This is a genomic window from Umezawaea tangerina, from assembly GCF_003002815.1.
GTDB classification, from domain to species: Bacteria; Actinomycetota; Actinomycetes; order Mycobacteriales; family Pseudonocardiaceae; genus Umezawaea; species Umezawaea tangerina.
Genome location: NZ_PVTF01000010.1, coordinates 288357 through 403699, shown reverse-complemented (window position 1 = coordinate 403699; position 115343 = coordinate 288357). Strand labels below are relative to the sequence as shown.

Here is a 115343-nt window from a genome sequence, read left to right as displayed (position 1 = left end):
CGGCCTGCCCCTGCGCGACGGCGGCGCTGAGCACGAGGGGCGTCATCTGCTGGCCCAGGACGCGGGCCAGCCTGCGGACCGGCTCGTCGGGGTCGAGGTCCGCCGCCGCGTAGAGGTGTTCGAGACCGATCATCGGACCAGGCCTTTCGACGAGAAGTCGGTGAGGGGCATCGCCAGGGAGTCCTCGAGGTGCCACACGTCGTTCACCGCGGCGACCACGGCGTGCCCCTGGTGGAGGCCGATCCGGGTCACGCCGGTGAGGTCGACGCGGAAGAGCGTGCGCGCGGGGCCGCCCAGCAGGGCGCGGAGCACTTCGTTGACGACGCCGCCGTGGGTGACCACCAGCGTCCGGGAACCTTCCGGGCACTCGTGCAGCGCCCGGAGGACCCGGTCGCGGAAGTCGCCGCGGACCTCGCCGCCCGGCCACTCCCGCCAGTCGCCGTCGCGCCAGTGGCGCGCGTACTCCTCGTCGGAGGAGTCGACCCCCTCCAGGGGGCCTTTGAAGTACTCGGCCCAGACGGGGTCCTGCTCGGGGAGCAGGCCGCAGGCGGCGCCGATCCGCTCGGCGGTGGCGCTCGCCCGGAGCAGGTGCGAGCTGCGCAGGCGGTCCCAGCCGAAGGCGGAGAGCCGGGCGGCCAGCGCGTCGGCCTGCTGCCGCCCCTCCTCCGACAGCGGCGGGTCCCAGCGGCCGTCGGCCGACCGGCCGCGGTCGGTCGCGTCGTAGGCCGCGTGGCGCACGAGGCAGATCTCGGTGCGCATGTCAGCCACCCGCTTCCCGGAAGTCCGCCCACGAGTAGTGGTGGGCGACCTGCCAGCCGGTGCGCCGCAGCACCGCCAGCGTCCGCTCGGCGTGCTCCGGGGCGTCGGCGACGTGCACGACGTTCCCGATCAGCGTCATGCCGAGCCGTCCGGCGTGGGCCACGGCCGCGGCCACCAGCCGCCGCGAGGCCTCGCGGTCGTCCTGGGGGCGGACCAGGACGTCCAGCAGCTCGACGTACTCCGCGCCGGTGGGGTCGTCGGTGGCGCCGGTCAGCAGCGTGACGTGCCCGACGACGCGGGAGTCGCGTTCGGCGACGTAGGTGACGCGCGCGGGGTCGTCCAGGACCGAGGCGACGGCGGCGGTGACGGCGGCCGGGTCGGGCCGGTGGCCGTGCTGGCGGGTGGCGCGGTCGAAGGCCTCGTCGATCATGTCGGCGACCGCGTCCCGGTCGCCGGGCTCCTCGGCCCTGACCAGCGGGGAGCCGTCCGGCCCGCCGGGAGCGGGCGGGTCGGCGGCCGACCGCGGCTCCGGCGGGCGCACCAGGTAGGTCACGTGGGGGACGAACGGCGGCCCGAGCGGGGCGACGCTGCGCACCAGCGCCTCCTGGCAATCGGGCAGGCGTTCGCGCAGGAGGTCGAGCAGGGCGACGGGGTCGGGCGCCGGATCGGGTTCGGTCGGGTCGTCGTGCCCCGCCCTGGCGACGTGCTCCACCAGGCACTGCTTGCGCCCGGTCAACGGGTCCTGGGCCAGGTCGGCGACGACGACGAACCGGTCCGTGCGGTGCAGCAGGCCCGCTTCCGCCGCGGCGGTGAGGTACTCCCGGCTGGTGTTCACGCCCGCACCGTCACCGTCAGCGAGTCGGCGACGTGCGCCGCGGCGGCCCGCACCTGGTCGGGCGTGACGCGCCGCAGCGCGTCCCGCTCGGCCTCCGGGGACCACGGGTGGGCTCCGACGTCGCCGCGCACGGCGATGTCGACGGCCAGCTGCCAGGGGTCCTCGGCGTCGCGCTGGCACTGCCCCGCGGACTGCCGCACGGCGATGTCGTGCTCGGCGGCCGTCGGACCGCTGGTCGCGATCCGGTGCAGCAGGCCCTCCACGATGCCGACGGCCTTCGGGGCGTTGCCGGTCTCGACGCCCATCAGCACGCGCCAGGCACCGGCGTCGGAGTAGTGCGACGACCAGGCCTGGAAGGTGTACGCGAGCCCGGCGACGTCGCGCAGCTCGCGGTAGAGCGAGGACGCGGGGCTGGCGCCGAGCAGGGTGCCGAGCACGGCGTACGCGGCCTGGTCCGGGTGCTGCGCGGGGACCGCCCGACCGCCCACGACGACCCAGGCGAAGTCCTCGTCCTGCGGCCACCGCGTGCCGTCGGGGGCGGTGGAAAGGGGTGCCGGTGGGCTCGGGGTGCGCGGTGCGCCCGCGCAGACCAGGGCGCTGTCGGGGAGCGCGTCGCGGACGCGGTCCGGTTCGGCGCCGCCGACCATGATCACGCGGTGCCTCGGCAGACCGGCGGCCCGCTCGGCCTCCGCGTCCGCCAGGCCGAAGCGCCCGATGTCGTCGAGGTCGCCCGCCACGGGCAGGCCCAGGGGGTGGCCGCCGAACAGGTCGGCGAGGAAGGCGTCCTGCACCACGTCGCTGGCGTCGGCCCGTGCGGTGGCTATCTCCTGGACGACGACGCTCTTCTCGCGGGCGAGGTCGGCCTCGGTGACCAGCGGGTGCTCGACGGCGTCCCAGAGCGCCGCGGCGATCCGCGGCGCGTCGTCGTTGTCGACGCGGGCGTAGTACAGGGTCAGCTCGTTGCCGGAACTGGCGTTGGCCGTGCCGCCGCGTTCCTCCACGAGGTCCGTGAGCGCTGCCCCGCCGCCGCGCGCCGACATGACCAGGTGCTCGAACAGGTGCGCCGCGCCCGCCTTGCCGGGCAGGTCGTCCCGGCTTCCCCTGCCGAGCGCCACGCACAACGTGGTGGTCCGCAGCCACGGGCGGTGCTCCGCGAGGAACGCGTCGGCAGTCGTCGCACCCCTTCCCGGTGTGCGGTCCAAGGAAATCACCTCTCCACGTTGTCGTGACCGGTGCGTTGACCGGGTTGCGCGGCGGACCCGTGTCCGGCGCGCAACCCGGTCCGGCCGCACTTAGGCAGCCTTCTTCACGACGAGCTTGTTGATGCGCGGACGAAGTCCGGTCGAGTGGTTGCGGGTCATGGCTGGCCTCCTTTCGCGATGAGGAGAGGTGGGGATCGAGAAGCCCGCCTCCGGGGTGGTGCTCCCGGTCCGGCGCCGCTCTCGATGTCACCAAGCTAACCACGTTCATGACTCTAGTCAAGATCCTGAGTCATAGAGTTTTACAGATTGAGCGACTTGCCTTGACTAGCGACTTGACTACAGTCACGATTGTGTCGTCGAACCCATCCACCCAGAGATCGGGGCTCCCCTTGTCCACCGAAATCATTTCCTACTTCCACAAGAAGGCAGACCGGTACGACGAGGTGGACCAGCAGGTCTACTGGCGGCTGTCGGACGAGCTGCTGTGGGACACCCTCACCACGACCTGCCTCGACCGCCTCCCGCCGGACTTCACGTTCCTGGACGCGGGCGGCGGCACCGGCCGCTGGACCCAGCGCGTGCTGGACGCCTACCCGCGCTCCCGCGGCGTCCTGGTCGACCTGTCCCCCGACATGCTCGCGGTCGCCGAGACCAAGCGGACGGGCGACCGGGCCGACCGCCTCGACCTGGTCCAGGGCGACCTCGGCGACCTCCCCGCGCAGGTCCGCGACCGCAGGTTCGACGTCATCTGGAACTTCCACAACGTCATCGGGTTCGTGCCCGACCCCGGCGCCGTCATCGCCTCGCTGGCCGACCTGCTCACCGACACCGGCACCCTGGTGACGCTGGCCCCCAACCGCTACCACGCGGTCTACTTCAACCTGGCGATCGGCAGGCTGGAGGCCGCGCGCGAGGCGGCCACCACCGGCGTGTCCACGTTCACCGACGACATGCCGCCGCTGCGGCTGTTCAGCCCGGACGAGATCACCGAGCTCTACGCGGCGGCGGGCTGCCGGGTCGACCTGCTCACCGGCTTCCCGAGCGCGGTCTACCCCTCGCGCCAGGAGACGCAGCTGGACGGGTCCAGCCCCGCCGTGGTCGACCTGCTGGGCGACCCGGCGATCTTCGCGGACGTCCTGGCGATCGAGAAGCAGCTCGCGCTGGAGCCCGACCTCGCCGCGCGCGGCAACAACATCTTCGTCGCCGGACGCCGGAACCCCGCATGAGCACGGCGGACCCGCTGCACATCTGCAACGTCGAGGTCGCGCTGTGGCGCGGCGAGCGGTGGCTGCTGATCCGCCGCGGCGGCGGGGAGCGCCACTCCGCGGGACAGCTGGCCCTGGTCGGCGGCAAGGTCGAGCACGACGAGGCTCCGGGCGCCGTCCTGGAGAACGCGCTGCGCCGCGAGACCGCCGAGGAGGTCGGCCTGGAACCGGGCGGCACCCCGCACTACGTGACCAGCGCGCACTTCACCCTCGCCGACGGCACCAGCGTGGTCAACGTCGTGTTCTGCGCGCCCGCCCCGGACACCGAGCCGGTCGTCCAGGACGAGTGCGAGGTCGCGGGCACCACCTGGCTCACGGCCGCGGAGGTCGCGGCCTCCGACGCTCCCGAGTGGACGAAGCAGTACGTGGCCGAGGCCGAGCGGATCCGACGGCTGGTCACGTCCGGGAGCCGGGAGGCACCCGTCGCACCGGAAGGAGCGGTCCATGCCCGTGCGTGAGAAGCCGGTGTCCAAGGACTTCCTCAACCTCGACGACCGGGTGCTGGGGATCGTCGTCGACCGGTACGGCCTGCCCGACGCCGACTGCTTCCTGCCGATCCTCCTCGACGGCGACCGCTGCACCCTGCTGGACGTCCGCTCGGACACCAGCAAGAAGGCCGTGCTGGAGGCGGGTGACAAGCGGTACTTCCTCAAGCAGGTCCCCTGGTACTGCGACGAACCGCGGCAGATCGCCGCGTCCACCGGCATCCAGGAGGGACTGCGAAAGGCCGGTGTGCCGGTCGCCCGCCTGGTGCCCACCCGCGACGGCGACCTGTGGACCTCCTTCTCCGACGAGTCCTTCGTCCTCTTCGAGCACGTCGACGGGCTGCGCTACCGGGCGGACCCGGACCAGGACCGGTCCGCCGCACGGGTGCTCGCCCGGCTGCACGCCGCCGGGGTGAGCGCGGAGCAGGCCCTCGGCGAGGACGTGTTCACGCTGGCCGCCGACCACATCGCGTTGCTGGACAAGGTCCTCCCGGACACCGCCGACACGACGGCGGTCTTCGAGGAGCTCCTCGCGTCGGTGCGGCGGCGGGCCCTCGACGCCGGGTTCGGCGCGCTGCCCACCACGGCGGTGCACGGCGACTTCAACCCGTGGAACCTGCTGTTCACCGCGGACCGCCGGGTCGCCGCGGTGGTGGACTTCGACAACTGCGACGTCCAGTCGCGGCTGCACGACGTCGCGGAGGCGCTGCTGACGTTCTGCGTCCTGGGCTACGCCGAGGACTCCACCACCTTCGCGGCCGTGCAGCCCGTGGAGGTCGACCGGGCCGCCGTGCGGAGGTTCCTCGACGCCTACGAGGAGGTCCTGCCGCTCACCCCTGTCGAGCGGGAGTGCCTGCCGTTCGCGCTGGGGGCGGTCTGGATCGAGCTGACCTGCCTCGGCCTGCTGCGCCACGACTTCGACACCTCCCCCGCGTACCTGGACACCTGCGTGCGGACCTTCTCCGTGCTCACCGAGGACCTCCGGATCGGGGTGGGGCGATGAGCGCGCTGCTCCCCGGAGTCCGGGTCGTCATGGTGTGCGGCGGCAAGGGCGGCGTGGGCAAGTCCACCGTGGCGGCCAACCTCGCCACCGCGCTGGCCGCCCGCGGCACCCGCACCGGGCTGCTCGACGCGGACCTGCACGGGCCGAGCCTGCCCGTGCTGTTCGGGGTCCGGGAACGGCCCACCGTCCGGGACGGGCGCATCCGACCGGTGGTGCGCGAGGGCGTGCGGCTCATGTCCACCGGGCTGCTCGCCGACGCCTCCCGCGCACTGGCCTGGAAGGGCCCGGTGCTGCGCGGCGCGCTCCGCCAGATGGTGCGCGACGTGGACTGGGGGGACGTCGAGACCCTGGTCGTCGACACCCCGCCCGGCACCAGCGAGATCCACATGGCGCTGGCCGGGCTGCTGGACATCTCGGCGGCCGTCGTCGTGACCACACCGCAGAGGATGGCGCTGGAGGACACGCGCCGCTGCGTCGCGATGCTCACCCGGCTCGGCGTCGCCATCCCCGCCGTGGTCGAGAACATGGCCTACTTCCCGTGCCCGTGCTGCGGCGCGCGCACCGAACCGTTCCCCGACTCCGGTCTGGTCGGCGCCCTGCTGGCCGAGACCGGCGGCGCGGGCACGCGCCTGGTCGAGCTGCCGCTGCTGCCCGCGGTGGCGGCCGGAGCCGAGCAGGGCACCCCATTCGCGCAGCACGCCGGTGGCGACAGCTCCGCGGCAGGAGCGGCGTTCGCGTCGCTGCTGGACGCGCTGGACGACTCCCTGCACCCCGTGCCCTGAGCGCGCCGCACCCACCCCCCGTCCCCAGGAAGGCAGTGTTGTCATGAGCACCACCACAGACCCGCTCCCGTTCGCCGCCACGGCTCGCGTCGTGAACGACCTCGAGGCCACGCTGGACAGCCCCTGGTTCCGGCTCATCACCCGGATCAACGCCGAGCTGGTCCACGCCAGCGGGGACTTCTACCGGGCCCGCGACATCTCCCCGGTGCTGATGCCGATCACCGTCAACTCCGTCTCCAGCCCCATGGGCCTGGGCAGCGACAGCCTGCCCGTGCGGATCGACCTGTTCGGCGACCCGACCTACCTGGCCGACTCCATGCAGTTCCAGCTGGAGTTCATGCTGCGCATGGGGCTGCCGGGCGCGTACTACATCATGCCGACGTTCCGCGGCGAGGACCCCGACAGCAGCCACCTCAACCAGTTCTTCCACTCCGAGGCCGAGATCGCGGGCGGCCTGGACGACGTCATGCGCCTGGTCGAGGGCTACGTCACCGCGCTGTGCTCGCGGCTGCTCGACTCCCCGGTCGCGGACGACATCGCCGACGTCGCGGGCGGCCTGGACCACGTGGTCGACCTCGCGGGCCGCACCCGGTTCCCCGAGGTGACCTTCGACGAGGCGTGCGCGCTGGTGGACCCGGAGCACGTGGAGGACCGCGGCTCCGGCGTGCGGACCATCACCAGGGCGGGCGAGCTCCAGCTGATCGAGCGGTTCGGCGGCGTCGTGTGGCTCACCCGGATGCCCGAGAACGCGGTGCCGTTCTACCAGGCGGGCGGCGGCGACGGCACGGCCCTGTGCGCCGACCTGCTCCTCGGCCTGGGCGAGGTGGCGGGCTGCGGTGAGCGGCACACGACCCGCGCCGACACCGAGCGGGCGATCGTCGGGCACGACGTGGACCCCGCGGACTACGAGTGGTACCTGCGGATGAAGGAGCTGGCACCGCTGCGCAGCGCGGGCTTCGGCCTCGGCCTCGAGCGGTTCCTGGCGTGGGTGCTGCGCCACCACGACATCCGCGACATGCACCTCATGCCGCGGCTCAAGGGCGTGCCGACGTGGATGTGACCGCCCGGCCCCGTCGTGACGTCGTGACGCCGCCCCGGCTGCGCACGGGCGACGAGGTCGCGCTGCTCTCCCTGTCCGGCCCGCTGGCGGCCCGCTGCCCGCGCAGGCTGGCCCGCGCGGAACGCGAGCTGGGCCGCCGGGGGCTGATCCCGCGCACGGACCCGACCGCCCTGCTGGACACCGGGAGCACCGCGGGCCCCGCGGAGGTGCGGGCCGCGCACCTCACCGCCGCGATCCTGGACCCCGCGGTGCGGGCGGTGGTCTCCACCGTGGGCGGCGTCGGGACCAGGGACCTCCTGCCGCACCTCGACCCGGCCGCGCTCGCGGGCTCGCCCACGTCGGTGGTCGGCTACAGCGACACGACCTCGTTGCTGCTGTGGCTCTACCACCGCCTCGGCTGGACGACCTACTACGGACCGGCCGTGCTGCCCCAGTTCGGCGAGCACGGCGGCACGGCCGACTTCACCTGGAGGTCCTTCTGGGAGCAGCTGTCCGGCCCCGGCGGTGGCGGCGTGCTGCCGTCCACCGACGACATCGTGGTGGAGACGCTGTTCTGGGACACCCAGGACGACCGGCCGCGCGCGGTCGGCAAGGCCATCCGCGCCGTGTGGTCCCCCGGCCTGGCCACCGGCCCGCTCGTGGCCGCGAACATCGCGACCCTCGCCGACGACCTGCGGGCGGGCCTGCACGCGGGCATCGGGTGGGACGGCCACGTGGTCTGCCTGGAGGAGTCCGACTCCGCCTCGGAGACCGACCTGCGCGACGCGGTGGAGGTCCTGGCGGACAGCGGTCTGCTCGACGGCGCCGCGGCGCTGCTCGTCGGCCGCTTCGCCCAGGACCACCGGCACGAGTGGCCGCCGGGGCTGGGCCGCCGCCTGCTGGAACCGTTGGCGCGGCGGGTCTCGGGCCCGGTGGTGGCCGACTGCGAGTTCGGGCACACCGACCCCGTGCTGACCCTGCCGATCGGCGCCGTGGCGGAGGTCAGCGCGCCCGTGCCGGGTCGGGGCAGGCCGGAGTTCTCCTTGGTGTCCAGCCGGAGCAGGAGGTCGGGATGACACCGCCCACCAGGCTCACCAGCTGGGTCGGCAAGCGGCTGGGCACGACCGCGGACCCGGTCCTGGTCTCCACGTCCAACAGCCGGGTGTGGCGGGTGCGCGCCGAGGACGGACGCCGCTACGCGGTGAAGCACCTGCTCGACGGCTCCAGCCAGCCTGCCGCCGAACGCGCGGTCCGGCGGATCCTGGCCGAGCGCGGGAACCGCCGGGTGCGGCCGGTGCTCGACCTGCTGCGCAACTCCGACGGCACGCACTACGTGCTGGCCGAGTACGTCGAAGGGCGCGTGCTGGCCGACGTCCTCGGCGCGGCGGAGCCGGTCGCGGGATGGGCCGAGCAGTTCGCCGACCTGCTGGACGAGGTCGCCGCGGTCCCGGTGGCCGGCTTCGGCAAGCTCTCCGGGGACCTGCGGGCACCGTGGCCGACCTGGTCGTCGTTCCTGGCGGACTACCTCGCGGAACAGCGCCGCAAGGCACCCGGCCTGGCCATCTCCCGCCACACCGGGCTGGAGGCCGTCCTGGCGGAGGCCGCGCCGCTGCTGGACGCCCTCGTGCCCACGCCGCGGCTGGTGGCCGCGGACGTCAACAACCGCAACTTCGTCATCGGCCCCGACGGGCTGGTGAACGTCAACCTCCCGGTGCTCTGGGGAGGTGACCCCACCGCCGCCTACGGGCAGTCCCTGCTGCACTGGGCGGGCTCCGACGGCGAGGCGGTGCTGGCCCGGCGCAGCGGCGCGCCCTGGTGGCTCCTGCACCTGTACGCGGCCTTCCACGCCTACGTGGTCCTCGCGTACGCCGAGCGCTTCGCCCCCGAGCCGCTGCACGCGGTGGTGCCCTGGGGCCGCACGACCCCGCTGCTCGAACTCTTCGACCGGCACCTGGCAGCGGTCGACCTGCCGCACGCGTCAGCGAAGGACATGGCGTCATGACGATCCTCTTCTCGGCCCCGAGCACCCACGTCGTCTCCACGTCGAGCGGTCGGCACCACGTGGACGTGACGTGCGACGAGGCGACCCTCGCCGACCTCCTGCGGCTCGCGGAGCCGTTCTTCACCACCCGTCCCGCAGACAGCGGTGAGCACCGGCCGCGGCCGGGCGTGCTCGCCCTCGCCGAGCCCCCGGACGGTCCTGGCTGGACGCGGGTCGCCTACACCTCCCCCTACGAGCCGGACCGGGTGCTGTGGGCCCACCGGGCCAGCCGAACCATCGCCGTGTGCGGCGAGCCCTCCCCGTGGCGGACCCAGCAGCTCCTGCGCTGCGTCCGCAACCTGCTGCGCTGGGAGCACTTCGCCGACGGCGAGCTGTTCCTGCACGGCGGGCTCGTCCACGCCGGGGGCCGCGGCATCGCCTTCGTCGGCGGCAAGAGGTCGGGCAAGACGTCGAGCATCATGAGCGCGCTGCTCCACGCCGGCGCGGACTTCGTCTCCAACGACGACCTGGTCGTCACCGACGACGACGGCCGGGGACTGCGCGGGCTCGGCTTCCCGCGCAGCGTCAACGTGCGCACCGACTCCCTGCTCGCGCTGGCACGGCGGTGGCCCGCGCTGCGCGGCCTGCTGGGCAGCGCCACCCACCCGGCGAACAGCTTCCCCGGACTGCACCGCGCGCACGAGCGCCAGGTCCACGTCGGGCAGGAGGACACCGTCGCCCCCATGGTCTGGGTGCGCTGCCAGGAGCTCGCCGAGGTCACCGGCGGGCGGCTGCTGGCCTCGGGCGGACTGGACGCGGTCGTCTTCCCGGCCTTCAGCTCCTCAATCACCGCCCCGGTGGTCCGGCGGCTGTCCCCCGAGGAGGCCGCGGAGGCCCTCGCCGCCAACTCCGAGCCCGCCGCCCTGTCCTACGACCCGTTCCTCGCCGACTGGTACCCCGACACCCGGCTCGACCGCCGGGCCGGGATCACCGCCGAGCTGATCCGCTCCGTCCCCTGCTACCGGCTGACCCAGGACATGCACCACCTCGGGGAGGCCACCGCCGCACTCCTGGACGCCGTGGCGGACCAAGGTTGACCGACTTGTCAGCGACGGTGTCATCACACCAGTCAAGTCCAGAGTTGACAGTGGGAGAACTCCAGTCACAATTGGTGGAGCGGGGAGTCGACCCTCCTCGCTCACGATTGCCCTGGACGCAGCGGAAGAGTCGGCGTGCCCGTGTCCGGTGGCCCGAACACGGAGGTGCGCCCCATGTCGACAACCGAGTCGGTCGGCTCCCGGATCCGGCGCCTGCGCCGAGCCGCGGGGCTGTCCCAGGAGGCGCTGGCCCAGCCGGACCTCTCCGCCAGCTACATCTCGCTGCTGGAGGCGGGCAAGCGCCTGCCGTCCGGGGAAGTGCTCGCCCAGCTGGCCGAACGGCTCGGCTGCACACCCGCGTACCTGGTCGACGGTGTCGACAAGCCGGACACGGGAGCGCTCGAGGTCGAGCTCCGCTACGCCGAGCTGACCCTGCGCAACGGTGACGCCGCCACGGCGTTGACCGGCTTCGAACAGGTGCTGGAGAAGCTGTCGCCGACCGAGCACCGGTCCCTGTGGATCTCCGCGAGCCTGGGGGTCGCCCAGTGCCACGAGCACGAGGGTCGGCTGGAAGAGGCCACGACCCGGCTGGAGGAGCTGCGGCGGCGGACGCTCACCGCGGAGCCGGAACTCCCCCAGCGCCTGGCGCTGGTGATGTCGCTGTGCCGCTGCTACCGCGAACTGGGCGACCTCTCGCACGCGATCGAGGTCGCCGAGGGCACCGTCGCCGAGATCGAGGCGCTGGACCTGCCGCCGACCACCGCGTCCGTCGAGCTGCTCTCCACCCTGATCGGCATCTACGCCGAGCGCGGCGACCTGAACCGGGCCGGGTACCTGGCCTCGCGGGCGGTCGACCAGGCACAGCTCATCAGCGACCGCAAGGCGCTGGGCGCCGCGTACTGGAACGCCAGTGTGGTCCTGCACCGCCAGGGCCGGTCGGGCGAGGCGCTGTCGCTGATCACCAAGGCGGTGGCGATCTACTCCGAGGGCGACGACGAGCGCGCCCTGGCCCGCATCCGCAACGCCTACGCGGCCGTCCTGCTCCAGTCCGACCCGGACGACGCCCAGACGGCGACGGCGAGATCACTGCTGGAGCAGAGCGTCAGCGTGCTGACCGAGCTGGGCAGCACCACCGACGTCGCGCACGCCGAGACCGCGCTCGCCCGCGCGAACGTGATGCTGGGCGACAGCGAGGACGCCGTCCTGCACGCCGAACGGGCGTTGGAGGTCCTCGGCACGGAGCACCGCCTGGAGAGCGCTCGGGCGCACCTCGTGCTGGCGGCCGCCCACCTGCGCCGCGGCGACCGCGAGCGCGCCCAGGCCGCGTGCGAGCGCGCCGCACTGCTGCTCGAGGCCTCCGAGGCCACCCGGCAGGCGGCGTTCGCCTGGTCGGAGCTGGCCGAGGTGCTGGAGGAGAACGGGGAGAGCGAGCGCGCCGTGCGGGCCTACCGGGAGAGCATGCGGCTCATGGGACACCGGAGCCGCCTCACCGGCGGGGCGCACCGCTCGTCCACCACGGGCGGTGCGCCCCGGTGGTGAGGCGCACCGCCGTGCCGTCCTGAGGTTCGTCGGCTTCGTCCACCCGACATCCGCGCACCCGGCTCCCCCTCGCCGACGGTCGATCCCGGCCTGTCGCCGCGAGCCGCCTGCCGTCAGGAGGACCTCAGCAGCACAGCGGTACCTCCCTGGTGCCCGTCGTCCCTGCTTCGACGAAGGTCATCCCCGTCATCCCGCCACCGGACAGGTCCGCCACGGCGTCGGCGGCGCGACCACCGACCCCCGCGGCGACCGCGAGCAGGAGGGTGAACACCACCGCCCTGCTGAGGTCGGACTTGCGGGCCGTCGACGTCGACCGGAGCGCGGTCTGCCCTGCACACGTCATGGAATGGATCCTCTCGAGTCCCGAACCGAGGTGGACCGGCTGTCGCCGAGGCCACGTGACCGGGCCCGGCCTCCGCGCGGCCCACCGGCGACCAGTCGCCGCCTCGAACGACGATGTCTCCCGCTGTTCCCCACCTGTTCCCCCGTGGTTCCTCCGCGGGACCGCTCCCGCGACAGCGGCGCCCCCGGCTCCAGGCGGACAAGGCGGAACAGGGGCGACCGCTTCCCGGTCGGCCCCCGAGGCGCCCTCCACCGTCCCCCGGCTGTTCCCGCGCAGGCTCACCCGGCCTGCCGCAGGCAGGTCGTGAGCCTGCCGACCTCCTTGTACGCGTTCGAGAACGGGTACCGGAACCGGTAGGTGGGCAACCGGGTCGCCATCGCGCGGGTGGCGTCCACGACCTCCGGGTCCCGCGCGTAGCCGAAGAGGTTCAGGTTCTTGTTGGGCGCGTCCAGCTGGTGGGCGGCGAAGGCGGCGTCCCGTTCACCGGGCGGCACGACCTCGAAGCCGCCTCCGGAGTCGTCGCAGAGGCTCAGGTACACGACCGCGTCCACGGTCGCGGACCGGCGGATCCCGGTGCCGACGACCTCCGTGTACTCCCACGGGTAGAGCAGCGCCGTCCCGTGCTCCTCGACACCGGACTCCTTGAGGCTCAACAGGGTCCGGTTGGCCGGGTGGGTCAGCCCGGCCCGGATCGCGTCGGACCGCTCCGCGCCGAACAGCAGCCGCATGGTGTCCAGCCGCATCGAGATCGACCGGGGCCACCCGTGCCCCACCAGGCCGCCCGTCTCCGGGGCGCTCACCAGCCCGACGTCGTCGTTGGACACCATCACGCCCGCGCCGCTGAGCCCGCTCGCCGTGATGAACGACGTCTTGCCCGAACAGCTGCCGCCGACCAGGAGCACGCCCATCCCGTCGAGGTCGACGAGTCCGGCGTGCAGGAACACCACTCCCCGCCTGCTCGCGGCGCAGCGGTGCGCGGACCTGGTGGCGCGCAGCAGGGCCTGGGTCGCCCAGGCCTCGTCCCAGGGCGCGAGGTGGTGGAGGGTCCGCTTCGCGTGGTCGACCGCGTACCCGACCGCGTCCTCGCCCGGCATCCGCACGGACTCCGGTGTCGCGCCCGCGGGGGGCTCCTCACCGGACACCACCTGCCACTCCCCGTCCGCGACACGCCCCTCGGTCAAGCTCAGGTACGGGGTCAGCAGGCTCTCCACGCGTTCGGCGACGGCGGGTGGGCACCGCAGTCCCGTCTCGGCGAAACGCGAGCGAACCGTGTAGTCGACAGGTGTTCCGTTCGAGGCCAATCGTCTTCCCTCCAACGTTCGCAAAGGCCACCGGGCGAATGCCGCCCGACGCGACCGTCCGGCCGGGATCCGGGCTCGGAAAACCGTCCGACCGAATTCGTGCGGAACACCGGGGAATCGACCACGGGACAGTCCGACCGACAAGCGGACAACCGGTCGTCACGGCGGCGGCGGGAGCGGGATTCGGCTCCTCGGGCAACTATCGCGGACATGTGGCCGTTTATCAAGCGCGCGAAACCGGACCGGAAGGCGCCGAAGATCGCCGGGCGGGTTCCGCACCTCTCCTGGAATTGGTCGACCCGCACTCCGGAATTGCTGGTCAACGGTCCCGCCTCACCGCCGGACGGTGCACCGGCGACCGGCTTCCGCGACGCGGCATCCGGTCGTCGGGCCGCGTCCCAACGGGATGACCGGTTCCGCGAGACGAAATTTCCCGGCCGGGCGGAGTGCGGCCGGAATAGGCTTTCGGTATCCACACCGCCTCCTCTCCACCTGTCCGATCTCCTCTAGGAGAATCATGGATCTGCGCGAGTTGTTGCCCGATACCCCGATCGAGGCCGAGACCCGGTACCTCCGGGTCCGGGGCCGCGTGGTCGAGGTCGTCTCGGCCTCCGCGGAGGCGATCGTGCTGCTGGCCGACACGTTCCACCCGAGCGGCGTGTTCGACGTCCTCGACGTGACCGGGGAGGTCGACGGCACCGGGCCCGCACTGGCCGTGCACGACCGCGTCGTCCCGCTGCCCGAGGTCCGCGCGCTGCTCGACGCGGCGAGCAAGGCGGGTCGCGGCGGGAAGTTCGAGATCACCAGGAACCGCTTCCTGCCCCGGTACGACCTGGCCGGGGGCACCGTGTTCGAACTGCAGGACGCCAACTCCGACGAGCCGTCGGCGCTGGTCCGCACCGGCTCGCGGCTGACCCTCGTGCGGGCGCCGTCGAGGCTGGGGCACCGCTGGCTCACCCGTGTCATCCGGGACGTCGCCACCCGCTACGCCATCGCCGACGGGTCGTTCATCCTGCACTCGTCGGCGTTCACCTACGACGGCGGCGCCTACCTGGTGATCGGCGACTCCGGCGCGGGCAAGTCCACGACCGCCATCGCGCTCGCGCGGCTGCTGCGCGAGTCGGGCTGGATGGGCAACGACCGGATGCACCTCGACGGCGCGGGCGACGGGTACCGGGTCACCGCGTGCCCGGTCCCGCTGGGGATCAACAAGGGCTCGCTCGACGTCATGGGCGTGGACGACCACGCTTCCTGGGCCCTGCACGCGGGGCTGCCCGCGGCGGGCTCGGACTGGGACCAGCTGCACGGCGAGGACAAGCTGAAGATGAGCTCGCGGGAGGTCGAGCGGTACCTCGGCGTCGAGGTGGTGGCCGCCGCGCCGCTGGCCGGGGTGATCTTCCCCCGCGTCGCCCCCGGCGAGCCCTACGCCTTCGAGCGGGCCACGCCCGAGCACGCGCGCGAGGTCCTCACCCGCAACTGCTTCTCGGTGTACGACAACGTCTACGGCGAGGACTGGCTGGAGCTGCCGGTCGACCGCCACGTGCCGCCGCCGTCGGTGTCGGAGGTGCTGGAGCACCTGGGCGGGTTGCCCATGCTGCGCTGCAGCATGGGCAACGCCGAGGACGTCGCCTCGCTGGCCGCCGACCTCGTCGCCGTGCTGGGCGGTTGAGCAGTGGTCCGGCTCAACCGGGCAGGCGGTCGCCCCCGGCACGGGCCGGGACGGCCGCCAGCCACTCGACGACGCGGTCGGCCAGCTCCTCCACCGGGGTCTCGCTGTCCAGGCGCAGCACCGGGTGGGGCTGCGCCGTCAGCCACTGCTCGTGCTTCGCCCGGTTGCGGCCGGAGAACTCCGGGTCGTCGTAGCCCTGCGCCCAGTCGAGGAACGCCCGGTAGGCCTCCTCGTTCGCACCGCCCGGTCCGACCGCCTCGCCCTGCAGCACATGTTCACGGCTGGTCAGCCGTCGCATGCGCACCTCGGGGTCGATGGTCAGGAGCACCACCCCGTCGAACATCGGGATGAGCGAGTCGCCCCAGCCCATCAGGGATCCGGACAGCACCCAGGAGGCACGCGGGAGGAACACCTCCCGCATCAGCCGGAGCCTTTCCCCCTCGGGCCGCTTCTCGGCGAAAGGCGGATCGGTGGGCACCCAGAAGTAGTCGTCCAGATCGGCGTGGGGCACGTGCCACCGCGCCGCGAGCACCCGGCCGAGGGTGGTGGTGCCGGCGCCGCTGGCGCCGGTGACGAGCAATCGGTAGGCGGGCAACCGAATGGTCCTTTCATCGTCACAGCAGGGACTTCGCAACCCGAGCGCCATTCTAACGTGAATTCCAGCAGCGCCCCCATTCCCATCATCGGATGAGGGCCGAACGGAGGTCTGACGAATCATGCTGTCTGTCGAACGCCCACTGCGGGCGGCCGGGGAACGCTCCTACGAGGTCGTCGAGCGCAAAGGGGTCGGCCATCCGGACACCATGTGCGACGCCATGGCGGAACGGATGTCGCAGCGCTATTCGCAGTATTGCCTCGAGAACTTCGGCGGCGTCGCCCACCACTGGTTCGACAAAGTCGTGCTGTACGGCGGCGGCGCGGACGTGGACTTCGGTCGAGGTGAATTGACCGCGCCGTACCGGGTCACCGTCTACGGGAAGGCCGCCAGCCACGTCGGCGACACCGAGATCCCGTTGCGGGAAATCCTCTTCGCCGCCGCGGGCGAGGTGCTGACCGAGGTGACCACGGGGTTCGTCCCCGCCGAGCACCTGCGGCTCGAACTGGGGCTCGTCGACCACCGCGGCCCGAGCCGCAGCTCCGCGCGCTACGCCCCGCGCGACTCCGGGGACCTGATCCCGCTGCGCTCGGCGGGCCTGATCTCCAACGACACGAACATCCTGCACGGCTACGCGCCGCTCTCCCGGCTGGAGAACGCGGTGCTCGGGATCGAGCGGCTCGTCAACGGCCCGGAGTTCAAGCTCCGCCACCCCGAGACCGGGTGGGACGTCAAGGTGGTCGGCAGCCGTCGGGCGGAGAAGTTCCGGCTCGTGGTCAACCTGCCGTTCCTGGCCGGGCTGATCGGGTCCGTCGAGGAGTACCGCCACCACCGCGACCTGGCGACCGAGGAGATCGAGAAGTTCCTGGCCTCGTCGGGCATCGCCGACTTCGACGTGCTGGTCAACGCCAACGACAAGGCGTACCTGACGGTCTTCGGGTCCGTCGCCGACAGCGGCGACGTCGGGGTGGTCGGTCGCGGCAACCGGGTGAACGGCCTGATCACGCCGATGCGACCGATGAGCATCGAGGCCTCCGCGGGCAAGAACCCCCTCGACCACACCGGCAAGATCTACAACGTGCTGGCGATGCGCCTCGCCGAACGCGTGCACGAGCTCGGTGGCGACGAGTCCCAGGTGCACATCATCACCTCGAAGGGCGCGCCGCTGACCGACCCCGACGAGGTGATCGTGACGACCGACGCCCCGGACACGTCGGCGATCGAGGCGCTGGTGGGCGAGACGCTCGCGGGCACGGCCGACCTCACCGCCGAGTTCATCGAGAAGGGTGTCGTGCTCTGGTGATCGACGCGAACGCGGTCCGCGCGGTGGCCGAGGGCGCGAGCCTCGGCCGACAGCGGCGGGACACCGGGGCCGTCGCCACGCCCGCCGACGAGCGGACGCACTTCGTCACCCTGGTCAAGCCGGAGCTGTTGACCGCGGCCTCGGCGGCGGAGGTCCTGACCGGGATCCGGGAGGTGCTGGCGGGCGGCGGCGTCGAGATGACCCGCTGCGCGGTGATGCCCGCGGACGACTACCTCGCGCACGGGTACCTGCTGCGGCACTACCCGAGGCTGCACCGGGTGGCCGCGGACGGCACCGACGCGCTCACCTCCGACGCGCGCGTGCGGCTCGACCAGGTGCTGGCGGAGTGGGCCGTCGACGGCGCGCAGGGCGCGTACCCGGCGCTGGCGGCCCACCCGCACGTCGACCCGGCCGCCCTGGAGGCGATGGTCAGCGCCGCCGGGGTGCGCAAGCTGGGCTCGGGGTCCTACGTCTCGGCGCTCGACCTCGGCGCGGGGACGGTGGCCGTGCTCAACGGCTTCCTGCCCGCGCTCGTCCGCGGTTACGCCGACGCGACTCGGCTGGTGGCCTTCTTCGAGTGCCGCGGCGAACGGGCGATCGCGGACCTCCGGCAGAACCTGCTCGGCACCGTCGACCCCGCCACCGCGGCGCCGGGCACGTTGCGCGGCACCGCGGCGGAGCTGGCGGACCACGTCGGCGCGCGACTGTCCGCGAGCTACAACGGGGTGCACCTGTCCGCGGGCCACCTCGAGGGGATGTTCCAGGCCTGGGCGTACTTCGCCGCCCACGACGGCGACGGTCTCGGCGCGACGAGCCTCGGGCGGTCGCTCGCCGAACGCGAGGTGCCCGCGGCCCTGGTCCACCGGCTGGCGACCGACCAGAACCTCGTGGACGGGACCGGGACGTGCGCCCCGCACGGGGCGACCGAGAACCTGGCTCGCCACGAGGTGGTCGACCTGGTCGGGCGGTGGGCCGCCGGGGCGGCCGGGTGGTGAGCGTCCGGTAGTGGGGTGTCGGCGTGGACCGCGGTGTCGTCCGGGTCCACGCCGACACCGCCGTGTGTCCCCAGCGGCGGGACACACCTTTTCGGGGTTCACGATTCCTCGGCGCTTCGAAGCGCTATTTCCGACTCCGACGGGGATCGGTTACCGGATTCCACGCGAAAAGCACACGACAGGGCGTTCCACGAACCGACCCTGCTCGGCACCACGGTTCAGCGTCCGACATTCACCACCGCGCTCTCGCGGGTCAGCCGACGAGGTAGCCCAGTTCGGCGGCGCGGCGGATGAGCACGGCCCTGTTGTGCGCGTCGAGCTTTCCCCGGACGCGTTTGAGGTAGGTGTTCACCGTCTCCTCGGTCAGCCCCATCCGCCTGCCGACCTGCCGGTGCGTCAGCCCCTGGGCGACCCAGCGCAGCGCCTCGACCTCCCGCCTGCCCAGCGGCGGCCGCACCCGGCTCCGGCCGTCGGCGGGCCTCGCGGCGGCGTGCAGCACCGCGTCGACGAGCCGTTCCGGCACGGCCAGCCAGTCGACCGCCACAGCGGTCTCACCAGGGGCTTCAGCGCCCACGACCACGGTGTGCGGCCCTGTGGGGAAGCCCGGTCCGCAGACGACCACGGCGGCTTGGTCGGCCCGGCCCACGAGCCGCACCCTGGCGTCCGCGGCGAGCACGTGCTCCACACCGGACCGGATGAGCGACCGCGGCAGCGCGACCGCCACGTCGACGACGCCGGGCGGAAGCTCGGGTCCCGGTCGCCCGTTCGTGGTCCCGCTTCCCCAGCTCATAACTGAAAGGTAATGACTCCCGACGGACGCGTCAACGATTCAGAGGCCCGTCGAAGAATTATCCGGAATCCTCCGTGAACCCGTTGTGCGACAATTCTCCCGCCGACCTGCGAGAATTAGCGGACGATGGGAACTCGTTTAGCGTCGAGGTGGACGACTGTTGCTTGACGTCGAACTCGCGGGTTTCGTACCGTTGACGAAAGCGCCTTTCCGCCCCGTTCTCGCGGGGCGTACTCCAGAACAAACCCGGCACCGGTGGAAACGAGGCCCGCATGGCCGCCAGGCACCCCGACACGACCAGCACCGCGTCGGTCGCGCACGCCATGGCCGCCGTCGCCCGCGGCGAGGCGGAGGTGTTCGACGGCCGGGGCGTGAACACGTCCTACCGCGTCGGACGGCTTTCGGTGAAGGTGCACCACCCCGCCACCTCCTCGCGGCTGGTCGCCGACCGGATCCGGCTCGTGGACGCGGCCCTGCGCGGCGCGCCCTGGTACCCGCCGGTCCTCGACCTCGGCCCGCACGGCGACCGGCGGCCCGTCCTGGTCGTGGTCCGGCCGTTCGCCGACGGGCACCCGTCGGAGGACACCGGCAGGCAGGTCGGCGAGCTCGCGGGCGTCCTGGGCGATCTGAGGGCCCGCGCCGCGGGCGTGGAGGTCGCCGGTGCGCTCGTCGGCGACTACGCCTCGCCGTGGCTCGCCGCCGCCGACCAGGAGCTGTCCGGCACGGCCACCGTGCTCGCCGACCGCCCCGACCTCGTCCGCGCGCTCACGGCCCGCCTGGACGGCCTGCTGGCCTGCGCGCGACGGCTGACCGATGCGGACGTCGCCGTGCACCACGGCGACCTGCACGGGCAGAACCTGGTCTTCGGCCCGGACGGGTGCACCGTGATCGACTGGGACGAGGCGGGGTTCTCGCGCAGGCCCGCCGACGCGGCGAAGGCGCTGTGGCTGTCGAGCCGCCGCGCCCGCGGCGACTTCGAGCTGAGTCCGAGCGCGGTGCGGCGCTTCCTGCGCCTCGTGCCCACCACCGAACCACTCGACCTGGCCCGGCTGGGCGGTCTGTGGTTCCTCCCCACGCCGGGGCACGTCGCGTTGCTGGACCAACGCGACGTGTCCCGGACCCACGTGCCGTGGTACCTCGACTGGGTCTCGCGGTTCTGGTCCCGCTGGGACCGCAACCTGGACGTGATCGCCGAAGCGGCGGCCTCCACCGCCCGGTGCTGACCCGAAGCCCCGACGGCCACTGCCCCGGACTCGGCCCTATGGACAAGTCCGGGGCAGTGGCCGTGACCGCTAGGACAACGACAGCTCCAGGACCATCAGCCCCCACAGGAGGCGCGCGTGGTCCTCGACGCCCTCGGCGTGCTCGGCGAACACCCGCCGCACGGCGGAGTGGGCGAGGTAGCCCGCGGTCACCAGGCGCGGTCGGTGCAGCACGTCGGCGACGAAGTCCCACAGCGGTGTGCCCGCGGCCAACGAGACCCCCACCGGGAAGGTGAACGGCTGCTTCGGGCGCGACCGCACCGACGGCGGGATCAGACCGGTCGACGACTCCCACAGGATCTGCTTCGGGCCCGGCCCGGCGGCCTTGAGGACGTCCGGGGTGTGCCGGGCGAACCGGGTGACCTCCGGCTGGCAGTAGGGAACCCGTCCCTCCACCGAGTGCGCCATGGACAGGTGGTCGAGCTTGCGCAGGTTCAGGCTCGGCAGCTTGTGCAGCCGGTCGAAGGTGAGGATCTGCTCCAGCCGGGAGGTGGAGGGGCGGCGCAGCAGCTCCAGCTGGTGCTGCCTGCTGCTCACCCCGGCGTCGACCAGGTCGCGGTAGTCGGCGGTGTAGAGCCGCCGGTACTCCTGCTCGGGCACCAGGGACAGCCGGTCGAGGTACCGGTGCGGCCAGTCGTCCCCGGCCGCCAGCGCGGTGCTGTACCGCCGGTAGCCGCCGAACTGCTCGTCCGCGCCGTCACCCACGAAGCAGACCCGGAAGCCGTCGGCCGAGATCTCCCGGAACAGCACGTCGGCGCTGAGGGCGTGGGGCGTGGCGTTCGGCGACCCCAGGGCCGTCACCATCGACGTGATCAGCTCCGGGAGGTCGGCCTGCCGGATGTGCACGACCCGCAGCGGGATGCCCGCGTGGTCGGCCGCCGCCCGCGCGTACACCAGCTCGTCGGTCGCGTCGCCACCCTCGTGGGTCACGTGGAACCCGGTGACGTCGCCGCGGCGTTCGCGCAGCAACGTGGCGAGCAGGCTCGAGTCCAGGCCGCCCGACAGCTGGACGGCGATCGGGGCCGACTGCAACGACATCCGCCCGATCTCGTGCCCCAGCAACGCCCGCAGCCCTTCCGGCGTGCACGGCAGCGACGGCGGCGCGTCGTCGTCCGACGGGCGTCGGACGGTCAGCTCGGCTCCGTCGTAGACCAGGCTCCCGCCCGGATGGAGCGAGGAGACGCCGCGGTGCAACGAGGTCCCGGTCGGCATGCACTGCCAGTTGAGGTAGTGGTCGACGGCGGCCGGGTCCGTGTCGAGCGGCCGCTTCACCAGCGCCGCCAGGGCACGCGGTTCGGAGGCGAAGGCCAGGCCCTCGTCGGTGACGGTGTAGTACAGGCTCTTGACCGCCAGCCGGTCGCACCACAGCTTCAAGCGCGGCCGCTGCCTCAGGTCAGCCACGGCGATGGCGAACATGCCCTCCAGCCGGTCGACGAAGCTGTCGCCGTGCAGCTCGTAGTAGGGCAGCAGGACCGACCCGTCCGAGTCGCCGTCCACGTGCACGCCGTGCCCGGCGAGCTCGTCGCGGATCTGCCGGAAGTTGTAGATCTCGCCGTTGAACACCAGGTGCACCGAACCCCCGGCGTTCGCGAACGGCTGGAACCCCGTGTGCGGGTCCTGGATGGACAGCCGGTTGCAGCCTAGGCCCCAGCCCTGTCCCAGGACGTGCCGCTGGTGGTCGGGGCCGCCCGGCAGCTGGGCGTCCCGCGCGGCCTCCAGCAGCACCGGGTCGAACCCCTGCCCCCAGTACCCGTGGATCCGGCACATCAGGCGGACTTGTTGTTCTCGCCGGCGGGGGCGGTGCGACCCGCCGCCCACTCCCGCAGCGGCAGCCCGTGGTCGGCGGCGCCGCACTTCTCCATCGCGGCCAGCAGCTCCCGCAGCGACGGCACGTCGCCGGTGGCCTCCCTGGCGCGGAAGCAGTACTCGTTGGAGATCTCGGGGCTCCAGCTCATCGTCTCGTGCAGCTCGCCCTTGAGCAGGTCGAGGAAGTCGTCGCGGGAGACGAACGACGGCGCGTCGTCGCGCACCCGGCGGATCTCGGCGCAGGCGAGGTCGATGAGGTCGAGCCAGGTCAGGATGGCCTCGGGCGCGTCGGCGGGGTCCGCGACGCCGTAGGCGTAGAGCCCGCGGAACCGGGTCGTCAGGTCCGACAGGTGCTCCGGCAGCCGGTCCAGGAACCTGCCGAGGTACTTCGGGTTGCGGTTGGTGTTGCCGTGCGCGTGGGTCAGGCCGCGGAAGCAGTCCACCCCCAGCTTGCGCGCCGCGACCAGCGCGGTCTCGTAGTCTTGCTGGACCCACATCCCGGCCAGGTCGCGGAAGTCCGGGTAGCTGCCCACCGCCGTCCGGAACGCCGTGTAGCAGACCTCCCCCGGCACCAGGTCCGCGGTGATCTCGGCGAACGCCCCGGCGTTGAGCAGGGGCACGCCGTAGGTGAGGCGGGACAGCAGCCTGAAGTCGACCGCCGAGGAGGCGAAGCCCGACGACTTGCGGGCGCGCGTGGTCAGGTGCCGGTACAGCTTGCGGTGCGCGGCCAGCATGTCGCGGATCTCGTCCGCGGTCCGGTACTCGGCGTCCACGCCCAGCAGGCTGTCGGGCAGGTAGTCGAAGCTGGCCTTCACCCGGTCGCCGCTGGTGTAGAAGCGCATGTGCTCGGTCCGCGGGAAGGTCTCCCGGTGGAACCGCTCGTCCGCCTCGTCGACGATGACGCAGAAGTCGAAGTCGGAGGACGGGGTGCCGGAGCCGTCGACCAGGGACCCGGACAGCACCAGCACGTCGCCCTCGGCCAGGTGCACCTTGGCCAGGACCGCGTCCTCGTCGAAGTCGCCCACGCCGGGGATCCCGGTGGCGATGTGATGGCGGAAGGTGGGCATCACGGCTTGCTTCCTCTCTGTGTTCACGGGGTGGGGACGACGTTCACGCGGTGGGGCGGGCGCACCGCCCGCCGTGAGGCCGTCCGCGGCGTCGCCGGAGGGCGGCGGTGCGGGACGCGGCGGCTCACACCGCCAGGTAGCCGCCGTCCACCGGCAGGTCGACGCCGGTGATGAAGCTCGCGTCGCGGGAGAGCAGGAACGCGATCGGCGCCGCGACCTCGGCCGGGTCGGCGAACCGCCGCAGCAGGAACTTGCCGCCGTGCTCCGGCGCCGCCTCGGCGGCGGCCCGGTCCAGTCCCAGCACCTCGCGGTGGTAGCGCTCGTTGCCGTCGTTCCACACCGTGCCGGGGCTGACCGAGTTGACCCGGATGCCGCGGGGCGCCAGCTCCTGCGCCGCGCACCGGGTGAACCCGAGCACGGCCGCCTTGCTGGTGTTGTAGGTGAGGAACCCGTCCTGGGCGACGTGCGCGGAGATGGACGCGATGTTGACCACGGCCGCGTCGGCGTCGCGCTCGGGCAGCCCGGCCTGGAACGCCTGCGTCACCAGGGACAGGCCGATGATCGTCGGGTCCAGGACCGCGTGCCACTGGTCGGCGGTCGCGGCCAGCCCCTCGAACACGAACCCCGCGGCGCAGTTCACCAGCAGCGTCGGCGGCGCCCAGTCCGCGGGCACCGACGCGAACGCGGCCCGCACCGCCTCCTGGTCGCTCACGTCACCGGTCGCCACGACCACCGAGTACCCCTGCGCGCGCAGCCGGTCCCGCGTCGCCGCGGCGTGCTCGGGGCTCTTGTCGTAGATCAGCACACGGCAGCCCTCCGCGCACAACCGCCGCACGACCGCGGCACCGATCCCCTGCGCGCCACCGGTCACCACCGCGGTGCGACCCGTGAACCCCTCGGCTTCCCTGCCCATGCGCGGTCACCCTCCTCGCCTACGACCCGGCACCGGACGACGCCGTCCTGCCGGACTCCCGAATCCCCTTGCGGGGCAAGCACTTCCCACCCACCGGCGCGATGGCCCGCGGTCATCCCAGCGCGGCGACGAACTCCTGGAACCGACCCAGCCCGACCGGTTCGGTGGCGGGCCTGCGCGGGCTCTTGAACAGGAACGCGCACACCTCGTCGACCACACCCGCCATCCCGCCGTCACGCGCCGCCGCGGCCACCCGGATGGCGTTGGCCAGGACACCGGCCGCGTTCGGGCTGTCCTCCACCTCCATCCGGATCTCCAGCGACAGCTGGGAGTCCAGCACCGAGGTGGCCTCGATGCGCAGGAACCCGACCTTGTGGTCGCCCAGGAACGGGACGAACCCGTTGGGGCCCGCCGCCACCGTGCTCGCGTCGATGCCCGCGGCGGACAGCGCGCGCCGCTTGGACTTCTGCTTGGCGGCCGACCTCGCCGGGTCGGCCAGGTTGAGGAAGTCGGTGTTGCCGCCGACGTTGAGCTGGTAGGTGTTGACCACCCGCAGGCCGCGCGTGTGCAGCAGTTCCAGCAGCGCCGTGTGCAGCGTGGTGGCGCCCAGGTGGCTGCGCAGGTCGTCGCCGAGCAGCGGCACACCCCGCTCCTCGAACAGCGCGACCAGCTCCGGTTCGTGCGCCACCGGTTCCGGCGTGGCGTTGATGAACGCCGCGCCCGCGAGCGCCGCCGCGCGGGCGTACGCCTGGACCGCCTCGGTGGACCCGGTGGGCAGCAGGCACACCAGCACCTCGGCGCCGGTCTCCACCAGTCTGCGGCGCACCACGTCCGGCGACAGGTCCGCGCTGTCGGGGTGCACGGTGACGACCTCGGACAGCGGGCCGCGCAGGCCGTCGAGCAGCGGGCCCGGCTCCACCTGCACGCCGGTGGTCTCCACGGTGACGTGCTCGTCGGCGACGACCGGGGACTGGAGGATCGCCTTGCTCAGGTCCAGACCGACCTTGCCCGCGTCGACGTCGAACGCGGCGACGAACTCCACGTCGCCCATGCCGTAACCGCCGATCCGCTCGTGCATGATCCCGGCCAGCGGCGTGGTGCTCCACCGCGCCAGGCTCGCGACCTGGACCAGGCTGGACGAGCAGGAGCCGACCCCTGCGATGGCGACTCGGAGAGACTTCTTCATGGCGTGACAAACTCCTCACGGTGAGACGCGGTGTTGCTGCGGATCCAGGCCAGCAGTCCCGGACGACCGGGGATGCCGGTGCGGCTGTCGGGAAGGCCGGGTGTGCCGACGGGGTAGGGGCGGCGGGCGGGGACGCCCACGCGCAGGAGCGGGACCTGGCGGCCGGTGCCCGCGATCGCCTCGGCCACGGCGCGGCCCAGCCCCCCGATCACCGGGTGGTCCTCCACGACGATGATCGGCAGCCGGTCGGCGACCAGCGCGGCCACCGCCGCGGTGTCCAGGCGCCGGGCGTGCGGCACGCCCACCAGCCGCGCCGCCATCCCGAGGGCGGCGAGCCCGTCGACCCAGCCGTGCGCGACCGCGACCAGGTCGCCCGCGGCGATGATCGCGACGTCGTCCACGGGGACGGCGACGGGCGGGGTGGAGCGGTCCCGCCTGCCCGGCAGGTGGATCTCCGGGTAGTCCCAGGTCCGCGGATGCCACCAGGGCGTCCGCGGGTGGTCGAGCACGGCGGTCGCCAGGGCGCCCTCTGCTCTGGAAGCGCATGCGGGGTGCTGCTTCATCTCGTTCCTCCACAACAGATGGTCGAGTGCGCACGTCCACGGTGGACGCCGGTCCGGCTGTGACTTCGACTCCTGCCAACGAAAGACCGCACCGCCGCCGCACCGGGCAGGTTCCCGCGGGTGCGACGCCGGGTCAGAACCCGGCCACCGGTGGCCAGCGGACGCCGTCGCCCGCCGCGGACGTGACGAGCTGCCGCCACCACCTCTCCAGCACGGGCCGCGCGTCCAGCCCGTAGCGGTCGCGCAGCATGTCCTCCGTCTCGCGGAGCACCCTGCTCGCCTCGCCGATCTGCTGGTTGTCGGTCAGCGCCCGGACGAGCTGGTAGCGCAGGCGTTCGGCGGCGGGCCGCGCCGCGAGGGCGGTGCGCAGCTCGGGGATGACCCGGTGGGCCTGTCCCGCGGCGAGCTCGAGATCGGCCCAGCGGTCCAGGACCGCCGTGCGGTGGTCGTAGAGCAGGCGGATCTCCACCCGGTGCGCTCCGGGAGCCGTCACGTCGGGCAGGACCTCGTTCTGCCACAGGGACAACGCCCGGTGGAGCAGGTCGGCGGCCTCGCGGTCGCGACCGGCCGCCACCGCCTCGTCCGCGTCGGCCACGGCGCCGTCGAACCGGTGCAGGTCGAGCGCGCCGTGCGGAACGCGGAGCGAGTAGCCCTTGGCCCCGGTGACGATCGGCAGCGGCACACCACCCTTGGCCGGGTCGACCAGCGACCGGAGGCGGGACACGCAGTTCTGCAGCACCGCGCGCGCCGTCCTCGGCGGCCGGTCTCCCCACATCCGCTCCACCAGCACGTCGGCGGGGACCAGCGCGTTGGCGTTGAGCAGCAGGACGGCGAGCAGGTTCAGCGTGTTGCCGCCGGGGACCTCGACGCGCCTGCCGCGGAAGCGGACCTGCAGCTCACCGAGGATCCGGTAGGTGTGCGGGACACCGGCCGCGGCGGGGATCGCGCCGCGGCGGTCGCCCACTGCTCCTCGCATCCCGCCGGGAGGGTTCCGCACGTCCGTCATGGGGGAAGTCTGCGTCAGCGCCGCACGCCCACCGCGGCCGATTTCGCCCAGCGGAACCAATCCGGCACTTGTTCTGCGGCGCGAAACCGGCACCGTCCCGACCTGCGCGGGAAGCCGCGCACAGCAAGGGCACAGCAACCGCTCCTACCCTCCACGACCAGGCAGTCCCCGTGAACCACCCGCTAACGGAAGGACGGACGTGCGCTCGGCTCTCGGCAGTACCGCCGCCCTGGCGGTGATCATCGCCGCCCTCCTGTTCGCCCCGCCGTCGGCGCGCCCCGACACCCCGTTGGACAACGGTCTCGCGCTGACCCCCGTGCTGGGGTGGAACGACTGGAACGCGTTCGGGTGCGCGGTCGACGACGCGCTGATCCGGGAGACGGCGGACGCGATGGTGTCGAGCGGGATGGCGGCCGCCGGGTACGAGTACGTGACGATCGACGACTGCTGGTCGCTGCGCACCCGCGACGACGACGGCGACCTCGTGGCGGACCCGGTGCGGTTCCCGGCCGGGATGAAGGCGCTGGCCGACTACGTGCACGGCAAGGGCCTCAAGATCGGCATCTACTCCTCGGCCGGGCTCACGACGTGCGCGGGCTACCCGGCGAGCCTGGGCCACGAGGTGCGGGACGCGACCCTGTGGGCGTCGTGGGGCATCGACTACCTCAAGTACGACAACTGCGGGAACACCGGGGGCACGCCGGGCGAGGAGCGGTTCGCGGCGATGCGGGACGCGCTGGTGGCGACCGGGCGGCCGATCGTGTTCGCGGTGTGCAACTGGGGCGTCGACTCGGTGCGGGTGTGGGGCCCGTCGACCGGGAACTCCTGGCGCACCACCGGGGACATCACCGACGACTGGACGACCGTGATGGCGATCCTGGACGCGCAGCCCGCGTGGGCGGCGCGGTCGCGGCCGGGGGCGTGGAACGACCCGGACATGCTGGAGGTCGGCAACGGGCTGACCGACACCGAGGCGCGGGCCCACTTCAGCCTGTGGGCGCTGCTCAACGCTCCCCTGCTGGCGGGCAACGACCTGCGCTCGATGACCGAGGGGACGCGGACGACCCTGACCAACACCGAGGTCGTCGCGGTCGACCAGGACTGGGGCGGCAGGCAGGGCACCAGGATCGCCGACCACGGCGACCAGGAGGTCTGGGCCAAGCCGATGTCGGACGGGTCGACGGCGGTGGTCCTGCTCAACAGAGCGGACACCGCCGCCACCGTCTCCACCACGGCGGGCGCCCTCGGCCTGCCCGCCGCACCCGCCTACTCGGTGCGGGACCTCTGGGCGCACACCGCCGAACCCTCCGCGGGCGCGGTCACCGCCGAGGTCCCCGCGCACGGGGCCGCGATGGTGCGGGTGTCCACCTCGACGACCCGCCCCGGCGAGCTCTGAACGGGAAGGGCGCCACCGCCGCGGCGAGGGAACGGCGGCGGTGGCGCCGTGGTCACTCCTTGCAGGTCTTGCCGGAGTTGACGCAGTTCACGAGCCTGTTCATGATCTGGTCGGACATCACGTTGGCGAAGTCGTCGTGGTCGGTGAGCGGGTCGTGCTTCTCCGCGGGGAACGAGTCGACCTTGTACTGGGCGTTGCGCTGCACGTCGGCCGGGATGTCGTAGGTCAGCGTGATGCGCAGTTGCGGGATGGCCTTGAAGCCGTTGCCGCACCGGCCGTCGGCGTCGGCGAACGCCACGTGGTCGCGGTGGTTGGCGCTGTCGGTGTTCTTGCCGTCCCAGCAGCCGGGGAAGTCGTGGATCCGCTTCACCGCCGCACCGTTGGGGCAGATCGGGTACTTGGTGAGCAGCACCTTGTCCTCGAAGCCCGCGCAGGTCCAGGACGCCTTGGTGTTCTTGTCGCCGTTGATCGAGCGCTTGGCGTCGCCGTAGAGGATCTTCAGGAACTTCGGCATCGCCACGACCTTGCCCACGGGGCTGCCGCGGAAGGTGATGTCGGCGGCCTTGGGCTCCTGGACCTCGCCGTCGTTGCCCTCCAGCTCCTCGTCCTTGCCGGTCCCGGTGCCGTTCCCGGCCTCGGCACCCCCGCCGCTCGCGGCGAGCTTGCACGCCGCGAGCTTGTCCAGGCCCTGCGGTTTCGCGGCCACCCGGCCGATCGCGATGGCGATCCGCTCGATGGTCGCGGCCCGCTTCTCCTTCAGCGGCCCCAGGATCGCGTTGTCCACGAAACCCGGCGTCGTTCTTCTGCGCCGCCGCGGTGTCGGCCAGCCGCTTCTCGGCCTCGGCCTCCTGGGTGCCCAGCAGCGCCAGGTTGTTGTCGACCTCCGCCTTCGCCTGCTGGGGCACGTCCTTGAGCTGCGCGGCCACGTCCGGGCACTCGATCCCGCCGCCTCCGCCCGCTTCCTCCTCGCCCTTGTCGATCCGGATGACGGGCCAGAAGTAGGCGGACTTGTCACCGTTCTTGCAGGTGGTGCCGCCCGCGTCGAGGCTCTTGTCGTTCGAGTTCGCGTCCGTCGTCAGGTTGCCGACGTAGTCGTGCAGGTGCTGGGCACCGTTCTGCACGCCGGGCGCGGCGATGAAGTTGTCGGGGTTGAAGTGGCCATTCTCGTTGAGGCCGCAGTCGACCGTGAACGTGCCGGTGGTCGCGCCCTGCTGGGGCTTCGGCGCCTTCACGTTGGCCTTGACCTTCGTGATGTCGACGAACAGCGACGGGTCGGCGCCGTCGGCCCTGGCCGCGTCTTCGCTGCCCGCGTTCGTGACCACGACGGCCACGCCTGCCGCGAGCGCCAGACCGGCCATGGCCGCGGTGAGCTTCGTGCGCCGGGAGAAGTGGTGCCGCGCTGTGGAACGCGTCATGGTGTGCACCTCGGGGGGATGAACGCGCGAATCCGCACAAGGCGGTGGACATCCCGAAGTACGTACAACCGATCAGCCGCCGCCCGTCCGGGTCACCACCGTTATCGTTTCGTAATGCAGACCAACCGATCGGTCTCCACAGCTTCCGACCACAGGATGCCTTGCGCCGCTTGACGTCCTCAATAGACCGGATGAATCATAAGAGCGCTTCCACCTGCGGTTTCAGGTGGAGCGGAAGTCCATTCGAGACCCTCGCGCGGCTGCCGGGCGCCGCACCGACCGGCACCCGCGCGAGCCTTCCACCGCCAGGGCGCGTTCCCCATCGGACGAGATCCAGGGAACACGGCCTAACCCTCCTGCCGCGCCAGCGCGACCCACGACCGGCACAGCAGGTCGACGGCGTCGAGGACCACCTCGTCGGAGACGCCCTCCGGGGCGATCGCGCGCTGGATCAGCAGCCCGTCCTCCAGCGCGTGCGCGATGAGCGCGAGGAAACCGAGGTCGGCGGGCGGTCGGACACCCGCGCGGGTCAGCGCGTCGTCGATGCCGCCGGCGATCGCGCGGCGGGCGAAGAGCTCGCGGTCGGCCAGGCGGGCGCGGAGGCGGTCGTCGCGCAGGGCGTGCAGCCAGAGCTCGGTGCGCAGCGCGAGCCAGGTCGGGACGGTGGCGGCGCGGTCGCGGTGCCACGCCCGGAACGCCTCCTGGTCGCCGGACAGGGCGCGGACCTCGTCGAGCTCGGCCTCGGTCCGGCGCTCCAGCAGCGCGAGCACGAGGTCGTCCTTGTCCGCGAAGTTGCCGTAGAACGCCCCCCGGCTGTACCCGGCGCGCTCGGCGATCTGCTCCACCGAGGCGCCGTTGACACCCCGTTCGGCGAACAGCTCCGCCGCCGCGTCGATCAGCCGGGCACGGGTCAGCGCCCGGCTCTGGTCACGGGTCATCCGCTCGGTCGCCACATTCGGATACGTTACCGTATCCAGATACACACCTGTATCCGAAACCGTGGGGGGGAAGCATGCCGTGGGAAGCGAGCGCGGTCGAGACCGGGCGCCGGGTGCGCGCGGGCGAGGTGAGCGCGGTCGAGGTGGTGGAGGCGCACCTGGCGCGGATCGCCGAGGTGAACCCGGTGGTCAACGCGCTGGCCGAGGTGTTCGCCGACGACGCCCGCGAGCAGGCCCGACACGTGCGCGACGGCCCGTTGGCGGGTGTCCCGTTCTCGGTGAAGGACAACCTCGACGTGGCCGGGAAGGCCACCACGCACGGGGTCGCGCGGTTCCGCGACCTCGTCCGCCCGGTCGACGCGCCGCCGGTCGCGCGGCTGCGGGCGGCGGGCGCGATCCCGATCGGGCACGCGAACCTGCCGACGCTGACGGTGCGCGGCATGCACACGGCCAGCGAGCTGCACGGCCACACCGCGAACCCGTGGGACGGCGCGAAGACGCCGGGCGGGTCCAGTGGCGGCGACGCGGTCGCGGTGGCGACCGGCATGGCGCTGCTGGGGCTGGGCAACGACTCCGGTGGTTCGCTGCGCATCCCGGCCATGTTCACCGGGGTGTGCGGGCTCAAGCCGTCCACCGGCCGCTACGCCGCCGACCACCGGTTCGGCGCGGACGACCCTCCCCTCGCCTCCCAGGTGATCCCGGTCGACGGGCCGCTGGCGCGCTCGGTCGCCGACCTGCGCGTGGTGCACGAGGTGCTCTGCGGCGCGGACGTGCGCGACCCGCGCGCGGTCCCGGTGCCGGTGACCGGGCCGCCGGTGCCCCGCCGGGTCGGGCTGGTGGCCGACCCGAGCGCGCACCCGGACGTGCGGGCGGCGCTGGACGCGGCCGCGGGGACGTTGTCGGACAACGGTCACGACGTCGAGGAGGTGCTGCCGCCGAGGATGGCCGAGGCGCTGGACGCCTACTCGGGGCTGATCATGACCGAGTTCGCGCGGACCTGGCCCGTGGTGCGCGACCTGCTCGGGACGGGGGCGAGCCGGTACCTGGAGCTGTCGATGCGCAGGCGGGAACCGGCCGACCTGGCCGGGTACCTCGCGCTGACCGGTGTGCGGCAAGGGATCCGGCGCGCCTGGGGGGAGCTCCTCGACGACCGGCCGCTGCTGCTGGGACCGGTCAGCACCGTGCCGTCGTTCGCACCGGACCAGGAGTCCCGCGACGAGGAGGAGTTCGACCGGTACTCGCGGGCGATCGCGCTGTGCTCGGTGACCAGCCTGGTCGGCGTGCCCGCGGTCGCGGTGCCCACCGGACTGGTCGACGGGTTCCCGATGGGCGTGCAGGTGATCGGCCGCATGTACCGCGAGGACACCTGCCTGGACGCCGCGGAACTGGTGGAGCGCACCGTGGCCCCTGGTGGAGCGGGCGGCCCCTGGTAGCGCCGGCCGGAGGTCAGGGTCCTCCGGCCGGCGGTGCCGTGCCGGGTGGGGGACCACCCGGCAGCGGCGGTCACCGGGGCAGGTAAGCCCGGTTGGCCTTGGAGAACTCGAAACCGTTGAAGCGGTCCCAGTTGACCGACCACGTCATCAGGCCGCGCAGGTTCGGGTACACGCCCTTCGGCTTGTAGGAGCCGCAGTTCGCGCCCTTCATCAGGCAGTCCAGCGCGGTGTGCGTGTCGGCGACCGACGTGAACCCGTTGCCCGCGTTGATGCTCGCGGGCAGGCCGAAGGCGACCTGGTCCTGGCGCAGGCCGGTGAAGAACTTCGACGCGTCCCCGCGAACCGGGAACCCGGCCAGCACCATGTCCGTCATCGCGACGTGGAAGTCCGCGCCGCCCATGGTGTGGTACTGGTTGTCCAGCCCCGTGACGGGACCGGAGTTGTAGTCCTGCACGTGCAGCAGCGTCAGCGAGTCGCGCAGCGCGTGGATGACCGGCAGGTACGCGCCGGTGCGGCTGTCCGCGCCGCCCTGGCCGCCGTAGAACTGGTAGCCGACCTGGACGAAGAACGTCTCGGGCGCCATGGTGAGCACGAACTTGGCGCCGTAGCGGGACTTCAGCGTCTTCAGCGCGGAGATCAGGTTCACGATCACCGGTGTGGTGGGGCTGCGGAAGTCGGTGTCGCCGTCGTTGAGCGAGAGCGAGTGGCCCTCGAAGTCGATGTCGATGCCGTCCAGGCCGTACTTGTCGATGATCGCCGACGCCGAGCTGACGAACGCGTCGCGCGCGGCCGTCGTGGACAGCTGCACCTGGCCGTTGGCGCCGCCCACCGAGATGAGCACCTTCTTGCCCGCGGCCTGCTTGGCGCGGATGCCCGCGATGAACTCCGCCTCGGACTCGACGTTCGGGCACTCGGCGACCGGGCACAGGGTGAACCTCAGCTGGCCGGAGGTGGCGGAGGTCGGCTCGGCGAAGGACAGGTTGATGACGTCCCAGTCGTCGGAGACGTCCTTCATCCGGATGTACCCGGACCCGTTGGCGAAGCTGGCGTGCAGGTAGCCGACGAGCACCCGCTTGGGCAGCCCGGTCGCGGGCGGCGGTGTCGTGGTCGGCGGTGTGGTCGTGGTGGTCGTCGTCGTGGTGGTGGTCGTGGTCGTCGTGGTGGTGGGCGGCGTGGTGCCGCCGGTGCACGCGGCGCCGTTGATCTTGCAGTTGGCCGGGCTCGCCGTCCCGCTCGCGTTGAAGCCGAACGTCACGGTGGCGCCGGGCGCGATCGTGCCGTTGTAGTCGCGGTTGGTGAACGAGTAGTGCCCGGCGGAGTTGGTCTGCAGGGCGTCCCAGTACGCGCCGACGGCGGTGCCGGTGGGCAGGTCGAACTCGACCTTCCAGCTCGACACCGTCGAGCTGGTGTCGTTCTTGACCGCGAACTGGGCGGTGTAGCCGGTCTCCCAGCTCGACGTCTTGGTGAAGGTGGCGGTGACCCCGGCGGCGTAGGCGGGCGCGAGGCCCACCAGCACGGCGCCGACCACGAGCGTCACCACCGCCGCCACTCTCGCGAGCAGCACACGTGACATGCGTCCTCCTAGTGGTGGCGGCCTCCAGGTGGGTCTGTTTCCGAATTGGACTAGACCATCAACCCACTGTCAAGGTTCTCGGCGAAACACTCCCCGACCGGACATCCGACGTATAGCGTTCGCCCGTGCAGACCCCGTGGCGCGCCGCACCCCGCGCGGCCCTGTCGAGCCCGCTGACCCTGCTGGTCAGCGTGGTGACAGCGCTGCTGCTGAGCTTCGTCGTGGCCGCCGCCGTGCTGCACTCCTCGGCCTCCGGCAGCGCCGCGGTCGCCTACCAGCAGGACCGGCTGTGCGAGCAGCTGCTGCACCCCGGACTCGACGCCGACCGCGGCGTGCCCGCCGACCGGGTCGACGAGGTGGTCGCCGCCGCGCGCGAGACCGCCGGGTCGCTGCCCGTGCTCGCCGCGACCTACACCACCGAGGTCCGCACCGACTTCGGCGGCAGGCCGACGTTCGCGAAGTTCGGCTACCGCGAGGGCGCCGTGGACCACGTGACCGTGCTCGAGGGCGGGTCCCGCGACGGCATGTGGGTCCCCCGCAGCGTCGCCGACACGACCGACCTGCGGCTGGGCGAACGCGGCATGGGCGGCAGGCTGCCCCCGGTCACCGCGATCTACGCCGACCTCAACGACCCGATCGACCAGTGGTGGTGCGGCGAGCGCAAGCAGGTCGTGCCCAACAAGATCACCCGCAAGGACGTCACCAGCTCGGTGGTGTGGATGCCCAGCCAGGAGGCTTTCGACGCGCTGCCGCCGGAGCTCACCGGCGGAGGCGTCGCGCTGTCGCTGCGCTTCCCCGTCCCGGCGCCGCGCACCGCGACGCAGGCCGAGGTGCTGCTGGCGTCCGGGACCGCTCTGCTCGACCGGATCGACGACCGCACCGACGGGATCATCCCGAGGCTGCGCCACAACGTCGTGCTGCCCCTGCCGGTGGAGAACGCGCGCGCCACCGCGGCCAACGTCCGCGCCGCCGTCCTGCCGCTGACCCTGATCAGCCTGCTCATCGGGCTCGCGGGCGTCGGCACGGTCACCGCGGGCTGGGTGCAGCGCCGCCGGACCGAGCTGCGGATGCTGTGGTGCCGCGGCTCCGGGCCGTGGGCGCTCGGCGGCCGCGCGGTGCTGGAGCTCGGCGCACCGCTGGTGCTGGGCGGCGCGGCGGGTCTGGGCACGGCCCGGCTGCTGCTCGGCGTGTACGCGCCGTCCACCGACCTCGAACCCGACGCGCTGCCCACCGCCGTACTCGCGGTCGTCGCCGTCGTCCTGGCGAGCCTCGCCGTCACGCTGGTGGTGACCGCGTTCCACGCGCACCGGATGTTCCAGGCACCGACGGGCAGGGGGCTCGCCCGCCGGGTGCTCGCCGCCGTCCCGTGGGAACTGGCGACCGCGGCGCTGGCGTTCGCGGCCTGGCAGCGGCTGCGGGCGGGTGGGCTGTCCACGCCGCTCAAGATCGGCGGACTGCCCGGGATCGACGCGGCCGCGCTGGCGTTCCCGCTGCTGGTCGTGCTGACCACCGCGCTGCTCGCGGCCAGGGTGCTGCGGGTGCTGCTGCGCGCGTCGCACCGCGCGTCGCTGTGGCACCGGCCCGCCGCCCAGATCGCGATCCGCAGGCTCGCCGCGAGCGCCGGACCGGTGACCGGCGTGCTGCTGGTGGGGGTGCTGGCCATCGGCACGATCGCCGTCGGCACCAGCGTCGCCAACGCCCAGCGGACCGCGCTGGACGAGAAGTCCGGCCTCTACACCGGCGCCAACAGCGTCGTGCAGATCGGCACCGACCTGGTCACCGGCGAGCGCGAGCTGCCGGCCGAGCTGCGCGGGTCGACCACGGTCGTCGGCGTCAGCAGCCAGTACGACCGCACCGCGGTGGTGGTGGACCCGGCCACGTTCACCGACGGCGCCTACCTCGGCACCGCCGACCCCGACGAGCTGCGCGCGCTGCTCACCGAGCCGCTGCGGATCGGCCCACCCGCGCGCCGCGACGTCCAGCTGCCCGGACTGCCGCCGCTGAACCCCAGGACGACGCTGCCGTCGTTCCCGAAGGTCGGCGCGGACGGGTACGTCGTGCCGCGCGACCGGGTCACGGCCGCCGACGCCGTCGGCTCCTGGTACCTGTGGTCCACCAGGTCCGCCGCCGACCTCACCGGGCCGCTGCGCGCGGCGGGCATCGACTACACCGGCGTGCAGGAGCGGTCCAAGGCGATCGCCGGGCTGCCGTTCCTCACCATCGGGTGGGCGTTCGGGTTCGTCACCGCGATCGGCGGGGTGCTCGCGATCGTCGCGGCCATCGCGCTGCTGCTCGCGATCGAGGTGCGCAGGCGGCAGAACGCGGTCGCGGGCGCGCTGAGCACCAGGATGGGCATGAGCCCGGCCACGCTGCTGTCCAGCCACCTGGTGGAGCTCGGCGCGGTGGCGGCGTTCGCGGTCGTCGTCGGCAGCGCCGCGAGCGCGCTCAGCAGCGGGGTCGCCGTGCCGCGGCTGGACCCGGCGCCGCGGCTCACGCCGTCGCCGACGCTGCCGAACGTGCTGCCGCTGCTGGTGACCACGGCCGTCGGCAGCGCGCTGGTCGTGCTCGCGGCGGCGTGGATCGCGCTGCGCGCCGCCCGCGCGGCCCGGATCGGGGAGCTGATCCGTGGCTGACCACGTCCTGCGGCTGACCGGCGTCGGCGTCGACTACCGCACCCCCGGCGGCACGGTCACCGCCGTGTCCGACGTGGGCCTGGACGTCCCGTCGACCGGCATCACCGTGCTGGCCGGGCCGTCCGGGTCGGGCAAGTCGACGTTGCTGCGGGTGCTGGGCCTGGTCGAACGGCCGACGCTGGGCGCCGTCGAGCTGCACGGCCGCGGCACGACCCGGCTGTCGGACCGCGCGCGCCGGGCGTTGCGGCGCACCGACATCGCGCTGGTGTTCCAGAACCCCGGCGACAACCTGATCGGCCACCTGTCCGTCGGCGACAACCTGCGTGCCGCCGCCCAGTCCGCCGGGCGCCCGGAGCGGGTGGACGGGCTGCTCGACGACCTCGGCCTGCCCGGCACCGCGAGCTGGAAGGTGACCGCGCTGTCGGGCGGGCAGCAGCAGCGGCTCGCCTTCGGGTGCGCGCTGGCCCGCGGCGCCGCCGTGGTGCTCGCCGACGAACCCACCTCGCAGCTGGACACCGCGTCCGCCGACCTCGTCCTGGAGACCCTCGTGGACCTGTCCCGCCAAGGCGTCCCGGTCGTGGTCGCCTCGCACGACCCCCGGCTGATCGCGTTGGCGGACCAGCTGTTCACGCTGCGCGACGGGGCGTTGACGTGACGGCGTTGCGGGCGGACGGGGTGCACCGGTCGTTCGACCACCCCAGCGGCGCGGTGCACGTGCTGCGCGGCGTCGACCTGGAGGTGGCCGCCGGGGAGCTGGTCACGCTGTCCGGGCCGTCCGGGTCGGGCAAGAGCGCGCTGGTCACCCTGCTGTGCGGGTTCGACCAGCCCGACCGGGGCACGGTGGAGGTGTGCGGGCGGTCGCTCACCACTCCCCCGCCGTGGCAGCTGTGCGCCGTGCTGCCGCAGGCCCTCGGCCTGGCGGGCGAGCTGACGCTGGCCGAGAACATCGCCCTGCCGCTGCGCCTGGACCCGGCCCGCCGCGGCCACCCGGTGGGCGACGCCGTGGACGGGCTGATGGCCGAGCTGGGCATCGACGGCCTCGGCGACCGCTACCCGGCCGAGGTGTCGTTCGGCCAGCAGCAGCGCGCCGCGCTCGCCCGCGCCGTCATCACCGGCCCGAAGGTGCTGCTCGCCGACGAGCCGACCGCCCACCTCGACCGGCGCAGCGCCCCCGCCGCCGTCGCCGTGCTGCGCCGTGCGGCGGACACCGGTTCGGCCGTGCTCATCGCCACCCACCACGACCTCGTGCACCGCGCGGCGGACCGCACACTCGTCCTCGACAACGGGATCGTTTCCGTACACTGAGTCCCGATGCACCCGTTCGCTCGCCGCGTCCTGGCCCTCTTCGTCGTGGTCCCCCTCCTCGCCGTCCTGGTGGTCGTCAGCGACCACCGCTTCGCCGCGCCTCCCGGCCCCGCCCGCGACGCACCCGTCGCGATGGTCGCCATGGGCGACAGCACCATGTCCGGCGAGGGCGCGGGCGACTACGAGGCGGGGACCGACGGCGAGAACGGCGACTGGTGCCACCGCTCCGCCAACGCCACCATCAACCGGACCGTCGTCGCGGGCGTCGACAAGACGTTCAACCTCTCCTGCTCCGGCGCCAACTCCGAGCAGGTCGGTCTGACCGACAAGCTCCAGAACACCGAGCAGTCCCAGTCCAAGCGCCTCGCCGCCATCGCCCGCGTCAACCGCGTGGCCGTCATCGTCGTCGCCGTCGGCGCCAACGACGACCCCCGCTTCTCCGACGTCCTCAACCGCTGCGTCCAGGCCTGGTTCGAACGCAAGGCCGACTGCACCGCCACCCTCTCCGACGACTGGCGCGGCCGCGTCGACCGCATGGTCCCCAAGGTCGAGAGGGCGTTGCGCGACATCCGCACCGTCATGCACGACGAGGGCTACACCGAACGCTCCTACACCCTCGTCCTCCAGTCCTACGCCTCCCCCGTCGCCCCCGGCGTCCCCGGCGACCTGCAGAACCTCGCAGGCTGCCCCCTCCGCACCGGCGACATGACCTGGGTCCGCGACACCGGCGTCGGCGAACTCGCCAAGGGCCTCAACACCGCCGCCCGCCGCACCAACGCCCGCTTCCTCGACCTCACCCAGGCAGGCACCGACCACGAAGCCTGCACCGGCGGCCCCAACCCCGACGACGAGTGGTTCACCAGGCTCTCAGTCGACTTCGACGGCCTCCGCGACGAATCCCGCGCCTCCCACGCCCTCCAGGAATCCTTCCACCCCAACGCCAAGGGCCACGAACAGTTCGGCCGCTGCCTCACCGACTTCCTCAGCACCACCACCAAAACCGCCACCTGCGTAGCCGACCAACAGGGCAACCTCAAAGCAGTCTCCAGCACCAACACCGACTGACCCCCGTCCCCAGGCTGCTGGGTGGAGGGGGAGGGGACGCGTGGGAGGGGAGAGCGGGGGGTGGGTGGGGCAGGGCAGGCTGGGGTGGAGTGGAGTGGGCAGGAGGGGTAAAGGAAGGGCTGAGCGGTAGGGAAAAGGGCTGGGCGGGAAAGGACGGAGGGGAAGAGAAGAGCGGGAATGAGAAAGGCAAAGGACTAGAGCCAGGAGCCACCCCGACGGGCGCAGCCCGCCAACGCGCATCCGGCGCGGAGCGCCTGGGGCCCTGTCGGCGCCAGCCGATGCCTTGAAGTCAGGCGCAGCCTGATGTCTGGCGAAGCCAGATCCCCTCCCGCCCCCGATACACAGCGCCCTCCTGCCCCACCCCCGTTTGTCAAGACAGCTTTATCGTCTTGACAAACGGGGGTGGGGCATTGAGACAATCGCGCGCCGGGGGGCCGGGCTTCCCCAGGGGTGGGAGGGCCGGGGACAGGGCTTCGCACGATGAGAGGGCCAGGAGCCAGACTTCGCACGATGAGAGGGCCGGGAGCCAGACTTAGCACAGTGGGAGGACCAGGAACCAGACTTCGCACGATGGAAGGACCGAGAACCAGACTTCACGCAGTGGAACAACCAGGACCAGGCTTCACCAGAGGGCAGCACCCCACCCTCACCTCAACAACCCATCCAACAACCTCACCAACTCCCCCCCCCTCCCCCCACCCCCAGGCGCCCCCGGATACCTCCTCAACACCCCCACCACCACCCCCGAAGCAACCCCCACCACCCCCTCCACGTACCGCACCCCAGAATCACCCCCGACCTCCAGCTCCACCGCCCTCCCCGCATGCCCCGCCGCCCCCAGGATGTGCTTCACCTGCGTCGCCTTCTCCAACGGATGCAGGTACCCGGCCCCCGCCGCCGCAAGTGCGGCCCTCCCCGCCTCCCAAGCCGCCTCGAACCCCAGATCCCGCGCTTCCCCGGCCGCCCTCTGCGCCGCCCAAGCGCAGTCCCGCATGGCTTTCGTCCTCCTCCCGCCGCCCGCGAACTCCCGCGCGACCTCGATCGCCTCCCGCGGCCGCCCGTCCTCCGGCCGCGCCGTTTCGAAGATCCGCAGCACCGGCTCCGCGCACGCCACGGCGAACCCGGCGACGGCCCTCAGCTCCTCCAGGGTCAGTTCCACCCGGCACCGTCCACGACGTGCAGCACCCCCGCCGCCCCCTCCAGAACCCCTTGGTCCAACGGGAAGTAGCCCTGTTCCGGCCGCGTGTCCGTCCGCACGCTCCCGCTGTCCACCGACCCGGCCTCGACCAGCCCCCACCCCGACACCCGGTCCTGCAACCCGGCCTCGAACGTGCCCGCCGCGGGCTCCTCCAACCCCAACCGGGCACTCCGTCCCAGGCTCCCCGCCACGAACACGTACCCCTCCCCCACCAACGACCCCACGATCGCCCCCGCCGACACCCACTCCACGTCCATGTCGGCCAACCTCCACTCGCTGGGCGTCCACTTCAGGTGCATGTTGTGGGCGAACACGAACGTCTTGCCCCGCACCGCTTCCAGCTCACGGATGTCCAGCAGGTTGCGCGCCATCACCCCGTCGCGGACCCCGGACAACCGCGACACCCTCTGCGCCTGCTCCCCCGGCCGCGCCAGCTCCCGGTGGTAGCGCAGCAACCCGATCCCGGCGAACAGGTGCGTCCGCACCCGCCGCCACTGCGCCAACGACGACCCGGCGATGAGCTCCGGTGCCCGGACGTCCATGGCGACCACCATGTCGTCCGCGATCACCCTCAGCTCGCCCGCCTCGGCCGACGCGCCCACCGACTCCTCCCACCGCATCACGGCCTCGGTGCGGCTCCACCGCTCGTCCTCCCCGAGGAGCCCCGTGAGGTCGACGTCCCACCCCAGGTAGTCGCGCGCCCGCTCCAGGTAGGCCCGCGGACTGGGCGCGCTCATCATCTCCGTGGAGGCGTCGAACCCGTGGAACGCGACCCGCTCGTCGGGCGGCAGGTCCTCGTTGTGGTCCCGCATCCACGCGACCAGCCGCCGGTTCCCCTCCAGCTCCCCCAGCCCGTGCGAGAACCCGTCCCGCATCGCCGAGTCGAGCGTCCCCACGCCCTCCCGCACGTAGTCGTCCACGACGAGCGCCGCCGCCCGGTCGGACTCGACGGCGATCGACCGGAACCCGTGCTCGACCAGCCGGGGGAACAGCTCGTTGCGCACCCGCTGGAACGCCGGTTCGAGGTGGGTCGGCTCGCCGAAGGCCAGCAGGTCGCACGACGGGGTCACGAAGCCCAAGATGTCCTGACTCATGAGGTTCAAGCGTATCCTTGAAAGCACCGTTGAGACTTCCGCCGACACCAGCAGCGGGTCTCGCGGTAAAGTTTCAAACCAGTGAGAACCCTCCGGCCCACCGACCTCGCCCGCGCGCACGGCATCTCCACCCAGGCCGTCCGCAACTACGAGCGGAGCGGCTTCCTCCCGCCCGCCGAACGCACCCCGGCCGGCTACCGGGTCTACACCGAGGCGCACGCCGCCGCGCTGGACGCCTACCTCGCCCTGGTCCCGGCCTACGGGTACCCCGCGGCGGGCCGGATCATGACCGCGGTGAACGGCGACGAGGTCGAGGAGGCCCTGGGGGTCATCGACCGCGGCCACGCGCGGCTGCTGCGCGACCGCGAGACCCTGGACGCGGTGCGGGAGGCCGTCGACCACCTGACCGCGCACGCCGCCCCGGAGCCGTCCGCCGACACCCGCACGATCGGGGAGCTGGCCCGCGGGCTCGACGTCACCCCGGCGACCCTGCGCAACTGGGAGGAGGCGGGCATCGTCGTGCCCGCGCGCGACCCGGCCACCGGGTACCGCGTCTACCGCCCGAGCGACGTCCGCGACGCCGAGGTGGCCCACCTGCTCCGGCGCGGCCGCTACCCGCTGGACCTCATCTCCACCGTGGTGCACCAGATCCGCACGGCGGGCGGCACGGAGGCGTTGGCCACGGCGCTGGCCGACTGGCGGCGCAAGCTCACCGCGCAGGGCCGCGCGACGCTCACCGCGGCCACCCGGCTCGGCGCCTACCTGGACCTGCTCGGCCGGTAGTCAGCCCCGGTGCTGTTCGCGGTACGCGGTGGGCGAGAGGCCGAGCCGGTTGGTGAACACCCGGCGCAGGGTCTCGTCGCTGCCGAACCCGCTGCGGGCCGCGGCCACGGCGACGGTGTGCCCCTTCTGCAGCAGGTCCTGGGCGCACTCCAGGCGGACCAGCTCCACGTACCTGGCCGGGGTGGTGCCGATCTCGTCGTGGAACAGCCGGGAGAGCTGGCGGGCGCTGACCGACGCGGCGGCGGCCATGGCGGGCACGGAGTGGTCGGCGGCCGGGTCGGCGGCGACGGCGTCGAGGACCGCCCGCAGCGGACTGGTGCGGGACACGTGCCAGCGGGACGCCGCGGAGTGCTGGGACAGGCCTCCGGGGCGTTGCAGGAACACCACCATCGCACGGGCGACCTCGGCGGCGACCTCGGAGCCGTGGTCGTCCTCGACCAGCGACAGGGCGAGGTCGATGCCGGAGCTGACGCCCGCGGAGGTGATGAACGGGCCGTCGTGGACGTAGAGCGAGTCGGGCTGGACCAGCACGTCGGGGTAGCGCCGGGCGAACAGCGCGACCTGCCGCCAGTGGGTGGTGGCCGCGCGGCCGTCGAGCAGGCCCAGCTCGGCGAGCAGGAACGAGCCGGTGCACACCGCCGTCACGCGGTCGGCGCCCGCGGCCAGGACGCGGGCGGCCTCCAGCAGGTCGGGGTCCAGCGGGGTCTCGACCATGGCGTAGCCGCCGAGGACGACCGCGGTGCCGCCGGGTTCGGCGTCGCGGGCCGCGCCGTCGACGCTCACCCGGACGCCGTTGAACGTGCGGACGTCCGCGCCGCCGGGTGAGACCACGCCGACGCGGTAGTCGGCACCGAACCGGTTGGCCTGGCCGAAGACGTCGGCCGGGCCCGCTATGTCGATCATCGACACGTCGTCGTAGGCCAGGATCGTCACACGCCGCACCGCACCATCCTGTCAGCTCGCCTCCAGCAGCTCCCGGTAGCGCTTGGCGTGCAGGGCGAGGTCCTCGTCCCCGACGTTGCGGACGTCGTGCAGCACCAGCGGGGTGGCGAAGTCCATGCCGAGCTTGTGGGCGGTGCTCTCCAGCGGCAGCAGCAGCTCGGCCATCGGGTACCGGCGGGCGTAGCTCTCCGCGGTGCCGCCGGTGGAGGTCACCACCAGCAGCGTGCGGCCTCGCAGCAGCGACCCGCCCGTCGCGGGGACGAGGCAGCGGATCAGGACGTCGTCCATCCACCGCTTGAGCAGGGCGGGCACCGAGTACCAGTGGAACGGGACCTGGAACACGACCAGCTCGTGCTCCAGCAGCAGCCGCACCTCGGCGTCGACGTCGAAGTCCCCGGTCGTGGCCGCGAGGTCGTGCAGCACGACACCGGGCAGGTCGGCGACCGCGGCGGCGAGCGCGGCGTTGACCCTGGAGCGGGCGGGATCGGGGTGGGCGAGCAGCACGAGCGTCATGGTTTCGACGCTAGGCACGGGTCCGGGCGCCCGGAACCGCGGATCCTGCCGTCCACGCCACAGTCCGGGACAGGGCGCACTTCGCGAACACGAAGCGTCCCCCATCGGATACCGGTCCACACCCATTACGGAATGCCCTGTGCCGAACAGGTGTATTCACTACTCGTCCCGCGCGGGACCGATGCATCGGCGGGCGATCATCCGCGCGCGGCGTGAGCTGCCCGGATGAACCGCCATCCCGCGAAAAAATGGCGACCTCCGAACGAGACGGGAGGTCGACGGGCCACCATCACATTGACAGACGACTCCGCCTTTCGTCGCAATGTCCGAACAAGGGGGTGGTTGTCGGTTTTCGCGACCCGCCCTAGCGTGTGCAACCGTTCACACGAAATCACGAGTCTCGACCTCATCGTCGCGGTCACCACAGGTCAGGACCACCTTCACGGGTCGAGGTCATGATGCGCACCCTCCTGCTCTTCGACGGTCTCGGCGGCAACAACGACACCCTGGTCGCCGCCCTTCGCGAGCTTTACGCCCGTCCCGAGAACGCCGCCTACTTCCACACGGTCTTCACCGTTCTGGACGACGTCCGGAAATACATCGGAAACGAAACGCGCAGCGCCGTGTTACCCACGGACTTGCCCCTGAAACAATGGCTGGATTCTCCGTCCGGTTTTCCGCCGGACGCTCTGCGGAATTCGATCGTGGCGGGAATCTGCGTGCACGTGTGCCAGGTGGCCCACCTCCAGCCCACCGCCCGCGGCGCGGACGAGGACGTGGTGGCGGCCCTCGGGCACAGCATCGGGCTGCAGGCCGCGGTCGTGGCCGGGATGCGCACGCGCCGGGTGGACGAGTTCCTCGCGCTGGCCGCGAGCTCGCTCAAGCTCGTCGCGCTGAGCCTGGTGCGCGGCCACCAGCTCGACGAGGCGCGCGCCGTGAGCCCGGAGCTGGTGAGCCGGTACCTGGCCCGTGACGGCAAGGGCCGCGCGCCGACCCCCATGGCGTCGCTGACGGGCATGTCGCGGCACGACCTGAGCAGCGCGGTCAGCCGCTACGCCCAGGACGGCAGGCTGTCGGTGAGCCTGGTCAACTCCCCCACCGTGCAGGTGCTCAGCGGGTCGACCGCGGACCTGCTCGACTTCTACTTCGCCCACGAGTCCGTGTTCGCGGAGTCGCGGGTGAGCTGGGCGTTCCTGTCCAACTCGATCCCGTTCCACAGCTCCCGGCTGGCACCGGCCGCCCGCCGCGTCCGCGACGACCTCGCCTTCATCGGCCCGATGCCCGGCGCGGACGCGCTGCGGGTCCCGGTGTACGCCACCGACGCGCCGCGCAACCTCCAGCAGTCCACCGACCTGGTCCAGGAGTTCCTCGACCAGGTGCTGGTGCGGCCGATCGAGTGGGAGCTGGCGGCCGGTCACGCGATCGGCGACGCCGCGGTCGAACGGGTCGTGGACTGCGGTCCCGGTCCGGGCGCGCGCCGCTTCACCCGTGAATGCCTGCGCGCCGACGCCCGTCCCCTGCGCTTCGAGTCGGTCCAGCAGTTCTCGCGCCGAGCCCGTTAGGAGAATGCCGTGCGTTGTCTGCTCTTCCCAGGTCAGGGTGTGCAGCGGAAGGGGATGGGGGCGGAGCTGTTCGCCCGCTTCCCCGAGGCCACCGCTCTCGCCGACGAGGTGCTCGGCTACTCCGTCGAGGAGCTGTGCGTCCGCGATCCCGAGCGGCGGCTGCGCGACACCCGCTACGCGCAGCCCGCGGTGTTCTTCGTCAACGCCCTGATGGGGCTCTCCGAGATCGGCCACGACTACTACGCCGGGCACAGCCTCGGCGAGTACAACGCGCTGGTCGCGGGCGGCGTGCTGGAGCTGGCGGACGCCCTGCGCCTGGTGCGGCGGCGCGCCGAGCTGATGTCCGAGATCACCGGTGGCGGGATGTCGGCGGTGCAGGGCGTGCCGGTCGCGTTCGTGCGCCGCGCGCTGATCGAGACCGGCCTGACGGGCGTGTTCGTCGCGAACCTCAACGCCGACACCCAGACCACCATCGCGGGCGACCGCACCGAGGTCGCGGTGGCGGCCAAGGCGATCGCCCTGCTGCCCGGCGCACGGGTCGTCCCGATCAACGTCAGCGGTCCCTTCCACACCCCGCTCATGGCCCCGGCCGAGGCCCGCTTCCGCGAGGTGCTCGCCGAGTTCGACTTCCGGCCCGCCATCACCCCCGTCGTCTCCAGCGTCACCGGCGCCCTGTTCGACGGTCCGGACCTGCTGGCGCGCCAGCTGTCCTCGCCGGTCGAGTGGGTCCGCACCGTCACGACGCTGCGCGCGGCGGGCTTGACCGACTTCGACGAGGTCCACGGCAGGACCCTGAGCTCGCTCGTCCACAAGATCGCCTGAGGAAGGGTGCACATGAACACGGACATCGCGATCGTCGGCGTCTCGGTCGACGTGCCGGGCGCGGGGGACCTCGACGCGTTCTGGCGGGTCATCAGCACGGGCGGCAGCGCGGTGCGGCCGTTCCCACAGGACCGGCGGCGCAAGCTCGACGAGTACATCCACTACCTGCGGGCGACGAGCATCGACCCGTTGAACGAACCGGACATCGACTACCACAACGGGTCGTTCCTGGACGCGGTGGACACGTTCGACTACGCGGCGTTCGGGATGAACCCGCGGCAGGCCACGCTGACCGACCCGCACCACCGGATGGTGATGCGGGCGATGTTCCTGGCGTTCGAGGACGCCGGGTACTCGGTGGACCGGTTGCGCGGCAGCAGGACCGGGGTGTTCGTCGGGTTCGCGGTGAACCCCGGCTCGACGTACCTGGACTACATCTGCCGGATCGACCCGACGGTCGGCCAGCAGGCGATCACCGGGAACATCCCGACGATGCTGGCGAACCGGCTGTCGCACCTGCTGGACCTGCGCGGCCCCAGCCTCGTCGTGGACACGGCGTGCTCCGCGACGCTGGTCGCGGTGCACCAGGCCAAGAACGCGCTGCTGGTGGGCGACTGCGACATGGCCGTGGTCGGCGGCGCGCGGATCGTGTTCGCGCCGGTCAAGCACCCGCACTCCAACATCGGCATCGAGTCGTCCGACGGCGTGACGCGCACGTTCGACGAGGCGGCCGACGGCACCGGGTTCGGCGAGGGCTCCGGGGCGGTCGTGCTCAAGCGGATGGAGCGGGCGCTCGCCGACGGCGACCAGATCTACGCCGTCCTCAAGGGCAGCGCGGTCAACCACGACGGCAACACCGAGGGCATCACCAACCCCGACTCCGACTCGCAGGCCGAGCTGCTGCTGGCCGCGTGGCGCAACGCCGACGTGGACCCGCGCACCATCGGCTACTTCGAGGCGCACGGCACCGCGACCCGCGTGGGCGACCCGATCGAGCACGAGGGCATGAAGCGGGCGTTCGCCAAGCACACCGACGACCGCGGGTTCTGCGCGGTGGGCACGGTGAAGGCCAACGTCGGGCACCTGTTCGAGGGCTCGGGCGTGATCGGCCTGATCAAGGCGGTCGCGGTGCTGCGCAACAGGATGATCCCGCCGCAGGCCAACTTCCACACGCCCAACCCGAAGCTCGACTTCGCGTCCGGGCCGCTCTACATCCCCACCACCCTGAGCCCGTGGGAGTCCGAGGGCCCGCGCCGCTGCGGCGTGAGCGCGTTCGGGCTCGGCGGCACCAACGCGCACGCCGTGCTGGAGGAGTACACCTCCCCCGAACCGCAGGCGCCGTCACAGGGCGAGGTCCTGTTCACGCTGAGCGCCGCCACCCCGCGGTCGTTGACGTGGCTGGTGGAGCGGTACCTCCGGTTCATCGACGGCGGCGGCCTGGCCGGTGTCGACATCGCCGACATCGCCTACACCACCAGGGTCTCCCGCAGCTCGCACCGGCACCGGGTCGCGGTCGTCGTGTCCGATGTGGACGACTTGCGCCGCGGCCTGGCCGAGCTGCTGGTCACCGGGCAGCGCCCGATCACCGGCGCACTGGCCGCGGCGGCGAAGGCCTACCTGTCCGGCGGTCCGGTCGACAGCTCGCCACCGGCCGACCGGGCACCGCGGATCGTCCGGCTGCCCGGTTACGCCTTCGACGAAACCCTGGCCTGGATGGAGTTCCCGGACACGTGGCGCTCGCAGCTCTCGCTCGCGACCAGCGACGAGCGCCACCCGGTGACCCACGACGTCGAGTTCCAGCCCACCCCGGCGCTGCCGGTGACCGGTGTGCCCGCGGGCGCGAAGGTGGTGGCGCTGGTCGACCCGGACACCGACGCCGAGGCGTTCCTCGCCGCGGCCGACCTCGGCGACGCGCGGGTCCTGCGGCTGGGCGAGGACTTCGCCGCCGACTCGTTCGACGCCACCGCCCGGCTGGTCGCCGACGAGAACGTCACGCACGTCGTGCACGCGCTGGCGTTCGAGACCACCCCTGCGTCCGATGTGGACGAACTGGACCGGCGCACGACCAAGAACCTCACCAGCCTGTTCCACCTGTCCAAGGCGTTGATGGCGGCGGGGGTGAAGGTCGACCTGGCCGTGGTGACGCGGACCGCGGTGTGCGCCCAGGAGGGCGACACCACCGTCGTGGCCGAGAACTCCGCGCTGGTGGGCTTCGGCAAGGTGATCGGCCGCGAGTACCCCTACATCAGGGTCAAGCACCTCGACGTGGACGCGGCGGTGCCGGGGACTGCGCTGGCGGCGGAGGTGTTCTCCACCGAGTACGGCCTGTTCCTGCTGCGCGGCGACGAACGGTCGTGCGAGGTCTTCGTCGAGGTGCCCGAGGTCGACACCGACGGCCCGCGGACCTACCTCCGGCCCGGCGGCACCTACCTGGTCACCGGCGGCACCGGCGCGCTCGGCCTCGCGGTGGCGCGCTCGTTCGCCGAGAAGCAGCCCGACATCACGCTGGTGCTGCTCAGCCGGTCCGGCATGCCACCGCGCGACCAGTGGGACGAACTGCTCGCCGCGGGCACGGCCACCGAGCGGATCCGCACGGTCCGCGACCTGGAGGCGATGGGCACCACGGTGCTCGTGCGCGCCGCCGACGCGGGTGACCCGAAGGCGCTCGCGGCGGCCGTGACCGGGATCCAGCAGGACAACGGGCGCATCGACGGCATCGTGCACGCCGCCGGTCTGCCCGGCGGTGCCACGCTGATGTTCCGGCTGCCCGAGGACTTCGCCGAGGTCGTGCGGGTGAAGCTGCACGGCGCCTTCGTGCTGGACCGGCTGACCCGCGCCGACCGCCCCGACTTCGTCGTCCACTTCTCCTCGGTGGCCTCGGTGTTCCCCGCGCCCGGCCAGGCCGACTACGCGGCGGGCAACTACTACCTGGACAACCTCGCCCGCTCGCAGGCGGGCGGTCCGTGCCACGTCGTCGCGCTGGACTGGGTGGCGTGGAAGGAGATCGGCATGGCCGTCGACCACGGCACCAACGGCGACACCATGTTCAAGGCCCTCCCCACGTCCGTCGGTCTCGACGTCGTGGACGCCGCCCTGCGCTCGCGGCGACCCCGGCTGTTCGCGGGCGAGCTGAACTACCGCGGCGAGCTGATCCACCTGCTGCGCTCCTACGACGTGCCGCTGTCGGCCGACATCGACGCCAAGGTGGAGCGCGAGATGCACGCGCTGGAGGAGCGGCTGCTCAAAGCCTCGGAGAAGATCAAGGCCACCGTCGCCGCCGTCCAGGTAGAGCTCAAGGGACGGGAGAACGGCGAGTACACCGAGGTCGAGCAGTCCGTCGCGCAGTGCCTCGCCCTCGCGTTCGGCTACCCCGCGCTCGACGTCGAGGCCGACTTCTTCGAGCTCGGCGGCGACTCCATCATGGCCGCCTCGGTGGCCAGCACGATCGCCGTCCGCCACGGCGTGCACTACGACGTCGCGGACCTGCTCGCCGACCGCACGGTCTCCGAGATCGCCTACCACGTCGAGGAACTGGCCGAGTTCGCGGAAGACGTGGCCTGATGACGGACATGACGACGGGACCCGCGCTGCGCAAGATCGTCGGCTTCGCGCTGCCCCTGACCGCGGCGAACCTGCTCCAGCAGGGGTACGTGCTGATCGACGGCATCCTGGTCGGGCACTACGTCGGTGTCGACGGGCTGGCCGCCGTCGGCGTGGCGGGCCCGATGTACTACCTGCTCAACGCGATGTTCATCGGCCTCGGCACCGCGTTCACGATCCGCCTGGCGCACCTGCGCGGCGCCCAGCAGGACGGTGAGCGCCGCGGTGTGGTGCTCGCGCTCGCGCTGGTCACGGCGGTGTGGGCGGCCGGGTGCGTCCTGCTCGCGACGGTGCTGGCGCGGCCCGTGCTGTCGCTGATGGGGATCCACGGGGAGCTGGCCGAGGACTGCGCGCTGTTCTTCGGCACGCTCTCGATCGGCTTCCCGGCGATGTTCGGGCTGGCCGCGGTCAGCGCCTACTTCCGCGGCCTCGGCAACTCGCGGGCCGCGATGTGGGTGCAGGGCTTCGGGAACGTGGCGAACATCGTGCTGGTCTGGCTGTTCCTGTCCGTGCTGGGCATGGGGATCGGCGGCGCGGCGCTCGCGACGGTGCTCGCCAGCGCTGCCGCGCTCGTCGTCGGGCTCGTGGCCGCGCGGCGGATCTACCCGTTGGGGCGCAAGCGGTCCGAACCGGCCGTGCGGCGCGAGCTCGTGGACGCGGTGCGGCTGGGCTTCCCGCTGGCAAGCCAGCACATCATCCTCGCCGTCGGGATCATGGTGCTGGTCTGGATCATCCAGTCCTACGGGGCCGTGGTGCTCGCGGCGTTCACCATCGTGTCCCGGCTGGAGCTGTTCACCGGGATGCTGTTCCTGGACTTCTCCGGCGCGGTGACCGCGTTCGTGGCGCAGAACCTCGGCGGCGCGGACGAGGACCGGGCGCGGCGCGGGCTCGTGCAGACGCTCGGGCTCACCGTCGGGCTGACCGCCGTGGTGTCCGCGGTGGTCCTGCTCGCCCGGTCCCCGATCGCCGGGCTGTTCACCACCGACCCGGCGACGCGCGAGCTGACCGAGCGGTACGTCCTGATCATCTACCCGTTCCTGGTGCTGTACACGGTCATGGTGGTCACCCACGGGTACCTCAACGGGTCCCGCCGCACCACGGCCCCGTTGGTCTGCACGCTCATCGCGTTCGTCATCGTGCAGGTCCCGTTCGCCTACCTGCTCAACGGCCCGTTCGGCATCGACGCGGTCATGTGGGCCGTGGTCGCGGGCTGGTCGGCCGGGTTGACCTACAGCGTGTTCTGCCTGCGCGACGTGCTGTTCGCCCGTCCCGCGCCGACCGCCGAGCTGAGGGGTGCGCAGTGATCACCGAGACCGCGGTCCAGGCCGAGTTCCACGGCGGACGGGCGCGCGTCGGCCCGTTGACGTGGGGCCAGCAGGGCACCTGGGACGGCATCCACGAGTGGCTGCCGGAGGTGAAGCCGTTCTTCGTCCTCACCAGGTGGCTGCCGATCCCGCTGCTGCTGGGCGTCGGCGACGTGCTGGAGCAGATCAGCGAGCTGCTGCTGCGCCACGAGTCCCTGCGCACCCTGTTCCACCCGTCGCCGCGCGGTGACGCCACCCAGGAGGTGCTGGGCTCGGGCGCGCTCGACGTCAGCCTGTTCGACCGGCCCGCCGACGACCCGGTGGGGTTCACCGACATCGTCACCGACTGCCTGGTGCGGGCGGGCGCGACCGCGTTCGACCACGACAAGGAGCTGCCCATCCGGGTCTCCCTCGCCCTGCACGACGGGATCCCGGTGCTCGTCGTCCTGGGCGTCTCGCACATGGCCGCCGACCACACCGGCACCGAGCTGCTCGTCGCCGAGCTCACCGCCATGCTGCGCGCCCGCGCCGACGGAAAGCCCGTGCCCGCCCCGAAACCGTCGGTGCAACCGGTCGACCTCGCCACCCGGCAGGGCTCCCCGGACGGCCAGCTGCTCAACATCGAGGCCACCCACCACCTCCGCGAGCAGCTGGCCCTGATGCCGTCCGCACCCGCCCCCGCGCGGGCCGTCCCGCTGTCACCGCGGTTCGTCCGGGGCGAGATCGAGTCCGACGCGCTGCCGGTCGCGGTCCGCGCGGCCGCCCGCAGGCTGCGGACCACCACGTCCGTCGTGCTGCTCTCGATCACCACCTCGCTGCTCCGCTGCTTCTGCCCCGGACCGACCTACCGGCTGGACGTCATGCAGAGCAACAGGTTGGCTCCCGACCTGTTCAACGCCGTCACCACCATGAACCAGGCCGTGAAGACCGCGGTGGCCCTGGACGTCGACTCCTTCGACGAGGTGGTCCGCCGGTCGTCGGCGACGATGGCCGCCGCCAAGCGGCACGCCCGCTACGACGGCAGGCTCGCGCGCGAGGTGCTGCGCGACGTGGTGCTGCCGCCGGGCTGCCAGGTCAACGACATGTGGTCGACCCTGCCGCGCGCCCGCGCCACCGCGACCGGTGCCCCCGCCGCGACGACGCTCGCGTGGCCGGAGCGGACCGCGCACGAGGACATGGACCTCTACCTCGACACCGGCGGCACGACGGACCGGATGCGACTGTCCCTGATGGCCGACACGGCTCTGCTGCCGCCCGAGGACATCGAGGCGTTCCTGTTCGCGTTCGAGCGGATCGCCACCACGTTGGCGACCGAGGACATCACCCCGACGCGGATCGCGGAGGTGTTCGCCGAGTCTCAGAGCTCGTCCTCCAGCATCGCGTAGACCAGCTCCTCGCCCCACTCGCCCTTGAAGATGTCGTTGTGCCGGAAGTGCGCCTCCTTGCGCATCCCCAACCGTTCCATCAGCCTGCTCGACGCCGTGTTCCGCACGTCGCACCGCCCGATGATCCGGTGCAGCCCCAACGCCGTGAACCCCAGCCGCAGCACCACTTCCGCCGCCTCCGCCGCGTAGCCCCGACCACCGTGGTCGGGGTGGAACACGAACCCCACCTCACCCTGCCGCCACTCCTCGTGCAGCCACTCCACGTGCACGTCGCCGATCACCTGCCCGGTGTCGCGGCGCTGCACCGCCAACACCAACGACTCACCCACCGCGCGCGGCCACGTCGACGCCACCTTGCGCTCCAACGCGACCCGGCTCTCCTCGCGCGTGCGGGCCTCCCAGTACAGGTAGCGCGCCACGTCCGGCCGGGACTCCCAGCTGTGCAGCGCGTCGAGGTCGTCGGGGGTGAACGGCCGCAGCAGCAGCCGCGCGGTCACCACGGGGAAATCCGGTTTCACCACCACCGCAAACTACTAGGCTGCCCGGAATGCCGATCGACTTCTCCGACCACGACCCCACCTGGCCCACCGAGGCCGCCCGCTCGATCGCCGAACTGCGCCCCCACTTCCCCATCATCGAACACATCGGCAGCACCGCCATCCCCGGCCTAGCCGCCAAACCCGTCATCGACCTCATGGCATCCACACCGGACCTGGCCGCCGTCCTCGCCACCGAGTCGACCCTGACCGCCCTCGGCTACACGCGCGAGGAAACCGGCATGCGCAACCGCCTCTTCTACCGCCGCGACACCAACGGCACCCGCACCCACCACCTCCACGTCGTCCCGGCCACCGACTGGGACACCCGCAACGAACGCCTACTCCGCGACCACCTCCTCACCCACCCCGCTGCCACCGCCGAGTACGGCACACTGAAACGGGAACTCGCGGCACGGGAGTCGGACGGTCTGGTGTACACCAAGGGGAAGACCGCCTTGATCCAGAAGCTGGTCGACCGGGAACGCGAGGCACGGGGACTCCCGAAGAGCGACGTCTGGGAGGACTAACCCCAACCCGCCCGCCACCGCCAGCACCAAAAGCAACGACCCAACGACGCTGGAAAGCAACCAGCCAGCTACCCGACGACGCTGGAACGGCCAGCCAGCTACCCAACCCAGCTGGAAGCGAGCGGTGCTCGTCCGCTAGTGCGGTCGGCTTGACTTGGGGTTTTTGGGCTTACAATGAGTCGGCGGGCAGGCTCTACCACCTGCCCTTTTTCGCCCGACGAAGCCCAAAAAAGGGGCCCCAAGTCAAGCCGACCGCACATGGGTCCGCTGTAGCGATACCCCCAGAGTCCGCGGCACCTACACCGGGCGACACACCGCAACTCGAACACCAGGCGACACCCACAACGGCAAGAACACCCAACGACACCCAAGCCCCTCAATCCACCACCTGCCCCCTCCTCACCGCGGGCACCCACCTCAACCTCCGCACCACCCCCGCCACCTGCACCTGATCCCTCCCCAGCCGCTTCGCCTCGTACAGCGCCGAGTCCGCCGCGGCCAGCACCCCCTCCACCGTGTCCTCGTCCACCTCCGGCCAGATCGCCACGCCGATGCTGACCCCCAGCCCCGTGACCACTCCGCCCGCGCTGTCGTCGATCTTCAGCCCCAGCACCTGCGACCGGACCCGTTCGGCGATGAGCAGGGCCTCGGTGCGTTCGACCATCGGGAGCAGGACGGCGAACTCCTCGCCGCCGAAGCGGCCCACGGAGTCGCCGCGGCGCACCGAGGAGGACAGGGCGTCGGCGATCGCGCGCAGCACCGAGTCGCCGACCTGGTGGCCGTAGCGGTCGTTGACGTCCTTGAAGTGGTCCACGTCGATCATGAACAGCCCCAGCGTCGACGGTGTCTGGCGGGCGCGGGTGCGTTGGAGTTCCAGTCGTGCCTGGAGGTGCCAGGCCTCGGCGTTCAGCAGTCCGGTCTTGTTGTCCGTCCGGGCCGCCAGTTCCAGCTGGTGGATGAGCACGGTCCGGTGCAGCGCGACCGCGGCCACGACCATCGGCGCCGCGAACCCCGGCCACCAGGCGACGGCGAGCGCGACGAACGAGCCGAGGGCGAGCTGTCCGATCTCGAGCAGGTTGTCCGCGCCGCTGCCGACGGCCTCGCCGATCTTGCGCAGCTTCACGGTCAGGGCGATGACGATCCCGACGAGCAGCGAGTTCACGCCCCACTGGGCGGCTCCGGCGCCGATGATGCCGACCAGGTCCAGCACTCCGGAGGGCCGGCCCGCCATGAGGTGTCCACGCAGGCCGGTGGCGGCGGAGACGCCGTTGGCGGCCAGTGCGGCGAGGACCATCATGGACCCGGTGAACAGGCACCGGTGCGGTGGTCGGGAGGCGTCCCAGCGGCCGACCACCCACCACCGGTGCAGGTAGATCGTCGCGACGAGCAGGACCGCGGGCAGCGGTGGCAGCACGAGGGCGCCCGCGAAGATCCAGATGCTGCACAGGTCGACGTGCGGCAGGTGGCTGTGGTCGCGGCGGATGCGCTCGATCCACCGGGAGAAGTGCAGGTGGGCGCCCGCGCAGCCCGCCAGGACGGCCGCGACGGCCCACGACCTGGCCGGGACCGGACCCAGCGCGCTGAGGACGACGGCGAGAACAGCGCCCGAATCCACCAGCAGCACGTACGCCAACGCCCGTGCGGACAGGGACCATAGGGACCAGCCCGGCACGGCGCGCCACGGCGCTCCGGTCCGCACCGGAGCGTCCGCGCGATGTCCCATGTCCATGTTCGCCTCACGACGCGGTCGCCCTGGCGTGCACCAGGACCGGACGGAGCGTCACGGTAATCGTGACCAGGGGCGAAGTCAGCCGCTGCCGGGGTGACGACACGGAGTGGAGGTGACCACCGTGCGCGACAAGATCTGGTGACCCGACTCCCGTTTCCGGCCGTACTACTGGGGGAACGAGGGAGGTGGGCCGACATGCGCGACAAGATCTGGTGAAGCGGTCAACCGTCTGTAGTCACCGTTGTGGACACCCTGGACCACGAGGCGGCCGCGGCGAGCGCCAACACCGTTCCCGCGGCCCCCGCGGCGGCGATCGTGCCCGTGGTGGACCCGGTCCACTGCGCCACGAGACCGCCCGCGGCCACGCCGAGGCCCTGGGCGGCGACCAGGCTCGTGCGGGCGAAGCCCAGCGCCTGCCCGCGCCGCCGGTCGGGTACCAGTCGGACGAACGTGGCACCGGCCGTGACCTGGTACGCGCTGAACGCGCCGGACAGCGCGAGCAGCCCGACGGCGAACCCGAGACCGGGCGAGAGGAAGTACCCGGCCACCGGCAGCACCGTGGCGACGGCGAGCAGGCCGAGCAGCCGCACCCGCGCCGCGGCGGGCACGAGCCGCAGCAGCAGCGCGCCCACGACCATCCCGGCCGGATCGGCGGCCAGCAGCACGCCGACCCCGGCGACCCCGGCGCCGACCTCCTCGGAGAACGGCGCGGCGAGTCCTTCCGGGACGACGGCGAACGCGGCCAGGCAGCCGATCGCGATGAGCAGCCGCAGCCGCCGGTCGTGCCACACGAGTCCCGCGCCCGCCCGCACCTGCGCCCACCACACGCCGGTGGACGGTCCGTCCGACGGCGTGAGCGACGCCGGTCGCGGGCGCAGGCCGAGCCGGAGCAGCAGCGCGGACAGCGCGAACGTGACGGCGTCGACGGCCAGCGCGCCGGACGTCCCGAGCCAGGCGACCACGAGCCCGCCGCCCGCGAACCCGAGCAGCAGCCCGACCTGGTGGGTGATCAGGTGGATCGACTGGCCCGCCTCGTAGCGCCGCTCCCCCAGCACCACCGGCAGCAGCGCGCCCTGGGCGGCAGCGAACGGCGGCTCGGCCAGCTGCACCAGCACCAGCAGCGCCACGACCAGAGGCAGCGGCACCGCGGGCACGGCCATCACGGCCACCAGCGCGGCCCGGCCCAGGTCGCTGCACACCATCACCGTCCGCCGCGGGTACCGGTCGGCGAGCCCGGTGAGCAGCACGCCCGACAGCAGGCCGGGCAGCATCGTCAGCGCGTAGGTCAGCGCGGTCCACGCGGGTGAGCCGGTGCGCTGGAACACCAGGATCGACAGGGCGAGCCTGGCCAGCTGGTCGCCGACGATCGAGGTGAGCGAGGCGCACCAGAGCACGCGGAACTCGGCGACGCCGAAGGCCGCCCGAAAGCCGCTCCCGGCGTCGTCGCGCATGGTCATCACCGTGGCAGACCTGATCACCCCGATCCAGTGGTTCACATCCATGAACATGAATCGCCATCTTGAACTTGTGGTCTAGACCGCTTAACGTCTTCCACCACGCCGCCGCCAAGGGCACCGCCCCTTCGAAGGAAAGGAAGACCGGATGTCGCATCTGGCTTCTCGGCTGGCCAAGACCCTGCTCGCGGTGGCCGTCTCGGCCGTCGCACTCTCCCCCGCCGCCCACGCCGCACCGGCCTCGGCCGCGCTGCCGGGATCCGTGGAGGCCGCGGCCTCGACGTGGACCGGCACGTTCTCCGGCTTCCCGTCGTCCTCCTGGCGCGACGCCTGGGGCGTCGACGGCAGCGGCGAGTTCGGCTTCGGCAACATGAAGGCGAGCGGCGCGACCCTGGACGTCAAGTACGGCAAGGGGTCCTCCGCGCCGTCGTGCACGAACTGCCCCACCTCCGGCGGCGGGCAGTTCTACCAGAACCTCGCCAAGAACGGTCACTCCGACCTGACCGGCGCCACCACGCTCTACCTCAAGTACGACGTGCGGTTCCCGTCCGGCTTCGACTTCGGCCTCGGCGGCAAGCTGCCCGGCCTCTACGGCGGCAACACCGGCGAGGCCAGCGGCGGCAACCACGGGCAGGCGTGGTCGACGCGGTTCATGTTCCGCAACGGCAGCAAGGGCGAGGTCTACGTCTACACGCCCACCGACGACGGATACGGCAAGGACATCGGCCTCGGGTCGTGGAACTTCTCGCCCGACGGCAGCACGCACACCATCCAGCAGTCGGTGAACCGCTCCACCGGGCAGATCACCGTCTGGTACGACGGCGAGCAGGTGCTGTCGAGCAAGTCGGCGCCGGGCATCTCCGGCATCAAGTTCAAGGGGGTCTTCTTCTCCACCTTCTTCGGCGGGCACGACACGAGCTGGGGCCCGAAGAAGGAAGTGCACTCCTACTTCTCCAACTTCGCCATCAGCACCAGCAAGCTCTGAGACCGGTCACGAGGGGGCGTCTCCGTCGAGGCGCCCCCTCAGCCACTCCTCGACCACGCAGGACGCCGCGGCGGTGAGCGCGGGACCCGCCGCCGCGGCGGCGGTCCGGATGTCACGGGGGTGGATCCCCGCCGCCGCAAGCGCTTCCGCGTGCCCGATGAGCCACGGCTCGACCACGCGGTGGTCGGTCTCCAGGTGGAACTGCAACGCCAGGACGTCGGCGCCCAGCGCGAACGCCTGGTTCGGGCAGCGCGGGGTCGAGGCCAGCCGGACGGCACCGCGCGGGACGTCGAACCGGTCGTTGTGCCAGTGCAGCACCGGCACGCCGTCGAGGTGGCGCAACGGCGAGCCGGCCCCCTCCGGCGTGAGCTCCAGCGGCGCGTAGCCGATCTCGGTGTGCCCGGACGGCACGACGTCGGCGCCCAGCGCCCGCGCGACCAGCTGCGCGCCGAGGCAGATGCCCAGGGTCCGCCCACCGCCGTCGAGCCGCTTGCGGATGGCGGCGATCTCCTCGCCCAGGAACGGGTAGCGGTCCTCGTCGTTGGCGCCGATCGGTCCGCCGAGCACGACCACCAGGTCGGCCGCCGCGATGGCGTCGGTGTCGACGCCCTCGACGCCGACGTCCAGGTACCGCACGGTGTGACCGCTCCCGACGAGCAGCGGGTGCAGCAGGCCGAGGTCCTCGAACGCCAGGTGCCGCACGGCCAGCGCGGTCTTCGTCATGACCGTTCCCCTCATCGCAGGTAGGAGGCGCCGTTGAGGTCGAGCACCGCGCCGGAGGACCACGCGGCCTCCGGGGAGGCCAGGTGGACCACGGCCGCGGCCACCTCCCGCGCCGTCCCCACCCGGCCGAACGGGCTCTGCCCGCGCAGCCGCTCCCCGGCCGGGCCCGCGAGCTTGCCCGCCTGCCGTTCGGTCGCGACGAACCCCGGCGCCACCGACGTCACCGAGATCCCGTGCGGGGCCAGCGCCACGGCCATCGACTGGCCGAACGCGTGCAGCGCGGCCTTGGTCGCGCCGTAGGCGGCGAAGTCCGGCTCACCCCGGAAGGCGCCGCGCGACCCGACGTTGACGACGCTGCCCGCGGCACCGCGGTCCACCAGGTGCCGGACCACGTGGTAGGTCAGGTTCGCCGCACCCAGCAGGTTGACGTCGACCATCCGCCGCCAGACCTCCTGCCAGTCCGAATAGGACACTTCCGCGGGGTCGTGCCGGGTTGCCGCGGTCGGGGCCACCGCGGCGTTGTTGACCAGGACCTCGACCCCGCCCAGCGCCGCCACGGCCTCCTCGACCACCCGCCGCGCGACCTCGGGGTCGCCGAGGTCGCCGACGACCAGCGCATGACCGTCGCCGGGGAGCAGCCGCACCGTCTCCTCGGCGTCCTCGCGGTTGGCCGCGCAGTGGACCGCGACCCGGTCGCCCCGCTCGGCGAACGCCAGCGCGACGGCCCGCCCGATCCCGCGCGAGGCACCCGTGACCAGGACCCGCCTCATCGGGCGAAGACCTTCGAGGAGTCGCGAAAAGCCTTGAACTCCAACGCGTTGCCCGCCGGGTCGTGGAAGAACATCGTCCACTGCTCCGCGGGCTCGTCGGGGAAGCGCCGGTAGGGCTCGACGACGAAGTCGACGCCCGCCGCGCGCAGCCGGTCGGCCAACCGGTGGAAGTCGTCGGTCGCCAGCAGCAGCCCGAAGTGCGGGATCGGCACGGCGTGCCCGTCCACGGCGCTGGTCCCGGCGGGGACCGGGCCGCCGTCGACGAGGTGCGTCACGAGCTGGTGGCCGTGCAGGTCCCAGTCGACCCAGTGGTCGGTGGACCGGCCCTCCGCCAGGCCGAGCACGTCGGAGTAGAAGCGGCGGGCCGCGCCCAGGTCGTCGACCGGGATGGCCAGGTGGACGGCGGGACTGGTGGTCATGGACCGCTCCTCGGGGTCGGTGGCGTCGCCCCACATTGCAACCCACGATGTCCTAATGTCAACATTAGGACATGACCAACGCACCACTGGGCAAGGCGAACCGGCGCGGGCTGGCCCACGAGGCGGCCGACCGCGTCCGGGAGGCGATCTTCGCGGGCACCTTCCCGCCCGGCTCGGCGGTGCGCGAGGTCGACCTCGCCGCCTCGTTGGACATCAGCCGCGGGTCCGTGCGCGAAGGGCTCGCGATGCTGGAGGGCGAAGGACTGCTGCGCAGCGCCTGGCACCGCGGCACCACCGTCGTCGAGGTCACCGCGCACGACGTCGAGGAGGTCTACGCCGTGCGCGCCGCACTGGACCGGCTGGCCGCGACCAGCGCGCGCCGGACCGCGTCGGCCGACCAGCTGGGCGAGCTCGACGACCTGGTCGACGCGATGGCGATCGAGCTCGACGGCGACACCTCCGGCCCGCGGCTGCTCGCGCTCGACATCGCGTTCCACGACCAGGTCTACGCCGCCGCGGGCAACCGCAGGCTCACCGAGGCGTGGGAGGCGCTGCGGTCGCAGGTCTACCTGTTCCAGCTGCGCCGGATCGCCGTCGGCTTCGAGCACTACAGCGCCCGCGTCGTCGAGGAGCACCGCGAGCTGGCGGCCCTGCTGCGCTCCGGCAAGGTCGCGACCCTGGCCCGGCGCGCCGAGGAGCACGTCCACTCCGCCCGGCAGGCCCTGCTCGCCCACATCACCGCCGACGAGCAGGACTAGCGATCAGGCGCTCGACACCGCGACCGGCCGCGCCAGCACCTGGTCGAGGACCCCGGTGAGGAACCGCACCGGATCCCCTGCCGGGGCCACGACCCGCAACGCGACGATCCCGTCCGGCCGCACCAACATCGCGCCCTCGGCGGACAACCACGGTGCGGAGACGCGGTGCGCGGGCAGACCGACCTCCGACGCGGCGGCGAGCCAGCGGTCGCCCGCGGTGCCGACGAGCAGGGTCCAGCGGGACGACACCAGGTCGAGGGTCGAGACCCCGTCGACCCACGCGTGGGGCACCCGTGAGCCCGGTGTGCCGTCCAGCACGAGGTCCACTGTGGACGGCAGCTCCGGGTGCGGGTCGACTACGGCGGCCGAGTCGTAGCGCTGCCCCAGGTGCACGACCGGTGCCGCCCACACCCCCGCGGCCTGCCTGGCGGCGTCGGCCTCGGGTCCGCGGCCCCAGTGCAGTCGGGGGTCGCCGAGCCTGCGCAGCGCCTGGTCCAGCGTCGCCGCGGCGACCGGTTCGCGCTCGTGCGCGTAGGTGTCGAGCAGACCCGCACCCGCCTCGCCGCGGTGCACGGCGGCCAGCTTCCACGCCAGGTTGTGCGCGTCGGCGACCCCGGTGTTGAGGCCGAACGCGCCCAGCGGCGACACGGTGTGCGCGGCGTCGCCGACGAGGAACACCCGACCGGAGGTGAACCTGTCGGCCAGGGCGCTGCGGGGCCGCCAGGGGAGCACGCTGCGCACCTCGACGTCGAGGTCGGGGTCGCCGACCGCCGTCCGGACGATCGCGGCGCAGCGCTCGGGGGTGAAGTCCTCGGGGCGCTCCCCCGCCTCGACGTCGCAGGTGACGTGGAAGACCCAGTCCGTCGCGCCGTCCACGGTGACCAGCAGACCGGGAGCCTCCGGCACGGTGATCGTGCAGGTGGCGAAGGACAGCCCCCGCAGGTGCGGGCGGAGGTCGGCGCGGAACAGGATGTTGATCATCGTCTTGCCCAGGTCGCCCGGACCGGACGTGCCGATGCCGAGGGCGTTGCGCACCGCGCTGTGCGCACCGTCCGCGGCCACGACATGCGCGCAGCGCAACCGATGGCGACCGTCCGGACCCTCCAGCTCGACGTCCACCCCGTCGGCGTCCTGCGCGATGCCCACCAGGCGGGTCGACCAGCGCAGGTCGGCCCCGCGCCGCACCAGGTCCGCCGCCACGACGGCGTCGAGCCGGTCCTGCGCGCACACGCCCCGCAGCCGGAACGGCGTCAGCTCCAGCTCGCCCTCGACCGGGGTCGGCATGGGTACGGTCACGACGTCGCCCGCGCCCATCTCGACGACGGTCCGCGCCACCGCCTTGCCCACGGCCCCCCGCAGGTCCACCGCCTTGGCGTCGGCGGCGGCGTCGAGCCCGAGCTCGCGCAGCACCTCGACCGTGCGGGGACCGATGCCGGTGGCGCGCGGGTGGACCGACGGCCCGGCCCGGCGTTCGACGAGCACCGCGGGGACGCCGTGGTGGACGAGCAGCGCCGCGGTGAGCAGCCCGACGCTTCCGCCGCCGACCACGAGCACAGGAACTTCTGGATACGTCGTGTCCGTCATGGATACACCGTAGCCAGAAGGTAGGATCCCGGTCAACGAGGAGAGGAACGACCCCGATGACCGAACCCGACCCCGCGTCGGTGTGGACCAGGCCGCGCCCCGAACCGCGACGGCGCGCGCCGGGAGTGGAGCAGTTCGTGGCCGCCGCACTGGCCGTCGCCGACGCCGAGGGACTGGCCGCGGTGTCGATGCGGCGGGTCGCGGGCGACCTCGGTTCCGGCACGGCCTCCCTCTACCGCTACATCACCAACCGCGACGAGCTGGTGGACCTGATGGTCGACGCGGTGCAGGGCGAGAACCCGCTCCCCGAGTCGGCGCCGGACTGGCGCGCGGGCTTGGCCGCGGTCGCGCACGCGCTGCGCGCGACCCTGCTGCGGCACCCGTGGCTGGCGGGCGAGATGACGGGCAGGCCCTCGCTCGGCCCCAACTCCCTGCGGCGGTCCGAAGCCGCGCTGCGCGCCGCCGTCGCGCTCACACCCGACATCACCCTGGCCTCGCAGGCGCTCGGCACCGTGCAGTCCTACGTGCTGGGCTCGGTGGCCGCCCAGTTGGCCGACCGGCTCGCCGAGCAGCGCACCGGCCTGACCGAGCGGCAGTGGCAGCACAGCGTCGGCCCCTACATCACCCGGGTCCTCGCGGCGGGCGAGCACCCGCTGCTCGCCCGCCGCGTCCACGAGGGCGAGGACGTCGACCCGGACGCCGGCTTCGCGTTCGGCCTGGACTGCGTGCTCGACGGCCTTGCGGCCCGGCTGGCGGGCTGACCGGGGTCAGTACGCGTAGCGGCTCACGGTCTCCGGGTGCAGGACCAGGCGGACCTGCTCCTCGGCCAGGATCCCGGCGAGGTCGGCGGCGCGGGTCGGGTCGTCGAGGTCCCAGTAGCGGGCGGCCAGCCGGGAGGCGAGGTCGTGCGCCCCGTCGGGTTCGACCGTGACGCGGCCCGCGACCGACACCCAGCGCTCGCGCTCCCCCACGGGCGCCGCGACGACGATCGAGGCGCGGGGGTCACGGCGCAGGCGGCGCACCTTGACCGTGTCCGGGCCGGTGAACAGCTGGACGGTGCCCTCGGCGGTGGCCTTGAACCAGACCGGTCGGGGCTGCGCCGGGACCGGACCCGCGGCCACGGACAGGAGCCCGTGCAGCGGACGACGGAGGAACTCCAGGTCCTCGGCGGTCAGTGAACTGGCGTCAGTGCTCATCACGGCCCTTCCCGTCGGTACGCGCAGACCTGGCGCGGTGGCCACGATCCTCGGCGGGCATTTCCGGGCCCAGCCGCTCGCTCGGTTCACCGCACCAGCGCCACCCAGTGAACCCGATCGCCCGTGCGGCGGCAGGCGGGGAGCCCGCCGCCGGGTCGTGCCGTCGTCAGACCTCCGCGGGTTTGTTTTGGTCTGCACTGAAGTCACTGAGCATCATGGCCTGAACGGCCGCGACCACCTCCGCGGGCGCCTTCTCCAGCGAGCCGCTGTCGTAGGGCGGCCGCGGGTCGTACTCGATGGCCAGCTGGAGCCCCTGGGCCACGTCGTCGCCCCACATGATCCCGGCCAGCGTCAACGCCATGTCGATGCCCGCGGACACCCCCGCGGCGGTGATCACCGACCCCTCGCGCACGACCCGGTCCGCGCTCACCTCGGCCCCCAGCGAGGCCAGCAGGTCGCGCACCGCCCAGTGCGTGGTGGCGCGCCGTCCCGCCAGCAGACCCGCCGCGGCGAGCAGCGTCGACCCGGTGCACACCGACGTCGTCCAGGTCGCGGTCGGGTGGACCTTCCGCAGCCACTCGGCGACCGTGCCCTCGGCCAGCACGTCGAAGGGCTTGCCGCCCGGCACGACGATCACGTCGGCGCGGTCGAGCTCGGCGAACGTGGTGGTGGGCGCGAGCAGCATCCCGGCGTCGCAGCGGACCGGGTCGAGCGCGGCCGCGACGAAGTGCGGGGTCACGCCCGGCCCGTGGCCGAGCACGTCGTAGGGTCCGACCACGTCGAGCGCGGTCATGTCCGGGTACAGGACGAAAGCGATGTCCATCGGTTCTCCCCTTCGTAGGTGGTGCGGAAGCGCGCGCGGTATCCGCCCGGTGTGACGCCGAGGACCCGCTGGAACGCGCGCCGCAGCGTCTCGGTCGACCCGAACCCGCTGCGGCGGGCCACGACGGCCAGCGCCTCGTCGCCGGAGTCCAGCAGCGAGGCGGCGAACTCGACCCGCGCCCGCTCGACGTACTGGGCGGGCGGCACGCCGACCTCGCGCGGGAACACCCGTGCCAGGTGGCGGGTGCTCATCGAGGCGCGGTCGGCCAGGTCGGCGATCGTCCACGGCGAGGCCGGGTCGGCCGCGATGGCGTCGAGCACCGCGCGCAGGCCCTCCGACCTGACCGCGGGCACCTGGGCCCGCAGGCTGAACTGCGACTGGCCGCCGGGCCGTTGCAGGAACACCACCAGCCAGCGCGCGATCCGCCGCGCCATGTCCTGGCCGTGGTCGTCGGCGACGAGCGCCAGCGACAGGTCGATCCCCGCCGTCACCCCCGCCGACGTGGTGATCCGCCCGTGCCGCACGAAGATCGCGTCCGGCACGACCTCGACGTCCGGGTGCAGCAGCGCCAGCCGTCGGCAGTACGCCCAGTGCGTGGTCGCCCGTCCGCCCGCCAGCAGGCCGGCCTCGGCCAGCACCACCGCCCCGGTGCACACCCCGGCGACCCGGCGGGCCGTGCCCGCCAGCCGCCGGAGGTGGGTGACCAGCTCGCCGTCGACCGAGTCCGACCCGAACCCGCCGACGACCACGAGCGTGTCGACCGGCCCGGTGACCCCGGCCAGGTCCTCGGTGAGCAGGCGCAGCCCCGCGGTGGCCCGCATCGGACCGCCGCCGACCGAGGCCAGCCGCACCAGGTAGTCGGCCCCGGCGCGGCGGGCGCCGTCGAACACCTCGACCGGTCCCGCCACGTCCAGCAACGACACGTCGTCGTAGCCGATGACCAGGATCTCGCGCACTCCCCCACTCTGCGGGGGCCCGGTCATGGCGGCAACGACCTGCGACCCTCGGATCCCGCCATCACCGCACGCCCGCGGCCACCGCCGCCCGGACGGCCGCGGGCAGGCCCTCGTGCCACTGGTCGCCGTGACCGGGGTGCACGTGGGGGACGTCGTGCGCCTCCAGTGCCCGCAACGACTCCAGGGCCGCGCGGCCGTCGTTGGTGAACGCCCGGCACAGCAGCGAGGGTCCGACGCTGCCGACCATGGGGTCGCTGGTGACCAGCGCGTCACCGGTGAACGCGTGGTCCTGGAAGACGAACACCGTGCTCCCGTGGGTGTGGCCGGGGGTGTGCACGGCCAGCGGACGGCCCGGCACGTCGGCGAGCAGGCCGTCGGTGAAGACGACCGGGTCCGCCACCGGCTTCGTGCGCAGCCCACCCAGCCGGAGCAGGTGCACCGGGGTGCGCAGGCCCGACGGCCGCCGCAGGGCGTAGCCCAGAACGGACTTCTCCGGGCGGGAGTCGGCGGCGGGCCTCAGCGGCGCGGCGGCCAGCCCCGCCTCGCGCTCGTGCAGGTGGATCCGCGCGCCCGCCTCGACCCGCAGCCGCTCGGCCAGCCCGATGTGGTCGGGGTGGGCGTGCGTGACCAGCACGTCCGTCACGTCGGTCGGGGCGAACCCGAGCCGGTCGAGGTCGGCGAGGAGTCCTCGCCAGTGCCCCGGCAGACCGGAGTCCACCAGCACGACCCCCTCGCCGGTGTCCACCAGGTAGAAGTTGACCAGCCCGTCGCCCAGCCGGTGCACCACGTCCATCGTTCGTCCTCCGGGGATGTCGACGACCGGTATCTCGTCCTGATCTTGCCCGTGCCGTCGGTGCCGACGTACCGTGGCACCGCTTGATCGTTGCAACTCGCTCGCAAGGGTGCCGCCGCCGGTCCTGTTCCGCGTTCGAGGAGATCGGCATGAGCACAACCAGGTGGCGGACGGCCGTGTGCGCGGTCGCCGTGGTGGCCTGCACGGGTGGGACGACCGGGGTCGCGGTGGCGGATCCGGTGTCCACGGCGACGATCGCGATCGACTTCGACCACCCGGCGGGGCGCATCGCGTCCGACTTCGTGGGGCTGTCGTTCGAGATGCGCGAGCTGGGCATCGGGAACCTCGACGCCGCCAAGGGCAACGCGGCCGCGTTGTTCAGGACGTTGGGGCGCGGCAACGTCCGCGTCTCCGGCAACACCCTCGACCGGGACACGCTGTGGGTGCCGGAGGGGCAGCAGCCGCCGAACCCGTTGCCGTCCTGGGTGAACGACGTCGTCACGCCCTCGGACGTCAAGCGGCTCAACAGGTTCCTGTCGGTCACCGGGTGGACTGCCCTGGTGGGCATCAACCTCGGCCGCTGGGACGCCGGGCTCGGCGTCGACCAGGCCAGGGCCATGTCGTCCATCCTGGGCCCCAGGCTGGTCGCCGCCGAGTGCGGCAACGAGCCGGACCAGTGGGTGGGCAAGGGGTTCCGGCCCGCGGGGTACGCCTACCCGGACTACCGGGCGGACTGGGGGACGTGCGCCGCCGCGGTGGGCGGCAAGCGCGTCGCCGGGCCGGACACCGCCGGGACGTCCTCGTCGTGGGCGGCGTCGTTGGCCGCCGACGAGCGGGACCGCCTGGCCATGCTCACCGTGCACCAGTACAGCGCGGGTCCGGACGCCACGATCGCCACGCTGCTGTCACCGGCCACGGTCACCGCCCAGCTCAGGTCCGTCTCGGCGAACCTGGCCGCCGCCAAGGCGAATGGGCTGCCGTTCCGGGTCGACGAGGCCAACTCCGCCTACGGCGGCGGGGTCGACGGCGTGAGCAACCGGTTCGCCTCCGCGTTGTGGGGACTGGACTACAGCATGCAGATGGCGCGGGCAGGGGTGGACGGGATCAACGTCCACGGTGGACTCGGGGTGTGCGACGCGCCGATCTGGAACGGCAAGTTCCAGCGCTACACCCCCATCTGCGCCGCCACCGCCGCCGACGAGCAGGCCCAGGTGTACAAGGCCATGCCCATCTACTACGGCCTGTGGATGGCCCGCCGCATGGGCGCGGGCCGGTTCCTGCCGGTGACCCTGTCGACCGACCGCAACACCACCGCCTACGCCGTCCGGGGCGACGACGGCCGCACCAGGATCGCCGTGGTCCAGAAGGACGACACCACCGCCGCTCCCGTGCACCTCGACATCGCCGTCGGCCCCCGCACCCGCTCCGCCGACGTCCTGCGCCTCACCGGCGACAGCCTGGGTGCGGAGGCAACCGCCGTCCAGGGCGCCACCGTGGACCGCCAGGGCCACCTGAGCCCCGGTCCGGCGGAGCGGGTGCGGGCGCGCGGCGGGTCGCTCGGGGTCGACGTGCGGGCGGGCAGTGCCGTGCTGATCACGCTGGACGGCTGCTAGCCGCGGTCCCCGGTGGCACCCGCCCCCACTGCTCGGCGCGACAATCACCCCGTGCGATTCGGCGTGCTCGGCCCACTGGAGGTGCGGTCCGTCGACGGGGAGCTGGTCCACGTCGGCGGGCCGAGGCCGCGGGCGTTGTTGGTGATGCTGCTGCTCGACGCGGGCCGGGTGGTCGGGGTGGAGCGGTTGGTGGCGGGGCAGTACGGGGAGGACGTGCCGGTCGGCGCGGGCAACGCGGTGCAGGCGCAGGTGTCGCGGCTGCGGCGGGTGCTGGGTGGGGTCGTGGAGTTCGGGGGCGGTGGGTACCGGCTGGCGGTGGAGCCGGACGACGTGGACGTGCACCGGTTCGAGCGGCTGGTGGGCGAGGGGCGTCGGCTGGTGGAGGCCGGGCGGTCCGAGGGCGCGGTGGAGGTGCTGCGGGAGGCGCTGGGGCTGTGGCGGGGGCAGGCGCTGGTCGACCTGCCGCACGCGGAGGCGCGGGTCACGCGGTTGGAGGAGCTGCGGCTGACCGCGTTCGAGCACCTGGCCGAGGCGGGCGGGTGCTCGGTCGCGGAGCTGCGGGAGCTGGTGGGCGCGCACCCGTTGCGGGAACGGTTGCGGGTGCGGTTGATGCGGGCGCTGGAGGCCGCCGGACGGCGGGGTGAGGCGCTGGCGGAGTTCGCCGAGGCGCGGCGGGTGCTGGCCGAGGAGCTCGGCGCGGACCCGTCGGAGGAGCTGGCCGAGGCGCACCTGGACCTGCTGCGGGCGCGGCGGCCCGCCCGGCGCGGGGTGCCCGCGCAGCTGACGAGCTTCACCGGCCGGGGCCGGGAGCTGGCGCGGCTGGCGGGGCTGCGGGACGCGCGCCTGGTGACGGTCACCGGGCCGGGTGGGATCGGCAAGACGCGGCTGGCCGTCGAGTCGGCGCGACCGGACGCGGTGTTCGTGGACCTGGCCCCGCTGACCGACGGCGACCAGGTGCCGTGGGCGGTGCTCGGCGCGCTCGGGCTGCGCGAGTCCGCCGCGCAGGGGCCCGTGCGCAGGCTGGTCTCGGCACTGGGCCGCGACCAGGTGGTGCTGGACAACTGCGAGCACGTCGTGGACGCGGCCGCCGCGCTCGTCCGCACGCTGCTGGCCGAGTGCCCCGACCTCACCGTGCTGGCCACCAGCCGCGAGCCGCTCGGGCTGACCGGTGAGGTGCTGGTCCCGTTGGCGCCGTTGGACGTCGCGCCGCCGGACGTGGCGGCGGAGCACGCACGGGCCTACCCCGCGGTGCGGTTGTTCGCCGACCGGGCGGCGGCGGTGCGGCCGGGGTTCGCCGTGGGTCCGGAGCACGTGGCCGCGGTGGTCCGGATCTGCGCGGCGGTCGACGGGCTGCCGCTGGCCATCGAGCTGGCGGCGGCCCGGCTGCGCCAGTTCACCGCCGAGGACGTCGCCGACCGGCTGGTCGAGCACGGACCGTTCCCGCTGCTGTCGCGCGGGGACCGCACGGCCGCGGCCCGGCACCGGACGTTGACGGCGGTCGTGCGGTGGAGCTGGGACCTGCTCGGTCCGCGGGAGCGCGAGCTGGCAGGCGGGTTCGCCGTGTTCACCGGGGGCGCGCCGCTCGCCGCGGTCGAACAGGTCTGCGCGGGCACCGAGGACGTGCTGGCGGACCTGGTCGACAAGTCGCTGGTCGAGACCGACGGCGCGCGCTACCGGATGCTCGACACGATCCGGCTGTTCTGCGCGGACCGGCTGGCCGAGTCCGGGCAGGAGGCGCAGCTGCGCCGGGCGCACGCCCGCTACCACCTCGACCTGGCCGCGCGGGCCGACCCGCACCTGCGCGGAGCCGACCAGCTGGAGTGGCTGGCGGTGCTGTCGGCCGAGCACGCGAACCTGATGGCCGCGCTGCGCTGGGCCGTGCGGGAGGAGCGGGAGACGGCGTACCGGCTGGTCGCGACGCTGTCCGCGTACTGGTGGCTCAGCGGCCGGAGCAGCCAGGCCGGTGAGGCGGCCGCGGCGCTGCTGACCGACGTGCCGGAAGGGCTGGAGGAGGAGTACGTCGCCTGCGTCGTGCACGCCGTGCCGCGGGCGGCGCCGGAGCACTGGGTCCGCGGCGAGGCGATCGTCCGGGAGGCCGGGTGGCTGGCGCGCTACCCGTTCGGCACGGCGCTGTGGGGCATGACCGTCGGACCGTGGGGGCCGGTGCCCGACGACGAGCCGCCGCTGGGCACGGACCCGTGGAACGCGGCGCTGGGCAGGCTGAGCGTCGGGCTGGTGCGGGTGCTCGACGGGCGGCCCGCCGAGGGTGAACGGCGGCTGCTGGCCGTGCTGGACGCCTTCCGCGGGCTGGGCGAGCGGTGGGGCACCTCCCAGGCGTTCGACTGGCTGGCCCAGGTCGCGGGCCTGCGCGGCGAGTGGGCGCGGGCGCACGCGCTGTGGGCGGAGGCGTTGGCGGGGTTCGGGGAGCTGGGCGCGCTGGAGGAGCGGGTCGACGTGCTCTGCCGCCGGGCGGACTGCCTGGTGCGGCAGGGCGAGCACGACGCGGCGGCCGCCGACTACGAGGTGGCCGCCGAGCTGAGCGCCGAGGCGGGCCGCCCGGACGTGCCCGCCGCGATCCGGGTCGGGCTCGGTGAGCTCGCCCGGCTGCGCGGTGACCTGGCGGAGGCCCGGCGGCAGCTCGACCTGGCGCTGACGGCGGGACGGCCCGACTACGGCACCGAGGGCGTCCGGACGCGGGCGCTGGTCGGGCTCGGCAGGCTCGGGGACGCCCACCGGTACCCGGAGGCGCTGGCCGTCGCGCGGACGTCCGGGCTGGGCTCGACGCTGGCGACGGCCGCCGAAGGGCTGGCCGACGCCGCACTGCCGCGCGGGTCGGCCGAGCGGGCCGCCCTGCTGCTCGGGACGGCCGTGGCGTTGCGCGGCACGACCACGACCACGACCGGCGACGCCGACGTGGCGCGGATCGCCGCCGCCGCGACGGACGCCCTGGGCACGGCCGCGTTCGCCGAGGCGTTCGCGCGGGGCGCGGCGATGTCCCGCGCGGAGGCGCTGACAGCGCTGGAGGGCTGACTGTCAGCCGATCGCCGACGGACTGTCAGCGGCCCCGGTCAGGCTGCCGGACATGAAGAACACCACCGTCCTCATCTCCGGCGCCGGCATCGCCGGTCCCGCGCTCGCCCTCTGGCTCGGCCGCGCGGGCTGCACCGTCACCGTCGTCGAGAAGGCACCGGCCCCGCGCGACGGCGGCCAGGCCGTCGACTTCAAGGGCGCCACCCACCGCGCCGTCCTGGAGCGCATGGGGATCCTCGACGACGTGCGGCGGCTGCAGACCGGCGGCCACGACCAGACCGTCGTCGACGCCGACGGCCGCCCGCTGGCCGTGATCCCCGGCGAGTTCACCGGCGGCGAGATCGAGATCCGCCGCGGCGACCTGTCCCGCCTGCTGCACGAGCGCACGGCGGAGGTGTGCGAGTACGTGTTCGGCGACTCGGTCACCTCGCTCACCGAGACCGCCGACGGCGTGCACGCGACCTTCGAACGAGGAGCCCCGCGCACGTTCGACCTCGTCGTCGGGGCCGACGGCATCCACTCCACCGTCCGCGGGCTGGCCTTCGGCCCGGAGGACGACTACGTCCACCACCTCGGCTACCACTACGCACTGACCGACCTGGGCGGCCGCGCGGAGGAACCCGTGGTGTACAACGAGCCCGGCCGGATGGCCGCGGTCGGCGGGCCGAAGGCCACCGCGTTCTTCGTGTTCGCCGCCGATCGCCTCGACTACGACCGGTACGACGCGGAGCAGCAGAAAGCCGTGCTGCGCAACGCCTACCGCGGCGCGGCCTGGCGACTGCCGGAGCTGATGTCCGGTGTGGACGGTGCCGCCGAGGTGTACGTGGACTCGATCAGCCGGGTCGAGGTCGACGGCTACTCGCGCGGCCGGGTCGTGCTGCTCGGGGACTCCGCCTACGGCAACACGCTCGGGGGCTTCGGCAGCGGCCTCGCCGTCGTCGGCGCCTACGTGCTGGCGGGCGAGCTCGTCGAGGCCGCGGGCGACCACCGCACCGCGTTCCGCCGCTACGAGGAGAAGTTCCGGCCCTACGCCAAGGTGTCCAAGAACGGCAACGCCGGACCGTTCCTCGCGCCCAGGACGGGACTCGGCATCAGGCTGCGCAACCGCCTGTTCACCACCGGCTTCCTGTTCCGCACCATGATGCGGATGACCGACCGGTACGCCACCCGCATCACCCTCGACGACTACCCGGCGCTCACCGGGTCGTCCAGCTGACGCCGCAGCTCCAGCAGCCGCTCGACCGCGCGCCCGCCGCGGTCGGCGTCGGGCTCCTCGGACAGGAACACCAGCGCGAGCATGACAGCCGCGTCGAGCCGGTACAGGGTGGACGACGGGTGCTCCGGCAGCGGACTCCCGTAGCCCGCGAGGACCCCGTCGGCGTCCAGGCCGTTCTCGGGCAGCGCCGCGAACTCCGCCAGCCGGGCCAGTTCCAGCGCCGGATCGCCGACGAGCGCGTTCGACCAGTCCAGCAGCGCCAGCACCTCGCCACCGACGCAGCGCAGGTTGGGCGCCCGCACGTCCAGGTGCAGCAAGCTGTCCGCCGGTCGACCGCGCAGCACGTCGGACAGCCACCGCCGGTCCGGCGCGGGCGGCAGTCCCGGCACCAGGGCGGCGACCTCCCGCCACCGGCGCACGACCCGCTCGGGCACCACCCGCCACGACGGCACGCCCGCGACGGCGGGAACGCGGTGCAGCCGGGCCAGCAGCGCGCCGAGCCCGACCGGGTCGGCGTCACCGCCGTCGTCGGGAACGTAATGGCTGATCAGCACGTCCCGCCCGCCGAGCACCAGCTCGACGGGTGTGGCCACCGGCAGTCCGGCGGCGGCGAGGTGCCGCACCACCCGCTCCTCGCGCGCCAGCAGCGAGCGGGTGTCCACGTCCGGGTCGTTGGCGTTGCCCTGGAAGCGCCCGCCCGACGGCGTCCGCAGCACGACCTCGCGCCCCGCCGGGTCGGTGGCCCGCAGGACCGCGAACTCCAGCCCCCGTGCGAACGGGCGCAGGCCGACCAGCCCGCGCTCGCGCGCCACCTCGACCAGGTCCGGGTCCACCTACACCGCCGGCGGCCGGTCCTCGTACGGGGTGGACAGGACGACGGTGGTGCGGGTGGAGACGTTGGCGGCCTCGCGGATCTGGCGGAGCAGGTCCTCCAGCGCGGCGGGCGAGGCGACCCGCACCCGCAGCACGTAGGAGGCGTCGCCCGCCACCGAGTAGCAGGCCTCGATCTGCGGCAGGTGCTCCAGCCGCTTGGGGTAGTCGTCCGGGGCCGCGGGGTCGATCGGCGTGATCGAGATGAACGCGCTGAGCGGCAGCCCGATCTCGTCGCCGTCCAACCGGGCGCCGTAGCCCTTGAGCACCCCGCGCTGCTCCAGCCGCTTGACCCGCTGGTGCACGGCGGAGACGCTCAGCCCGACCCGCTCGGCGAGGTCGGTGAAGCTGCACCTGCCGTCGGCGGCCAGCTGGCGCAGGATCGCCCGGTCGATGGGCTCCAGGTTCGTCACGCGGGCAGCACCACCAGCTCGTGCGGCTGGTTGTTGAGGCTCTCCACACCCGTCTCGGTGGCCACCACGATGTCCTCGATGCGGGCGCCCCAGCGGCCGGGCAGGTAGATGCCGGGCTCGATGCTGAACGCCATGCCCGGCTCCAGCTCCAGGGTGTTGCCGCCGACGATGTAGGGCTCCTCGTGCACGTCCAGGCCGATGCCGTGGCCGGTGCGGTGCACGAAGTACTCGCCGAACCCGGCCTCGGCGATGACCTCGCGCGCGGCGGCGTCGATCGACTCGGCGGTCGCGCCGGGGCGGACGGCGTCCACGGCCGCCTGCTGGGCGGCCTGGAGGACGGCGTAGGTGGAGCGCACGTCGTCGAACCGGGGCTCGCCGACGGAGTACACGCGGGTGGAGTCGGAGCAGTAGCCCTCGGCGACGGGGCCGCCGATGTCGACCACGACGACGTCACCGGCCTCGATCACCCGGTCGGACAGGCCGTGGTGCGGGCTGGCGCCGTTGGGGCCGGAGCCGACGATGACGAACTCGGCCTCGGTGTGGCCCTCCTCGACGATGGCGGCCGCGATGTCCGCGCCGACCTCCGCCTCGGTGCGGCCCGCGCGCAGCCACTCCCCCACCCGCGCGTGCACGCGGTCGATGGCCGCGCCCGCCTTGCGCAGCGCCGCGATCTCCACGGCGTCCTTGCGCATCCGCAGCTCGCGCAGCACCGGTCCGGCGAGCACCTGCTCGCCGCCGATCGCGTCGCGCAGGGCCAGGGTGTGCAGTGCGGGCATCATGTCCGACACGGCGACCCGGCCGGTGCCGCGCAGCGCCCCGGTGACGATCTTGTACGGGTCCTCGCCGTCGACCCAGGTGGCGACGTCGACGCCGAGCCGGTCGGTGGGCAGGCCCGCGTAGCCGGGGTGCTCCAGCTTCGGGACGACCAGCACCGGTGTGCCTCCCACCGGCAGCACCAGGCAGGTGAGCCGTTCGAACGACGTGCCGCCCACTCCGAGCAGGTACGCGAGGTCCGAACCCGGCGAGATCAACAGGGCGTCCACGTCCGCCGCGGCGGCGGCCGTGCCCGCGCGGTCGAGGCGTGCGCGCAGCGCGTCCACGTCGATGGGGCCAATGCTGGTCGACATGTCGTCGAGCCTAGTGGGCGCGTCCGGTGGCGGGAGTCGCGGAGTCTGGCACGCTTGCGCCGTGGCCCACCCCCTCGTGCTGCTCGACTCCGCCAGCCTGTACTTCCGCGCGTTCTACGCGCTGCCCGAATCGATGACCGCCCCGGACGGCACGCCGATCAACGCCGTGCGCGGGTTCGTGGACACGATCGCGCGCGTCATCACCGAACGCCACGCGGGCAGGCTGGTCGCCTGCATGGACGCCGACTGGCGCCCCGCGTTCCGGACGGACGCGCTGCCCTCCTACAAGGCCCACCGCGTGGCGGCCGAGGCGACCGACGGGTCCGAGGAGGTGCCGGACACCCTCACGCCGCAGGTCCCGATCATCATGGACGTGCTCCAGGCGGTCGGCATCGCGACGGCGGAGGCGTCGGGCTACGAGGCCGACGACGTCATCGGCGCGCTGGCCCACCACGAGAAGTCCGACCCGGTCGAGGTCGTGACCGGCGACCGCGACCTGTTCCAGGTCGTGCGCGAGACCCCGACCCCGGTGCGGGTGCTCTACGTCGGCCGCGGCTGGGCGAAGGCGGAGCTGCTCGGCCCCGAGGAGCTGGCCGCGAAGTACGCGCTGCCGGTGGAGGACGCGGGCGCGGCCTACGCGGGCATGGCCGTGCTGCGCGGCGACCCGTCCGACGGCCTGCCCGGTGTCGCGGGCATCGGCGAGAAGACCGCCGCCAAGCTGATCACCGAGTTCGGGTCGCTGGAGGCGGTGCTGGCCGCGGTGAACGACCCCCGCGACCGCAAGCTGACCACGCGGGCGCGCAACAGCCTCATCGCCGCCGAGTCCTACCTGGCCGCCGCGCCGACCGTCGTCAACGTCGCCGTGGACGCGCCGGTCGTGATGGACCGCCCCGACACCGTGCCCGCCGCTCCCGTGGACCCCGACCGGGTGGCCGAGCTGGGCCGACGCTGGGGCCTGGGCAGCTCGCTGCCCAGGCTGGTGTCGGCGCTCGAACGTCGTTAGGCGCCGGGCCGGTGACCGCTTTCCGGGCGGTCACCGGCCGAGGAGGCCGACTCGGCCGAGCGGCGCCGCATCGACTCCAGCGCGGCGAGGTTGGACTTGGCGCTCTCGTCGCCGAGCTCGGCCCCGCGGCGGTACCACCGCTCGGACTCCTCCTCGTCGCCCATGAAGTCGTAGTAGTCGCCCAGGCCCGCCATGGCCTCGGCGTGCCCGAGGTCGGCGGCCTTCCGGTACCACTCGGCGGCCTCGTCGTGCTCGTCGTCGTAGTAGAGGAACTGGCCGAACGCCGTCATGGCCTCGGCATCGCCGGTCCCGGCCGCCCGCCGGAACCAGGACTCGGCCTCGGCCAGCCGTTCGGGGGCCTCCTCGTACTGCGGGAGGAGCAGGTCGGCCAGGTCGATCATCGCCCGCACGTCCCCCGCCTCGGCGGCGGTCCGGAGCTTCGCTTCGTCGGTCACGCCAAGAGTGTGGCGGCCGGTCCGAGGTCGGCCAGCACCGCCTCCGCCGCACGGCGCCCGGACACGAGCGCGCCCTGGATGGAGCTGGTGTCGCGGTGGTCGCCGCACACGTAGCGGCGACCACCGACGCGCACCGGTGAGCGGAAGCGGTGCGGGGCGGGCATGGCGGGCAGCGCGTGCGGGATCTCGTAGCGGGCCAGCAGCTCCCAGTCGCCGGTGTGCGTGCCGTACAGCTTCGCCAGCCGCATCCGGACCGCGGTCTCGCCGATCGAGGCGTCCAGCAACGACGCCTGCACGACCGGCCCGTCGGAGGGCACGGCCTCGGAGACGACGGCGGTGTTGACGATGGGGCCGCCGTCGCCGTCGACGAGCAGCGAGGGGTCGCGCAGCGGTGACTCGGGCGAGCGGAAGTACCAGGTGGTGACGCCGTGCCAGGCAGGTTCGCGCAGACCGGGGACGAGCTTGGCGGCGACTCCCCCGTCGGTGGCGACCACGACCGCGTCGGCCTCGACCCGTTCACCGCCCGCCAGGTCGACCCCGTCGTCGCGCACGCCCACGACCTCGGCACCGAGCCGGACCGCGCCCTCGGGGAGGCGGCCCGCGAGCTGCCGGGGCAGCGCGGCCATGCCCGCGGCGGGCAAAGCGGCGCCGCCGCGGGCGAAGCTGCGCCACACGAAGTGGAAGAACCGCGAGGACGTGGTGAGCTCCGACTCCAGGAACACGCCGGACAGGAACGGCCGCAGCACGGTGTCGACGGCCCGGTCGGACAGCCGCCAGCGCTTCAGCTCGGCGGCGGTGGTCCGGTCGACCGAGCCGGTGATGGCGCCCGCGGGGCCGAGCCAGTCGCGGGCGGACAGCCCGGCCAGCGCGAGCAGGTCCGTGAACCCCAGGACCCGTTGCGCGGCAACGCCCTGCCACGCCGCCGGGCCGCCGCGGGGGTCGGCGAGCAGGTCGTGCCGCCCGCCCTGGTGCACGAACGCGCCGGAGCGCAGCGGCCGCAGGTCGAGGGCGGCGAGGTCGAACCGCCGGACGACCTCGGGGTAGGCGGGCAGCAGGATCTGGAAGCCGCGGTCGAGGCGGGCGCCGTCCACGACGTCGGTGCGCACCCGCCCGCCGACGTCGTCGCCCGCCTCCAGCACCGACACGTCCACCCCCTTGGCGGACAGCACGTCGGCCGCGCTGAGCCCGGCCAACCCCGCCCCGACGACCACCACGCGTGCCATGGCCCGACGCTAACCGCGCGTGGCGCCCTCCGCACGACGGGTCGACACCGCGCGGGTGTGCAGGCCTCGGTGGCGGCCGCCAGGTCGGCGGCGGCGGACCACTCGGCTACGTCGTCGGCCACCACGGCCCCGACCAGGTCGTCCTCGGTCGGGAGGTGCCGGTGGAACACGGCCACGCCGACACCGGCGGGCCGGGCGATCTCCCGGACTTCGGCCGCGAGCCCGCGCTCGTCGAACGACCGCCGGGCGGCCGCCAGGACCTGGCCCCGGCCGCGCCGATCGTGCTGGACACGACCGTCCCCGGCGGACGCGGTGCGGTGGGAGGACGCGCCGTCCTCCCGCTCGCCGACCTCCTGGACCTCCTCCCCTGCACACGTGCTCAAGGGCCAAGCGGATCGCACCGCGCGTCGCCGCCGCCGACCACGAGGACGCCGAACGGCCGCACGTGCGGACCGAGGGCCTGCGGGCCCCGTTCCGGTCGCCGTGAACCGCCCTTCCGCGACCGGAATTCCTTTCTCACCGAAAGCGATATGCCCGAATGGCAACACCTCTCACTTCGACCGGAGAAGGGGACCGGGGCCATTTCCCGCCCTAGCATTCGAATGGTGATCCCCACTTCGATGCGACTCGCCACCTATGACCGCTACGGCCCTCCGGAGGTGCTGTCCGTGACCACCGGGCCGGTTCCGCGCCCCGACCGGGGTGAGGTGCTGGTCCGGGTCAGGGCCGTGTCGGTCAACGGCGGTGAGACCGGCGTGCGCGCCGGGCTGCTGCGCCCGCTGACCGGCAACCGGTTCCCGAAGCGGGTGGGTGTCGACCTGGTCGGCGAGGTCGTCGAGCCGGGTTCGAGCAGGTTCGCGGTGGGCGACCGGGTGTGGGGGCTGATCGGGCGGCGGATGGGGTCGGCGGCCGAGTACGTCGCGGTCCCCGCACAGCGGCTCGACCACGCTCCTCCCGGTCTCACCGCGGCGGAGGCGGTCGCGCTGCCCGTCGGGACCACGGCGATCACCGCGCTGCGGGACAAGGCCGCGCTCGCGCCCGGCGAACGGCTGCTGGTGCGGGGCGCCTCCGGGGGCGTCGGCTACATCGCCGTGCAGCTCGGGAAGGCGATGGGCGCGCACGTCACGGGCCTGGCGAGCGCCGCGAACCTCGACCTGGTCAGGGAGCTGGGCGCCGACGAGGCCATCGACTACCGCGACCCCGGCGACCTGGGCCGGTTCGACGTCGTCCTCGACACGGCGGGCACCGACCTGCCCGCGTTCCACCGGCTGCTCACCCCGCGCGGGCGGATGGTCGCCATCTCGTTCGACCCCTCCCACCTGGTCCGGTCGGTGGGCTTCATCCTCGTGAACGCGCCGCGCCGCACCCGGTGGGTGCGCTTCTTCAGCGGCAACCCGACCACCCCGCTGCTGGCCGAGCTCGGCCGCTGGGTGCGGGCGGGGACGATCCGCCCCCTGGTCGACAAGGTGTTCCCGTTGGAGGACATCGCCGCCGCGCACCGCGCGCTGGAGCAGGGCGGGGTGCGCGGCAAGTTCGTCGTCGAGCTCCCCTGACCCGGAAATGCCCGGCGGAATCGGCGGGACGAATTCGACGCGCCGCGGTCGACCATTCCCGACCGCGGCGCGTCGAATTCCCCTGGCGGGCGGAAACCCCTAGAAGAAGGTCCCGGCCCACGGCGACTGGGACGTCCCGAACAGGGCGTCGGCGCGGGGCAGAGCGGTGTGGTCGAGGACGTCGACGCGGCCCGCGGCGGCCAGGGTGCTGAAGGGGACGTCACCGAGGTAGGTGGACGCGAGCAGGTCGACGTCCAGCGCCAGGTCGGCGGGCCGGTCGGTGCGCTCGGCGCCGTCCGGCGTGACGCGGTAGGTGCCGTCGTTCTCCGGCAGGTAGCGGTCGCGGACGCCGATCACCACGGGCTCGGCCCGGCCGTAGGCGCGGGCGGCGAGGGCGGCGGGCACGTCGACCAGCCGCAGCCAGGTCTCGTCCTCGACCTCGGTCACCTTGACCACCCTGCGGTCGGCGAACAGCCATTCGAGGGGCTCGTCGAGCGGTCGCAGGTCGCCGACGACCTCGTCGACGACGTCCACCCGGAACACGAAGCGCCACAGCTCCGCCCACACCTGCGGGGTGGCCGCGACGAGGTCGAGGACGGTCAGGACCCAGTTGCCGTGCCCGGAGGGCGAGCTCGACTTGACCTCGTAGACGACGAACCCGTCGTCGCCGTCCGGGCCGCGGTGCACGGCGAGCTTGCCGTTCTCGTCAAACGCGCGGGGCAGGTTCAGCTGCCACCAGGCGGGCCAGCGGCTGGTCGCGCCCGGCCGGGTGAGCCCGGCCGCCTCGTAGATCCGCGGCGCCAGCGTCAACGCGGTGTCCTTGTCGACCAGCCGGATACGGCCGCCGGTGCCCGGTGAGGGCAGCAGGGCGGCGCGGTAGCGGTCGATCTTCACCCCGCGGCCGCGCGAGGCGACGCCGTAGCCGAACCGGCCGTAGATCGTGGACTCGGACGCCCTCAGGGTCGCGGTGATCTCACCCGCCTCCTGGAACGAGCGGAGCTGGCGGCGCATCAGCGCGCTCAGCACGCCGCGGCGCGTCCAGTCGGTCCGCACGCCCACCCGGCTGACCGCGGCGAGCGGCACGTCGCCGCCGGGGACGGCCAGCCGCCCCGCGGCCCACGACTGCGCGGTGCCCACGAGCTCGTCGTCCTGGAAGGCGCCGAGCGTGCGACCGGGCTCGTACGTGCCCTTCACCTGCTCCCACTTCTCGTCCGGCGCGGGCGCGGTGTGCAGCGAGCCGCGGAAGAGGGTGTGCGCGGCGCGCACCTGGGTCTCGTCGAGGACGCGGATGTCATGGTCGGCCACGACCTGGATCCTGCCTGGCCGGATCCGCCCGCGCGACCGGATTACGACACGGAGAAGCCACCCGAGCCGGGCTCGGGTGGCTTCCACGGGTACCGCGGGGGTCAGCCGGTGGGCTGGCCGACCTCGTACTCGCCGTCGGCGGTCTTCACCGTGATCTTGACCTTCTTGTCGTTGCCGCCGACCTTCGCGGTGCACTCGAAGGTGGCGCCCACCTTCACCGGGTGCTCACCGGTGCAGGTCGCGCTCTCGACGTCCGGGATCTTGTACTCGTCCTTGAGGATCGAGACGACGCCCTTCTGCACCTCGGTGTTGTCGAACACCTTGGAGACGAAGAAACCGGGCGTCACGAACCCGGTGACCAGGACGGCCGCCACCACCACGACCACCAGGCCCACGACGACCCACAGCGCGGCGCTGGACTTCTTCGGCTGCTGGCCGTAGGGGTCCTGCTGGCCGTACGGGTTCTGCTGCTGGCCGTACGGATTCGGCTGGCCGTAAGGGTTCTGCTGGCCGAACTGGCCCTGCTGCGGGGCACCGTAGGGGTTCTGCTGGTTCGGGTCCTGGCCGAACTGCCCGCCGCCCGGAGGCGTCGCGTACGGGTTCTGCTGGTTCGGGTCCTGCCCGAACTGGCCGCCGCCCGGAGGCGTCGCGTACGGGTTCTGCGGGTTCTGCGGGTACTGCTGGGTGGGCGGCGGGCCCGCGGGCTGCTGCCCCCACTGCGGCTGCTGTTGCTGCTGGTTCGGATCGGGCTGCCCGTATGGGTTCTGAGCGGGGAACCCGCCCGACGGAGTGCCGGAGTAACCACCACCCGCCGGGTACTGCGGGGGCTGCTGGCCCCACTGCGGCTGCTGCGGGTCGTTCCCTCCGGGCGGTCCGTACGGACTGGACATGCTCGGCCTCCGGAGATCGGTCTTCGCGCACACTCGTGACGCGATTACAGGTTGCGGGCGCGATCAAACCACAGGATGACGGCCTGTACCCATCCGCCCCGCCAACCTTGCCCAGACCGTGGCCGTGGCGGGGGCCACTCGGCCGTGCGGGTTCTGGCGGTCGGAGGACAGGGGGTAGCGGCGGGTGGCCGGACCGGGACGGGGCGTTGCCCGCCGCACGGCCCGCGCCCCGTCCGGACGCGGGCCCCACCGCGGCGTCACACCGTCGCCATCGCCACGACCCCGCGCCGCAGCGCCTCCACGGCCTTGGCCGCCGAGGCCCCCACCGGGTCGGAGTTGCCCATGACGTTGCGGATCTGGTCCAGCAGGTCGACCACCTGCCTGCACCACCGGACGAAGTCGCCCGCGCCCAGCTCGGTCCCGCCGGTGTCACCGGAGTCCAGCACCTTCTCCAGCGACTCGCCCCGCGCCCACCGGTACACCGGCCACGCGAAACCGGGGTCGGGCTGGCGGGTGCGGTCGAGCCGGTGCCGCCGCTCGTCGTCCTCGATCTCCACCCACAGCCGGGCGGTGGCCGCCATGGCGTCCGAGATCGGCCCGGCGGGCAGCCGGGTCTCGATCGGCCCGTCGCGACGGGCCTCGTACACCAGCGACGACACCACGGCCGCCAGCTCGGCGGGACCGAGGTCGCGCCAGAGCTCGTGGCGCAGGCACTCCGCCGTGAGCAGGTCCGACTCTCCGTAGATGCGGGTGATCCGCTTCCCGTGCTCGGTGACCTCCTCGCCCGGCCCGTTCTCGTGCGCCTCCAGGTACCCGCGCTCGCGCAGCAGCGCCCGGATGCGGTCGAACTCCCGCGCCAGCGAGTGCGTGGTCGCGGCGACCTTGCGCTCCAGCTGCTCGGTCTCCGCGAGCAGCCGGTGGTAGCGCTCCGCCCACCGGGCGTGGTCCTCGCGCTTGTCGCACGCGTTGCACGGGTGCGCGCGCAGGGCGCGGCGCAGCGTCGCCAGCTCCGCGTCCTCGTCGGCGGTCGACTTCTTCCGCCGCACGGTGGGGATCACGATCCCGGTGTTGCGCACCGTCGAGGCCAGGTCGCGGCGCGACTTGGGCGAGCGCACGTCGACCTGCTTGGGCAGCTTGACGTGCCCCAGCACCTCGACGGGCACCGGGAAGTCCGCGGACGACAGCCGGCCCGCCCACCGGTCCTCGGTCACGACCAGCGGCCGCGCCTCCCCCATCGGCTCCACGCCGGGGTCGATCACCACGGCCAGCCCGGACCGCCGCCCGGACGGCACCGCGATCACGTCGCCCTTGCGCAGCCGCTCCAGCGACGCCGCGGCCTCGGCCCGCTTCGAGGAGCTGTTCTGCTTCGACAGCGCCTTCTCCCGGTCGGTGACCCGGCGGCGCAGCGCCGCGTACTCGGTGAAGTCGCCCAGGTGGCAGCTCATCGCCTCCGCGTACCCGTCCAGCGCCTCGCGGTTGCGCTCGATCCGCCGCGCCAGCCCGACCACCGACCGGTCGGCCTGGAACTGCGCGAACGACTGCTCCAGCAGGTCGCGGGCCTTCGAAGCGCCGAGGGCGTGCACGAGGTTGACGGCCATGTTGTAGCCGGGCCGGAACGACGAGCGCAGCGGGAACGTGCGGGTGGAGGCCAGGCCCGCCACCTGCTTGGGGTCCACGCCGGGCTGCCACACCACGACGGCGTGGCCCTCCACGTCGATGCCCCGCCGCCCCGCGCGCCCGGTGAGCTGCGTGTACTCGCCTGGGTTGAGGTCGACGTGCGCCTCGCCGTTGTACTTGACCAGCTTCTCCAGCACGACGGTGCGCGCGGGCATGTTGATGCCCAGCGCCAGGGTCTCGGTCGCGAACACGACCTTGACCAGGCCGCGGACGAACAGCTCCTCGACGGTCTCCTTGAACGCCGGCAGCAGGCCCGCGTGGTGGCTCGCGATGCCGCGCTCCAGCGCGTCGCGCCACTCCCAGTACCCCAGCACCCTCAGGTCGGGCTCGGGCAGGTCCTTCGTCTTCTCGTCGATGACGGCGCGGACGACCTCCGCCTCCTCCATCGTGTTGAGCCGCAGGCCGGAGCGGACGCACTGGGCGACCGCCGCGTCGCAGCCCGCGCGGCTGAACACGAAGTCGATCGCGGGCAGCAGGTCCTGCGCCTCCAGGCGCTCGATGATCTCCAGCCGCGACGGCGGCTTGAACCCGGAGTTGCGCGGCGCGGCCCGGCCGCCCCGGTCCTTGTTGTTGCGCGACCGGCTCCACGGCACGTGGAAGCGCGCCAGGTCCTCGGTGTGCCGCAGCAGCTGCGGGTTGATCCGCGCCTCGCCCTCGGCGGTCTGGCCGATGAACAGGTCGAACATCCGCCCGCCCGCCATCATGTGCTGCCACAGCGGCACCGGCCGGTGCTCGTCGACCACGACCTTCGTGTCGCCGCGCACCTCCACCAGCCACTCGCCGAACTCCTCGGCGTTGCTGACCGTCGCGGACAGGCCGATGAGCTGCACCTCGTCCGGCAGGTGCAGGATCACCTCCTCCCAGACGGCGCCGCGGAAGCGGTCCGCGAGGTAGTGGATCTCGTCCATCACGACGTACGCGAGGCCCTCGAGGGTGTGCGAGTGCGCGTAGAGCATGTTGCGCAGCACCTCGGTGGTCATGACCACCACGGGCGCGTTGCCGTTCACCGACGTGTCGCCGGTCAGCAGGCCGACGGAGCTCGCGCCGTAGCGGGCGACCAGGTCCGCGTACTTCTGGTTCGACAGCGCCTTGATCGGCGTCGTGTAGAAGCACTTCAGCCCCTGCGCCAGGGCGAGGTGGACGGCGAACTCGCCGACCACCGTCTTGCCCGCGCCGGTCGGCGCGCAGACCAGCGCGCCGTGCCCCTCCTCCAGCGCCTCGCAGGCGGTGCGCTGGAACGGGTCGAGGTCGAACGAGAGCACCGACAGGAAGTCGGTCAACCGCGGATGGGACGCCCGGCGGCGGGAGTCCGCGTACGAGGACGCCGGGGACCGGGAAGAGGGGGCGTTCGAGCGGGGAGGCACCCCTCAAGGCTGTCACACGGCACCGACAAAAGCCGTGAAGATATCCGGTCGCGGTGTGGTGACGGCCGGTGTCGCGACGGCGGTGTGGTGACGGCGGTGTGGTGACGGCAGAGTCGGCGGACCTGGGTGGTGCGGACCTGGGTGGTGCGGACCTCCGACGGCTCCCGGCCGCGTCGTGCCGGGCGACGCCCTCCCCCGGCACGACGACCAGCCGCGACGCGACCACGCCCGGCACCGGCGCCCCCAGGACGCACACCGAGGCCGCTGCCCCTGGCTGCGCCCGGACTCGGCCGACGACGACCGCACCGGTCCCGGTGCGGTGCCTCGCGCCCCGTACCGGCGGATCCACGCGGGTCCTGGGCTCCCGGCGCTGGCCGACCACGCAGGTTCCCGGCGAAGCGACGAACCACGCCAGTCGCGGCCAAGGCACGCATCTCGCCGGGTGGACACCAGCCCCCGGCGGCGGGCAACAGCGTCAGCCGTACCTCGTGCCGGGGGATCCACGCGGGTGCCCGGGCTCCCGGCCCTGGCCGACCACGCACCTCCCGGCGAAGCGGCGACCTGCATACGCACCCCACCGGGCGGGCACCAGACCCCCGGCTAGCCCGCGGCAGGGTCAGCCGTGGCTCGTGCCGGGGGACGCCAGGCGGGCGTCGAGGTCGTCGGCCTCGGGGACGCCGAGCTCGGTGTACAGCGAGCGGGCCAGGTCCCAGTGTTCGCGGGCGCGTTCCTCGTCGCCCGTCGCGTGGCAGGCGTCGCCGAGGCCGGTGTGGGTCCGGGCCAGCCCGAACCGGTCGCCGCTCTGAGTGGCGAGCCCGAGTGCCGTCGTGTGCCGGGCGTGCGCGCGGTCGGGGTCGCCCTCGGCGAGGGAGGTCTCGCCGAGGCCGTTCAGCGCGTCGGCCTCGCCGTCGGGGAGGCCGAGCTCCCGGAACCGGTCGAGCGCCGCCCGGTGGTGCTCGGCGGCGTCCCGCGTCCGCCCGAGCAGGCGGTACGCGGAGCCGAGGTTGGTCAGCGCGTGGGCCTCACCGACCCGGTAGCCGAGCTCGCGGAACCGGTCGAGCGCCGCCCGGTGGCAGTCCACGGCCTCCTGGTGGCGCCCCAGCCGCTGGTGCACCAGCCCCAGGTGGTCGAACGCGTCGGACTCGCCGAAGTGGTCGCCCAGCTCCCGGCTCAGCGCGATCGCGCCTTGCAGGTGGTCGACGGCCTCCCCGTACCGGCCGAGGCGGCGGTGGCAGTTGCCGAGGCTGATCAGCAGGTAGGACTCGCCCGAGCGGTCGCCGCCCTCGCGGGCCAGCTCCAGCGCGCGGGCGGTGTGCTCGACGGACTCCTCGTACCGGCCAAGCGACTCGGCGACGGCCCCCAGGATGTCGAGCGTCCTGGCCTCACCCCGCCGGTCGCCGAGGTCGCGGGCGAGCACCATCGCGCGGTGGGCGAGGTCCATGGCCCGCGGCAGGTCGCCCAGCTGCCAGTGCACGATGCCGAGGTTGGTGGCGGCGAGCGCCTCGGCGGCGAGGTCGCCCGACCGCCGGGCGGCCGCGAGGGCGTGCCCGTGCAGGACGAGCCCGTCGCGGTAGTGCCCGCCCTGGTCCAGGAACCGGAACAGCACCGCGGCCAGGTGGGCGATGTGCTCGGGCGGGGCGTGGACCGCGGTGGCGACGAGGTTGGCGCGTTCGGTGTCGAGCCACGTCCGCGCGGCGTCGACGTCGGGGATCGGGACCGGCGGCAGGTCGGACGCGGGGATCTCCGGCCTGCGGTGCCGCTCGGCGGGCAGCAGCACGTCCATCGCCCGCGACGCCGTGCACAGGTGGTGCTCGAACAGCCGCGCCAGCGCGGCCCGCCGCTCGGCCGGGCGCTCCTCGTCGGCGGCCCTGGTGGCCGAGTAGGCGCGGACCAGGTCGTGGAAGGTGTACCGGCCGGGCCTGCCCTGCCGCAGGAGGTGGTCCTCGCGCAGCCGCAGCAGGTCCTCGGCCGCGGTGTCGAGGTCGGTGCCCGCGAGCGCCGCCGCGGCGTGGACGTCGAAGTCCGCGCCGGGGTGCAGCGCCAGCAGCCGCACCACGTGCCGCCGCCGGTCGGGCAGGCGCTGGTAGGACAGGCCGAGGGCGAGCTCGACGCCGCTGTCGAGGCGGCGCAGGTCGTGCAGCTCGTCGAGGCGGTCGGCGTGGTCGCCGACGGTCCACCCCGGCTTGGCGCGCATGTGGGCCGCGATCAGGCCCAGCGCGAGCGGGAGGTACCCGCAGCGCAGCGCGACCCGGACGTGCGCGGAGGGGTCGTCGCCGGTCGGGATGTCGGGGACGGCGCGCCGGAGCAGGTCGACGGCCTCGTCGGAGGTGAACACGTCCACGGGGACGCGGACCGCGCCCGGCACGGCCAGGCCGCGGCGGCTGGTGACCAGCACCAGGCAGTCCGGCCCGTCGGGCAGCAGCGGCCCGACCTGGTCGGCGTCCGCGGCGTTGTCCAGCACCACGAGCGCGCGCAGCCCGGCCAGCCGCTCCCGGTAGAGGGCGGCGCGCCCGTCGAGGTCGTGGGGGATCCGCTGGCCCGGCACGCCGAGCAGCCGGAGGAACCCGTCGAGCACGGCGGCCGGGTCGGCGGGCGGCTGGGCCAGGTCGGGGTGGAAGCCGCGCAGGTCGACGAACAGCACCTGGTCCCACGGGCGGTCGCGGGCCAGGACGTGACCCGCGTGGATCGCGAGGCCGGTCTTGCCGACCCCGGCCATGCCCTCGACCACGGCGATCCCGGCCGTGCCGCCGTCGCCGTCCGCCAGTGCCGCGAAGCGGTCCAGCTCGGCGGCGCGGCCGGTGAACTCGGTCAGGTCGTCGGGCAGCGCGTCCTGGGCGCGGACCTGGGTCGCGGCCTCGGTCTCGGCGCTGACCACGCGCAACGCCTGCCGCCACTGCGCGACGTAGCCCTCGTCGGGGTGCAGGGCGCGCACCACCTCGACGACGAGGTCGGTGTTGAGCCGCCTGCGGCCCGGCCGGAAGCAGTCGACGACCGTGGTCTTGCGCGCCAGCTCCCCCGGCGGTCTGCCCGCGGCCGTCCACGCCGCGTTGACCCGGTCGCCGATGGTCTTGTACGAGGGGTCGCCGCCCCAGATCTTGAGCAGCCGCAGCCTGGTGATCAGGTCGTCCAGGGACCGCGCCTCCCCCGGATCCGGCAACGCGGCACCCCGGTCGAGTCGATCTCCGAACGCCGCCACGTCCCCCATTCAACCCCGGACCCGATCCCGCGACGGCGGCGCGTTCGGAATCGGTCGGGATCACCCGACCGGGTCCGGCCCTCCCGGATGATCGGGACCGGGCCTGCCGCTCGCCCATCGGTGGTGGCGCGGCCCGGAGTGGGGAGGAATCCCGGCCGATCACCCCGGCCGGGTCAGTGGTGGCGACCGCCCGTGAACGACCTGGGGGCGTTGGACGGGTGCCACCCGGAGCCGTCCCGACCTCGACCCCGACTGGGGTCGGGACGGCTTCTCCCACGTCAGCGGGGAGGGAAGAGGGGTTCGGGCTTCCCGTCCGCAGTCGGGGGGTGCTGCGGACGGGAAGCCCGTGGTGCGCGAGCACCTGACCCATTGTCGCGAACGGCTGCGCGAGCGTTACACCGGACGGCGTACTCGCGTCACCCGTCCTTCGGCATGAGCGCGTACACGCTGGCGGGTGAGCCGGAGCCGCCCCGGTTGACCGTGCCCCCCACCAGCACCCAAGCGCCGGTCGGGGGCAGCTCGTCGAGGTTCGCGAGCACCTCCAGGCTGATCCGGTGCTCCCGGTAGAGGAGCTTGGACACGGCGTAGGAGGAGTCGGCCGCCAGGTCCGGCCCGAACGTGTCGGTGCCGAGCGCGCCGCGCCTGCCGAGCCTGCCGGTGTCGAGCAGCCACCGCACCGCCGCGACGTCGAACCCCGGCTGGTGCGGGCACCCGTCGGCGTCGAGGTTGGCGAACGCGGGCGTGCCCCAGCGGTCCTCCCAGCCGGTCTGCAGCACCACGGCGGACTCGGGCGGGATCTCCCCGTGCACGGCCTCCCACGCGCGCAGGTCGTCGACCGTGACCGCGTAGTCGGGGTCGACCGCGCGGTCGCGGACGTCGACCTTCACCGCGGGCAGGAACAGGTCCGCGGTGTCGAGCTCGTCGGCGGCGGGCTGGTCGGCGTTGAAGTGTGCGGGGGCACCCCAGTGGGTACCGGTGTGTTCACCCTGCCGGAGCAACCGGAGGAGGTATCCGTTCTCGGCGACCGTGGCCACCGTGGTCACCGTGAAGGCCGGGTCACCTGGGTAGAGGGAGGTCCGGGCCGGGTCGTTGACGTGGGCGAGGTTCACCACGCGGTAGTCGCCGAGCACGCTGGGAGAGTAGGTGAATATTCACCTCGCGCGCGTCCCACACCGCGGAGTCACGCGACAGTGGATACTGTGAGTCACGTACAAAGGAGCCACACACGGCGGCAAGACCGCGTCAACACCCATTCGGGTGGTGGACGCTGGCGGCTCGAACGGGTGTGCGACGATCGTTGCAGGTCAAGCACGACGAAACGGGGATCTGTTGTCCAACCCGCGCCAAGTGGTCAACCAGTGGATGTCCTTCACGGACGGCGAGCTCACCGACCACGTCAGACACCTCGTCCGCAACCAGGGTCCGCAGACCACCCAGGTCTGGGCGCAGGTCCGCACCAACGCGGTGCTCGCCGGACGGGTCCGCGGCACGCTGTCCATCCTGCGCGCGCAGACCAGGGACAGCCGCGACGCCGCGATGTGGACCGCCTGGATCAGCAAGGCCCAGCAGGAGCTGTCGAACCCGGCTCCCGCGCCGACGCCCGCGCCGGAGAAGCAGGTCCCCGCTCCCGCACCGGTCGCCGAGCAGCCCGAGGCCGCCGACACCAGCGGCCCGCTCGAGTTCAGCCTCCCGGACGCACCGGCCCGGCAGCCGCGTCCCGCGAGCACCGCGCCCGCCGTGATGTTCCAGGCGCCCGGCCAGTAGCTCGCCCCCGTCACCGGCTCGCGCACACCGCCGTGCGCTCCGAGCCCGTGCCCGCGACGCGGGAGTCCCGGTAGCTTCGAGGTCATGGAGTTCCAGGATGTCGTGCGGCGCAGGCGGATGGTGCGGCGGTTCAAGCCCGACGCGGTCCCCGCGGAGAGCGTGGAGCGGATCCTCCACAACGCGACCCGCGGACCGTCGGCGGGGTTCTCGCAGGGACAGGCGTTCCTGGTGCTGGAAGGCGCGGAGCTGGAGGCCTTCTGGACCGTGGGGTCCGACGCCGTGCAGGAGCAGGTGCGCACCGCGCCGCTGGTGATCGTGCCGATGTCGTCGAAGCGGGTGTACCTCGACCGCTACGCCGAGCCGGACAAGGGGCGGACCGACCGCGACGAGTCCTGGTGGCCGGTGCCGTTCTGGCACGTCGACACCGGGATGGCGGCGCTGCTGATCCTGCAGACGGTGGTCGACGAGGGGTTGGGGGCGCTGTACTTCGGGATCGTGCGCGAGCAGGTGGGGCCGTTCCGGGAGCTGTTCGGGGTGCCGGAGGACCACGAGCCGATCGGGGCCATCGCGATCGGGTACTCCGACGAGGCCGTCCCGGCGTTCACCTCGGCGATCACCCGGCGGCGCAAGTCGTTGGACGACGTCGTGCACCGGGGGCGTTGGTAGGGCTCAGAACCTGACCACCTGGCGGATGGCCTCACCGCCGGCCAGGCGGTCGAAGCCGGTGTTGATGTCGTCCAGGGACACCGTGCCCGACAGCAGCTCCTGCACCGGCAGCTGGCCGGAGCGGTACAGGGAGATGAAGCGCGGGATGTCCCGACGGGGGACGCACGACCCGAGGTAGCTGCCCTTGAGGGTGCGCTCCTCGGCGACGAGGCTGAGCGCGGGCAGCACGAGTTGGCGGTCGGGGTGCGGGAGGCCGACGGTGACCGTGGTGCCGCCCGTCGCGGTGGCGGCGTAGGCCTGGGCCAGCACGACCTCGCTGCCGGTGGTGTCGATCACCTTGTCGGCACCGCCGCCGGTCAGGTCGCGCACCGCCTCCACGGCGTCCGGACCGCCCGCCACCTCGTGGGTCGCGCCCAGGCGCAGGGCGAGCTCCCGCTTGTGGGCCACAACGTCCACGGCGACGATCGTGGACGCGCCCGCCGCCTTCACGGCCATGAGCGCCGCCAGACCGACACCGCCGAGCCCGAACACGGCCACGCGGTCGCCGGGGACGACGGCCGCGCTGTAGAAGGCCGCGCCCGCCCCGGTGAGCACGGCGCAGCCGAACAGGGCGGCGATCTCGTGCGGGAGGTCGGCGTCGACGCGGGTGGCCGACGTCGTGGAGACCACGGCGTACTCCGCGAAGCCGGAGACGCCGAGGTGGTGGTGCGGGCGGGAGCCGTCGGCGGCGAGCCAGCGGCGTTGCCCGGTGAGCAGCGTGCCCGCGCGGTTGGCGGCGGCACCCGGTTCGCACAGAGCCTGCCTGCCCGAGACGCACTTGCGGCAGGAGCCGCAGGCGGGGACGAAGGACATCACGACGTGGTCGCCGACCGCGAACTCCGCCTCCGCGCCCTGCCCCAGCTCCACGACCTCCCCCGCCGCCTCGTGCCCCAGCACCATCGGGAGCGGACGCGGGCGGGAGCCGTTGACCACCGACAGGTCGGAGTGGCACAGCCCGGTCGCACCCACCTTGACCAGCATCTCACCGGGACCGGGCGGGTCCAGCGCGAGCTCCTGCACCCGGATCGGGCGGGAGTCGGCGTAGGGGCCGGGCAGGCCCAGTTCGGTCAGCACGGCGGCGCGGACGGTCATGAGGTCACCAAACCGATCATGGCGTCCCGCAGTCCAGTCGGTACTTCCACCGGTTTCCGCGTCGTCCGGTCCACGAACACGTGCACGAAGTGCCCTTCGGCCACCACCGTGTCGTCCGCCGCCAGGAACGCGACCTCGTACCGCACGCTGGACCGCCCCAGGTGCCCGATCCGCAGGCCCGCGTCCATCGCGTCCGGGAACGAGATCGACGACCGGTAGTTGCAGTGCGACTCCACGCACAACCCGATCACCGACCCGTCGTGGATGTCCAGGCCCGCTTGGACGAGCCACGTGTTGATCAGGGTGTCCATGAACGCGTAGTGCACGACGTTGTTGACGTGCCCGTACACGTCGTTGTCGTTCCACCGCGTGGGGATCCGCTGCCAGTACCGGTAGTCGTCGCGCACCCGACGCACCATAACCGACCGCACCGCCACGGGCGCGGACGTGTGGTCCGCGCCCGTGGCGGGTGCTACCCGAGGGTGAAGTGGTCGACGTCGAACAGGCCGCTGGAGGTCGCGCCGGTGAACACCAGCACCACCTGGCCGGTCGCGGTGCCGGTCAGCGAGGTCGACACGGTGGTGAAGGTGTCGTAGCTGCCGGTGTTGGGGACCGCGACGGAGCCCAGCAGCGGGCCGGTGGAGGTGCCCGAGCGGATCTCGATGCGGCCGCCCGCGCCGCCCGAGGAGACGCGGGCGCCGAACGTGCGGGCGCCCGCGGTGCCGACCTGGGAGTAGGCGGCCCAGTCGCCGTTCTCGATGTACCCCAACGTCTGGCCGCCGACGGCTCCGGAGTGCGCCGCGACCTGGACGCCGGACGAGGACGTGAACGCCTCGCCCTGCACCTGGGTCGGGGTGACCACGCCGAGCTCCTTAATCCGGACGTTGCGGAAGGAGACCGCGCCGTCGCCGAGGTTCTGCAGGCCGACGTACCCCTGCCGGAGGCTGCGCGCCGGGTCGGTGTTGGTGAAGTCGTTGACCTGCCTGCCGTTGAGCAGCACGCGCACCCGTTCGCCCTCGACCAGCAGCTCGAAGGTGTTCCACTGCCCCGCGGGGTTGAGGGCGACGTCGCGGGCGGTGGCGTCGGGGGCCTGGACGCCGTATACCGCGCCCGTCGTGGCGTCGGCCGCGGCGGAGGCGTCGATGGCGATCTCGTAGCCGCCCGCGCTCGGCTGGGCGGCACCGGAGGACGGGAAGCCCAGGTACACCCCGGAGTCGCCGTCACCGGTGAGCTTCCAGTCGAGCTTGAGCGAGTACGACCCGAACTCCTTGGCGGAGTACCAGAAGTTGCCCGGCCCGCCCTGGGAGGTCAACGTGGCGTCGGCGTTGCCGAACCCGCCGGGACCGGCCTGCGACCAGCCCGTGGTGGAGCCGGTGTACAGGCCGGTGTAACCGGTCTCCGGGCGGCAGTCGGACTTGGCCACCCCCGCGGCGTAGCGGATCCCGCCCAGCAGGTGCGCGCGGAACACCGGGTCCGCGTACGACTCGGTCGTGTGGCCCAGGCCGGTGTAGAACGACCGGCCGTTCGACTGCGCCTTGCACCAGGAGATCGGGTGGTCGGCGCCCATCGTGCCGCCGGTGTAGCTGGACTCGTCCAGCGTCGCCAGCACGTGCACGCCCGCCCTGGGGTTGGTGCGGTAGTTGTAGAGCTCGTCGGTCCTCGTCCACACCGGCCCGAGGTGCGCGGTGGCCGGGTGGGCGCGGTCCTCCACCTTGACGTCGACCTGCTGGATGTTGGGGTGGCTGGCGAAGTAGGCGCCGACGAGCTGGCCGTAGTAGGGCCAGTCGTACTCGGTGTCGGCCGCCGCGTGCACGCCGACGAACCCGCCGCCGCCGTTGACGTAGGACTCGAACGCGGTCTGCTGGGTGCTGTCGAGGACGTCACCGGTGGTGCTGAGGAACACCACCGCCGCGTACTTCGCCAGTCCGGTCGCGGTGAACGCGGCCGCGTCCTCGGTCGCCGTGACGGTGAAGCCGTTGGCGGAGCCGAGGTCGCGGATCGCCTGGACGCCCGCGGGGATGGAGTCGTGCCGGAAGCCCGCGGTCTTCGAGAAGACCAGGACCTGGTAGGGCGCTTGGGCTTGGGCGACCGGTGTCATGACCACACCGGCCGACAGTACTGCCGCCGCCGCGAGCGCGGGGAGTGGGCGCATCGTCTTCGTCCCTTCAGCCGGAGGTGGTGAAGTAGTCGACGTCGAACGTGGAGTCCGCGGGCGCGCCCGGACCGGTGAAGGTCAGGAACAGCGGCCCGCTCGCGGACCCGGTGAGGGTCGTGGAGACGGTCTGGAACGTCTCCCAGCCACCGGTGACGGGGACCGCGACCGATCCCAGGACGGTGCCGGTCTGCGAGCCCGACCGGATCTGGATCGCGCCGCCGGTGCCCGCCGAGGACACCGACGCGCTGAACGAGCGCAGCCCCGCCGTGTTCACCGACGCGTACCCCGCCCAGTCACCGGTGTTGATGTACCCGGCGGTGGTGCCGCCGCTGGCGTTCGCGTGCGGCGCGGGCTCCACGCCGCCGGTCGAGGTGAACGACTCGCCCTCGACGCGGGTGCCGCTCGTGGTGAAGGCGAACGAGTCGACGTCGAACAGGTTGCCCTGGCCCGTCACGCCCTTGAACACCAGGAACAGCGTCGTGGACCCGCTGGGCCGGTTGGTCAGCGGGGCGGTGACGTCGACGAAGGTGTCCCAGTTCCCGGTGTTGGCCACGGTGGCCGTGCCGAGCAGCGTGCCGGTGGCCGAGCCCGCCCGGACCTCCAGCGTGCCGCCGGGACCGCCGGAGGAGACCCGTGCGGTGAACGAGGTCGCGTTGCCCAGGACGTAGGGCTGGAAGGAGAGCCAGTCGCCGTTGTCGGTGTAGCCGACGGTCTTGCCACCCTCGGCGGTGGTGTGGTCGGCGACCTGGATCCCCTGCTGGGCCCCGAAGTGCTCGCCCTGGCGGTGCCGCGGCTGCAACACGCCGACACCGTGGGAGGTCAGCCCCGCGTTGTCGGTGTACTCCGCGTCGAAGACGCCGTAGATGTTCGCCGCGGCGTCGTGCTCGCCGTCGACCGGCACCTGGATCGAGCCGGAGCAGCCGGTCTTCTGGGTGATCTGGTGCCGGTGGGAGTCGTGGCCGAGCAGGTAGGTGACCTTGACCCGCGAGCAGTCGACCGCCCCGTCCTCGGGGTCGGTCACCGAGACCTGGAAGGGCACGGTGTCGCCGAACGAGAACAGCGCGCCGTCGCCGGGCACCTGGAGGTTCACCGTCGGGGCGGTGTTGCCCGCGGTGACCAGGACGCTCGCCGACCCGGTGAGACCGGTCGGGTCGGTCACGGTCAGCTTCGGCGAGTACGACCCGGCGGTGGTGTAGGTGTGCGACGGGTTGGCGGCGGTGGACGTGCCGCCGTCGCCGAACTCCCAGCGGTAGGTCAGGGCCCCGCCCTCGGGGTCGGCGCTGCCCGCCGAGGAGAACGCCACGGTGAGCGGGATCGCGCCGGACACCTTGTCCGCCGCCACCTTCGCGGTCGGCGGCCGCGGCGTGTTGCCCTTGTAGTCGATCCGGTACAGGGCCTGGTCGTTCGCCCCGGTCCCGTAGTCGAGCACGTACAGCGCGCCCTCCGGGCCGAAGTTCATGTCCATGACCTGGGTGCCGCTCCACGGGAACGCCTCGATCGCACCGCGCGACCCGTCGCCGTTGACGCCGATCGCCTTGATCCAGCGGCGGCCGTACTCGCCCGCGAAGTACTTGCCGTCCAGGGACTGCGGGAACTTCGTGGCCGAGTTGAGGTTGGCGTCGTAGCGGTACACCGGCCCGCCCATCGGGGACTCCGACCCGCTGCCGAACTCCGGCGGCGAGCCCTCGTCACCGGCGTACTTGATCCACGCCGCGCGCGGCACCGGCAGCTTGGCCAGGCCGGTGTTGCGCGGTGAGGTGTTGGTCGGACCGGTGGCGCAGTCGTACTTCGCCCCCGACGGACCGCTCGGGAAGGTGAAGCGGTTGTAGCTCTCGGTCGTGGTGTTCGACCCGGTGCAGTACGGCCAGCCGTAGTTGCCCGCGCTGGTGATCCGGTCGAACTCCACCTGCCCGCTGGGTCCCCGGTTCGCGTTGGTCACGCCCGAGTCCGGCCCGTAGTCGCCGAGGTAGACCACGCCGGTGGCCTTGTCGACGTTCATCCGGAACGGGTTGCGGAAGCCCATCGCGTAGATCTCCGGGCGGGTCTGCGCGGTGCCCGGCGGGAACAGGTTCCCGGACGGGATCGTGTACGTGCCGTCGGGTTGCGGCTTGATCCGCAGCACCTTGCCGCGCAGGTCGTTGGTGTTGCCCGAGGAGCGCTCGGCGTCGAACTGCGGGTTGCGGGTCGTGCGCTCGTCGATGGGCGAGTACCCGTCGGAGACGAACGGGTTCGAGTCGTCGCCGGTGGTCAGGTACAGGTTGCCCTGGGCGTCGAAGTCCAGGTCGCCGCCGACGTGGCAGCACTGGCCGCGGTCGTTCTGCACGGCCAGCACGACCTTCTCGCTGGCCAGGTCGAGCGTGTTGTCCGTCTTCAGCACGAACCGGGACAGGTGCAGCTCGCCCTTGAACGGGGCGAAGTCCGCGGCGGTGCCGTCGGTCGGCGCGTCACCGTCCGGTGTGGACAGACGGGGTGAGAAGTACAGGTACAGGTAGCGGTTCGCGGCGAAGTTCGGGTCCGCGACGATGCCCTGGAGGCCTTCCTCGTCGTGGGTGTAGACGTTGAGCTTCGCCGCGACCGTGGTGGAGTTGCCCGCCGCGTTGGTGACCCGGACTGTGCCGTCGCGGGCGGTGTGCACGACCGAGCGGTCGGGCAGGACGGTGAAGGACATCGGCTCGCCGAGCTTGGCCGAGCCCACGGCGAGCTGGACCTGTTGGTAGTCGGCCGCGGGGATGTCCGCCTCGGCGGACAGGGGTAGCAGCAGGGAGGCGGTCAGCAGGGTCGCGCCGAGCGCCCGCGCCCACACCACTGGGGGTTCGGACATGGCAGGGTTTCCTTCTTTCCGGCAGGGGGCATCGCCCGACGACGGCAGGGGTGCCGTTCGGGCGTTGCCGCGGGTGGTGCTCCGGTCGGTGCTCCTGAACGCGGCGTCGAGGTCGTCGACGGGGCGTGTCAGCGGTCTGGGGTGGTTCTTCCGGGTCGTGCGACGGCGAGGTCGCCGGGTCTGCCGGGTCTGCTCACGCGACCTCCTCGAGGCCGAGGCCGCGGAGCTCGCCGCGCACCCAGCCGAGCTCCGCGGCGAGCCCGGCGACCAGCCCGGCGTCACCGGTGGGCGCGTCGGGCAGGACCTGCCAGGTGTAGGTCTCGACCTCGACGTGGTCGGTCAGCGCCGTCGCGCCGCCGAACAGCTCCCGCAAGGAGGCGCGCAGCACCGGACGGGTGCTGCTCAGCGGCGGTCTCGGGTCGGCGTGCAGCGGGGCGTGGAAGTGCACCCGCCACGGCTCGTGGCCCGGCAGGCCGCCGCCGAGCGCCAGGTCGAGGTCGTCCGAGCCGAACGCCGCGCCTTCCCTGGTCTGGTGCAGGAACCGGGGTTCCACGAACGACGCCAGCGCGTACCGGGTGGACGGGTCGCGCGGGTTGCGGGCGTGCAGCGCGCAGGAGGCCTGCACCTTCACCACCGGCAGGCCCGCCTCCTCCAGCAGGTCGAACGCCTTCGCGGGCTCCTCGAACGCGACCGCGAGGTGGCAGGTGTCGACGCAGACGCCCAGCCAGTCGGTGTCCACGTCCGCGAGGTGCCGCACGGCCTGCCCGGTGTTCTCCACGACGCAGCCGGGCTCGGGCTCGAAGCCGACCCTGACCGGTCTGCCGGTCGAGGCGTCGACCTTCGCCAGCTCCAGCGCGAGCCGGTCGAGCTGGATGGCGGCGCGGGCGCGGTGCGCGGCGGTCCACGGGGTGCGCCAGCCCAGCGGCAGCGTCGACACGCTGCCGCGCGCCACGTCGTCGGGCAGCAGCCGGGCCAGCAGCCTGGCCAGGTCGACGGTGTAGCCGGTGCGCCGCGGGTCGGTCCAGTCCGGCAGGTAGACCGCCTGCTTGACCACCGGCGCGTGGAAGCCCTCGTACGGGAAGCCGTTGAGGGTCACCACCTCCAGGCCGCGGGTGCGCAGCTCGGCGCGCAGCCGGGCGACGGCGGCCCGGTCGGCGACCAGCTCGCTCGCCACCGGCCTGGCCAGCCACAGGCCGAGGCCGAGCCGGTCGACGCCGAGGCGTTCGCGCACCGGCTCGCCAAACCGGGACAGCTGCGCGAGCACACCGGCCAGGTCCTCGGCCGCGTGCACGTTGGTGCAGTAGGCGAGGTGGACGGTGGTGCCGTCGGCGTGCCGGAAGCGCACCTGCTCACCCCTGCCCTCGGCGCACGGAGCTGCCCTGGAAGCCCGCGGTCGGGTCGATGTCCACATCGGACAGTTCGAGGCGTCCGCTGCGGCCGTAGAACTCCACGGGGTTGCGCCACAGCACCCGGTCCACGTCGTCGGCGGTGAACCCGGCGTCGAGCATGGCCCGCCCGGTCTTCACCGTCTTCAACGGGTCGCTGCGGCCCCAGTCGGCGGCGGAGTTGACCAGCATCCGCGCGGTGCCGTGCTCGCGCAGGAGCACGACCATCCTGGCCTCGTCCATCTTGGTGTCCGGATAGATGGAGAACCCCATCCAGCAGCCGGAGTCCGCGACCATCCCGACGGTCAGCTCGTTGAGGTGGTCGACGACGACGAGCTCCGGGGCGATGCCGGACTCGCGGACCACGTCCAGGGTGCGCTTGGTGCCCTCGGCCTTGTCGCGGTGCGGGGTGTGCACCAGGACCGGCAGCTCGAACTCGACGGCCAGCGCGAGCTGGGCGGCGAACGCCTCGTCCTCCTCCGGCGTCATCGAGTCGTAGCCGACCTCGCCCACCGCGACCACGCCGTCCTTCACCAGGTAGCGCGGCAGCACCTCCAGCACGTCGGCGCAGCGCGGGTCGTTGGCCTCCTTGGGGTTCAGCGCGATCGTGCAGTGGTGCCGGATGCCGAACTGGGCCGCGCGGAACGGCTCCCAGCCCAGCAGCGAGTCGAAGTAGTCGACGAAGCTGCCCACCGACGTGCGCGGCTGGCCCTGCCAGAACGCCGGTTCGACGACCGCGCGCACCCCGGCGTCGTACATCGCCTGGTAGTCGTCGGTCGTGCGCGAGCTCATGTGCACGTGCGGGTCGAAGATGCGCATCTAGGCCTCCCCGGCGAGGATGGTCACGACGTCGGCGGGTACCGGACGTCCGGCGGCGGAACGTTCGTCGGCGAACGAGCGCAGCATCCCGCGCAGCTCGCCGTCCACCCGCACGGTGCCGATCTCCGCGAGCGGGATGCCCATGAACACGCACTTGAGCACGGCCTGCCGGTAGGCCGCCGGGTCCAGCCGCGCCAGCGCGTACGGGCCGAGCGCGGCGGCCACCAGCGTGGTGTCGTTGGTGCGCAACGCTTCCCGCACCAGCGGCAGGCCCGCGTCGCCGACCGGCAGCGCGGACAGCGCGGCCAGGACGGCCCGCTTCTCGGCCGGGTCGCCGTACCGGTAGAGGCCGGCGACCTCCTCGGCCAGCGCGGTCGCGGGCAGCGCGGCGAGCAGTTCCGCCCGCACGTCCGCCGCCGCGCCGGCACCACACCTGCGGCGCACCACCGGGAACAGCTCGCGGATGGCCGCCGGGTCGGCCGCGATCCTGCGCAGCGCCTCGGACTTCCAGTCGCTCATCCCCCACCCCCGTGGACCACCGGGGACGCCAGCGCAGCCAAGGCCGTGCCGACCGCCCTGCGCACCTGGCGCGGCACCGGATCGCGGGCCGCCACCAGGTGCGCCGGACCGGCGGTCGTCCGACGACCGCCGTGCGGTGCGCCCCCGAGCACCGGGGAGGGCGCACCGGCCTCCACCGCGACCGCGGCGGACAGCGCCGCGGTCGCGAGCCCGTACACGGCCGGTGTCCGCACCGGCACCGCGCGGGGCCTCACCGGTACGCCCAGTCGCGCAGCGCGTCGTACTGCGCCGCCAGGCCGTGCGGACCGGACCCGACCGGGTCCTTGAAGAAGAACCCCAGCGCCTGCACCGGACCCGGCTCGTCGGCGACCGCCATGAACCGCGCCAGGTCCAGCACCAGCGGCGCGCCCAGTGCCGGGTCGCAGCCCTGCCAGGTGACCTGCAACGTCATCCTGGTGCCCAGGAAGCCCTCGAACAGCACGTGGTCCCAGGAGGTCTTCCAGTCGCCGAGCGCGGGCACGTGGTCGATGTGCACCCGCCCGTCGACCCGGTCGCCGAGCTCCCCCTCCAGCGCGCGCTGCTTGGCCGCGTTCTCGCTGGCCGCCGCGGCGGGGTCGGCGAGGGTGGCCCCGTCGCCGCCGCCCAGCAGGTTGGTGCCCGACCACGACACCACGTCCAGCGCGCGGCGGGCGAACATCGGCGCCAGCACCGACCGCAGCAGGCTCTCGCCGGACTTGCCGTCCCGGCCCGCGTACGGCACGCCGATCACGTGGGCGAGCTCGTCCAGCGCGGGCAGCCACGCGCCGGTCGACGGGGTGAAGTCGACGTAGCCGCAGCTCGCCCGCATCGCCGCGTAGGCGTAGAGCGAGCTGGCGGGCAGGGAGTGCAGCGCCCGGTCCAGGTCCGCCAGGTAGTTGTGGGCGGGGTGCGGCGGGCACGCCGGTTCGGTGGACGCCACGTTGACCACCACCACCCGCTCGACCCGGTTGCGGCGCCGGAACGAGGCGATGTCGCCGATCAGCCTGGCCGGGTCGCGGGTGGCGCCGTCGCGGATCTCGCCCTCCGCCACGGTGAGGTCGGTCCACACCAGGTCGGCGAGCCGGGCCGGGATCACCCCGCCCCGCACGAGCTGCTCGACCCGGCGCACCAGCGGGGTGTCGACGATGTCGTGGCCGCCGAACACGAGCTCGCCCCAGCCCGGCAGGCCCGCCTCGGCGAAGTCGGGCAGGTCGCTGACGCACCCGGTGGGCGGTGCCGCGCCCGCCCGCACCGCGGCGGCGCCCGCGATCGCCGTCGTGGCAACGGATCCCCGCGCCCCGATGAGCCACACCCCGGTCCTGGCCATGGTCCTCCCTACGTCCGTCGCACGGCGGACGGCGGTCGCGGCGGAGCGTGGCCGTTCACCCGCTGCTCCTGGCCGCGGACAGCAGGGGCACCAGCGCGGGGTCGTCGAGCACCGCTTCGAGGGCGACGTTCGCGCCGCCCCGCGACGCCGCGGCGAACCCCAGCCGGGACAGCTCGACCCGGCAGCCGCCGATGTCCGGCGCGATCACGCGGGCCCGCAGCTCGGCCGTCATCGGGCCGAGCAGGAACGGGCCCAGGGAGGCGAAGTAGCCGCCGAGGACGACCACGCCGGGGTTGAAGACGTTGATCAGGATCGACGCCCCGACACCGAGTCCGGCACCGACCTTCCCCAGCGCGTCGAGCGTGCGCCGGTCCCCGGTCTCCGCGCGGCGGCGGATCATGTCCATCCGCTGCTCCAGGTCCAGCGACGGGTCGCTGACCGGGTCGTCCGCGTCGGCGGCGAGCCGGAGCATCCCGGCCATGCCGACCAGCGTCTCCCAGCAGCCCCGCCGTCCGCAGCCGCAGTCGGGGCCCGCCGGGTCGAGCTGGATGTGGCCGATCTCGCCGGAGAACCCCTCAGCGCCGCCGAGGAGCCGCCCGCCCACGATCACGCCGCCGCCGACGCCGATCTCGCCAGCCAGGTAGACCAGGTCGGGCGTGCCCGCGACGCCGCCCATCGCGTACTCGCCCAGCGCGCCCAGGTTCGCGTCGTTGGCCATCCGGACGGGCATCGGGTACCGGGCCAGCAGCCCGGCCAGCCGGTCGGTCATCCCGCGCACCACCGGCACGTCGCGCCAGTGCAGGTTCGGCGCGAACGCGACCACGCCGCCCTCGACGTCGACCAGCGCGGGGATCGCGATCGTCACGCCGACCGGGAGCACGCCGCGTCGCGCGCATTCCCTTACCGCGCGGGAAGTCAGCTCCGCGACGGCGTCGAGCACCTCCTCCGGGGGCAGCGCCTGCACGTCGAGCGCGACCCGCTGTTCGAACAGGACGGTCTTGGTCAGGTCGAGCACCAGCGCGGTCAGGTAGTCGACGTTGATCTCCACGCCGATCCCGCCGACCCGGCGGCCGTCCAGCTCGACACCGCGCCCCGGTCGCCCGACCGACCCGGCCCGGTGCGGCTCGCCCTCGCGCACCAGCCCGCGCTCGACCAGCTCGGCCACCAGGCTGGACACCGTGGCCTTGTTCAGCCCGGTGTCCGCCGCGATGCCCGCGCGGGAGCGGGAGCCGCGGGCGCCGAGGTGCCGCAGCACCAGCGCGAGGTTGCTCCGGCGCACGGCGGCCTGGTCGGCGGGCTGGCTGGTGGGGAGGGATCTGAGGGCCGGTGAAGGGTGCACGGACACCGCCGGGTTCGTCTGTCGGATCAACGAATCGAGCCACTCGAACACGTGTTGAGCGTCGGTTTCCTGCCGGTAACGTCCGATGAATTAAGGCGCAGTGGAACGCTCCCAGGCAACAACCTGCATCCCCAAGTCCCACTAATGGACTAGTTATTTAGTTTGCTGGCCAGCCGAAATCGTCCTCTGCCGCGGCTTGCTAGCCCAACCGGACCAGCAGTTGTTGCTACGCAAGAAAGTTCCGGTCGTCGGAGCGCTTGACGCGACTGTCGCGACGGACTATGCGGTCCATTTAGTTCGCGGCCTGGACTAATTCCGCTCCCCTCTCCCGCGCGCATTCACGACGGGGGTTCCGCCGCGTTCCCGACCGAACGGCACGCCGGTCCCGACCGACCGCCCCGCCGACCACGCCGACCCGTCGGACACCTCGGCCGGCGGGGCTCGGGACGGCTCCGGCCGGCGGCCCGTCGCCGTGACGAATCGTCGGGGCGGCGCCCGCGGGTCGACCGCGGTGTCCGTTCCGGACACCGGACCGGCCCGATCGCGGGGCGCGACGACCGGCCACCGATTCGCCCCGGCGTGGCCAGTGGTGATTCACCAGGTCACGGCCGAGTTCGCCCCACCGGGGGCGGGCCCGGCGGACCTGCGCGGCTCAGCCCCTGGTCAGACGGCGTCACAGGTGGTAAAAAACGTCGTGTCGATTGCTCCACCCGAGGTCACGGCACACCCGGAAAAACTGGTCCGAACTAATGGCCCACACCCTGCGTATCTCTCCTAGACACCGGCGTACCACTTCTTCACCCGGTTGTGGCACGATTCCGGCCACCACTCGCGCCGGACGCGCATGACGGAAGGAGCCAGGTGAACGCCCGTACCGAACAGGTCGACGACCTGCAGCTCGTCGCGCTACCCAGCGCGGTGAACTGCGCCGAGCTCTTCGCGCGGTTCTCCTTGGCCGAGTGGTCGTTGCGGCCGATGCAGGACGAGGCGGCCCACGTGCTCGGGCACCTGGTGGCGTCCGTCGTGGACACGGCGAACCACCGCGCGCCCGGTTTCATCACGCTTCGGTTGCGGTTGTCGGGCAACATGCTGATCCTCGAGGTCGAGATCGACCCGTACGCGCCGAAGCCGTCGCCGACCAACGCGCTCAAGGGCAGGCACGCGGGCGTGCTGCAGCTGGACGACGGGTGCACGCTGCTGTGGTGCGAGCTCCCGCTGCCGCGCGGCATGACCGCCTCGGCCGTGCCGCTGCCGCGCCGCGAGCCCCGCAGGTCGCCCGCGGCCGAAGGGCTGCCGCCGGAGGCCACCGAGGTGGACCCGCAGGTGATGGAGCGGCTGCTGTACGGGCTCGGCGGGTCGCAGGGCTGGCAGGCCGACTAGGTCTTCGCACGACGGCGTCGAGTGCCCGTCCCGCACGCGGGATGGGCACTCGCGCGTCCGGGGTCAGCCGCGGACCGCGTAGCTCTCCAGGTGGGCGGCGGCCGTGTCGGCACCGCCCGCGGCGTGGAAGGCGGCCCTGATCCTGGCCGCCTCCCGCCGGTAGGACGGGTCGTCGAGCAGCGCGTCCAGCGCCCGGCCGATGTGCCGGGCCCCGGCCAGTCCGAAGCGGAGCTGGATGCCCGCGCCCACGGCCTCGACCTGGGCGGCGACGATGGGCTGGTCGTCGCGGATCGGCGCGACCACCAGCGGCAGCCCGTGGTCCAGCGCCTCGCACACGGTGTTGTGGCCCGCGTGGCAGACCACCACGTCCGCCGAGCCGAGCAGCTCCAGCTGCGGGACCGCGGGCAGCACGATCACGTCGTCGTCACCCGCGGTGGTGCCGGTGGGGTCGACGACCACGGCCTGCAGTCGTGCCGACCTCTCCCGCACGGCGGCGACCGCCTCGGCCAGGAACCGGGTGCCCGCCCCGACGCTGATGGTGCCCAGGCTGACCAGCACCAGCGAGCGGTGCGGGTCCAGCCGGTCCCACGGGAAGTCCACCTCGGCCGGTCGCGGGTGGATGGACGGGCCGACGTAGGCGATCGGCTCCGGCCGCGGGACGGGACCGACCATGTCCTCCGTCGTGTAGGCGAGGACGAGGTCCGGTGAGTAGCGCAGGTCGGTGGACGGGCCGCCGTACTCCTTGCGCAGCCCCTCGAACAGGCCCGCCAGCCAGTCCATGACCTTCGGGAGCCCGGCCTCCATGTCGATCAGCTCGGCGGGCGTGGTGGCGGAGGTGGCCCACCGCAGGCCCGCCGCGCCCGCGACCAGCGCGCCCGCGAGGGCCTGCTGGTCGGCGACCACGACGTCCGGGGTGAAATCGCTTACCGCCTTGCGCACGCCGGGGACCATGGCGTGGGCCAGCGGTTCGAGCAGCTCCTCCCACATGACCTTGATGGAGCGCATGCTCCGCACCTCGGGGCCGCGTTCGCTCCACCGGGCGGCGGCGGGCGGAACCGCGCAGTCGTACACCACGGCGTCGGGGCCCAGGATCGGGCGCAGCAGCGGGGCGTACCCGGCCCAGGCGACCTGGTGGCCCTGTTCCACGAGCTTCGCGGCGACCCCGATGGTCGGGTTGACGTGCCCGGTCATCGGCGGGACCACGAAGAGGAAGCGCTTGGCCGTGCCGTCGCCGCCGGAGGGCGGGGCGGGGTGCGTGGTCGGCGGGTACGCGGGCGGGGCCGTCGGCGGCACGTCCGCCGGGGCCGAGCGGAGCTGGTCGACGACCGCGTCCACAAGGGACCCGACCTTCAGGTCGACCAGCTCGGTCATCTCCAGGCCCCGCAGGTACGCGAAGAGGTCGACCCGACCGCCGTAGTGGGCGCCGAGGTGGCCCAGCAGCACCGGGAGGTCGGTGCCGATGCTCTCGAACTGGAGGTCGGTGTGCAGGTCGGTGTCCCTGGTGACCGAGTCGGCGGTGACGCCGTAGTCGCCGAGGACGCGCACGAGGATGTCGGCTACTTCGCGGTGCACGGCTTCGGGATCCACGGTGCTCGCCATCTGGTCCTCCGGGTGGGTGGGGGAAGTGGGGGTCGACGCGGTGAGCACCGGTCGGTCGTCGGTCGGGTCGACCACGTGCCAGCGGCCGCGGACGGGGTCTCCGTCTATGCGGCTGGTGGCCGATGGCGGGCCGTGCGGGATCAGGCGGGTCAACCGCAGCAACGGGCCCGGTCGGACGCGCAGCACCGAGCGGACGATGTTCTCCACCGCCGCCAGCGGGAGCGCGAGCGGCGGGGTCAGCGGCACGGTCCACAGGTCGGCCGGGCAGGGCTCGCGGACCAGCGCGGTGCGGTTCTCCGGACCGCCCTCGTGCCAGGTCGCGACCGGGATGACGGCGCCGAGCCAGCGGACCGGGGCCGAGGCCGCCGAGTCGCGGGCCGCGCGCACGGCGACCGGCGCGGCCGAGTCGTCGTCGGGCTCGTAGCCCAGCCGCAGCCGGGCCACCGGGCCGAGGCCGAGGCGTTCGAACAGCACGTCGACCACCGGACGGCCGTCCACAGTGGACAGCGCCGTCGTGCGGCGCAGCTCGACCGCTCCCCCGTCCAGCCGCATGCCGTCCAGGCACACCGACACGTCGCCGATCCACGACACCCTCGGCTCGTCACCGGCCGGGTGCACCCACACCGCCGAGGCGAGCGCGTTCTCCAGCAGCGCGCCGACCGGGACCGCGGGCTCGCCGGAGACGGCGAAGTCGGTCAGCACCGGGGCGCTGGTGCCGTCGAACCGGACGTCTGCCACCAGCTCGGCGCCGGGCCGGTAGCTGACCGGGGTGCCGAGGTGGAAGATCCGCGGGTACACGGCGGCGAACTCGGGGACCTCGCGGTGCAGCGGGAAACCCCGCACCTGCACCGGGTTCAGCGCGCTGCCGAGCGCGCCGAGGAACGTGACCTCGCCGTGGGCGGGGGCCAGCAGCTCGTCGACCCAGCGCCGCACGCCCTCCTCGGCGCCGATGGCGGTCATGTACCGGACGGCGGCGTCGTAGTTGGTGATCAGCCCCATCCGCTCCCACGTGGGCCAGCACAGCGTGGAGACCGGGAACCCGGCCCGCGCGTCGGCCCACAGGCCGAGCCTGGTGAGGCCGTCGTTGGCGGCGGCGTAGGCGATCTGGCCGACCATGCCGCCCAGCCGCCCGCTCATGGACCCGGTGTTGGAGAAGAACTTCAGCGGCCGGTCGCGCAGCGCGGCGAACAGGTGGACGAAACCGTCGACCTTGGTGGCGATCGTGCGCACGATGTCGTCGTCCGACAGCCGGGGCAGCCTGGTGGCGGTGTCCACGCCCGCGTTGTGCACGACACCGGACAGCGCGGGACCGAGCCGGGCGAGCAGGTCGTCCACCTGGGCGCGGTCGGTGAAGTCGCACACCTCGTAGTCCAGCCGCAGCCCCTCGGCGCGCGCCGAGGCCAGGTTCGCCGCGAGCAGCCTGCGCTGCGCCATCCTCGTGGTCTCGGCGCGGACGGCCGCCAGCGACCCGTCCGCGCTGGCCCGGATCCACAGGTCCCGTTGGTGCGCCTTGAACTCCTCGTCGTCCAGCGCGCTCCACGGCTCGTCCCGGCCGGGCAGCGGGTGGCGCCCGGTGACGACCACGCGGCACCCGTGCGCGGCGGCCAGGCTCGTCGCGGCCGCGAACCCGATGCCGCGCCCGCCACCGGACACCAGCACCACGTCCGACTCGTCGAGCCGGATCGTCGGCTCGACGCCGTCCTCGCGGCGCGGGGCGAGGGTGTACCGCACGCCGTCGGAGTAGCCCACCTCGTAGGCCCCCCACCGGTACAGCTCGCGCAGCAGGACACCGGGCAGCGCGTCGACGTCGGCCGGGTCGATGTCGACGACCTTGGTGTTCAGGTTGGGCAGCTCCTGGTGCAGCGTCTTGGCCAGCCCCGCCCACAGCCCACCCCACGGCCGGTCGCCCGCGTCCCGGTACCCCATCCGCCCGCCGAGGTAGGTCACGGCGACGTAGCAGGTCCTGGCCGCGTCGGTCTCCTCCGCCCAGGCGTCGTAGCACCCGCGCAGCGCGCCGATCGTGCGCAGCAGCGCGGGTCGCCAGTCGTCGTCGATCCCGCCGTCGGAGGTGAGGTCGACGACCCCGTCCGGCCGGTCGTCGGCGTCGCGCAGGTGGCCCGGCTCGACGAGCACCGCGCCGTGCTCGCGCAGCGCCGCCCCGACCGCCTCCACCGACTCGTCCGTCCCGCCGATGAGCAGGATCCGCTTGCCCGCCAACAGCTCCGACGGCCGCGCGTCCGGCATCGGCGTGCGCCGCGGGTGCCAGACGAACCGCCGGGTGCTCATGACGACACGCGCGTCGCGGTCATCAGGACGTTCGGCACGGGGCGCAGCGACGCCTTCGGCCAGATGCCGGTCGGCCTGCCGGGCGTCAAATCCATCCGCACCCGCTGGACGACCGTGGCGACGACGAGCTGGACCTCCATCAACGCCGCCTCGAAACCGATGCACTTGCGGGCTCCGCCTCCGAACGGGTAGTACGCGTACTTCGGCCGGTCCCCGTCCTGGTGGGCCGGGCAGAACCGCCGCGGGTCGAACGCCTCCGGGTTCTCCCACAGGCTCCGGCTGTGCTGCGTCGCGTAGGACGACAGCAGCACCGAGCTGCCCGCGGGGACGTGGTAGCCGCCGATCGTGTCGTCGGCCACGACGTCGCGTGGATACGACCACACCGCGGGGTACAGGCGCAACGACTCCGCCACCACGTGTCGCAGGTGATCGAGGGCGGGTAGGTCCTCGACGGTCGGCGTCCGTCCACCCAGGACGGTCGCCAGCTCGGCCTCCAGCCCGCGGCGCACCTCCGGGTGCTGGGAGATCGCGTGCAGCGTCCACACGATGCTGCACCCGGTGGTCTCGTGCCCGGCCAGGAACAGCGTCTTCAGCTCCGCCAGCACGGCCTCGCGCGGCCACGGCGCGCCGTGCTCGTCGCGGGCCGCCAGCAGCGCCGACACCACGGTGTGCTCCTGCACCTCGCCGCGCACGTGCCGCTCGACGACGTCGTCCAGCACCCGGTCGAGGGTCGCGCGGTGCGCGGTGGACGTGCGCCGGTACCTCGTCGGCACCCAGCGCGGCAGCAGCTGCGACACCGACCCGCTGCGCAGCACCGCCTGCATGGCGAACAGCGTGGCGGGCTGCAGCTCGGCGGAGTGCGGCCGCAGGTCGACGCCGAGGAACATCTTCCCGAACACGCCCATCGCCAGCGTCATCACGCCGTCGGTCACGTCGACCGGGTCGCCGCGGTCGGCGGCGGCCTCCCACTGGTCGACCAGGTCGGAGGCGCACTCGGTGATGGCGGGCGACTTCTCCACCAGCCGGGGCTTGTGGAAGAACGGCTGGCTGACCTGCCTGCGCTCGCGCCACTCCGCGCCGTCGGTGGTGAGCATGCCGCGCCCGAAGAACAGGTCGAAGTTGCCGTAGAACTTGCCGCGCACGTAGTTCTTCGCGTTGTCCTGGAGGATGTGCTTGACCGCGGCCGGGTCGCTGACCAGGTGCACCACGAACGGTCCGAGCGAGATCCGCACGACCCCGCCGTACTCCTGCTCCAGGCCCGTCACGAACCCGATCGCGTCGCGGTCGAACCGCCGCAGCTGGCTGCCGCTGGGGCCGGGCGCGATCACCTGTTCTGCCACCGGGTTCTCCTCGTGGACGGTCACGCTCGCGTGGTCGCGGCGGTGCGGGGGTCGACGTACCCGAGGGCGGTCGCCTCGACGTCGTGGATCTGGGCGACGACACGGCCGTCGGCCGTGGTGGCGACGAACCTGTTGCCGGGCGCGGCGCGGCCGATCGTCGACTCGGCCGGGGTGGCGTGGATCTCCAGGTCCCCGTGCAGCCGGACCAGGTCGTGGTCGTTGGCGCGCTGGTACAGGTCGATGCGCCGGATCGACACCGGGACGGCGACCGGCAGCCGCCCGTCGACCAGCGCGAGCACCTCGGTGCGCACCATGGCGTCCAGCAGCACGGCGGGCACCGTGAACGACGACGGGCCCGGCAGCGCGGGCGCGAACCGGGCGCGTTTGCCCTGCGGGTTCCAGCGGGTGTCGGCGGTGGCGACGAACGGGCCCGTCAGCCGGACCGGTGAGGAGTCGTGGTGGTAGGGGTCGGGCAGCGCGACCTCGTCGTCGTCCGACCACGCCTCCCAGTGCGGGGCGCGCGGGAACTCGCGGGCGAACCGCACCACGACGCTGCTCAGCAGCCGGTCCTCGACGAGCCGGACACCGCCGGGCGACACGACGTCCACGGTGATCCGCACCTGCACCGAGGTCACCTCGTCGCCCCGCTCCAGCAGCCGCGCGGTGATCCGCTTCGGCCCCGCCGGGGTGGCCTGCACGAAGTGCTCGAACCTCAGGTCGGCGAAGCCGACCACCTCCAGGTCCGGCACGAGCCGGGCGGCGGCGACCGCGGCCAGCTCGGTGACCCAGCTCGCGGGCACGGTCGGCGTGCCGCGCACCAGGTGGTGCCCGACGTCCGGGAGCGCGCCGGGGTCGAACTCGGCGGTGTGGACCGAGGGCGGCGCGGTGTCGCCGGACTCCAGGTAGCCGGGGTAGAGCCTGCGGCCCAGCTCCAGCTCCGCGTCGCCCATGTGCAGGACGAACGGGTGCCGGTTGCGGGCGTGCAGCTCGCGCACGAAGTGCTGGACGCCCTCGGTGATGGCCATGTGCGTGTAGAGGCCGCCGCGCTTGAAGTACGAGCGGGCCAGCACGTCCGCGCCGATGCCGACGCCGTCCCACAGCGTCCAGCCGACGGTGAACTCGTCGGTGCCCGACAGGGTGGCGGCGTGGTCGGCCGCGGAGGCCAGGAAGTCGTTGCCGGAGCCGTAGTCCAGCTCGCCCGCCAGCCCGAAGTGGCCGAGCAGGGAGCCGAAGTTGCACCACATCGCGGGCGGCCGGTCGCGCAGCGCGCTCTTGAGGTTGCGGTAGCCGTCGACCTTGAGGTCGCGGATGGCGCGGAACTCGGCGAAGTCCTTGTCCGGGATCAGCGCGGACCTGTTGCGGCCCGCGGCGTTGACGACGAGGTCGATCCGGTCGTGCGCGGCGAGCACCCGCTCGACCGCCGCGGCCACCGCGGCGCGGTCGGTGACGTCGCAGGTGAGGTAGGTGACCCGGCCCGCGCCGCAGTGCTCGACCATCTCGGCGATGTTGCGGTGCGCGGCGCGGGCGTCGACCATCCGGTCGAACTCGCGGTTGAGCCCGGCGACGAGCGCGCCGCGGCGGGCGGCCAGCTCGGAGCGGATGAAGTGCCGCCGTCCGGCCGCGAACTCCTCGTCGGTGCCCTCGAACACCTCGGGGCCGTAGCGGTCCAACGGGTTGCTGCCCAACAGGTACAGCGTCGGCCGGAACGCGCGCGCCAGCTCCTTGACCACCTCGGCGGTGATGCCGCGCGCGCCGCCGGTCGCCAGCACGACGGAGTCCTCCGACAGCATGGCCGTCGTCGGGTCGGCCAGCTCGACCGCCTCGGGCACCAGCTCCAGCGTCTTGCGGACCGTGCCGCCCGCGCCGTCCGGGTCGAGCACGACCACCGGGTAGAGCCGTTCGGACGCGCTCTCCCGTTCGGTGCGGCGCACGGCGGTGGCGAAGTCGTCGTCCGCGGTGAAGAGCCCGAACACCAGGCAGTCCGGCAGCTCGTGGTAGCTGCACTTGACCAGCGCGGAGAACAGCCCGTGGCACGGGTGGTCGCGGCCGTCGGGGCGGGCGCCGAGCAGCAGCGAGATGAACGAGCCGCCCTCGGCCAGCAGGGAGTACCGCTCCTGCACCACCAGGAACGCGGCCTCGTGCAGCACCGTCAGCCGGTCGTCGCCCGCGTGCACGGCGGCGCGGGTGGGCACGGCGCCGAGGTCGGCGACCAGGCGCAGGTGCCGCGCGGTGGAGCCCGCCAGCGCGGTGCGGACCGCGAGCGGCGTGCGTTCGGTCAGCTCGTGCCAGCCCGCGCGCGGTCGGTCCAGCGGCCGGGTCGACAGCACGACGGTGTCGTCGGGCACGGTCACCCGGTCCAGCAGCTCGGGGTGGTCGGTCACCACGACCGTGCCGGGCGGGAAGAACGGCAGCTCCGGGCGGACGGCGCGGGCGGCGCTCTCGCGCAGCCGGGGCACGAACCTGCTGACCTCGGCGGGCGTCTCCGGCTCGACGTAGCGGCGCGGCAGGTCGGCGGCGGGCTTCGCGGCCACGGTCAGGTCGACCCGCACGCCGTCGCAGACCACGCTCACCGGACCGGCGGGGCCGGTCAGCGCCCGCGCCACCGCCACGGCGCCCGCTGCCCCGGCGTAGCGGGCCAGCTCCGGGGAGGACGGGCCGCAGTCGACCGCGCGGCGGTGCTCGGGACCCGGCACGTCCAGGGTCGCCAGCACCGGGAGCCCGTGCGCGGCGGCGTTCTCCTCGGTGGTGAGGGCGAACAGGAAGGCGCCCTCGGCCAGCGGGACGTCCGCGGGCACCAGGTCGCCCAGCAGCGCCCGGTACTCGGGCAGCGCGTTGCCGTTGAAGCCGCCGACGAGCGCGTAGTCCAGCTCCCCGGCGACGAGGTAGCGGTGCGCCACGTCGAACGCGGTCAGCGCCGAGGACAGGCCGGAGTCCAGGGTGATGTTGGGGCCGTTGAGGTCGAAGTAGTTCGCCATCCTGGCCGAGACCACGTTCGGCATCATGCCGGGGAACGAGTCCTCGTTGGACGGTGGCACCAGCTCGCGCACCCGCGCCGCCAGGGCTTCGGTGAACTCCGGCGCGGCGGCCACGGCCGGGTGGTCGGCCAGCGCGACCGCCATGTCGTCGAGGTAGCAGCGGGTGGCGTAGAGCATCGCCGACCTGGTGGGGCCGAGGTTGCCGACGACCACGCCCGCGCGTTCGGCGCCGGAGTCCCACAGGCCGCCGAGCTGCCCCCGCAGGTCGCGCGCGCAGTGCAGGGCCATGAGCTGGCACCGGTCGACCGTGCGGACCGTGGAGGCGGGCAGCCGGACCTCGGCGAACGGCGGCGCCGGGTAGGTCTCGCCGAAGCCGTCCGCCGGGGCGGGGCCGCCGTGCAGCCAGCGCGCCACCTCGTCCGGAGTGGACAGTCCGGGGACGTGGCCGGACCAGCCGACCACCACGACCTTCCGGTCGGTGCGGTCGGCGGTGCGCGGCGGCTCGCCGGGGACGTGGTCGCGCAGCAGCACGTGCGCGTTCGTGCCGCCGAACCCGAAGCCGGACACGGCGGCCGTGCGCGGCCTGCCCCGCTCGCGCGGCCACGGCCGCGGCCCGGTCGGCACCTCCAGCCCGGTGTCCGCCATCCGGAACTCCTCCGGCGGCGCGGTGAACCGGTGCTGCGGCGGGATGGTGTCGTTGGCCAGCCCCAGCACGGCCTCGATCACCGACACGACCCCGGCGGCCCAGCCGGTGTGGCCGATCAGCGACTTGTTGGACGTGACCGCGGTCGGCCGGGTCGTGCCGAAGTGGCGGCGCAGCGTGGTGAACTCGGCCAGGTCGCCCGCGGGCGTGCCGGTGGCGTGCGCGAGCACCCAGTCGACGTCCTCGCCGCCCGTCACGCGGCCCGCGAGCGCGCGGCGCACGGCCAGGTCCTGCCCGTCGGCGTTGGGCGCGTAGACGGCCTTGCCCTTGCCGTCCGACGACGAGCCGACGGCGTCGACGACGGCCAGCACCCGGTCGCCGTCGGCCTTGGCGCGGCCGAGCTTCTTCAGCACCACGACCGCGGCGCCGTCGGCGAAGACGACACCGTCGGCGTCGGCGTCGAGCGACCGCACGTCGCCGCGCTCGGACAGGCCCTGGAGCTTCGCGAACAGCACGGTGCCGCGCGGGGCGAGGGCGAACGCGCCGCCGCAGACCGCGACGTCGCTCCGGCCCATCAGCAGGCCCTTGATGCCGATGTCGATGGCGTACAACGAGGACGAGCACGCGGTGTCCACCATGGACACCTCGGTGCCCTCCGGCAGCAGGCCCTCCATCGCCAGCGCGCCGACCCGGTGCGGCAGGAACCGCGACGGGTCGTGGGCGCCTCGCCGGTAGCGGTCCCCCAGGGTCTTCGCCACGCCGTCGAGCACCTCGGCGCGGTCGGCGTCGGTCAGCGCCAGCCCGTCGAGCACCTCGGCGGACAAGGAGGTCGCGGCCGCGAGCACCCCGGCCTCCTCCAGGTGCTGGCTGCCGTCGGCGGTGTAGCCCACGTGGAAGGAGAAGCGGTCCTCCGGCCGGGACGTCACGCCGTCGAGCGCCTGCTCCAGCGAGTGCCGCAGCCACCGGGTGGTCAGCTCGCCGTCGGCGTCGTCCGCGCCGGTGGGCGTGAAGTCGGTGATGAAGACCCCGTTGTCCTGGTAGCCCTTGTCCTCGGCGGCGTGGTCGGCCGAGTGGAAGTTGGCCCGCTCCCAGCGGTCCGGCGGCGCGGGCGCGAACAGCTCCGCGCCGTCGAGCCGCAGCCGCCAGAACTCGTCCGGACCGTTCGCACCGGCCACGACCATACCCATGCCGACCACGGCGATGGTGTCGTCGTCGACCTCGGGCTCCTCGACGGCCGGTGCGGCCTTGGGCGGGGACAGCGTCGCGGCGCCGAGGCTGAGCCCGCCGTCGGCGAGGATCACCTGGCCGGTGACCCACGCGGCGTCGTCGGAGGCGAGGAACGCGACCACGCGGGCGAACTCGGCCGGGGTGCCGAGCCTGCCGAAGGGCGTGGACCGCTCGATGACCCGCTGCATGGCCGCGGCGTCGGGGAACTGGTCGGCGACGTCGCTGACGAGCATCGCGGCCGACGCGGTGTTGACCCTGATCCCCAGCGGGGCGAACTCGACGGCGAGGTAGCGCATGGCGGCCTCGGCCGCGGCCTTCGCCGGCGCGCAGGCTAGGTAGTTCGCCATCACCAGCTGGGACCCGCCGAGCGCGGAGACCGTGACGATCGAGCCGCCGCGGCCCGCCATGAGCGGCGCGGCCAGCCGGGAGCAGCGCAGCGCTCCCTTGAGGTTGGTGTCCAGCGCGCGGTCCAGCAGGTCGTCGGTCACCTCGTCCACCGGGACCAGCGCGCCGTCGGCCGCGTTGTTCACCAGGACGTCGAGGCGGCCGTAGCGCTGCGCGATCTCCTCGAACAGCCTAGTGGTCTGGTCCGAACGGGCGATCGACGCGCGCAGCAGGTCGACGCGGGCACCGGTGGCCTCGATCTCGGCCTTCGTCGCCTTGGCCGCGTCGTGCGAGTGGAAGTAGTTGACCAGCACGTGCGCGCCGCGGGCGGCGAGCTCGGTGGCGATCGCCTTGCCGACCCCGCGCGCGCCACCCGTCACCAAGGCCAGTTTCCCGGTGAGATCACGCATCGTGCGCATCCTGCTACTTGGTGGCGGCGACGGGGTAATCGAGGTGTCCTTCCACGATGGCGGCGTGGACGAAGTCGACCACCTTGCCCATCGTGTCGTAGTCGGCGAGCCGGACTCCTTGCGCCTGCTCGGAAATGCCGTACCGAGTGGCGACCCTGGTCATCAACTCGATTTGCTTCACCGAGTCCACGCCCAGCTCCGCTTCGAGCAGGACGTCGTCGGTGAACACCTCTTCCGGGTATTCCAGCGCGGCGGCGTAAACCGACCGCACCTCCACCAGCAGGTTCTCCCGGTCGACCGCCGAGGTCGGCACCGCGGCCAGTTTCACCACCGGGGGCTCCGGCGGCTCGGCGGGCAGCGCGACCAGCCGCATGGGCGGCGGGGTCGGGGCCGCGGGCGCGGTCCCGGTCGCGAACGCGTCCACGCGGGCGGCGACCAGCGCGGTGACCTCGGCGCGGTTGTCCGCCCAGAACGCGGCGAACACCTCGGGATCCACACCGGGCGCCAGCGTCTCGCCGAGCCTGCGCACGGACTCGCCCTTGAGCCACCCGCCCGCCCGCAGCGCGGCCAGCGTCGCGGTGAGCGCCAGGCCGTCGCCGTCGACCGGGGTGAACGTCGACAGCACCGTGGTGCCGTGCGGGACGACGGACCGCACGAGCCTGGTCAGCGCGGTCAGCGCGCCGCACTCGACGAAGACCCGGCCGCCGTCGGCGTGCACGCGGCGCAGCGCGTCGGCGAACGCCACCGGCTGCACCAGGTGCGCGGCGAGCAGGTCGGGCAGCACGTCGGACTCGTCGTAGTAGCGGCGCAGGATCGGGGAGTAGACCCGCACGTCCGCGCGTCGCCGGGGCAGGCCGCGGACGCGGTCGGCGAACTCGGCGACGGCCGGTCTCAACACCGGCGAGTGGAACGGGAACGGCGAGTGCAGCCGCACCGAGGCGATGCCGAGGTGGCGGGCGACGACCTGGACGGTGTCCATCCCCGCGGAGGCGCCGCTGACCACGACCTGGCGGTCGTCGTTCTCCGCGGCGACCGCGACCAGCGGGTCGCCGACCAGCTCGACCAGCAGCTGCGCGCGCGTGCGCGACGTGGCGAGCGCGGCCAGGTAGCCGTCGGGCGAGAGGGCCTCCACGGCCAGCACCCGGTGGGCGACGACGCGGGCGCCGTCCTCGACCGAGTAGGCACCGGCGGCCACCAGCGCGGCGATCTCGCCGAGGCTGTGGCCCACCAGGACGTCCGGGCGCAGGCCCTGCGCGGTCAGCACCTCGTGCGCGGCGAGGTCGCTGCCGTAGATGGCGAGCTGGGACACCCACGGGTCGTCGCGGAGCAGATCGGCGATGTCGACCGGGCGGGGACCGAACAGCAGGGGTGAGAGCGGGCGGTCGAAGATCTCCTCGGCGACCCGGTCGATCGAGGCGAAGACGCGCGCGACCTCGGGATGTTCCCGGTGCGCCGCGCGGAGCGGCTCACCATCGAAAGCGCCCTGCCCAGGGAAGAGCAGGACCACTTTTCCTTCAGCCATCGTCGTCTGCCCTTCGGGTCGAGCACCACCCGGACTACCGGGCTCTTTGCCTAATGTGCGGTGAAAGCCGAACCACGGCCGGCGCCGAAATGGTAGCAGCGCCACTTCCAATCTCAAGCCCCCTGGTCTCCCCCTAAGGCAAATGCTATATATCAATGGACCCCTAGGTGGCGAGCGTACCTCCAGGTGGGGTGGTATTGCCTGGTTAGGCTTATAACAAGGTTACGAAAAAGAAGATTTATACTCTACGAAATCGAGGACGCACGGGGAGTCCGATTGGGACACGGATCACCCCCGCGGAACAACGCCGCTGGACCCTTCGGAGCAGGCCCGACGCGCCTCCGAGGGCGCCGGACGGCGCAACCGCAGGTCAATCGCGACGAATGGGAACATCACCATTCGTGACCGCCGCACGGGCGACGGAGCCACCGGATCCGGCACCCGGTGACGCACCGTGATCACCGGTGCCGACCGTCCGCCACCACCTCGGCGGACGTCCGCCCACCTGCCCCGCCGCTCCCCCAGGTGCCACGACCTGCGCGCCGGCGCGCGGGCCCGGCTGTGACCGGGATCGCGCCGGATCCCCCGCACGGCACCAGGGGTGCCCGGACGGGGGAACGACCGGGCGGCCCGGCGCGTCGGACCCTTGCACGCCGCGGGAGCGGTGAACGGGATGACGAATCGGCGCAAAACAATTGACACCTCCGCGAATTGCGCGGGATAGTGATGGACAACAGCTTCCTGGAGGACCACATGACGGACACGCACGGATGGGGTACGGGTCTCCTCATCGAAAACTCATACCTCGGCCGTCGCCCGTTGATGGTCGAGTGCCGAGACCTCGGCCGGCGCGTAAGCACGGCCCTGACCAGCGAAGGTTCCGCCTGCTGACGGCCTGACCGCCAGCCAGCGGAGCCGCCGATCGCCCTGAGCGAATCGAGCGGCTCTTTTCACGTGCTACCAGCGGAAGACATTCCGCGTATTCGTCGACCTCTTTTCCGGAGGGTTGGCCGAGCGGCTCAAGGCACCGCCTTGCTAAGGCGGAATCGGTTCATCCGAACGCGGGTTCGAATCCCGCACCCTCCACCGGCCCCCGGCGCCGCGCGTACCCGCACGCGGCGCCGGGGTTCGACAGCGGAACAGGGGTCGTGCGCGGGACGTGCCCGCTCAGGCGTCCGCGCCGCCCGCTCGGTCGACGTCCCGAGCACGGGGTGGCCGGACGGCGTGGCGGCCGTCCTCTGTGGAGCCGGCCATCCTCCCGGAACCGGTTTCAGGCCTCGGTACCCGCCCGCAGCCGCCAGGCCGCCGCGGACTTGCGGTAGTTGCTCGCGCCCGCCAGCGCCCCCGCGCCGAGGACGAGCGAGGCGAACCCGACGAAGAAGCTCGCGCCGAACCACGGGTCGAGCGGGGCGTCCTCCTCGACCGTCTGCCCCGCCTTGCCGAAGAAGTAGAAGGCCGACACGAGCAGCAGGACCATCAGCACGACCCCCACGACGAGCCAGATCCTCCCCCTGAGCTCGTCGCGCCGCGCGCGTTCGGCCGGGGGCAGCGCGGCCACGCCGCTGCGGCGCTCCCGCTCGGCCAGCAGCACGGCGCGGGCCTCCGCGGGCGTGAGGCCCAGCTCGCGGACCACCTTCCGGTTGGGGATGAGCAGCAGCAGCCCGATGAGCGCCCCCAGCCCGGCGCCGCCGCGGA

93 protein-coding genes, 1 tRNA gene and 2 pseudogenes (2 of these 96 cut by a window edge) are annotated in these 115343 nt (G+C 73.1%); 38 read left to right on the top strand and 58 right to left on the bottom strand.

The features are described from left to right. The 4 genes in view from CLV43_RS32295 to CLV43_RS32280 are tightly spaced (at most 1 nt apart) and all read right to left on the bottom strand, a layout consistent with a single transcriptional unit that may run on beyond the window. Positions 1 to 133, bottom strand: the beginning of a protein-coding gene (locus CLV43_RS32295) for a nucleotidyltransferase family protein (RefSeq protein WP_106191900.1). It extends 935 nt beyond the left edge of the window; 133 of the gene's 1068 nt are visible here — the first part of the coding sequence; its start codon is at positions 131 to 133; its stop codon lies off the left edge, out of view. After that, positions 130 to 759, bottom strand: coding sequence for a histidine phosphatase family protein (locus CLV43_RS32290; protein ID WP_106191899.1), 630 nt, complete (start codon positions 757 to 759; stop codon positions 130 to 132). The genes CLV43_RS32295 and CLV43_RS32290 overlap by 4 nt, the downstream gene beginning before the upstream one ends. 1 nt (position 760) lies before the next feature. Continuing rightward, entirely contained in the window at positions 761 to 1594 is an 834-nt protein-coding gene (locus CLV43_RS32285) for a hypothetical protein (protein ID WP_106191897.1), read from the bottom strand. Continuing rightward, on the bottom strand, positions 1591 to 2796 hold the full coding sequence (locus CLV43_RS32280) for a M16 family metallopeptidase (RefSeq protein ID WP_170156109.1): 1206 nt from the start codon (positions 2794 to 2796) through the stop codon (positions 1591 to 1593). The genes CLV43_RS32285 and CLV43_RS32280 overlap by 4 nt, the downstream gene beginning before the upstream one ends. A gap of 389 nt (positions 2797 to 3185) precedes the next feature. On the opposite strand from CLV43_RS32280, the gene CLV43_RS32275 reads away from it, so the two are divergent. The 9 genes from CLV43_RS32275 (at position 3186) to CLV43_RS32235 (ending at position 11987) form a co-directional block, all read left to right on the top strand. Continuing rightward, positions 3186 to 4022 (top strand): class I SAM-dependent methyltransferase, encoded by an 837-nt coding sequence (locus CLV43_RS32275; protein WP_170156108.1) that lies wholly within the window; start codon positions 3186 to 3188, stop codon positions 4020 to 4022. After that, positions 4019 to 4519 (top strand): NUDIX hydrolase, encoded by a 501-nt coding sequence (locus tag CLV43_RS32270; RefSeq protein WP_106191893.1) that lies wholly within the window; start codon positions 4019 to 4021, stop codon positions 4517 to 4519. The genes CLV43_RS32275 and CLV43_RS32270 overlap by 4 nt, the downstream gene beginning before the upstream one ends. Further along, positions 4506 to 5549, top strand: a complete 1044-nt coding sequence (locus CLV43_RS32265) for a phosphotransferase enzyme family protein (protein WP_106191891.1) — start codon at positions 4506 to 4508, stop codon at positions 5547 to 5549. The genes CLV43_RS32270 and CLV43_RS32265 overlap by 14 nt, the downstream gene beginning before the upstream one ends. Beyond that, positions 5546 to 6331 (top strand): P-loop NTPase, encoded by a 786-nt coding sequence (locus CLV43_RS32260; RefSeq protein ID WP_106191889.1) that lies wholly within the window; start codon positions 5546 to 5548, stop codon positions 6329 to 6331. The genes CLV43_RS32265 and CLV43_RS32260 overlap by 4 nt, the downstream gene beginning before the upstream one ends. 43 nt (positions 6332 to 6374) lie before the next feature. Then, a complete protein-coding gene (locus CLV43_RS32255; protein ID WP_106191888.1) occupies positions 6375 to 7391 on the top strand; it encodes an asparagine synthetase A in 1017 nt (338 codons plus the stop codon). Further along, positions 7382 to 8446 carry an LD-carboxypeptidase gene (locus tag CLV43_RS32250; protein WP_170156107.1) on the top strand — a complete coding sequence of 355 codons (1065 nt, stop codon included), beginning with the start codon at positions 7382 to 7384 and terminating at the stop codon, positions 8444 to 8446. The genes CLV43_RS32255 and CLV43_RS32250 overlap by 10 nt, the downstream gene beginning before the upstream one ends. Further along, positions 8443 to 9372 (top strand): phosphotransferase, encoded by a 930-nt coding sequence (locus CLV43_RS32245; protein ID WP_106191885.1) that lies wholly within the window; start codon positions 8443 to 8445, stop codon positions 9370 to 9372. The genes CLV43_RS32250 and CLV43_RS32245 overlap by 4 nt, the downstream gene beginning before the upstream one ends. Next, positions 9369 to 10448, top strand: a complete 1080-nt coding sequence (locus CLV43_RS32240; protein WP_106191883.1) for a hypothetical protein — start codon at positions 9369 to 9371, stop codon at positions 10446 to 10448. Before CLV43_RS32245 ends, CLV43_RS32240 begins: the two co-directional genes overlap by 4 nt. A gap of 174 nt (positions 10449 to 10622) precedes the next feature. Then, positions 10623 to 11987 carry a helix-turn-helix domain-containing protein gene (locus tag CLV43_RS32235; protein WP_106191988.1) on the top strand — a complete coding sequence of 455 codons (1365 nt, stop codon included), beginning with the start codon at positions 10623 to 10625 and terminating at the stop codon, positions 11985 to 11987. A gap of 124 nt (positions 11988 to 12111) precedes the next feature. Here CLV43_RS32235 and CLV43_RS32230 read toward each other — a convergent pair whose 3' ends face one another. Both CLV43_RS32230 and CLV43_RS32225 read right to left on the bottom strand, forming a co-directional pair. Continuing rightward, positions 12112 to 12330 (bottom strand): hypothetical protein, encoded by a 219-nt coding sequence (locus CLV43_RS32230; protein WP_106191882.1) that lies wholly within the window; start codon positions 12328 to 12330, stop codon positions 12112 to 12114. Positions 12331 to 12608: 278 nt separating this feature from the next. Next, positions 12609 to 13631, bottom strand: coding sequence for a phosphoenolpyruvate carboxykinase (ATP) (locus CLV43_RS32225; protein ID WP_146174978.1), 1023 nt, complete (start codon positions 13629 to 13631; stop codon positions 12609 to 12611). A 517-nt stretch (positions 13632 to 14148) separates the two neighbouring features. Between CLV43_RS32225 and CLV43_RS32220 the strand changes: the two genes are divergently transcribed. Further along, a complete protein-coding gene (locus CLV43_RS32220) occupies positions 14149 to 15300 on the top strand; it encodes a hypothetical protein (RefSeq protein WP_106191878.1) in 1152 nt (383 codons plus the stop codon). A gap of 13 nt (positions 15301 to 15313) precedes the next feature. Here the strand turns inward: CLV43_RS32220 and CLV43_RS32215 are convergent, their stop codons facing one another. Next, the gene (locus tag CLV43_RS32215; protein ID WP_106191877.1) at positions 15314 to 15895 is read right to left on the bottom strand and encodes an ATP-binding protein; all 582 of its coding nucleotides are present in this window, start codon (positions 15893 to 15895) and stop codon (positions 15314 to 15316) included. A gap of 121 nt (positions 15896 to 16016) precedes the next feature. Here CLV43_RS32215 and CLV43_RS32210 point away from each other — a divergent pair, with 121 nt between their 5' ends. Continuing rightward, positions 16017 to 17198, top strand: coding sequence for a methionine adenosyltransferase (locus tag CLV43_RS32210; RefSeq protein WP_106191875.1), 1182 nt, complete (start codon positions 16017 to 16019; stop codon positions 17196 to 17198). Continuing rightward, a complete protein-coding gene (locus CLV43_RS32205; RefSeq protein WP_106191874.1) occupies positions 17195 to 18193 on the top strand; it encodes a nucleoside-diphosphate kinase in 999 nt (332 codons plus the stop codon). Before CLV43_RS32210 ends, CLV43_RS32205 begins: the two co-directional genes overlap by 4 nt. A gap of 253 nt (positions 18194 to 18446) precedes the next feature. Here the strand turns inward: CLV43_RS32205 and CLV43_RS32200 are convergent, their stop codons facing one another. Next, positions 18447 to 18983: a response regulator transcription factor gene (locus CLV43_RS32200; RefSeq protein WP_211304647.1), complete on the bottom strand. Its 537-nt coding sequence runs from the start codon at positions 18981 to 18983 to the stop codon at positions 18447 to 18449. A 272-nt stretch (positions 18984 to 19255) separates the two neighbouring features. Between CLV43_RS32200 and CLV43_RS32195 the strand changes: the two genes are divergently transcribed. After that, positions 19256 to 20206: a phosphotransferase gene (locus CLV43_RS32195; protein WP_106191870.1), complete on the top strand. Its 951-nt coding sequence runs from the start codon at positions 19256 to 19258 to the stop codon at positions 20204 to 20206. Between the two features lie 69 nt (positions 20207 to 20275). On the opposite strand, the gene asnB is transcribed toward CLV43_RS32195, so the two are convergent. The 6 genes from asnB to CLV43_RS32165 form a co-directional block, all read right to left on the bottom strand. Then, on the bottom strand, positions 20276 to 22012 hold the full coding sequence (gene asnB / locus CLV43_RS32190; protein WP_106191869.1) for an asparagine synthase (glutamine-hydrolyzing): 1737 nt from the start codon (positions 22010 to 22012) through the stop codon (positions 20276 to 20278). Beyond that, complete coding sequence (locus tag CLV43_RS32185; RefSeq protein WP_342749829.1) at positions 22012 to 23118, bottom strand: nucleotidyltransferase domain-containing protein; 1107 nt, start codon at positions 23116 to 23118, stop codon at positions 22012 to 22014. The genes asnB and CLV43_RS32185 overlap by 1 nt, the downstream gene beginning before the upstream one ends. A gap of 124 nt (positions 23119 to 23242) precedes the next feature. Beyond that, positions 23243 to 24031, bottom strand: coding sequence for an SDR family NAD(P)-dependent oxidoreductase (locus CLV43_RS32180; protein ID WP_106191865.1), 789 nt, complete (start codon positions 24029 to 24031; stop codon positions 23243 to 23245). Between the two features lie 112 nt (positions 24032 to 24143). Further along, complete coding sequence (locus CLV43_RS32175) at positions 24144 to 25217, bottom strand: inositol-3-phosphate synthase (RefSeq protein ID WP_106191864.1); 1074 nt, start codon at positions 25215 to 25217, stop codon at positions 24144 to 24146. Next, entirely contained in the window at positions 25214 to 25780 is a 567-nt protein-coding gene (locus CLV43_RS32170; RefSeq protein WP_106191862.1) for a transketolase C-terminal domain-containing protein, read from the bottom strand. Before CLV43_RS32170 ends, CLV43_RS32175 begins: the two co-directional genes overlap by 4 nt. 133 nt (positions 25781 to 25913) lie before the next feature. Continuing rightward, positions 25914 to 26786 carry an AfsR/SARP family transcriptional regulator gene (locus CLV43_RS32165; RefSeq protein WP_106191860.1) on the bottom strand — a complete coding sequence of 291 codons (873 nt, stop codon included), beginning with the start codon at positions 26784 to 26786 and terminating at the stop codon, positions 25914 to 25916. 199 nt (positions 26787 to 26985) lie between these two features. On the opposite strand from CLV43_RS32165, the gene CLV43_RS32160 reads away from it, so the two are divergent. Beyond that, the gene (locus CLV43_RS32160; RefSeq protein WP_245887139.1) at positions 26986 to 28182 is read left to right on the top strand and encodes an alpha-amylase family protein; all 1197 of its coding nucleotides are present in this window, start codon (positions 26986 to 26988) and stop codon (positions 28180 to 28182) included. A gap of 52 nt (positions 28183 to 28234) precedes the next feature. On the opposite strand, the pseudogene CLV43_RS50515 reads toward CLV43_RS32160, so the two are convergent. Both CLV43_RS50515 and CLV43_RS32150 read right to left on the bottom strand, forming a co-directional pair. After that, positions 28235 to 29597, bottom strand: a pseudogene (locus CLV43_RS50515) (DUF1996 domain-containing protein). 347 nt (positions 29598 to 29944) lie between these two features. Continuing rightward, on the bottom strand, positions 29945 to 30550 hold the full coding sequence (locus CLV43_RS32150) for a TetR/AcrR family transcriptional regulator (RefSeq protein ID WP_211304646.1): 606 nt from the start codon (positions 30548 to 30550) through the stop codon (positions 29945 to 29947). Positions 30551 to 30609: 59 nt separating this feature from the next. Between CLV43_RS32150 and CLV43_RS32145 the strand changes: the two genes are divergently transcribed. After that, on the top strand, positions 30610 to 31968 hold the full coding sequence (locus CLV43_RS32145; RefSeq protein ID WP_106191857.1) for an amidase: 1359 nt from the start codon (positions 30610 to 30612) through the stop codon (positions 31966 to 31968). 70 nt (positions 31969 to 32038) lie between these two features. On the opposite strand, the gene CLV43_RS32140 is transcribed toward CLV43_RS32145, so the two are convergent. Then, positions 32039 to 33541, bottom strand: a complete 1503-nt coding sequence (locus CLV43_RS32140; protein ID WP_211304645.1) for a chitinase — start codon at positions 33539 to 33541, stop codon at positions 32039 to 32041. A gap of 125 nt (positions 33542 to 33666) precedes the next feature. On the opposite strand from CLV43_RS32140, the gene CLV43_RS32135 reads away from it, so the two are divergent. From CLV43_RS32135 to CLV43_RS32120, 4 genes are read left to right on the top strand one after another with little or no spacing between them, the layout of a single operon-like run. After that, positions 33667 to 36174 carry a permease gene (locus tag CLV43_RS32135; protein ID WP_106191854.1) on the top strand — a complete coding sequence of 836 codons (2508 nt, stop codon included), beginning with the start codon at positions 33667 to 33669 and terminating at the stop codon, positions 36172 to 36174. Next, on the top strand, positions 36167 to 36829 hold the full coding sequence (locus CLV43_RS32130) for an ABC transporter ATP-binding protein (protein WP_106191852.1): 663 nt from the start codon (positions 36167 to 36169) through the stop codon (positions 36827 to 36829). Before CLV43_RS32135 ends, CLV43_RS32130 begins: the two co-directional genes overlap by 8 nt. Further along, positions 36826 to 37479 (top strand): ABC transporter ATP-binding protein, encoded by a 654-nt coding sequence (locus CLV43_RS32125; protein WP_106191851.1) that lies wholly within the window; start codon positions 36826 to 36828, stop codon positions 37477 to 37479. Before CLV43_RS32130 ends, CLV43_RS32125 begins: the two co-directional genes overlap by 4 nt. 6 nt (positions 37480 to 37485) lie before the next feature. Further along, positions 37486 to 38544 (top strand): GDSL-type esterase/lipase family protein, encoded by a 1059-nt coding sequence (locus CLV43_RS32120; protein WP_106191849.1) that lies wholly within the window; start codon positions 37486 to 37488, stop codon positions 38542 to 38544. 646 nt (positions 38545 to 39190) lie between these two features. On the opposite strand, the gene CLV43_RS48055 is transcribed toward CLV43_RS32120, so the two are convergent. Continuing rightward, positions 39191 to 39703: a putative immunity protein gene (locus CLV43_RS48055; RefSeq protein ID WP_170156106.1), complete on the bottom strand. Its 513-nt coding sequence runs from the start codon at positions 39701 to 39703 to the stop codon at positions 39191 to 39193. Then, entirely contained in the window at positions 39694 to 40836 is a 1143-nt protein-coding gene (locus tag CLV43_RS32115; RefSeq protein ID WP_106191848.1) for an erythromycin esterase family protein, read from the bottom strand. Before CLV43_RS32115 ends, CLV43_RS48055 begins: the two co-directional genes overlap by 10 nt. Positions 40837 to 40917: 81 nt before the next feature. Between CLV43_RS32115 and CLV43_RS32110 the strand changes: the two genes are divergently transcribed. Next, positions 40918 to 41619, top strand: a complete 702-nt coding sequence (locus CLV43_RS32110; RefSeq protein WP_106191846.1) for a TioE family transcriptional regulator — start codon at positions 40918 to 40920, stop codon at positions 41617 to 41619. On the opposite strand, the gene CLV43_RS32105 is transcribed toward CLV43_RS32110, so the two are convergent. Together CLV43_RS32105 and CLV43_RS32100 are read right to left on the bottom strand one after the other, a co-directional pair. Then, complete coding sequence (locus CLV43_RS32105) at positions 41620 to 42561, bottom strand: GlxA family transcriptional regulator (RefSeq protein WP_281262188.1); 942 nt, start codon at positions 42559 to 42561, stop codon at positions 41620 to 41622. It lies immediately after the preceding gene. Positions 42562 to 42573: 12 nt separating this feature from the next. Beyond that, entirely contained in the window at positions 42574 to 43074 is a 501-nt protein-coding gene (locus CLV43_RS32100; protein ID WP_106191844.1) for an NAD(P)H-dependent oxidoreductase, read from the bottom strand. A gap of 704 nt (positions 43075 to 43778) precedes the next feature. On the opposite strand from CLV43_RS32100, the gene CLV43_RS32095 reads away from it, so the two are divergent. From CLV43_RS32095 to CLV43_RS32075, 5 genes are read left to right on the top strand one after another with little or no spacing between them, the layout of a single operon-like run. Further along, a complete protein-coding gene (locus CLV43_RS32095) occupies positions 43779 to 44636 on the top strand; it encodes an ACP S-malonyltransferase (protein ID WP_146174977.1) in 858 nt (285 codons plus the stop codon). Positions 44637 to 44645: 9 nt separating this feature from the next. Further along, the gene (locus CLV43_RS32090) at positions 44646 to 45458 is read left to right on the top strand and encodes an ACP S-malonyltransferase (RefSeq protein ID WP_146174976.1); all 813 of its coding nucleotides are present in this window, start codon (positions 44646 to 44648) and stop codon (positions 45456 to 45458) included. Positions 45459 to 45470: 12 nt separating this feature from the next. After that, positions 45471 to 49019 carry a type I polyketide synthase gene (locus CLV43_RS32085; RefSeq protein ID WP_106191839.1) on the top strand — a complete coding sequence of 1183 codons (3549 nt, stop codon included), beginning with the start codon at positions 45471 to 45473 and terminating at the stop codon, positions 49017 to 49019. Further along, the gene (locus CLV43_RS32080; RefSeq protein ID WP_106191838.1) at positions 49019 to 50362 is read left to right on the top strand and encodes an MATE family efflux transporter; all 1344 of its coding nucleotides are present in this window, start codon (positions 49019 to 49021) and stop codon (positions 50360 to 50362) included. Before CLV43_RS32085 ends, CLV43_RS32080 begins: the two co-directional genes overlap by 1 nt. Continuing rightward, positions 50359 to 51747 carry a non-ribosomal peptide synthetase gene (locus tag CLV43_RS32075; RefSeq protein ID WP_106191836.1) on the top strand — a complete coding sequence of 463 codons (1389 nt, stop codon included), beginning with the start codon at positions 50359 to 50361 and terminating at the stop codon, positions 51745 to 51747. Before CLV43_RS32080 ends, CLV43_RS32075 begins: the two co-directional genes overlap by 4 nt. Here the strand turns inward: CLV43_RS32075 and CLV43_RS32070 are convergent. Then, complete coding sequence (locus CLV43_RS32070) at positions 51720 to 52268, bottom strand: GNAT family N-acetyltransferase (RefSeq protein WP_106191983.1); 549 nt, start codon at positions 52266 to 52268, stop codon at positions 51720 to 51722. The genes CLV43_RS32075 and CLV43_RS32070 overlap by 28 nt on opposite strands. A gap of 26 nt (positions 52269 to 52294) precedes the next feature. Between CLV43_RS32070 and CLV43_RS32065 the strand changes: the two genes are divergently transcribed. After that, complete coding sequence (locus CLV43_RS32065; RefSeq protein ID WP_106191835.1) at positions 52295 to 52813, top strand: GrpB family protein; 519 nt, start codon at positions 52295 to 52297, stop codon at positions 52811 to 52813. A 376-nt stretch (positions 52814 to 53189) separates the two neighbouring features. Here CLV43_RS32065 and CLV43_RS32060 read toward each other — a convergent pair whose 3' ends face one another. Next, positions 53190 to 54512, bottom strand: a complete 1323-nt coding sequence (locus tag CLV43_RS32060) for a GGDEF domain-containing protein (protein WP_245887138.1) — start codon at positions 54510 to 54512, stop codon at positions 53190 to 53192. A gap of 251 nt (positions 54513 to 54763) precedes the next feature. Continuing rightward, a complete protein-coding gene (locus CLV43_RS32055; protein WP_106191981.1) occupies positions 54764 to 55999 on the bottom strand; it encodes an MFS transporter in 1236 nt (411 codons plus the stop codon). 145 nt (positions 56000 to 56144) lie between these two features. On the opposite strand from CLV43_RS32055, the gene CLV43_RS32045 reads away from it, so the two are divergent. Then, positions 56145 to 56981 carry a polysaccharide lyase gene (locus CLV43_RS32045; RefSeq protein WP_245887137.1) on the top strand — a complete coding sequence of 279 codons (837 nt, stop codon included), beginning with the start codon at positions 56145 to 56147 and terminating at the stop codon, positions 56979 to 56981. Between the two features lie 6 nt (positions 56982 to 56987). On the opposite strand, the gene CLV43_RS32040 is transcribed toward CLV43_RS32045, so the two are convergent. The 3 genes from CLV43_RS32040 to CLV43_RS32030 are packed head-to-tail and all read right to left on the bottom strand — an operon-like array spanning position 56988 to position 58893. Next, complete coding sequence (locus tag CLV43_RS32040) at positions 56988 to 57704, bottom strand: glutamine amidotransferase (protein WP_106191832.1); 717 nt, start codon at positions 57702 to 57704, stop codon at positions 56988 to 56990. Positions 57705 to 57715: 11 nt separating this feature from the next. Continuing rightward, positions 57716 to 58474 carry an SDR family NAD(P)-dependent oxidoreductase gene (locus CLV43_RS32035; RefSeq protein WP_106191830.1) on the bottom strand — a complete coding sequence of 253 codons (759 nt, stop codon included), beginning with the start codon at positions 58472 to 58474 and terminating at the stop codon, positions 57716 to 57718. Further along, entirely contained in the window at positions 58471 to 58893 is a 423-nt protein-coding gene (locus CLV43_RS32030) for a VOC family protein (RefSeq protein WP_106191978.1), read from the bottom strand. Before CLV43_RS32030 ends, CLV43_RS32035 begins: the two co-directional genes overlap by 4 nt. 71 nt (positions 58894 to 58964) lie before the next feature. Between CLV43_RS32030 and CLV43_RS32025 the strand changes: the two genes are divergently transcribed. After that, positions 58965 to 59651 (top strand): GntR family transcriptional regulator, encoded by a 687-nt coding sequence (locus CLV43_RS32025; protein WP_106191829.1) that lies wholly within the window; start codon positions 58965 to 58967, stop codon positions 59649 to 59651. A gap of 3 nt (positions 59652 to 59654) precedes the next feature. Here CLV43_RS32025 and CLV43_RS32020 read toward each other — a convergent pair whose 3' ends face one another. Beyond that, positions 59655 to 61235: an FAD-dependent monooxygenase gene (locus CLV43_RS32020; RefSeq protein ID WP_106191827.1), complete on the bottom strand. Its 1581-nt coding sequence runs from the start codon at positions 61233 to 61235 to the stop codon at positions 59655 to 59657. Between the two features lie 56 nt (positions 61236 to 61291). Between CLV43_RS32020 and CLV43_RS32015 the strand changes: the two genes are divergently transcribed. Further along, positions 61292 to 61996 carry a TetR/AcrR family transcriptional regulator C-terminal domain-containing protein gene (locus CLV43_RS32015; RefSeq protein WP_170156105.1) on the top strand — a complete coding sequence of 235 codons (705 nt, stop codon included), beginning with the start codon at positions 61292 to 61294 and terminating at the stop codon, positions 61994 to 61996. Between the two features lie 6 nt (positions 61997 to 62002). On the opposite strand, the gene CLV43_RS32010 is transcribed toward CLV43_RS32015, so the two are convergent. The 4 genes from CLV43_RS32010 to CLV43_RS31995 form a co-directional block, all read right to left on the bottom strand. Then, positions 62003 to 62431 (bottom strand): pyridoxamine 5'-phosphate oxidase family protein, encoded by a 429-nt coding sequence (locus CLV43_RS32010; RefSeq protein ID WP_106191826.1) that lies wholly within the window; start codon positions 62429 to 62431, stop codon positions 62003 to 62005. 166 nt (positions 62432 to 62597) lie between these two features. Beyond that, complete coding sequence (locus tag CLV43_RS32005) at positions 62598 to 63254, bottom strand: DJ-1/PfpI family protein (RefSeq protein WP_106191824.1); 657 nt, start codon at positions 63252 to 63254, stop codon at positions 62598 to 62600. After that, on the bottom strand, positions 63221 to 64210 hold the full coding sequence (locus tag CLV43_RS32000; RefSeq protein ID WP_245887136.1) for a GlxA family transcriptional regulator: 990 nt from the start codon (positions 64208 to 64210) through the stop codon (positions 63221 to 63223). The genes CLV43_RS32005 and CLV43_RS32000 overlap by 34 nt, the downstream gene beginning before the upstream one ends. Before the next feature lie 61 nt (positions 64211 to 64271). After that, positions 64272 to 65003: an MBL fold metallo-hydrolase gene (locus CLV43_RS31995; RefSeq protein ID WP_106191821.1), complete on the bottom strand. Its 732-nt coding sequence runs from the start codon at positions 65001 to 65003 to the stop codon at positions 64272 to 64274. Between the two features lie 149 nt (positions 65004 to 65152). On the opposite strand from CLV43_RS31995, the gene CLV43_RS31990 reads away from it, so the two are divergent. Genes CLV43_RS31990 through CLV43_RS31980 form a run of 3 tightly spaced genes read left to right on the top strand, consistent with a single transcriptional unit; the run spans position 65153 to position 70862 of the window. Beyond that, positions 65153 to 66616, top strand: a complete 1464-nt coding sequence (locus CLV43_RS31990) for a glycosyl hydrolase family 79 C-terminal domain-containing protein (RefSeq protein WP_146174975.1) — start codon at positions 65153 to 65155, stop codon at positions 66614 to 66616. Positions 66617 to 66667: 51 nt separating this feature from the next. Further along, entirely contained in the window at positions 66668 to 69646 is a 2979-nt protein-coding gene (locus CLV43_RS50165; RefSeq protein WP_106191818.1) for an ATP-binding protein, read from the top strand. Between the two features lie 52 nt (positions 69647 to 69698). Then, complete coding sequence (locus CLV43_RS31980) at positions 69699 to 70862, top strand: FAD-dependent monooxygenase (protein ID WP_106191816.1); 1164 nt, start codon at positions 69699 to 69701, stop codon at positions 70860 to 70862. On the opposite strand, the gene CLV43_RS31975 is transcribed toward CLV43_RS31980, so the two are convergent. From CLV43_RS31975 to CLV43_RS31965, 3 genes are read right to left on the bottom strand one after another with little or no spacing between them, the layout of a single operon-like run. Continuing rightward, positions 70832 to 71695 carry a phosphotransferase family protein gene (locus CLV43_RS31975; RefSeq protein WP_106191815.1) on the bottom strand — a complete coding sequence of 288 codons (864 nt, stop codon included), beginning with the start codon at positions 71693 to 71695 and terminating at the stop codon, positions 70832 to 70834. The genes CLV43_RS31980 and CLV43_RS31975 overlap by 31 nt on opposite strands. After that, on the bottom strand, positions 71696 to 72145 hold the full coding sequence (locus tag CLV43_RS31970; RefSeq protein WP_211304644.1) for an Lrp/AsnC family transcriptional regulator: 450 nt from the start codon (positions 72143 to 72145) through the stop codon (positions 71696 to 71698). Then, entirely contained in the window at positions 72142 to 73272 is a 1131-nt protein-coding gene (locus CLV43_RS31965) for a M24 family metallopeptidase (RefSeq protein ID WP_106191813.1), read from the bottom strand. Before CLV43_RS31965 ends, CLV43_RS31970 begins: the two co-directional genes overlap by 4 nt. Before the next feature lie 61 nt (positions 73273 to 73333). Here CLV43_RS31965 and CLV43_RS31960 point away from each other — a divergent pair, with 61 nt between their 5' ends. After that, positions 73334 to 74275, top strand: a complete 942-nt coding sequence (locus CLV43_RS31960; RefSeq protein ID WP_170156104.1) for a 5'-3' exonuclease — start codon at positions 73334 to 73336, stop codon at positions 74273 to 74275. Here CLV43_RS31960 and CLV43_RS31955 read toward each other — a convergent pair. The 3 genes and pseudogenes from CLV43_RS31955 to CLV43_RS50510 all read right to left on the bottom strand — a co-directional run. Next, positions 74272 to 74730, bottom strand: coding sequence for a tetratricopeptide repeat protein (locus tag CLV43_RS31955; protein ID WP_106191811.1), 459 nt, complete (start codon positions 74728 to 74730; stop codon positions 74272 to 74274). The two genes, CLV43_RS31960 and CLV43_RS31955, sit on opposite strands and share 4 nt — an antisense overlap. Then, entirely contained in the window at positions 74727 to 75953 is a 1227-nt protein-coding gene (locus tag CLV43_RS31950) for an NAD(P)/FAD-dependent oxidoreductase (protein ID WP_106191810.1), read from the bottom strand. Before CLV43_RS31950 ends, CLV43_RS31955 begins: the two co-directional genes overlap by 4 nt. A gap of 134 nt (positions 75954 to 76087) precedes the next feature. Beyond that, positions 76088 to 76354 (bottom strand): annotated as a pseudogene (locus CLV43_RS50510) (helix-turn-helix domain-containing protein); the annotation flags it as partial. Positions 76355 to 76555: 201 nt separating this feature from the next. Between CLV43_RS50510 and CLV43_RS31940 the strand changes: the two are divergent. Beyond that, positions 76556 to 77506, top strand: a complete 951-nt coding sequence (locus CLV43_RS31940) for an NAD(P)-dependent alcohol dehydrogenase (protein ID WP_245887135.1) — start codon at positions 76556 to 76558, stop codon at positions 77504 to 77506. Between the two features lie 99 nt (positions 77507 to 77605). Here CLV43_RS31940 and CLV43_RS31935 read toward each other — a convergent pair whose 3' ends face one another. The 5 genes from CLV43_RS31935 to CLV43_RS31915 all read right to left on the bottom strand — a co-directional run bounded on the left by CLV43_RS31935 (position 77606) and on the right by CLV43_RS31915 (position 87068). Further along, complete coding sequence (locus CLV43_RS31935) at positions 77606 to 78811, bottom strand: GNAT family N-acetyltransferase (RefSeq protein WP_106191808.1); 1206 nt, start codon at positions 78809 to 78811, stop codon at positions 77606 to 77608. 101 nt (positions 78812 to 78912) lie between these two features. Beyond that, positions 78913 to 79701, bottom strand: a complete 789-nt coding sequence (locus tag CLV43_RS31930) for a DUF4333 domain-containing protein (RefSeq protein WP_106191807.1) — start codon at positions 79699 to 79701, stop codon at positions 78913 to 78915. A gap of 257 nt (positions 79702 to 79958) precedes the next feature. Continuing rightward, positions 79959 to 82742 (bottom strand): DEAD/DEAH box helicase, encoded by a 2784-nt coding sequence (locus CLV43_RS31925; RefSeq protein ID WP_106191805.1) that lies wholly within the window; start codon positions 82740 to 82742, stop codon positions 79959 to 79961. Positions 82743 to 83358: 616 nt separating this feature from the next. Then, on the bottom strand, positions 83359 to 85938 hold the full coding sequence (locus CLV43_RS31920; protein ID WP_245887134.1) for an ATP-binding protein: 2580 nt from the start codon (positions 85936 to 85938) through the stop codon (positions 83359 to 83361). A gap of 416 nt (positions 85939 to 86354) precedes the next feature. Continuing rightward, a complete protein-coding gene (locus CLV43_RS31915) occupies positions 86355 to 87068 on the bottom strand; it encodes a cyclase family protein (RefSeq protein WP_245887133.1) in 714 nt (237 codons plus the stop codon). Positions 87069 to 87300: 232 nt separating this feature from the next. Here CLV43_RS31915 and CLV43_RS31910 point away from each other — a divergent pair, with 232 nt between their 5' ends. Beyond that, a complete protein-coding gene (locus CLV43_RS31910) occupies positions 87301 to 87702 on the top strand; it encodes a hypothetical protein (protein ID WP_146174974.1) in 402 nt (133 codons plus the stop codon). Between the two features lie 84 nt (positions 87703 to 87786). Continuing rightward, positions 87787 to 88368 (top strand): nitroreductase family protein, encoded by a 582-nt coding sequence (locus CLV43_RS31905; protein WP_106191799.1) that lies wholly within the window; start codon positions 87787 to 87789, stop codon positions 88366 to 88368. Positions 88369 to 88371: 3 nt separating this feature from the next. Here the strand turns inward: CLV43_RS31905 and CLV43_RS31900 are convergent, their stop codons facing one another. The 10 genes from CLV43_RS31900 to CLV43_RS31855 form a co-directional block, all read right to left on the bottom strand. Continuing rightward, positions 88372 to 89499, bottom strand: a complete 1128-nt coding sequence (locus CLV43_RS31900; RefSeq protein WP_106191797.1) for a zinc-dependent alcohol dehydrogenase family protein — start codon at positions 89497 to 89499, stop codon at positions 88372 to 88374. After that, positions 89496 to 89918 carry an acyl-CoA thioesterase gene (locus CLV43_RS31895; protein ID WP_106191796.1) on the bottom strand — a complete coding sequence of 141 codons (423 nt, stop codon included), beginning with the start codon at positions 89916 to 89918 and terminating at the stop codon, positions 89496 to 89498. Before CLV43_RS31895 ends, CLV43_RS31900 begins: the two co-directional genes overlap by 4 nt. A gap of 53 nt (positions 89919 to 89971) precedes the next feature. Then, positions 89972 to 91651 (bottom strand): ThuA domain-containing protein, encoded by a 1680-nt coding sequence (locus CLV43_RS31890; RefSeq protein ID WP_106191794.1) that lies wholly within the window; start codon positions 91649 to 91651, stop codon positions 89972 to 89974. A 13-nt stretch (positions 91652 to 91664) separates the two neighbouring features. Next, on the bottom strand, positions 91665 to 94475 hold the full coding sequence (locus CLV43_RS31885; protein ID WP_106191792.1) for a carbohydrate-binding protein: 2811 nt from the start codon (positions 94473 to 94475) through the stop codon (positions 91665 to 91667). Between the two features lie 193 nt (positions 94476 to 94668). Beyond that, a complete protein-coding gene (gene eboE, locus CLV43_RS31880) occupies positions 94669 to 95820 on the bottom strand; it encodes a metabolite traffic protein EboE (protein WP_106191791.1) in 1152 nt (383 codons plus the stop codon). A 4-nt stretch (positions 95821 to 95824) separates the two neighbouring features. Further along, positions 95825 to 96679, bottom strand: coding sequence for a TatD family hydrolase (locus CLV43_RS31875; protein WP_106191789.1), 855 nt, complete (start codon positions 96677 to 96679; stop codon positions 95825 to 95827). Next, positions 96680 to 97198: an EboA domain-containing protein gene (locus tag CLV43_RS31870; protein WP_106191787.1), complete on the bottom strand. Its 519-nt coding sequence runs from the start codon at positions 97196 to 97198 to the stop codon at positions 96680 to 96682. Continuing rightward, on the bottom strand, positions 97195 to 97452 hold the full coding sequence (locus tag CLV43_RS31865; RefSeq protein WP_146174973.1) for a hypothetical protein: 258 nt from the start codon (positions 97450 to 97452) through the stop codon (positions 97195 to 97197). Before CLV43_RS31865 ends, CLV43_RS31870 begins: the two co-directional genes overlap by 4 nt. Then, a complete protein-coding gene (locus CLV43_RS31860) occupies positions 97449 to 98543 on the bottom strand; it encodes an inositol-3-phosphate synthase (RefSeq protein ID WP_106191784.1) in 1095 nt (364 codons plus the stop codon). Before CLV43_RS31860 ends, CLV43_RS31865 begins: the two co-directional genes overlap by 4 nt. 55 nt (positions 98544 to 98598) lie before the next feature. Continuing rightward, positions 98599 to 99888 carry an ROK family transcriptional regulator gene (locus CLV43_RS31855; RefSeq protein ID WP_211304642.1) on the bottom strand — a complete coding sequence of 430 codons (1290 nt, stop codon included), beginning with the start codon at positions 99886 to 99888 and terminating at the stop codon, positions 98599 to 98601. Positions 99889 to 100743: 855 nt separating this feature from the next. Here CLV43_RS31855 and CLV43_RS31850 point away from each other — a divergent pair. After that, a complete protein-coding gene (locus CLV43_RS31850) occupies positions 100744 to 101262 on the top strand; it encodes a histidine kinase (protein ID WP_106191782.1) in 519 nt (172 codons plus the stop codon). A gap of 63 nt (positions 101263 to 101325) precedes the next feature. Here CLV43_RS31850 and CLV43_RS50350 read toward each other — a convergent pair whose 3' ends face one another. The 4 genes from CLV43_RS50350 to CLV43_RS31830 are packed head-to-tail and all read right to left on the bottom strand — an operon-like array spanning position 101326 to position 113648. After that, positions 101326 to 105147, bottom strand: a complete 3822-nt coding sequence (locus CLV43_RS50350; RefSeq protein ID WP_106191781.1) for a KR domain-containing protein — start codon at positions 105145 to 105147, stop codon at positions 101326 to 101328. Then, positions 105144 to 106487, bottom strand: a complete 1344-nt coding sequence (locus CLV43_RS31840; protein ID WP_170156103.1) for a cytochrome P450 — start codon at positions 106485 to 106487, stop codon at positions 105144 to 105146. The genes CLV43_RS50350 and CLV43_RS31840 overlap by 4 nt, the downstream gene beginning before the upstream one ends. Before the next feature lie 20 nt (positions 106488 to 106507). Then, positions 106508 to 112126, bottom strand: coding sequence for an SDR family oxidoreductase (locus CLV43_RS31835; RefSeq protein ID WP_170156102.1), 5619 nt, complete (start codon positions 112124 to 112126; stop codon positions 106508 to 106510). Positions 112127 to 112139: 13 nt separating this feature from the next. Continuing rightward, positions 112140 to 113648, bottom strand: coding sequence for an acyltransferase domain-containing protein (locus tag CLV43_RS31830; protein ID WP_106191776.1), 1509 nt, complete (start codon positions 113646 to 113648; stop codon positions 112140 to 112142). A gap of 1000 nt (positions 113649 to 114648) precedes the next feature. Here CLV43_RS31830 and CLV43_RS31820 point away from each other — a divergent pair. Further along, a tRNA-Ser gene (locus CLV43_RS31820) sits at positions 114649 to 114734 on the top strand. Positions 114735 to 114918: 184 nt separating this feature from the next. Here the strand turns inward: CLV43_RS31820 and CLV43_RS31815 are convergent. Next, on the bottom strand, positions 114919 to 115343 hold the 3' portion of the coding sequence (locus CLV43_RS31815; RefSeq protein ID WP_106191772.1) for a hypothetical protein. Its footprint extends 136 nt past the window's final position; the window shows 425 of its 561 coding nt (coding positions 137-561); the start codon falls outside the window, past its right edge; it ends in the stop codon at positions 114919 to 114921.

Excerpts from the sequence above, each read along its gene's own strand:
- CLV43_RS32145 (WP_106191857.1), top strand. The coding sequence starts at position 30,610 with ATGCCGTGGGAAGCGAGCGCGGTCGAGACCGGGCGCCGGGTGCGCGCG.
- CLV43_RS31905 (WP_106191799.1), top strand. The coding sequence starts at position 87,787 with ATGGAGTTCCAGGATGTCGTGCGGCGCAGGCGGATGGTGCGGCGGTTC.
- CLV43_RS31950 (WP_106191810.1), bottom strand. The coding sequence starts at position 75,953 with ATGGCACGCGTGGTGGTCGTCGGGGCGGGGTTGGCCGGGCTCAGCGCG.
- CLV43_RS32265 (WP_106191891.1), top strand. The coding sequence starts at position 4,506 with ATGCCCGTGCGTGAGAAGCCGGTGTCCAAGGACTTCCTCAACCTCGAC.
- CLV43_RS31895 (WP_106191796.1), bottom strand. The coding sequence starts at position 89,918 with ATGGTGCGTCGGGTGCGCGACGACTACCGGTACTGGCAGCGGATCCCC.
- CLV43_RS31875 (WP_106191789.1), bottom strand. The coding sequence starts at position 96,679 with ATGCGCATCTTCGACCCGCACGTGCACATGAGCTCGCGCACGACCGAC.
- CLV43_RS32170 (WP_106191862.1), bottom strand. The coding sequence starts at position 25,780 with ATGAAGCAGCACCCCGCATGCGCTTCCAGAGCAGAGGGCGCCCTGGCG.
- CLV43_RS32230 (WP_106191882.1), bottom strand. The coding sequence starts at position 12,330 with ATGACGTGTGCAGGGCAGACCGCGCTCCGGTCGACGTCGACGGCCCGC.
- CLV43_RS32035 (WP_106191830.1), bottom strand. The coding sequence starts at position 58,474 with ATGAGGCGGGTCCTGGTCACGGGTGCCTCGCGCGGGATCGGGCGGGCC.
- CLV43_RS31940 (WP_245887135.1), top strand. The coding sequence starts at position 76,556 with ATGGTGATCCCCACTTCGATGCGACTCGCCACCTATGACCGCTACGGC.
- CLV43_RS32040 (WP_106191832.1), bottom strand. The coding sequence starts at position 57,704 with ATGACGAAGACCGCGCTGGCCGTGCGGCACCTGGCGTTCGAGGACCTC.
- CLV43_RS32120 (WP_106191849.1), top strand. The coding sequence starts at position 37,486 with ATGCACCCGTTCGCTCGCCGCGTCCTGGCCCTCTTCGTCGTGGTCCCC.
- CLV43_RS31835 (WP_170156102.1), bottom strand. The coding sequence starts at position 112,126 with ATGCGTGATCTCACCGGGAAACTGGCCTTGGTGACGGGTGGCGCGCGC.
- CLV43_RS31910 (WP_146174974.1), top strand. The coding sequence starts at position 87,301 with ATGTCCTTCACGGACGGCGAGCTCACCGACCACGTCAGACACCTCGTC.
- CLV43_RS31830 (WP_106191776.1), bottom strand. The coding sequence starts at position 113,648 with ATGGCTGAAGGAAAAGTGGTCCTGCTCTTCCCTGGGCAGGGCGCTTTC.
- CLV43_RS31870 (WP_106191787.1), bottom strand. The coding sequence starts at position 97,198 with ATGAGCGACTGGAAGTCCGAGGCGCTGCGCAGGATCGCGGCCGACCCG.
- CLV43_RS32025 (WP_106191829.1), top strand. The coding sequence starts at position 58,965 with ATGACCAACGCACCACTGGGCAAGGCGAACCGGCGCGGGCTGGCCCAC.
- CLV43_RS32010 (WP_106191826.1), bottom strand. The coding sequence starts at position 62,431 with ATGAGCACTGACGCCAGTTCACTGACCGCCGAGGACCTGGAGTTCCTC.
- CLV43_RS32080 (WP_106191838.1), top strand. The coding sequence starts at position 49,019 with ATGACGGACATGACGACGGGACCCGCGCTGCGCAAGATCGTCGGCTTC.
- CLV43_RS31885 (WP_106191792.1), bottom strand. The coding sequence starts at position 94,475 with ATGTCCGAACCCCCAGTGGTGTGGGCGCGGGCGCTCGGCGCGACCCTG.
- CLV43_RS32165 (WP_106191860.1), bottom strand. The coding sequence starts at position 26,786 with ATGACGGACGTGCGGAACCCTCCCGGCGGGATGCGAGGAGCAGTGGGC.
- CLV43_RS32140 (WP_211304645.1), bottom strand. The coding sequence starts at position 33,541 with ATGTCACGTGTGCTGCTCGCGAGAGTGGCGGCGGTGGTGACGCTCGTG.
- CLV43_RS31930 (WP_106191807.1), bottom strand. The coding sequence starts at position 79,701 with ATGTCCAGTCCGTACGGACCGCCCGGAGGGAACGACCCGCAGCAGCCG.
- CLV43_RS32005 (WP_106191824.1), bottom strand. The coding sequence starts at position 63,254 with ATGGACATCGCTTTCGTCCTGTACCCGGACATGACCGCGCTCGACGTG.
- CLV43_RS32200 (WP_211304647.1), bottom strand. The coding sequence starts at position 18,983 with ATGAGCTGGGGAAGCGGGACCACGAACGGGCGACCGGGACCCGAGCTT.
- CLV43_RS32175 (WP_106191864.1), bottom strand. The coding sequence starts at position 25,217 with ATGAAGAAGTCTCTCCGAGTCGCCATCGCAGGGGTCGGCTCCTGCTCG.
- CLV43_RS32235 (WP_106191988.1), top strand. The coding sequence starts at position 10,623 with ATGTCGACAACCGAGTCGGTCGGCTCCCGGATCCGGCGCCTGCGCCGA.
- CLV43_RS32065 (WP_106191835.1), top strand. The coding sequence starts at position 52,295 with ATGCCGATCGACTTCTCCGACCACGACCCCACCTGGCCCACCGAGGCC.
- CLV43_RS31995 (WP_106191821.1), bottom strand. The coding sequence starts at position 65,003 with ATGGACGTGGTGCACCGGCTGGGCGACGGGCTGGTCAACTTCTACCTG.
- CLV43_RS31890 (WP_106191794.1), bottom strand. The coding sequence starts at position 91,651 with ATGCGCCCACTCCCCGCGCTCGCGGCGGCGGCAGTACTGTCGGCCGGT.
- CLV43_RS32255 (WP_106191888.1), top strand. The coding sequence starts at position 6,375 with ATGAGCACCACCACAGACCCGCTCCCGTTCGCCGCCACGGCTCGCGTC.
- CLV43_RS32085 (WP_106191839.1), top strand. The coding sequence starts at position 45,471 with ATGAACACGGACATCGCGATCGTCGGCGTCTCGGTCGACGTGCCGGGC.
- CLV43_RS32220 (WP_106191878.1), top strand. The coding sequence starts at position 14,149 with ATGGATCTGCGCGAGTTGTTGCCCGATACCCCGATCGAGGCCGAGACC.
- CLV43_RS32180 (WP_106191865.1), bottom strand. The coding sequence starts at position 24,031 with ATGGGCAGGGAAGCCGAGGGGTTCACGGGTCGCACCGCGGTGGTGACC.
- CLV43_RS32030 (WP_106191978.1), bottom strand. The coding sequence starts at position 58,893 with ATGACCACCAGTCCCGCCGTCCACCTGGCCATCCCGGTCGACGACCTG.
- CLV43_RS31980 (WP_106191816.1), top strand. The coding sequence starts at position 69,699 with ATGAAGAACACCACCGTCCTCATCTCCGGCGCCGGCATCGCCGGTCCC.
- CLV43_RS32055 (WP_106191981.1), bottom strand. The coding sequence starts at position 55,999 with ATGACCATGCGCGACGACGCCGGGAGCGGCTTTCGGGCGGCCTTCGGC.
- CLV43_RS32195 (WP_106191870.1), top strand. The coding sequence starts at position 19,256 with ATGGCCGCCAGGCACCCCGACACGACCAGCACCGCGTCGGTCGCGCAC.
- CLV43_RS32115 (WP_106191848.1), bottom strand. The coding sequence starts at position 40,836 with ATGAGTCAGGACATCTTGGGCTTCGTGACCCCGTCGTGCGACCTGCTG.
- CLV43_RS32245 (WP_106191885.1), top strand. The coding sequence starts at position 8,443 with ATGACACCGCCCACCAGGCTCACCAGCTGGGTCGGCAAGCGGCTGGGC.
- CLV43_RS32210 (WP_106191875.1), top strand. The coding sequence starts at position 16,017 with ATGCTGTCTGTCGAACGCCCACTGCGGGCGGCCGGGGAACGCTCCTAC.
- CLV43_RS31990 (WP_146174975.1), top strand. The coding sequence starts at position 65,153 with ATGAGCACAACCAGGTGGCGGACGGCCGTGTGCGCGGTCGCCGTGGTG.
- CLV43_RS32045 (WP_245887137.1), top strand. The coding sequence starts at position 56,145 with ATGTCGCATCTGGCTTCTCGGCTGGCCAAGACCCTGCTCGCGGTGGCC.
- CLV43_RS50350 (WP_106191781.1), bottom strand. The coding sequence starts at position 105,147 with ATGAGCACCCGGCGGTTCGTCTGGCACCCGCGGCGCACGCCGATGCCG.
- CLV43_RS31900 (WP_106191797.1), bottom strand. The coding sequence starts at position 89,499 with ATGACCGTCCGCGCCGCCGTGCTGACCGAACTGGGCCTGCCCGGCCCC.
- CLV43_RS32020 (WP_106191827.1), bottom strand. The coding sequence starts at position 61,235 with ATGACGGACACGACGTATCCAGAAGTTCCTGTGCTCGTGGTCGGCGGC.
- CLV43_RS32185 (WP_342749829.1), bottom strand. The coding sequence starts at position 23,118 with ATGCCCACCTTCCGCCATCACATCGCCACCGGGATCCCCGGCGTGGGC.
- CLV43_RS32100 (WP_106191844.1), bottom strand. The coding sequence starts at position 43,074 with ATGACGCTCGTGCTGCTCGCCCACCCCGATCCCGCCCGCTCCAGGGTC.
- CLV43_RS32270 (WP_106191893.1), top strand. The coding sequence starts at position 4,019 with ATGAGCACGGCGGACCCGCTGCACATCTGCAACGTCGAGGTCGCGCTG.
- CLV43_RS32290 (WP_106191899.1), bottom strand. The coding sequence starts at position 759 with ATGCGCACCGAGATCTGCCTCGTGCGCCACGCGGCCTACGACGCGACC.
- CLV43_RS31860 (WP_106191784.1), bottom strand. The coding sequence starts at position 98,543 with ATGGCCAGGACCGGGGTGTGGCTCATCGGGGCGCGGGGATCCGTTGCC.
- CLV43_RS32260 (WP_106191889.1), top strand. The coding sequence starts at position 5,546 with ATGAGCGCGCTGCTCCCCGGAGTCCGGGTCGTCATGGTGTGCGGCGGC.
- CLV43_RS32240 (WP_106191883.1), top strand. The coding sequence starts at position 9,369 with ATGACGATCCTCTTCTCGGCCCCGAGCACCCACGTCGTCTCCACGTCG.
- CLV43_RS32015 (WP_170156105.1), top strand. The coding sequence starts at position 61,292 with ATGACCGAACCCGACCCCGCGTCGGTGTGGACCAGGCCGCGCCCCGAA.
- asnB (WP_106191869.1), bottom strand. The coding sequence starts at position 22,012 with ATGTGCCGGATCCACGGGTACTGGGGGCAGGGGTTCGACCCGGTGCTG.
- CLV43_RS31965 (WP_106191813.1), bottom strand. The coding sequence starts at position 73,272 with ATGTCGACCAGCATTGGCCCCATCGACGTGGACGCGCTGCGCGCACGC.